Source organism: Dactylosporangium salmoneum, assembly GCF_039532525.1.
Taxonomy (GTDB): Bacteria; Actinomycetota; Actinomycetes; order Mycobacteriales; family Micromonosporaceae; genus Dactylosporangium; species Dactylosporangium salmoneum.
In genome coordinates this window covers 50,007-131,861 of sequence record NZ_BAAARV010000021.1, presented here as the reverse complement: position 1 = coordinate 131,861, position 81,855 = coordinate 50,007, and the positions used below count along the sequence as shown (strand labels likewise).

74 protein-coding genes, 1 tRNA gene, 8 pseudogenes and 2 riboswitches are annotated in these 81,855 nt (G+C 68.0%); of the genes and pseudogenes, 37 read left to right on the top strand and 46 right to left on the bottom strand.

The genetic code is table 11. The features are described 5' to 3' along the window. The 3 genes and pseudogenes from ABD352_RS12800 to ABD352_RS12790 form a co-directional block, all read right to left on the bottom strand. Window positions 1-186: pseudogene (locus ABD352_RS12800) on the bottom strand (IS110 family transposase); the annotation flags it as partial. Window positions 187-290: 104 nt separating this feature from the next. Further along, entirely contained in the window at window positions 291-473 is a 183-nt protein-coding gene (locus tag ABD352_RS12795; RefSeq protein ID WP_344612517.1) for a hypothetical protein, read from the bottom strand. A gap of 146 nt (window positions 474-619) precedes the next feature. After that, complete coding sequence (locus tag ABD352_RS12790; RefSeq protein WP_344612516.1) at window positions 620-1,030, bottom strand: hypothetical protein; 411 nt, start codon at window positions 1,028-1,030, stop codon at window positions 620-622. 739 nt (window positions 1,031-1,769) lie between these two features. On the opposite strand from ABD352_RS12790, the gene ABD352_RS12785 reads away from it, so the two are divergent. The 4 genes and pseudogenes from ABD352_RS12785 to ABD352_RS12770 form a co-directional block, all read left to right on the top strand. Further along, window positions 1,770-2,075, top strand: coding sequence for a hypothetical protein (locus tag ABD352_RS12785; protein WP_344612515.1), 306 nt, complete (start codon window positions 1,770-1,772; stop codon window positions 2,073-2,075). A gap of 166 nt (window positions 2,076-2,241) precedes the next feature. Beyond that, on the top strand, window positions 2,242-2,676 hold the full coding sequence (locus tag ABD352_RS12780; RefSeq protein WP_344612514.1) for a hypothetical protein: 435 nt from the start codon (window positions 2,242-2,244) through the stop codon (window positions 2,674-2,676). Window positions 2,677-3,076: 400 nt separating this feature from the next. Continuing rightward, window positions 3,077-3,421 (top strand): hypothetical protein, encoded by a 345-nt coding sequence (locus tag ABD352_RS12775; protein WP_344612513.1) that lies wholly within the window; start codon window positions 3,077-3,079, stop codon window positions 3,419-3,421. 551 nt (window positions 3,422-3,972) lie between these two features. Then, window positions 3,973-4,226: pseudogene (locus tag ABD352_RS12770) on the top strand (hypothetical protein); the annotation flags it as partial. Window positions 4,227-4,665: 439 nt separating this feature from the next. Here ABD352_RS12770 and ABD352_RS12765 read toward each other — a convergent pair. The 5 genes from ABD352_RS12765 to ABD352_RS12745 form a co-directional block, all read right to left on the bottom strand. Next, a tRNA-Met gene (locus ABD352_RS12765) sits at window positions 4,666-4,739 on the bottom strand. Between the two features lie 756 nt (window positions 4,740-5,495). Then, a complete protein-coding gene (locus tag ABD352_RS12760) occupies window positions 5,496-6,332 on the bottom strand; it encodes a hypothetical protein (protein WP_344612512.1) in 837 nt (278 codons plus the stop codon). Window positions 6,333-7,424: 1,092 nt separating this feature from the next. After that, a complete protein-coding gene (locus tag ABD352_RS12755) occupies window positions 7,425-8,453 on the bottom strand; it encodes a hypothetical protein (RefSeq protein WP_344612511.1) in 1,029 nt (342 codons plus the stop codon). Between the two features lie 212 nt (window positions 8,454-8,665). Then, the gene (locus ABD352_RS12750) at window positions 8,666-10,843 is read right to left on the bottom strand and encodes an AfsR/SARP family transcriptional regulator (RefSeq protein WP_344612510.1); all 2,178 of its coding nucleotides are present in this window, start codon (window positions 10,841-10,843) and stop codon (window positions 8,666-8,668) included. After that, the gene (locus ABD352_RS12745; RefSeq protein ID WP_344612509.1) at window positions 10,840-12,492 is read right to left on the bottom strand and encodes a hypothetical protein; all 1,653 of its coding nucleotides are present in this window, start codon (window positions 12,490-12,492) and stop codon (window positions 10,840-10,842) included. Before ABD352_RS12745 ends, ABD352_RS12750 begins: the two co-directional genes overlap by 4 nt. Window positions 12,493-13,271: 779 nt before the next feature. Between ABD352_RS12745 and ABD352_RS12740 the strand changes: the two genes are divergently transcribed. Beyond that, window positions 13,272-16,244 (top strand): BTAD domain-containing putative transcriptional regulator, encoded by a 2,973-nt coding sequence (locus tag ABD352_RS12740; protein WP_344612508.1) that lies wholly within the window; start codon window positions 13,272-13,274, stop codon window positions 16,242-16,244. A 208-nt stretch (window positions 16,245-16,452) separates the two neighbouring features. After that, window positions 16,453-17,562 (top strand): hypothetical protein, encoded by a 1,110-nt coding sequence (locus ABD352_RS12735; protein ID WP_344612507.1) that lies wholly within the window; start codon window positions 16,453-16,455, stop codon window positions 17,560-17,562. Between the two features lie 188 nt (window positions 17,563-17,750). Here the strand turns inward: ABD352_RS12735 and ABD352_RS12730 are convergent. The 3 genes and pseudogenes from ABD352_RS12730 to ABD352_RS12720 all read right to left on the bottom strand — a co-directional run bounded on the left by ABD352_RS12730 (window position 17,751) and on the right by ABD352_RS12720 (window position 20,269). Beyond that, window positions 17,751-18,520, bottom strand: a protein-coding gene (locus ABD352_RS12730) for an IS5 family transposase (protein WP_344612590.1) whose coding sequence is annotated in 2 segments (ribosomal slippage) — window positions 17,751-18,208 and window positions 18,208-18,520 — 771 coding nt in all. Because the reading frame shifts where the segments join, the coding sequence is not laid out codon by codon here. A 498-nt stretch (window positions 18,521-19,018) separates the two neighbouring features. After that, window positions 19,019-19,354, bottom strand: a pseudogene (locus tag ABD352_RS12725) (lantibiotic dehydratase C-terminal domain-containing protein); the annotation flags it as partial. 345 nt (window positions 19,355-19,699) lie between these two features. Continuing rightward, entirely contained in the window at window positions 19,700-20,269 is a 570-nt protein-coding gene (locus tag ABD352_RS12720) for a DUF7144 family membrane protein (RefSeq protein WP_344612506.1), read from the bottom strand. A 110-nt stretch (window positions 20,270-20,379) separates the two neighbouring features. Here ABD352_RS12720 and ABD352_RS57625 point away from each other — a divergent pair, with 110 nt between their 5' ends. Continuing rightward, a complete protein-coding gene (locus ABD352_RS57625) occupies window positions 20,380-20,670 on the top strand; it encodes a hypothetical protein (RefSeq protein ID WP_425553535.1) in 291 nt (96 codons plus the stop codon). A 358-nt stretch (window positions 20,671-21,028) separates the two neighbouring features. Here the strand turns inward: ABD352_RS57625 and glyA are convergent, their stop codons facing one another. From glyA to ABD352_RS12700, 4 genes are all read right to left on the bottom strand, one after another. Beyond that, the gene (glyA, locus tag ABD352_RS12715; RefSeq protein WP_425553529.1) at window positions 21,029-22,315 is read right to left on the bottom strand and encodes a serine hydroxymethyltransferase; all 1,287 of its coding nucleotides are present in this window, start codon (window positions 22,313-22,315) and stop codon (window positions 21,029-21,031) included. A 3-nt stretch (window positions 22,316-22,318) separates the two neighbouring features. Beyond that, complete coding sequence (gene gcvH / locus ABD352_RS12710; RefSeq protein ID WP_344612505.1) at window positions 22,319-22,693, bottom strand: glycine cleavage system protein GcvH; 375 nt, start codon at window positions 22,691-22,693, stop codon at window positions 22,319-22,321. Window positions 22,694-22,737: 44 nt separating this feature from the next. Beyond that, window positions 22,738-23,832, bottom strand: a complete 1,095-nt coding sequence (gene gcvT, locus ABD352_RS12705) for a glycine cleavage system aminomethyltransferase GcvT (protein ID WP_344612504.1) — start codon at window positions 23,830-23,832, stop codon at window positions 22,738-22,740. A 98-nt stretch (window positions 23,833-23,930) separates the two neighbouring features. Beyond that, window positions 23,931-24,179 (bottom strand): hypothetical protein, encoded by a 249-nt coding sequence (locus ABD352_RS12700; RefSeq protein ID WP_344612503.1) that lies wholly within the window; start codon window positions 24,177-24,179, stop codon window positions 23,931-23,933. Window positions 24,180-24,231: 52 nt separating this feature from the next. Continuing rightward, a riboswitch (glycine riboswitch) is annotated at window positions 24,232-24,325 on the bottom strand. 1 nt (window position 24,326) lies between these two features. Next, window positions 24,327-24,424, bottom strand: a riboswitch (glycine riboswitch). A gap of 763 nt (window positions 24,425-25,187) precedes the next feature. Here ABD352_RS12700 and ABD352_RS12695 point away from each other — a divergent pair. Further along, window positions 25,188-25,868 (top strand): FtsX-like permease family protein, encoded by a 681-nt coding sequence (locus tag ABD352_RS12695; RefSeq protein WP_344612502.1) that lies wholly within the window; start codon window positions 25,188-25,190, stop codon window positions 25,866-25,868. Between the two features lie 172 nt (window positions 25,869-26,040). Here ABD352_RS12695 and ABD352_RS12690 read toward each other — a convergent pair whose 3' ends face one another. From ABD352_RS12690 to ABD352_RS12680, 3 genes are read right to left on the bottom strand one after another with little or no spacing between them, the layout of a single operon-like run. Then, window positions 26,041-26,790 (bottom strand): polysaccharide deacetylase family protein, encoded by a 750-nt coding sequence (locus ABD352_RS12690; protein ID WP_344612501.1) that lies wholly within the window; start codon window positions 26,788-26,790, stop codon window positions 26,041-26,043. Beyond that, window positions 26,787-27,053 (bottom strand): hypothetical protein, encoded by a 267-nt coding sequence (locus ABD352_RS12685; protein ID WP_344612500.1) that lies wholly within the window; start codon window positions 27,051-27,053, stop codon window positions 26,787-26,789. The genes ABD352_RS12690 and ABD352_RS12685 overlap by 4 nt, the downstream gene beginning before the upstream one ends. Next, window positions 27,053-27,262 carry a hypothetical protein gene (locus tag ABD352_RS12680; protein WP_344612499.1) on the bottom strand — a complete coding sequence of 70 codons (210 nt, stop codon included), beginning with the start codon at window positions 27,260-27,262 and terminating at the stop codon, window positions 27,053-27,055. The genes ABD352_RS12685 and ABD352_RS12680 overlap by 1 nt, the downstream gene beginning before the upstream one ends. 152 nt (window positions 27,263-27,414) lie before the next feature. Between ABD352_RS12680 and ABD352_RS12675 the strand changes: the two genes are divergently transcribed. Further along, a complete protein-coding gene (locus ABD352_RS12675; protein ID WP_344612498.1) occupies window positions 27,415-28,917 on the top strand; it encodes a wax ester/triacylglycerol synthase family O-acyltransferase in 1,503 nt (500 codons plus the stop codon). Window positions 28,918-29,110: 193 nt separating this feature from the next. Here ABD352_RS12675 and ABD352_RS12670 read toward each other — a convergent pair whose 3' ends face one another. From ABD352_RS12670 to ABD352_RS12660, 3 genes are all read right to left on the bottom strand, one after another. Next, window positions 29,111-29,371 (bottom strand): Prokaryotic metallothionein, encoded by a 261-nt coding sequence (locus ABD352_RS12670; protein ID WP_344612588.1) that lies wholly within the window; start codon window positions 29,369-29,371, stop codon window positions 29,111-29,113. 451 nt (window positions 29,372-29,822) lie between these two features. Continuing rightward, window positions 29,823-31,229 carry an acyltransferase family protein gene (locus ABD352_RS12665; RefSeq protein WP_344612497.1) on the bottom strand — a complete coding sequence of 469 codons (1,407 nt, stop codon included), beginning with the start codon at window positions 31,227-31,229 and terminating at the stop codon, window positions 29,823-29,825. Window positions 31,230-31,747: 518 nt separating this feature from the next. Continuing rightward, entirely contained in the window at window positions 31,748-32,185 is a 438-nt protein-coding gene (locus ABD352_RS12660; RefSeq protein WP_344612496.1) for a hypothetical protein, read from the bottom strand. A gap of 582 nt (window positions 32,186-32,767) precedes the next feature. Between ABD352_RS12660 and ABD352_RS12655 the strand changes: the two genes are divergently transcribed. Continuing rightward, a complete protein-coding gene (locus ABD352_RS12655; protein WP_344612495.1) occupies window positions 32,768-33,229 on the top strand; it encodes a response regulator in 462 nt (153 codons plus the stop codon). A 285-nt stretch (window positions 33,230-33,514) separates the two neighbouring features. Here the strand turns inward: ABD352_RS12655 and ABD352_RS57620 are convergent. The 3 genes and pseudogenes from ABD352_RS57620 to ABD352_RS12645 all read right to left on the bottom strand — a co-directional run. Beyond that, window positions 33,515-33,880, bottom strand: a pseudogene (locus ABD352_RS57620) (type 1 glutamine amidotransferase family protein); the annotation flags it as partial. Window positions 33,881-33,990: 110 nt separating this feature from the next. Next, entirely contained in the window at window positions 33,991-34,479 is a 489-nt protein-coding gene (locus ABD352_RS12650) for an NUDIX domain-containing protein (RefSeq protein ID WP_344612587.1), read from the bottom strand. A 248-nt stretch (window positions 34,480-34,727) separates the two neighbouring features. Next, window positions 34,728-35,020, bottom strand: a pseudogene (locus tag ABD352_RS12645) (transposase); the annotation flags it as partial. A gap of 78 nt (window positions 35,021-35,098) precedes the next feature. Here ABD352_RS12645 and ABD352_RS12640 point away from each other — a divergent pair. From ABD352_RS12640 to ABD352_RS12630, 3 genes are read left to right on the top strand one after another with little or no spacing between them, the layout of a single operon-like run. Then, window positions 35,099-35,812: a DUF7919 family protein gene (locus tag ABD352_RS12640; protein WP_344612494.1), complete on the top strand. Its 714-nt coding sequence runs from the start codon at window positions 35,099-35,101 to the stop codon at window positions 35,810-35,812. Between the two features lie 52 nt (window positions 35,813-35,864). Next, on the top strand, window positions 35,865-36,638 hold the full coding sequence (locus tag ABD352_RS12635) for an IS5 family transposase (RefSeq protein ID WP_344612493.1): 774 nt from the start codon (window positions 35,865-35,867) through the stop codon (window positions 36,636-36,638). Further along, window positions 36,625-36,777 (top strand): VOC family protein, encoded by a 153-nt coding sequence (locus ABD352_RS12630; RefSeq protein ID WP_344612492.1) that lies wholly within the window; start codon window positions 36,625-36,627, stop codon window positions 36,775-36,777. Before ABD352_RS12635 ends, ABD352_RS12630 begins: the two co-directional genes overlap by 14 nt. Here ABD352_RS12630 and ABD352_RS12625 read toward each other — a convergent pair. Continuing rightward, window positions 36,764-37,570, bottom strand: a complete 807-nt coding sequence (locus tag ABD352_RS12625; RefSeq protein WP_344612491.1) for a S8/S53 family peptidase — start codon at window positions 37,568-37,570, stop codon at window positions 36,764-36,766. The two genes, ABD352_RS12630 and ABD352_RS12625, sit on opposite strands and share 14 nt — an antisense overlap. Before the next feature lie 372 nt (window positions 37,571-37,942). Here ABD352_RS12625 and ABD352_RS12620 point away from each other — a divergent pair, with 372 nt between their 5' ends. Then, on the top strand, window positions 37,943-38,395 hold the full coding sequence (locus ABD352_RS12620) for an SbtR family transcriptional regulator (protein WP_344612490.1): 453 nt from the start codon (window positions 37,943-37,945) through the stop codon (window positions 38,393-38,395). 317 nt (window positions 38,396-38,712) lie between these two features. Here ABD352_RS12620 and ABD352_RS12615 read toward each other — a convergent pair whose 3' ends face one another. From ABD352_RS12615 to ABD352_RS12600, 4 genes are all read right to left on the bottom strand, one after another. Further along, the gene (locus ABD352_RS12615) at window positions 38,713-42,219 is read right to left on the bottom strand and encodes a hypothetical protein (protein ID WP_344612489.1); all 3,507 of its coding nucleotides are present in this window, start codon (window positions 42,217-42,219) and stop codon (window positions 38,713-38,715) included. Between the two features lie 594 nt (window positions 42,220-42,813). Beyond that, window positions 42,814-44,094 (bottom strand): nickel-dependent lactate racemase, encoded by a 1,281-nt coding sequence (gene larA, locus ABD352_RS12610; RefSeq protein ID WP_344612488.1) that lies wholly within the window; start codon window positions 44,092-44,094, stop codon window positions 42,814-42,816. A 70-nt stretch (window positions 44,095-44,164) separates the two neighbouring features. Continuing rightward, a complete protein-coding gene (locus tag ABD352_RS12605) occupies window positions 44,165-44,920 on the bottom strand; it encodes an SDR family NAD(P)-dependent oxidoreductase (protein ID WP_344612487.1) in 756 nt (251 codons plus the stop codon). Beyond that, window positions 44,917-45,621, bottom strand: coding sequence for a FadR/GntR family transcriptional regulator (locus tag ABD352_RS12600; RefSeq protein ID WP_344612486.1), 705 nt, complete (start codon window positions 45,619-45,621; stop codon window positions 44,917-44,919). Before ABD352_RS12600 ends, ABD352_RS12605 begins: the two co-directional genes overlap by 4 nt. A gap of 175 nt (window positions 45,622-45,796) precedes the next feature. Here ABD352_RS12600 and ABD352_RS12595 point away from each other — a divergent pair, with 175 nt between their 5' ends. From ABD352_RS12595 to ABD352_RS12555, 9 genes are all read left to right on the top strand, one after another. Beyond that, a complete protein-coding gene (locus tag ABD352_RS12595) occupies window positions 45,797-47,017 on the top strand; it encodes a mandelate racemase/muconate lactonizing enzyme family protein (protein WP_344612485.1) in 1,221 nt (406 codons plus the stop codon). Next, window positions 47,014-47,724 carry a PIG-L deacetylase family protein gene (locus tag ABD352_RS12590; RefSeq protein ID WP_344612484.1) on the top strand — a complete coding sequence of 237 codons (711 nt, stop codon included), beginning with the start codon at window positions 47,014-47,016 and terminating at the stop codon, window positions 47,722-47,724. Before ABD352_RS12595 ends, ABD352_RS12590 begins: the two co-directional genes overlap by 4 nt. 30 nt (window positions 47,725-47,754) lie before the next feature. Continuing rightward, entirely contained in the window at window positions 47,755-49,038 is a 1,284-nt protein-coding gene (locus ABD352_RS12585) for an ABC transporter substrate-binding protein (protein WP_344612483.1), read from the top strand. After that, on the top strand, window positions 49,038-49,940 hold the full coding sequence (locus ABD352_RS12580; protein ID WP_344612482.1) for a carbohydrate ABC transporter permease: 903 nt from the start codon (window positions 49,038-49,040) through the stop codon (window positions 49,938-49,940). The genes ABD352_RS12585 and ABD352_RS12580 overlap by 1 nt, the downstream gene beginning before the upstream one ends. Next, window positions 49,930-50,802, top strand: a complete 873-nt coding sequence (locus ABD352_RS12575) for a carbohydrate ABC transporter permease (RefSeq protein ID WP_344612481.1) — start codon at window positions 49,930-49,932, stop codon at window positions 50,800-50,802. The genes ABD352_RS12580 and ABD352_RS12575 overlap by 11 nt, the downstream gene beginning before the upstream one ends. 153 nt (window positions 50,803-50,955) lie before the next feature. Beyond that, the gene (locus ABD352_RS12570; protein ID WP_344612480.1) at window positions 50,956-53,433 is read left to right on the top strand and encodes a hypothetical protein; all 2,478 of its coding nucleotides are present in this window, start codon (window positions 50,956-50,958) and stop codon (window positions 53,431-53,433) included. 30 nt (window positions 53,434-53,463) lie between these two features. Next, window positions 53,464-54,537: a zinc-dependent alcohol dehydrogenase gene (locus tag ABD352_RS12565; RefSeq protein ID WP_344612479.1), complete on the top strand. Its 1,074-nt coding sequence runs from the start codon at window positions 53,464-53,466 to the stop codon at window positions 54,535-54,537. After that, window positions 54,527-55,567: a succinylglutamate desuccinylase/aspartoacylase domain-containing protein gene (locus ABD352_RS12560; protein WP_344612478.1), complete on the top strand. Its 1,041-nt coding sequence runs from the start codon at window positions 54,527-54,529 to the stop codon at window positions 55,565-55,567. Before ABD352_RS12565 ends, ABD352_RS12560 begins: the two co-directional genes overlap by 11 nt. A 98-nt stretch (window positions 55,568-55,665) precedes the next feature. After that, window positions 55,666-56,739, top strand: a complete 1,074-nt coding sequence (locus ABD352_RS12555) for a glycerate kinase family protein (RefSeq protein WP_344612477.1) — start codon at window positions 55,666-55,668, stop codon at window positions 56,737-56,739. A 30-nt stretch (window positions 56,740-56,769) separates the two neighbouring features. On the opposite strand, the gene larB is transcribed toward ABD352_RS12555, so the two are convergent. After that, window positions 56,770-57,486: a nickel pincer cofactor biosynthesis protein LarB gene (gene larB / locus ABD352_RS12550; RefSeq protein WP_344612476.1), complete on the bottom strand. Its 717-nt coding sequence runs from the start codon at window positions 57,484-57,486 to the stop codon at window positions 56,770-56,772. Between the two features lie 58 nt (window positions 57,487-57,544). On the opposite strand from larB, the gene ABD352_RS12545 reads away from it, so the two are divergent. The 3 genes from ABD352_RS12545 to larC are packed head-to-tail and all read left to right on the top strand — an operon-like array spanning window position 57,545 to window position 60,225. Beyond that, window positions 57,545-58,204 (top strand): GntR family transcriptional regulator, encoded by a 660-nt coding sequence (locus ABD352_RS12545; protein WP_344612475.1) that lies wholly within the window; start codon window positions 57,545-57,547, stop codon window positions 58,202-58,204. Beyond that, window positions 58,201-59,040, top strand: a complete 840-nt coding sequence (larE, locus tag ABD352_RS12540) for an ATP-dependent sacrificial sulfur transferase LarE (RefSeq protein WP_344612474.1) — start codon at window positions 58,201-58,203, stop codon at window positions 59,038-59,040. Before ABD352_RS12545 ends, larE begins: the two co-directional genes overlap by 4 nt. Window positions 59,041-59,043: 3 nt before the next feature. Then, window positions 59,044-60,225, top strand: a complete 1,182-nt coding sequence (gene larC / locus ABD352_RS12535) for a nickel pincer cofactor biosynthesis protein LarC (RefSeq protein WP_344612473.1) — start codon at window positions 59,044-59,046, stop codon at window positions 60,223-60,225. A 385-nt stretch (window positions 60,226-60,610) separates the two neighbouring features. Here the strand turns inward: larC and ABD352_RS12530 are convergent, their stop codons facing one another. Beyond that, on the bottom strand, window positions 60,611-61,633 hold the full coding sequence (locus ABD352_RS12530; RefSeq protein ID WP_344612472.1) for a transposase: 1,023 nt from the start codon (window positions 61,631-61,633) through the stop codon (window positions 60,611-60,613). Window positions 61,634-61,640: 7 nt separating this feature from the next. Between ABD352_RS12530 and ABD352_RS12525 the strand changes: the two genes are divergently transcribed. The 4 genes and pseudogenes from ABD352_RS12525 (at window position 61,641) to ABD352_RS12510 (ending at window position 63,637) form a co-directional block, all read left to right on the top strand. After that, window positions 61,641-61,850 (top strand): hypothetical protein, encoded by a 210-nt coding sequence (locus ABD352_RS12525; RefSeq protein ID WP_344612471.1) that lies wholly within the window; start codon window positions 61,641-61,643, stop codon window positions 61,848-61,850. A 174-nt stretch (window positions 61,851-62,024) separates the two neighbouring features. Further along, window positions 62,025-62,633: a dihydrofolate reductase family protein gene (locus ABD352_RS12520; RefSeq protein ID WP_344612470.1), complete on the top strand. Its 609-nt coding sequence runs from the start codon at window positions 62,025-62,027 to the stop codon at window positions 62,631-62,633. Window positions 62,634-62,755: 122 nt separating this feature from the next. After that, window positions 62,756-63,040 (top strand): annotated as a pseudogene (locus tag ABD352_RS12515) (YciI family protein); the annotation flags it as partial. 183 nt (window positions 63,041-63,223) lie between these two features. Next, window positions 63,224-63,637 (top strand): hypothetical protein, encoded by a 414-nt coding sequence (locus tag ABD352_RS12510; protein WP_344612469.1) that lies wholly within the window; start codon window positions 63,224-63,226, stop codon window positions 63,635-63,637. Window positions 63,638-63,658: 21 nt separating this feature from the next. On the opposite strand, the gene ABD352_RS12505 is transcribed toward ABD352_RS12510, so the two are convergent. Then, a complete protein-coding gene (locus ABD352_RS12505) occupies window positions 63,659-64,423 on the bottom strand; it encodes a helix-turn-helix domain-containing protein (RefSeq protein ID WP_344612586.1) in 765 nt (254 codons plus the stop codon). A gap of 154 nt (window positions 64,424-64,577) precedes the next feature. Here ABD352_RS12505 and ABD352_RS12500 point away from each other — a divergent pair, with 154 nt between their 5' ends. Beyond that, complete coding sequence (locus ABD352_RS12500) at window positions 64,578-65,000, top strand: hypothetical protein (RefSeq protein WP_344612468.1); 423 nt, start codon at window positions 64,578-64,580, stop codon at window positions 64,998-65,000. A 5-nt stretch (window positions 65,001-65,005) separates the two neighbouring features. Next, the gene (locus tag ABD352_RS12495; RefSeq protein ID WP_344612467.1) at window positions 65,006-65,626 is read left to right on the top strand and encodes a zinc-dependent alcohol dehydrogenase family protein; all 621 of its coding nucleotides are present in this window, start codon (window positions 65,006-65,008) and stop codon (window positions 65,624-65,626) included. 240 nt (window positions 65,627-65,866) lie between these two features. On the opposite strand, the gene ABD352_RS12490 is transcribed toward ABD352_RS12495, so the two are convergent. The 4 genes from ABD352_RS12490 to ABD352_RS12475 all read right to left on the bottom strand — a co-directional run bounded on the left by ABD352_RS12490 (window position 65,867) and on the right by ABD352_RS12475 (window position 69,332). Then, window positions 65,867-67,660: a hypothetical protein gene (locus tag ABD352_RS12490; RefSeq protein ID WP_344612466.1), complete on the bottom strand. Its 1,794-nt coding sequence runs from the start codon at window positions 67,658-67,660 to the stop codon at window positions 65,867-65,869. 201 nt (window positions 67,661-67,861) lie between these two features. Continuing rightward, complete coding sequence (locus ABD352_RS12485; RefSeq protein WP_344612465.1) at window positions 67,862-68,281, bottom strand: hypothetical protein; 420 nt, start codon at window positions 68,279-68,281, stop codon at window positions 67,862-67,864. 198 nt (window positions 68,282-68,479) lie between these two features. After that, window positions 68,480-68,665 (bottom strand): hypothetical protein, encoded by a 186-nt coding sequence (locus ABD352_RS12480; protein WP_344612464.1) that lies wholly within the window; start codon window positions 68,663-68,665, stop codon window positions 68,480-68,482. Window positions 68,666-69,008: 343 nt separating this feature from the next. Further along, window positions 69,009-69,332: a hypothetical protein gene (locus ABD352_RS12475; RefSeq protein ID WP_344612463.1), complete on the bottom strand. Its 324-nt coding sequence runs from the start codon at window positions 69,330-69,332 to the stop codon at window positions 69,009-69,011. A gap of 108 nt (window positions 69,333-69,440) precedes the next feature. Here ABD352_RS12475 and ABD352_RS12470 point away from each other — a divergent pair. After that, window positions 69,441-69,563, top strand: a pseudogene (locus ABD352_RS12470) (methyl-accepting chemotaxis protein); the annotation flags it as partial. A gap of 842 nt (window positions 69,564-70,405) precedes the next feature. Beyond that, a complete protein-coding gene (locus ABD352_RS12465; protein WP_344612462.1) occupies window positions 70,406-71,077 on the top strand; it encodes a hypothetical protein in 672 nt (223 codons plus the stop codon). Window positions 71,078-71,453: 376 nt separating this feature from the next. Here the strand turns inward: ABD352_RS12465 and ABD352_RS12460 are convergent, their stop codons facing one another. The 4 genes from ABD352_RS12460 to ABD352_RS12445 form a co-directional block, all read right to left on the bottom strand. Continuing rightward, window positions 71,454-71,741, bottom strand: a complete 288-nt coding sequence (locus ABD352_RS12460) for an HNH endonuclease (RefSeq protein WP_344612461.1) — start codon at window positions 71,739-71,741, stop codon at window positions 71,454-71,456. Continuing rightward, a complete protein-coding gene (locus ABD352_RS12455; protein ID WP_344612460.1) occupies window positions 71,738-72,193 on the bottom strand; it encodes a hypothetical protein in 456 nt (151 codons plus the stop codon). Before ABD352_RS12455 ends, ABD352_RS12460 begins: the two co-directional genes overlap by 4 nt. A gap of 15 nt (window positions 72,194-72,208) precedes the next feature. Beyond that, a complete protein-coding gene (locus ABD352_RS12450; protein WP_344612459.1) occupies window positions 72,209-72,832 on the bottom strand; it encodes a DUF6308 family protein in 624 nt (207 codons plus the stop codon). A 400-nt stretch (window positions 72,833-73,232) separates the two neighbouring features. Continuing rightward, a complete protein-coding gene (locus ABD352_RS12445) occupies window positions 73,233-73,805 on the bottom strand; it encodes a hypothetical protein (protein WP_344612458.1) in 573 nt (190 codons plus the stop codon). Between the two features lie 604 nt (window positions 73,806-74,409). On the opposite strand from ABD352_RS12445, the gene ABD352_RS12440 reads away from it, so the two are divergent. Next, on the top strand, window positions 74,410-75,306 hold the full coding sequence (locus tag ABD352_RS12440) for a PIN domain-containing protein (protein WP_344612457.1): 897 nt from the start codon (window positions 74,410-74,412) through the stop codon (window positions 75,304-75,306). Between the two features lie 81 nt (window positions 75,307-75,387). Here the strand turns inward: ABD352_RS12440 and ABD352_RS12435 are convergent, their stop codons facing one another. Together ABD352_RS12435 and ABD352_RS12430 are read right to left on the bottom strand one after the other, a co-directional pair. After that, window positions 75,388-75,921: a hypothetical protein gene (locus ABD352_RS12435; RefSeq protein WP_344612456.1), complete on the bottom strand. Its 534-nt coding sequence runs from the start codon at window positions 75,919-75,921 to the stop codon at window positions 75,388-75,390. A 21-nt stretch (window positions 75,922-75,942) separates the two neighbouring features. Beyond that, window positions 75,943-76,149 (bottom strand): hypothetical protein, encoded by a 207-nt coding sequence (locus tag ABD352_RS12430; RefSeq protein ID WP_344612455.1) that lies wholly within the window; start codon window positions 76,147-76,149, stop codon window positions 75,943-75,945. Window positions 76,150-76,772: 623 nt separating this feature from the next. Between ABD352_RS12430 and ABD352_RS12425 the strand changes: the two are divergent. Beyond that, window positions 76,773-77,129, top strand: a pseudogene (locus ABD352_RS12425) (IS21 family transposase); the annotation flags it as partial. Between the two features lie 43 nt (window positions 77,130-77,172). Here ABD352_RS12425 and ABD352_RS12420 read toward each other — a convergent pair. From ABD352_RS12420 to ABD352_RS57615, 3 genes are all read right to left on the bottom strand, one after another. Further along, the gene (locus ABD352_RS12420) at window positions 77,173-77,589 is read right to left on the bottom strand and encodes a hypothetical protein (RefSeq protein ID WP_344612593.1); all 417 of its coding nucleotides are present in this window, start codon (window positions 77,587-77,589) and stop codon (window positions 77,173-77,175) included. A 58-nt stretch (window positions 77,590-77,647) separates the two neighbouring features. Next, complete coding sequence (locus tag ABD352_RS12415) at window positions 77,648-77,869, bottom strand: hypothetical protein (protein WP_344612454.1); 222 nt, start codon at window positions 77,867-77,869, stop codon at window positions 77,648-77,650. Window positions 77,870-78,078: 209 nt separating this feature from the next. Continuing rightward, window positions 78,079-78,996: a hypothetical protein gene (locus ABD352_RS57615; RefSeq protein ID WP_425553528.1), complete on the bottom strand. Its 918-nt coding sequence runs from the start codon at window positions 78,994-78,996 to the stop codon at window positions 78,079-78,081. Window positions 78,997-79,148: 152 nt separating this feature from the next. Between ABD352_RS57615 and ABD352_RS12405 the strand changes: the two genes are divergently transcribed. Beyond that, a complete protein-coding gene (locus ABD352_RS12405; RefSeq protein WP_344612585.1) occupies window positions 79,149-79,838 on the top strand; it encodes an IS6 family transposase in 690 nt (229 codons plus the stop codon). A 483-nt stretch (window positions 79,839-80,321) separates the two neighbouring features. On the opposite strand, the gene ABD352_RS12400 is transcribed toward ABD352_RS12405, so the two are convergent. Then, window positions 80,322-81,683 (bottom strand): tetratricopeptide repeat protein, encoded by a 1,362-nt coding sequence (locus tag ABD352_RS12400; RefSeq protein ID WP_344612453.1) that lies wholly within the window; start codon window positions 81,681-81,683, stop codon window positions 80,322-80,324. Window positions 81,684-81,855: the final 172 nt, after the last annotated feature.

Below are 81,855 nucleotides of genomic sequence, written 5' to 3'. Positions count from 1 at the left end.
CCGGCCGCCGGAGCGCGACAGCAGCGCCAGCACCGCTGGATGCTGCACCTTCGGTCTGAGTACTCCCTCCAGCGGCGGGTGGATCTGGGTTCGCAGACCACGGATGCGGTTGCTGACGCGGGTGACCTCGCCGGCGAGGTCGTCGTCGTAGCCGACGAGCACCTTCAGTTCGGCGAGGGCTTCGTCGCCGGTGTCGACGCGGCCGCCTGGGCGAATCATCGCCCGCTCGGGTCGGGCGGCAACCCTGGACGGCCGCGGAAGCGGCGCGGGCCGACGAACCGGGAGCGCACCTACGCCGGTCCTGGCTCCACGGTGGCCGTTCCCGGCCCGGACAAGGACGACAAGGCGCGGCGGTCCACCTTGCCGGAGCGCAGGCGGGGGATCGCGTCGACGGCGACGGTGTGCAGGCCGAGCGTGCCCGGGTCGTACAGGGCGCGGACCCGCTCGGCAATGTCGGCGTCGCCCGACGGCACCCAGAAGACGGTGAGCCATCCGCGGCGCGCAGCTCGACGTCAATCAGGGCTGGTCGCTGGGCGGCCAGGAGGCCCGGTTCGCTCCGGCGTGGCGTCGACGGCGCGCCTCGCCGCGCGCCGTCGCTCCGGTGGCTGACTTGTACCGGTTAAGGATGCAGACTCCCGACTGCTGAAACAACATGGCCGCCGCTAGCCGGGCATAACCAATACGGAAATTCGCGTCCAGGACGTTGACCTTCCACATCAGCCCTCAACATCCCGAGTCGCAACACATTTTGGTGCCACGGGCAAAGCGGCCACGGAACTCGTAGCACCTCCGCGAGGAGATCCTGCACACCGTCGGCAACTTCATAAATAGAGACCGATTCATCTTCTCCCGAAAGCCCCGTCGTCCCTGCCCAAAATTCCCCGCTGGCCAGGGCAACATGATAGGCGTCACGACATCCATCTTTGCCGACAAGCTCAAGATGAATTTGAGCGGGAACCTCGCTCGCATCGACATCTCGCTGAACGATCACGACCGCCCTGACAAGAATGTCCAATTCCTGCTGAAGCATCGAAAGTCACCCCCAGCCGGACATGACGACTAGATTCCCCATCGGCCATATCCTCCAAGGTGTCCTTGACTACCGTCTGGGGAAATGTGCTTTCCCCCAACGCGAACCTCAATTACCGAATATCCAGCTTCCTCCGTAGCGTCGGCACCAGTCGGCGTCAGGCCGCTCCTCGTAAGATGCTGGGTCGTACCCAGGACGCCTCTATAGTATCCCCGACCGTGGGCGCCAGGGACACCGAACGATCCGTGAAGCGTGTACGGAAGCGCAACTGAATGATTATATCGCTTCGGGCAAATTACGCGTCTACCGTTAACCAATACTTCAATTTGCGGATCTGGCATCAACGAACCGGAAGGGGCGGTTGGACGAGCATACCACTGCACCGAACACCATTGCGTCGAGTTTTCACACAACACCTGAGCGCCAATACAGCCGGCGACGTTGCACTGCTCACCGAGCCAGAGGCCATAGGTACCCGGCGGCAAAGGCACGCTGACAGGCGCAACATACTCCGGGTTCAAGCATGGATCAGGGTTGACATCGCACGGCACCGCCTTATCGCCTGGGTCGGAGTCACTGCCGCATTCACCATACTTCCGACATTCCGGCGAATCGAGGCTGGCACGACGTCCGTCATCGGCGTGCGCAATACAGTGACCGGTGATCTACACATTCGCACGGGTATCAATGGGAATGGCGCCGCACCCACCAGTTGGCCCAGTGGGCGAAGGATGCCTTCGTGAAAACCATCGACGGTTCCCACGCTGAAGAAGGAATCCTAAACAACCTCGGTCCGAATGAACTGGTGGAGTTCGGTGCGTCGTCCCGAGGATTGTGCTGGGCGCGCTGCCATCCGCGCATCGGAGGGAGCCCTGACATGGTGATCGGTCGCCCGAACTTTCCGTCAGTAAATGCGCGTAACTCTCCGAAACGCATGTTCTGGAGAGAGTCGATGACTGGAACTGTGAGTGCGGCGACTAGCGTCCCAAGTCTGCTGGAGAGAAGATTAATTCTGGTGATGGCCAATGTGGTAATAGCGGAGTGACGGGAGGCTATCACGCTCCGTTCCGTCGATCCCTGGAGGTGGGCGTCCTCTGGGCATCGAACCTGCAACGAACCCCACTAGCTTCGAGGGCCCCCGCATGTCTGTTGCCGTGGCGCTAAAATCCCTTCGACATGTAGGTCCTACCGTCGGATAGTTGGAGTGCCGGATGACTCTGAAGCCTGGCGACATGCTTCTCATAGAATGTGAACCTACGTCGGTACAGGTTTCCGGCATCGTCCGGTCCTGGGTGATGGTCAGGTGGCCGTGGCGGGACACCGACCCAGAATCGCGGACTCAATGGGATGGCACGGAGGCAATTCCATGTGATCCAACCTGGATCGAATGGTTTCACACGCCGTGGCGTCTTGACCCGCATGTGGGACTAAGCGTCGGCGACACCTGCTCGCTGTTCATTCCACCAACCAGGGTCATAGTGCGAGACGTCCATCAATTCGATCCGCCGATGGCTATGGGCTATCTTCCGCGCGCCAATTATGCCGTAGAGATGGTCGAGGTGGAGCGCCAGGACAATGAGAATGTCGGATTCGTGATGTATTTCGACTTCGCGGAGCCGATCCGAATCACGCCAGTTGGGGGTTAGCCTGGGTCAATCGTGCGCCCAGCGGACCTGGAAGTTCAGCTGTAGTCCGGCGACAGCTTCCGCGACGACATCGCAGCCTACCTGCGGTCGCAAGGCAAGCGGGTGGTGACGGACGCCGAGGACGCGTCGCTGATGACGTTCTGGATTCCGAAGGCGGGCGGAAAAGCGCGTACTCGACATGGCGGTCTGGAACGAAGACGGTACGTTCGCCGGGTACGTTGAGACGAAGTGGGGTCCGTCGGCCAAATCGAAGTACGAAGCCGCAAACTCGAAACAGCGGGCTAATGACGACTGGCTGCGAGCTAACCGAGGGTTGAATATCACCGTGGTGATGGGTGGTCCATAGATGGCGTTTGAAGCGCGGTTCTTCTGCCGGACCGGCCGTGACCTGGACGGCGTGGTGAGCGCGTTCGTCCAGGGTGTACGGCGGCGGCACGACGGCGCCCCGATCGCGGACGGCGATGGCCCTGAGCAGGACGGCTATCGCTACTTTCGGCTTCAGCGCGACGCCGGCGGTTACCTGGACGTGGACATCGTGGTGGATGGCGAGTCGGTTGCCGCGGAGGTCACGGCGGTGGCCGACGAGACCGGAGCGCCGAGCCTCGACGGCGTCGACATGGTCGCGACGCTGATCATGTCCGGGGCCGATGAACGAGTCCTGCGGGCATGCTGGCTCACGCTGCAGGACGACCTCGCCGGCATCGGTTGGGACGAGACGGGCGGCTTCGCGACGACGCTGGACTGAACTCGTCCAGCGTCGCCCAGCCTTGGTTACGACAGGGGCTCGAGGCCGCGGAAGTTGACGAAGTACGGGGAGACGTCCGGGGCGTGCACGATTGTGCCGACGGCGGTCGGCAGGGACGGCCATGCCTCGGCCTCGCTGCCGCCCGGCAGATTACCGCCGTAGGCGTCGGCTACTGCGCCCGTATCCGATCGATCTTGTTCATCGCCGTGACGGTGATCGCCGCGGGATTCGTGAAGGCACCCATAGTGGCGACCCTCGCCATCGTTACTGACGTCGGCGACCTGGCGCTCTGATGGCGAGAACGAGAGATGCTATCGCGACGATGGTGGTCGCGAAGCGTGCTGGCGACTGACCCTGAGCGCCGAGCGCCACGGCTGCGGCGATTGGACCTGTGCGACGGTGGCAGCGATTGTGGCAATGGCGACCCCGGGCGGCGGTCGGGTGCCAGCGTGGTTCGGCTCGGTGGTGTGGACGGGCCGAAGCATCGACTCATGGCCCCGGGAGCGGGTCGCGGACGTTGCGCACGGCGGTGGTGGCTGTTGCGCGCGATACTCAGGGACCGCAACGACACCGACTCGTTGAGGCTGTTCCAACAGCGCCCGTCGAAAGGGTGGGGACCCCGGAGCAGATCATGAACCCCGACGACGCGTCGACGAAGTTCTACCAGGCACTCAACGCGGTGCCCCGGTGGCAGACGCTGCCGCTCACCGAGGCGGCGCAAGCGGTGCAACACAGCGCCTACCCCGACGCGTACGCCAAACACGAGGCGCGGGCCGCCGCCATCGTCGCCGCCTACACCGGCGGCATCGGGAAGTTCCACCAATCGGCTGTGCCGGTAGCCGTGGTCGGCGTCTAGCACGATCATGCCTCGGCGATCAGTCACTCGCACGGCCAGGTCGCCGTTCGGCGCTGCCGCGATGGTGTCGGTGCTGCCGAAGCTGGGTGGTTGCAAGGGCACCGAGGTGAGCACTGCAAACTTGCCGTCCTTGACCGACCAGAGTGCGCTCTGACGCGTGCTGACTACAAGGTCGTTGTCGATGCAGGCGATGCCGACCACCGGCGGCAAACCGGCTGGTCGTGCGCGTCTCCCGCAGGGCCAAATTGGCCGTCCCGATCGGCTGAGAACGACCACCGTGCCGGGTCATGACGGGCCGTGTTATCTCGTTGGCCCGGACAGTGCCCGGAAGGAGATCAAAAACGCGGCTCCGAATCCGGGAACCGCGTCCTGACCTGCACGTTCTTTGTAGCGGGGACAGGATTTGAACCTGCGACCTCTGGGTTATGAGCCCAGCGAGCTACCGAGCTGCTCCACCCCGCGTCGGCTGGGAGGAATGCTACCGGACCGGGCCGCAGGCCCCAAATCGTTTCGAACCGGCGGCGCCGGGCGGGCCGCTCAGAATCCGCTGTGGAAGATGGCGTGTGCGAAAAGGCGGGCGACGAACCAGCTGTGCCCTTCCAGGGCCGGCTCGTCATCACCCCGGTCGGCAAGCCGTTGGGGTTGCGGAGGGCATCGCCATCGCCCAGAAACCGCCACCGCAGCAATGGTTGCTCTCGTCAATGTGAGCGTTGTCCGCGCTATAGGTCGACCGGCGAGGCGGGATCGGACAGACGGGCAGCGGTGACCGCCGCGGGCGAACCCGGGGAAGTGGCGCCGGCATGAGCGCGTCGATCATCTCGGGACGCCGCGCCGCGCAGGCGGCCACGAGCTCGGTCGCAATGAGTGGGCGTAGTTGCCGATGTAGCTGGTCGGAGCGGTGATGATCAGCGCCCGGATGCGCCCGTTGCGCATCGGCGCGGTGCGCAATGGCGCAGCGGCGGCGCACTCGCAGGTTGCGCAGCGCCTCGACGCGCCCGTCGCGCTGTTTCGGGATGCCGTTGGCTCGTTTGGCAAGGGCGGCTCGGGCGGCGGCTTCGGCGTCGGCCGGGTCGGACCCGCGCCAAGCCGAGCGGCCTCGTGGGGCTGGTGGTTGATTCCGGCATTCGAAGGTCAATCCGGGCGGCGTTTCCGCCTGCGAGGTATCGGCGCAGCGGCGCGGCCAAAGTCCAGCGAAACGTGTGGACTGGGGGTGGCGGTCTACGGCTCGGGATGGGTTCCGAGCAGACGTTGCGCTTCGGCCGCCAGTTGCTTCCGGGTGAGGCCGCCACCGTACTGTGCCGCCTCGACCAGATCCAGGAACCGGACGAACTCCGCCGCGCCCGGCAATGGCTGGGCCCAATCGGCCGAATTGGCCCGTCCCTTGAGCCGGAGCACCCACTCCCCGGCGAGCCGGGCGCTTTCGTGCTCGCCGATCCGCCGCGCATCAAACCATTTGGGATCGTCGGGGTCGACCGACGGCTCGACGAACTCAAGCGGCTCGAGGTCGAGTGCGTCCACGAGTGCGTAGATCGCCTCTTCGTTGGTCTTGGCGCCCAGCGCCTCGAGGATCCGCCGGGGTGTGGTGGCCAGCCCACCGGCCGCAGCCCATGCGGCCAGGTTGTCGCTCAACGCGGCCTGGTCGTCGGGCGGCACGTCGACGCCTTCGGGCAGCCGCAGCGTGCACCAGCGGTGGTGGTCGTAGGCGCATCGGCTCGCGTGCGGAGCCCTGTCCGGGTTCGGGATGTGGTTGGCCTCATCGGCGAAATGCGCCGTCCACGACCCGCCGCCGGGGGTGGCAGCCGCGTACTGCAAGCATGAGCTCTCCGAGACCCAGACGGCAAGCGCAGGTGCGCCGGTCACCTCGGCCAGCGGTGCGGGTCCGGCCCCGACAGTCGGCCAGTGATGGCCGTAGGGCGGCCGCAGCAACAGCAGTTGCCAGTCGTCCCTACCGCGGCACAGATGCAGCGCGCGGGTGCCGAATGCCTGCTGAACCTCGGGCAGGTGCGGCAGCAGCGCCTTGTCCCGAGCGACGATGAACGTTCCGTAGAGCCCCATGCCGTGTCCGCTCCTCCCAGATGGTGTCGTCCCGCGCCGGATTCCGTCCGTAGTGATACCGGAAGCTACAGACAGTGGTCGATTTTATTAGGCTGATCACGTCCCGGTCGCACCGGCCGCTCGCGCGGCCGCTGTACGTCCGGCGACGCCTCCTGCCTAGCCGGCAGCGATTGGTCGTGACAACCCCCTGGGCGCCGAGACATCCCCGCGCCGACATGGGCGCCAGCACCTCAAGCTCGGGCGTCTGTCATTCCGCCACGGGCTGCCTGGCCGGCGGTCCGCCCATGCGGAGCCGCCGGCCACCCGCGCAGCGTCAGCGCCAGGCGGCATGAGGGTTGCTCGACGCCACGCCACAGTCTGAACGCGACAGCGACGCCGATCTCGGCGCGGGTGCCGGCGGCCATGCCGATGAACGCGTCCCGGGCGGTGATCCTGGTCGCCTCCAGTAGTAGCGAGCGCTCGGTGTCGTGGGCGGGTCGATCAGGTACCGCCACACGTCGACGAGCAGCGGCTGACGTACAGGTCGATGCCGAACCCGATGATCATGCCCTGCCACGCGGCGCGGATGACGGCCACTGACAGCACGGCACCTCAGAAGCCAGCGAGGGTTCGCATCACGGCACGACGCACCGCGTGCCGGTCGAAGCAACCCGTCCCCGACGGGGTCACCGTCGCCCTTGTCGCGTGTACCTCGGGCCGAGGGGGCATGCCGTGTTGCGCTGGCGATAGATAACGCGCTGCTGGTGCCGCTCGAGTTGGAGCCGGTGCTAGCCAGCGGGTTGCGCCGCGGCAGCGTGGTCGCTGCGGCTGGCTCGGCGCAGCGCACAGTGCGCAGGAGCGTCCGCCGCGATCGTGGGCCATGCCAATGTCGGCGTGACCGCGGCCCTGAGTACGCGGTTAGTCGGCTCGAAGCGCTCGATCCAGACCCGAGTGATGACTGGGCAACGGTGGTGGCGGCGCCAATCGACGGGATGGGCCCGGTGGTGCTGCACCGGGCGGCCTGCCGGGGTCTGTCACTCCGCCGAACGGGATTGCTGCATAGGCGTCGCGAACCTCATGCAGCGATCATCGATGCGGCCAGTCTCCGCTGGGTTAGGCGGGTGTCCAGTCAAGTTGGCCGTTGGCGGTGGTGATCTGGCCGGTGATGTTGATGGCCATGGTGTCGGTGACGTCGGTCCAGGTGCGTGGTTCGGCGAGGTCCAGGGTCCATTGGAATTGGATGGTGGCTTGGCCGGGCTGGGCGGTGGTGACGTTGATGGCGCCGTTGTCGGCTGGTTCGAGGTTGAGTTGCGGGTAGCTGGTGATGGTCCAGGTGGGGTCGGTGCTGATGGTGTAGCGGTCTTCGTAGGTGATGGGGCAGCTGTGCCAGGTCGTGGAAGGTGGGCCGACGGCCGGGTTGAAGCGTTTCTGGGTGGCGCAGGCGGTGATCCGGTCGCGGATGAGCTGCTGGACGGTTGCGGTGACGGTGGGTTCGATGGTGTTCGGCATGGTGATGGTGATCGGCCCGCTGGTGCTGGTGATGGTGGTTTGCGCGGCGGTGAGCAGGGGAGTCGCTGGGCGGGTGAGCGTGTATCGGCCGGGCGGGACCCACAGGACGGTGGTCTGGTCGGGCTGCGCTGTGGGGAGACGGGTGGCCGCGATGGTGATCGGGGCGGGTGTCTGGTCGGGGATCGTGAGGTGTGCGCCTGGTGGTGTGGTGATGCTCCAGAAGCGGCTGCCGAATAGGCCATGCGGGGTGCCTTGCACCTCGACGGTGGTGGTGGTTCGGTGGCCGTCGAGGGTGTAGGCGACTGTGACGTGCCGGATGTCGCCGGTGCCAGTGTTCTCATCGACGGTTACGTCGTTCGGGGGCTGGTAGCCGGTGTTGAGTGCGCCGGTCACGCATAGGGGATTGTTGCGGCATGGCCCGGCCGGCATGCGGGTCGGGTCGTGGGCAGCGAGGGCGGCGAAGAAGTCAGCGACGACATCGCGTGGGCCCGGTCCTGAAGTTGCCCGCACGACGACGACGGCGACCATGGCCAGGCCGACGGCGACGGCCAGGGCCGTGATGAGGAGGGTCCGGCGCCGGTTGCCCGGCGGTGGCCGGTGGGCTGTGGTGGGCGGCAGGAGGTTCGCCGGCACGAGCGGGATCGGGGTGCGCTGCCCGACTGGGATGCGGGGTTTGTGCCCGACGTGGAACGGGACGAGTACTGCTGCCGGCCCAGCCGGTAGGGCTCGTTGCCGACCGTGCGTGGCCTGGCCGAGGGGCGGGTCGGCCGGTGTGCGGTAGGGGCCAGGCACTGCGGCGGGAACGGCGATGTGCGGCGATTGCTGCTGGTCACCGCTGGGGTTGTTCATCCAGGGGTTCCTTCCGGCATGGCCGGGTCGCGTTGCGTTCCCGGTGTTGGATCGGCAGGCGCTGTGGTGCCGGCGAGGAGGGTGGTCAGGACCGCTACGGTGTCCGGTTCGGGCTGCAGGTTGTGTGCGGTGAGGTGCTCGGTGAGGGTGGCGGCGGCGCGGCGGAGCCCGTCGTGGTCGCCGGCGGCGGCATGGCGTTGCAGGACTCGCCGGTGCAGGTGCTCGTTGGTGGGTGCCAGCTGGAGGGCCTGCTGCAGCAGCCGCACGGCGGTGTGGTCGTCGGGTTCGAGGTCGGCGAGGTAGGTGTGGACGTCGAGCAGGTGCCGCACGATGCGTTCCCGGTCGGCGAGCAGCCATTCGTAGGTCCAGCCGGCGGCGAGTTCCCCGTGCGCGACGTCGGTCGCGGCGGCAAGGAGTAGCTGCCGGTACGCCTGGTCGGTGGTGGTGGCGGCGGTATCGAGCAGACCTTGCAGCCGCCACAGGTCGACCTGGACGGCGGCCGGGTCCAGCCGGTGCCGACGCGACGCAACACCGGTGAGCGCTTCGGTCGCCGGGTCGTGGTGCAGGACTGGGCGACCGGCAGCTTGGTGCAGGGCGCGGCGCAGTTCGGACATGGTGGTGAGGAACCGCCGATGCGCGGCGCTGCCGGGCACGTCCGGCCACAGGGCTTCTTTGAGCTCGTCGTCGGTGAGCCCGTCTCGATGCACCGCGAGCAGGACCAGGATCTGCCGTCCGGCGCTGCGCCGAACCGGGACCGGGCTGGCCGAGCCGTCCGGGTGCGGCCGCAGCACGACCACCTCTCCGAACACGCGGACCAGGAGTCGGCGGGAAGCGCCGACTGTGTCCGGCGGGGCATCCGGCCAGCCACCAAGACCAGTCTGAGCGGGGGCGGCTACCGCGCCACCATTGCTGGAGTGGGTCGGGCCCGGTAGGCCTGGAGCCGGCAGGAACCCGAGGAAGGTGAGCAAACCGGCCGTGGTTGGCCGATCCAGCACGGCCAGCCGGCCGACTGGGGGTCGCGGCCCGGTCAGGGCACGGACCGTCCCGTCCGCGTTGACATGCCAGCACACCGAGCCGCCCGGCAGTGCGGCGACCCGGATCACGAGCCGGGCCGGACCCGGCGGCGCGGCGTCCCGCCCTTCCGTGCTGACGACACTGGGTGTGGCAGCGTCGTCGAGCCCGGCGCCGGTGGTGAACACGACGGTCGTGTCGTCGAACCGAGCGTCTTCGCCGGCAGGGGGTGCCAGTGCCGGTCCTGGCTGAGCAGGGGAGTGGGGCAGGCCCAGGACTGCGGTTTGAAAGTCGGTGGTCAGGGTGATCCGCGGTGGACTGCCGAGGGCAGTGAGGGCAACGAGGATGCCACGGGCGGCTTGGTGCCCGCCCGGGCCGGTCAGGCGCAGCTCGCCGGCTGGAAGCAGGTCCAGCAACGCTCGAGGCACATCGACGTCGGCGGCCGCGCCGGGCGCTGCGGTTCCCGCCGCGGGTCCCCCGGTGCTAACGAGGTCGTCCCCGAGCACGGCGTCGTCGGTTGCCGTCCGGATCGTCTGGAGCAGCTGCCGGATCGGCCGGCTCGGGGCGGGGAGGTCGCTGTCGTGGCGGTGCCAGCCGCTGGGAGGTCGGGGCGCGTACCGGCGGCGGGTCTGCGCCCAGACGAGTGCCACCGCAGCGCCGACTGCGGCCGCGATCGGCAGCGACAGCCAGCCGCCCGGGAGGTCCAGCCCGGCCTCGATCCGCGAGGCCGCCGCCGGTGCGCCAGTGCCGGAGGGTGGCTGGCCGCCGTCCACGTCAGCGGCGGCGGTGCCCGATAGCCCGACCGATGCTGATGCCGGAACGCTGCCGCGAGCGGCCTGCAGTGCGAGCAGGATGGCACCGACGACCGCGGTGACGGCGGTATGCACCGGCACGGGCAGAGGTACCGTCCGCCGTCGGCCGCGTAGCGCGGCGACACCATCAGCCATGATCTGCCAGACCAGGGCGGCCCACACCAGCCAACCGACACCGATCGCGGCTGCCGCCACGCCGAGCGCTGACATGGGCTGCGCCAGCAGCGCACGCCAATCCCAGGCCACCGCTGACTGCACGTACACCAGCACGGCCGGCAGCGCCGCGAGGACGACCAGCAGGACGACCGCCGCGGCACCTGCCCGGATTGCCCGCCGGCCCTTGCCGTTCATCGTGCGGCTCCACCACCAGCCGGCCAACCGGGACCGGCGTCGAAGCTGCCGGCGCCCGGCCAACCTGGCACCTCGTCCAGATCGCCGATTTGCCCGGCCCGTGCCCAGTCCGGGTGGTCGCCATACGTCGGCTCGGACTGCTCGGGCCCCTGCGAGGGCGATCCCGGGCCGGGTGCGCGCAGCAGCAGCGGCCGCAACACCAATCGCAGCACCCGGTGCGCCCACCACCAGGCCACGACCAGCGCGAAACCGACAGCGACCGTGCCCGTGACGCGCCAGGCAAGGGTACCGGCGAGCAGCAGCGCCAGCGGGATACCCACCGCGAGCCGCGCGACCAGGCGCCGCGCCAGCAGCAACGCCACTGCGACGCCGATACACAGCCCACCGAACCGCCCGACCGGGCCGATGATCGTCAACCGGCCAGGGGGCAGCCATTGCTCCAGCTGCCACGCCAGTGGCCGCAGCAACCCGGGACTGCCGGTCTCGTCGAAGGCGATCAGCAGCATGCCGAACCCCGCCAACAGCACCGGCAACGCCGGGAACCGCAGATGCGCCGGCCACGACCCGCCAGGCGGGTCCGGCCGCCGCCACACCACTACCGCCAGCCCGAGCACCACGACCGCGGCTGGCAGTACCGGCAGCACCGACCAGCGCAGCAGCGGCCCCACGTCCAGATCGAAGTAGCTTGCCGCCACCAGACTGAACATCGCCGCGATCGCCACACCGCCGGCCGCGCCGCCGGCGAGGGCCAGGGCCTCGAGACGATGCCGCACCCACGCCAGCACCTCACCACCGCCGCTGTTGCCGGGCGCCGGTTCATGCCGGACCGACGTCGCCAGCATTAACCCACCGGCCACCGCGACCAGCCCGAACACCGCGGCGACCGCCAACCCGCCCCATGAGGCCAGCACCATGCCGGGCGCCGCCAGCTTCTCCCGCGGGCCGTAGCGCTGTGCACCGGCCAGGAACTGCCCGAACAACCCCAGCGACCACAATGCTGGCAGCGCCACCGACACCAGTTCACGCCGCCCGGCCTGCGGCTGCGCCACCCGCGGCCCGCCGCCAGCGGGACCGCGCTGCACCGCGCCCAGCAACCCGGCGAGCACCGGCTCGGCCACCAGCAGCGGCTCCACCCCGCACACCGCCGCCAAATCCCGGCCGACCGCCGCGTTCGCGCCCGGACCGGCCGCACACACCAGATCAGCCATCCCCGGGGCCAGCTGCGCCCCCGTCATCGCCCGCCGCACCACCTCACGCAACAGCCCGTCCCGCGACCACACCACCGGCCCGCCGGCGGCGGTCATGTCCGCAGCGACCGTCTCCTCGTCCACACTCGAGACCACCTCGAACCCCTCCCGGGTGCGCCGCAGCACCGTCGCCGCGCACCCTCCATCCACCACGCACAGCAGCACGACCGCACCAGGCTCCAGCTGCAACCCACCGGCAAGCAGATGCCAGCCCACCGCCACCGCCTTCGGCAGGACCTCCACCATGCCCAGCCCAGCCGCCGCCGCAGCGCGCCGCACCGCCGGCAGCTGCCGCGTCCCCCACGCCGCCGGTACGACCACCGTCACCGCGTCCGGCACCCGGCCGCCCAACGCCGCTGCCCCCTGCGCGACCTGCCCGAACAGCTGCGCCAGCACCGCCACCGTCGGGCCGCTAGCGGCGTCCGCGTCAGCGTTCGGCTGTCCACCCGGGATGCTGGCGGGGGCGGCCGTGGGCAGCACCGTGGCCGTGCCGTCCGGCCACGCCACCATGGCCGAGACACCATCCTGTCCCACCTCGACACCGAGCCACGCACCAGAAGCAATAGACACATGTACATTCTGCACTGTCGGATCAACGACATGTAGCCCCGCCAATACACCCTGCTAGTCGGCGTACGCCGGGTCGCTCGCCGCTGGCGCGCGACCCGGCGGTTGCAGATGCCAACACCGAACCTGTCGAGCGCACCGGACCCGTCGGCAGCATCGGCCGGTGCGGCGCCGAGCGCGGCACCAACCGCCGGACAGGCGCAGGAGCTCGCCACGAACATCCCCGGATCACCGGCGCCTGGGGACAGGCGATGGACGTTTGCGGGGAGTGCTGCGGTCAACGCCGGGCGGCCGGACGCGGATCGCCGCACGACCGTGCGCCCATCATCCAGTCGTGCGGGGCCGTGACCTGCAGTGTTACCGCTGTGATCGCCGTGATCGCTGTGCACCGGCGAACGTCTTGAAGCTCCCGCCTGCGGCCCTACCGTCGGGATGGTGACCATCGAACACCGCCGACGAATACCAGCGACCATGCAGCCAGACCGCACTTCCGGGGGGCCGGGCAACGCCGGACCCGGCAGCTGCCGCACGACAGTGGCCCACGATGTCGGCCGCCGATCGCCCGGCATGTGGTCGACCCGCGGCACACCAGTCGTAACGAGGGGGAGTAGGTCATGGTGAGATCCCGCGGACCTTCACCCGGCGGCGGCGCAGTCGCACTGATCGCGGCGGGCCAGGGCCGGTACCGGTGGGGTTGGCTCCTGCTGCGACACCGAGCGGCAGCTGCCCGGCGCCTACTCACTGCCCTGGTCCTGTGGTGCATCGGCCTGGCCGGGTTGCCGATCATGCTGTGCTGGCTGCTATCGCTGCTGCGGCACACGGACTGGCGGGCCATGCTCGCCGAACCGCTCTCACTCGTGTCGGTACTGTTCCTGGCGGTCGGCGCCGGCTGGGCCGGATGGCTGTGGCTGATCGTGGCGACCCTGCACGACGTTGCCGCGGTGCTGCGGCACCGGCCGTGGCGGCCGCGGCTGCCGGCCGCGCTGTCCGGCCTGACCGGCAGCCTCGCCGGCGTGCTCGCGATGCTCGGCCAGCCGTCCATCGCGGCCGCGGCTACCCAGCCGGCCACCACCGCGACCGGCCCTAGTCCGACCGAGACGACGCCACCACCCGGCATCCACCTCGCTGCCGCGGCCGATGCGATGCCGTCGCTGGCGGCGGTCCCGACGCCGCTGGGCACCGCAACCAGCACCCAGAGCGGCCAGAGCAAGGTGGTGCTGTACGAGGTCCGGCGCGGGGACTGGCTGGGCGCGATCAGCGACCGATTCCTCGGCACCTTCGACCGCTACCCGGACGTGCAACGCCTCAACCCGAGCCTCATCCCGGACACCGCAGGCCGGCACGGCCCGGACCACATCCAACCCGGCTGGCGACTGCTGCTGCCGAGCGACGCCACAGACCGCGGGCCACGCCGACACGCCACCGGCACCGGCACCAGCACCTCAACCGGCATCAACACCGACACGGACGACAGCGATGCCGGCACAACCAGTGACGTGGCACCGGACGCCACCACACCAGCAACCACGAGCAGCGCCTCACCGCCAGCCAGTCCCGCCGTTGAGCACGACACCGAAGCCGCCTCTGATACACCGCCATCGCGGCCGCCAGCCGGGCCAGCCAGCCGCACTGCCGCGCCGTCAGCGCCTGCCTCCCCAGGGGACACCGCCGGCGCGCCGGCATCAGACCGGCCGACTTCCGCGCCCGACGCCAACTCACCCCGGCGGGCCGATCCTGGTAACGGCATCGGCCTGCCAGGCGGATGGATCACTGCGAGCCTGGCCGCAGCGCTCGTCGCGGCGGCAGCGACGGTGTGGCGGCGACGCCGGCACGGCTACAAGCCCACCCCGATCAAAGCCCCCCGGCTCGACGACCCGGACCTGCTGCCCCCACTGGCCGCGGCCACCCGCCTCCGCACCAGCCTGCGTCGAGCCGCCCCCAACCCCCTCGACGACGAACCCGCCCCTGCCCCGACCGTACGCCAGTACCAGGACGCCGCTGTCAAACCGAAACTACCGCCGGTCGGACCCAGCGGCGCAGACCTGGCCGGCGCCGCCGCCCTACCGATGTCGACCGGCCTCGGCCTGACCGGCGCCGGCGCCCGCGACGCAGCCCGCGGCCTGCTCATCGCCACCCTCGCCGCCGGCAGCAGCGACGACCCAGACGCCCAAAGCCGCGCCATCATCCCGCACGCCACACTCGCGACCCTGCTCGGCGACGCTGCATCCGACCTCGGCCACATCGAACGGCTCACCGTCACCGCCTCGGTCACCGACGCCATCACCACCCTCGAAGCAAACATCGTCCGCCGCTCCCGGATCATCGCTGACGCTCAGGCAGCCGACGTGCACGCATGGCGCGACAACAACGTCCACATAGCGCCCCTGCCGCAACTCCTGCTGATCACCGAACTGCCCGAACCAGCCTCGGCCAACCGCCTCGCCACCGCGGTCCGACTCGGCCACAGCCTCGACATCGGCGCAGCCATGATCGGCGACTGGGAAAGCGGCACCACGCTGACCATCGCCGCCGACGGCACCACCGACAACGACGACACCCCACGCCTGGCCGTCCTCGACACCGCCACCGCCATCCACATGCTCGGCCTCCTACGCGAAGCCCACGGCGACAGCGACACCCCCACCCCCGCCACGCCGCCCACCCCGGCGACGCCCACGCCCGCACCCACGCACGCCGACACCGACAACACCCAGAACCCAGACGCCACCACCCCGCCGGACACCGAACCCGCCGGCGACACCCCGACACCGGCACCTCCCGCACCAGCCGGCGCCAACCGACTGCCGGTCGCGATCCGGGTCCTGGGCCGCCCCGCCATCCTCAACCCGCACGGGCAACCCTCCTGCGGCATCCGCACCAAAGCCGTCGAGCTACTCGTCTACCTCGCCGTCAACCGCAGCGGCGCCGACCTGATCGACATCATGGCCGCCCTCTACCCCGACGCCACCATGCGACGAGCCGCCGAACGCCTATCCACCGTCGTCGCCGACCTACGCAAACACATCCGCCGAGCCGCCGCCACACCCACCGACACCGACCAAACCCTCAAGAAGACCCTCGAGCCCATCCCCAACACCGGCAGCCGCTACCACCTCGACCCGGCCCTCGTCGCCGTCGACTGGTGGACCGTCCTCGACCAGTACGAAGCCGTCACGACCGCCAGCACCGACCAACAGCGCCTGACCCACCTCACCACAGCCATCACCGCCGCCGACGGACCACTCGCCGACGGACTCGACTACGACTGGATCGACACCGACCGCGAAGTCGTCCGACGCCACCGCATCAAACTCCACGCCCACGCCGCGACCCTGCTCGCCAACACCGACCCACACCAATCCTGGCTACTGCTGGAACAGGCCTGCCACATCGACCCGCTCTCCGACGACCTCGCCCGCGCCGCCATGCGCGCCGCCGCCGCCCTCGGCGACGCCGACGCCATCCGCCACCGACTCAACACCCTGCGCGAAGCCCTCGACAGCAACGACCTGGAACCCGCCGACGACACCGAAGCGCTCGCCAAAGAACTGCTGCACCAACTGCGCCCACCACAACAGTCCAACTAGGACAGCAGAAACGGGACCTGGACCTGGACACACCCATCGTCGCACTGACCACCGCCGCCAGACAGTCGCAGTCACGCCGTTCCTGTCCGCCGACGCCCCGGGCCGCCCTGGCCCCGCACGCCACATGACCAGCCCCACCGTCGCAGAAGGGCCAGCCAACATGCCGCGCCTACCGGCCGCCACTTCGCCCACCCCACGTTCCGTCGGAGTGGAACGCTCCGCGTACGCGTTCTACTGCGTCGCCGCGCTGGGCTCATCGATCGGCCAGATCTGGGTCGGCGTCGACGTCCCGCCGTGGCCAGCCACGGTACCGATCTGGCTTCGCGTCGTGCTCGTGCTGCCCTTCGCCATCGTCCTGGACCTCGGCGGTGCGGTGACCAGCGCGTTCGCCGACACCCGCCAGCGCCTGGGCGAAAACGCCTACGGCTGGCGCATGCTGTCGGCCGCCTCGGTCACCCTGGCCGTCGGCATCAACATCATCGGACACGCCACCTCGCCCTACCTGGCCACCGTCTTCGGCGGACTCGGCACCTTCGCCTACACCGTCTGGCTGCTGCACTCCTCAGCCCGACGCCGCGACGCCCTGCGCACCGCCGACAAACTGCGCAACACCGCACCGGCCTACGGACTGCCGCAATGGTGGCGCGAGCCAGCGATCACCCGCCGGGCCCGCACCCTGGCCATCGAGCACAGCCTCGGACTGCACGAGTCACTGACCGCGGCCCGCACCCAGCTCGCCGCCGAAACCCGGCGAGCCGCCCTGGCCACCCACATCGAGGCCAAGATCCGCGCCCGGCACGCAGACGACCCAATCCTCGCCTCCATCGCCGCAACCACCACATCCGTCGACGATGTGGCCCAGGCACTGATGGACATGACAGACATCGAAGGCTGGGCCAGGTCGATCGCCGCCGATATCCAGCCACCCGAACCGGCACCCGCACCGGTCCGGCCAAACGAGGCGCAGCCGGATCAGAGCCACGACCTCGATTTCGACGCTGACGAGGACGAAGCCAAGACCGACGCAAGGGAGGAGGACGAGAGCGCCAGCGACGGCGAACAGCCGACCGGCCCGCATGCCGAGCTGGCGAAGCTTGTTCCGGCCAACGCCACCACCTATGCGCGATGGCGGACGCTTTGGGTCGTGATCCGTGAACGGCCCGACGTCGCCAACAAGCAGTTGGCCGAAGATCTCGAGATGAGCGTGCGGACCGTACAGCGCATCCGTGCGGTGGGCGCCGCCGGGCACCTCGATGCACCCCAGCCGCTTAACCTGCTGCCTGGCAGCCACCAATGGAACCTACACCGCCGAAACTGACCCAAACTGCAGGCCGATCTTGTCGCACCTGCGTCGCGGTGCGTAAAGGGTCAACGCTGACTGGCGACGACGGCGCCCGGCCGGTGAACCTGCCGTTCCTTGTGCCGTTCTACGGCCAGGAGACCACGTCGTTATGGGTCTCCACCAATGGTCTCATCACTTTGTAGGGGCTGCGTGACTTAGAGTTCCTAACAAAGTCGGACGATGTGTCGGTACGTGATGATGCAGGTGGCGAGGCTGAGGAAGGCTTCGTGGATGTCGTCGCGGCGTTCCCAGCGGATGCGGAGTCGTTTCATGCCGTGGTACCAGGCGATGGTGCGTTCCACGACCCAGCGGTAGACGCCGAGGCCGGAGCCGTGGGGTGTGCCGCGGCGGGCGATGCGTGGGCGGATGCCTTTGGCACGCACGGCGCGGCGGTACTTGTCGTGGTCGTAGGCGCGGTCGGCGAACATCTGGTCGGGTCGCTGTCGGGGCCGGCCGCGGCGGCCCCGCACGGGTGGGATCTTGTCGATCAGTGGCAGGAGTTGGGTGACGTCGTTGCGGTTGCCGCCGGTCAGGGACACGGCAAGGGGGATGCCGGCGCCCTCGGTCAGGACGTGGTGCTTCGAGCCCGGCCGGGCGCGGTCGACCGGGCTCGGGCCGCTTTTGGGCCGCGTCTGGCGGCGCGGACATGGGAGGAGTCGATGACGGCCCGGGACCAGTCCAGCTTCCCCGCGCCCTGCAGTTCGGCGAGGAGCAGTTCGTGCAGCTGCTGCCAGACCCCCGCACGGTTCCAGGCCTCGAGGCGCCGCCAGCAGGTCATGCCGGACCCGAACCCGAGTTCCTGCGGCAAGAACTCCCACTGGATACCGGTATGCAGCACGAACAGGATCCCGCACAACACCTGCCGATCCGGGATCCGGTTCCGTCCGGGACGCCGCGGATCGCGCGGCACAGGCTTGGGCAGCAACGGTTCCATGCGCTGCCACAACCCGTCCGGCACGATCCACGGCGGCTGCTCACCACGCCGCACAGCTCAGCATGCTAGATGACCGTCCACAAGGGACGCCAGGCCCTATCGACAACCTTTGTTAGGAACTCTTAGGACAGCTCATTCGTTCAAGCCGGTAAGGTGACGGCTGCTCGATGAGCCATGGCCTGCGAACCCTTGCCGCGCCTGCCTTTGGGCAGGGCGTGGCAACACGGACAACCGTCAGTGAGGTTGCGCGGTTCCGCAGACCAACTCTTCGCCAAGCACACCATCGGCAGCGACGACCTCTTCCTGGACTACGACCACCGGTCGACACGGATTCGTTCGTCTAGTCCCTTTCGCCCCTGGTGGGCGGCACGTTCCGGGCTGAAAATGGGGGTCCGGTCGCTCGCTGACGTCGATGCTCCATGGTCGTTGAGGCCGTCGTCTGGTCGGGCGCTGGGAGCCACGTCTTTGGGTCCTTCCTTGTTGTTTCGAGCACGCGGATTAGCTTCGTACCCGTCCCGGTGGCTCCCGCGGGCGGCCGGCCTGATCGATCGGCCCGGTCTGCTGCGGCAAACTGGTCAGCAGCGTCCGGTAGCCGGTGGTCGCGTTGTCGGGTTCGAGGGCTGCGGCGATGCGGACCATGGAGGCCGCGGCGAGCGCCTGCGCCGGGATGCCGGTGCGGTCAGCGACGGCGAGCTGCGTGATCGCGCAGGCGCTGTCGGCGGCGAAGACCTGCTCGGCGGCGGCGAGGGCGTGCCCTTCGCCGTAGCGGCCGGGCTGATGGTGGTACGGCGTGAGGGACAGCTGTCCGGGCAGGCCGCGGCTGTGCAGGTCGCCGGCAAACCCGGCGACCCGAACAGTTCCAGCCCGGTCCCGGAACCCCGGACAACTTCGACCCGATCCAGTACCTCGTCCAGCACGGCTTCACCCATTTGACGACCTACCAGCCGGCCAGCCGGTACTGGCCGTTCCAGTGGATCGAAGGAAGTTGGCTGCTCGCGCTATCGCTGCTGCTGATCGGCACCACTGTCTGGCTGGTCCGCAGCGTGCGACCTGAGGCCGCCCAGCGTTGGCCTTGACGTCTGGCCACGCCAGGCTGTCGAGGGCCAGCGCGCACGTCGAGCCGACCGATCACAGGTTCCCTGCGTGGGTTTCGGCTCGACGTGATCGACAGGACATGCCTCAGTTGCGCGCGTAATAGCTCTGTGCGGTCGAGGACACCAGCAAGCCGATGATGACGGCGTTCAGGACGATGGGGAGGCAGCCGCTGAGGCTGGGGGAGCCCGAGAGGAACGACACCAGGCTGGAGATCCCGCTGATCGCGTTCAACACGATCGTGACCACTTGGGCCCAGCGCTTGCCGTTCATGACGAAATATGCGAGGACGGCATAGATGATGCCGAAGACTCCGAGGAGGACCGCGGTCAATTTGACGAACGAGTTGTCCGACTCAGTGTAGGTGCTGCTGCCGGTGCCGCTGGCCAGCAGGAAGCAGCTCAGGATCAGCGACAGTCCGGCGAGGATGTAGAGGATGACGCCGGCTGCGGTGACGGTACCGGGCCGGAACATCGTCGAAAACGGCAGCGGGGTGGAGGAGGCGGAACGCGGCCGGTTGTACGACGCTGGTGCGGAGGACGGGATATGCGGTGGCTGCGGGCTGGGCAAGGACGGCGGATCCTCGGGTTCACCTGCAGGATGCTCCGAAGGGGGCGGGGGTGGGTTGATCGACTGCGGTGCAGACGGGTCCGACATCCTGGGCTCCTCGGTCGGGGACTTGCGCCCAAGGTAGAAATCGCACCCGCACCGGACATCGGTGTTAGCACGTAAACCGCGGATACGTCGGAAGCCCGACCACACCCACTCTGATCGCCGTCCTCACCGACCACAAAAACATGGTGGATTCGGTGGCTGTCAGCCCGGACGGCAAGACCATGGCCACCGCCGGCCACAGAGCGGTGATGATCTGGAACGTGGCCATCCCGGCCGCACCCACTCGCCTTGCCACCCTCACCGACCACAAGGACTCGGTAAGCCTTCCTCAGCCTCGCCACCTGCATCATCACGTACCGACACATCGTCCGACTTTGTTAGGAACTCTAAAGAGGCCGCGCTCCGGCCGTCGCGGTGCCGGGCGGCACATCATTTCCAGCTGACGGGTCGACACAGACGGAGACTGCGGCCAGGCGAGAGCGAAGCTCCACCGCCGCTATGACGCCGCAGCCGTGGCCACGGGGAGCGTCCGATCTGCGGTGTAGCCGACCTGGCAACGCCGCGAGCGGCGTACCGCATGCAAGATCCGAAGACCCAGCTGCGTTGATCCTGGCTACGGCTGGGCGCGGGTCGCCGGGGCGCTGATCGCGGGTGTGGACCTGCTGGTGGTTTACCACCCCGCCGGTGGCGGTGCCGGAGGCGATGGCGAGCCAGCTGCAGGCGCGGGCTCGGAAGGCGGGCTGCGTGCTCATGGGCTGATGCGCCTGCCGGGTGGCGAGGTCGTCGACCGGCGCCGCGGGATCACGGCCTGAGCCCCGGGTACAGCGGTCGGCGCGCCGCCAGCGCCGCGACGCGGGCCCGCAGCTTCGCGGCAGCGTCCGCGGTGAACCCGGGCTGGAGCGCGGCGGCGACGATGTCGGCGACCTCGCGGAAATCGTCGGCGGTGAACCCGCGCGTCGCGAGGGCCGGGGTGCCGATGCGGAGGCCGGAGGTGACCATCGGCGGGCGTGGATCATTGGGCACGGCGTTGCGGTTGACGGTGATGCCGACGTCGTGCAGCCGGTCCTCGGCCTGCTGCCCGTCCAGCTCCGAGCGCCGCAGATCGACCAGCACCAGGTGGACGTCGGTGCCACCGGTGAGGACGTCCACGCCGGCGGCCACCGCGTCGGGCCGGGTGAGCCGTTCGGCGAGGATTCGGGCTCCCTCGATGGTCCTTCGTTGCCGCTCGTTGAACTCCTCACCGGCGGCGATCTTGAACGCCACGGCCTTGGCCGCGATGACATGCTCGAGCGGCCCGCCCTGCGTTCCGGGGAAGACCGCCTGGTTGAGCTTCTTGGCGATGTCCGGGTCGTCGGTGAGGATGATCCCGCCCCGCGGACCGCCGAGGGTCTTGTGGGTTGTCGAGGTGGTGACGTGCGCGTAGGGCACCGGGTTCGGGTGCAGTCCCGCAGCGACGAGGCCGGCGAAGTGCGCCATGTCAACCATGAGGAACGCGCCGACCTGGTCGGCGATGGCACGGAACCGGACGAAGTCGAGGACCCGCGGATAGGCTGACCAGCCCGCAATGATCATCTTGGGCCGGTGCTCGCGGGCCAGCCGCTCCACCTCGTCCATGTCGACGAGACCGTCGTCCCCGACGTGGTACGGCACGACACGGAACGTCCTGCCCGAGTAGTTCAACCGCATGCCGTGGGTGAGGTGACCGCCGTGCGCCAGGTCGAGGCCGAGGATCGTGTCACCGTGCCGCAGCAGCGCGAAGAACACCGCGGTGTTGGCTTGCGCGCCGGAGTGCGGCTGCACGTTGGCGAAGCGCGCCCCGAACAGTGCCGTCAGCCGCTCGATCGCCAGCGATTCCACCACGTCCACGTGTTCGCAGCCGGCGTAGTAGCGGCGGCCGGGGTAGCCCTCGGCGTACTTGTTCGTGGCGACCGATCCCTGCGCCTGCAGCACCGACAGCGGGGCGAAGTTCTCCGACGCGATCATCTCCAGGGTGCTCTCCTGGCGACGCCGCTCCGCCTCCAGTGCGGCCGCGATGTCCGGGTCGACCTGCGCCAGGTCCTGGTTGAGCAGGTTCATCACGTCAGGCACCGGTCAGCTCGCTTCGATCCGCGCGGCGTACGCTTCCGCGTCGAGCAGTTCCACGGTCTGCCGGAACCGCGCCCGGAACAGCCACCCTTCGCCGTACGGGTCCGTGTTGACCAGGCCGGGTTCTGCGGACAAGGCATCGTTGACCTGGAGCACCTCGCCGGTCACCGGGGTGTACAGCTCGCTCACGGACTTTGTCGATTCGATCTCGCCGCACGCCTGCCCCGCGGTCAGCTCGGCGCCGACCTCGGGCAGTTCGAGGTAGACGATGTCGCCGAGAGCTTCGGCGGCGAAGGCCGTGATGCCGACGGTGGCGATCTCACCGTCGACGCTGCACCACTCGTGGTCAGCGGTATAGCTCAGGTGGGCCGGAATGTTCATGGAGGTTCTCCTCAGGCTGTATTGGGTCGGCGCGGTGGGCGCGGTCAGCGGCCGCGGCGGTAGAAGGGCAGTTCGGTGACGCGAGCCGGTTCCCGCGTGCCACGGACGTCCACCGACACGGTGGTGCCCGCAGCGGCGAGCGCGGCGTCGACGTAGGCCATGGCGACGGGATGCCCGAGGGTCGGCGACGGCGCGCCGCTGGTGACCTCGCCGACTCGGTCGCCCGTCTGCGGGTCGAGGACCGCGTAGCCGGCGCGTGGTGACCGCCGCCCGTCGGGCACCAGTCCGACCAGCCGGCGGCGGACCCCGGCCGCCGCGCGGTCGGCGAGTGCGGCGCGGCCGATGAAGTCGTCGGCCTTGTCCAGCTTCACGACGCGGCCGAGCCCGGCCTCGTACGGGGTGACGTCCACGCTCAGCTCGTGCCCGTACAGCGGCATCCCGGCTTCCAGCCGCAGCGTGTCCCGGCAGGAGAGCCCGGCCGGGACCAGCCCGCGCTCGGATCCGGCAGCCAGACACGCCTGCCAGATCCGGGCCGCGTCCGCGGGCGCGGCGAAGATCTCGAACCCGTCCTCGCCGGTGTAGCCGGTCCGGGCCAGCAGTACCTCGGCCCCGGCCACGGTCGCCGCACGGATGGCGTAGTACCGCACATCGTCAAGGCCCGCGTCGGTCAGGTCGGCGAGGATGGCGGCGGCGCGCGGGCCTTGCACAGCCAGCAGCGCCCAGTCCGCGCAGCGGTCCCGGATCTGCGCCCGCAAGCCGCCCACGCGGGCGCGCAGCGCGTCGAGGACGACGCCGGTGTTGGCGGCGTTGGCGACCACGAGAAAACGGTCGTCGGTGAGCCGGTACACGATGAGGTCGTCGAGAATTCCCCCGTCCTGGCGGCAGATCATCGTGTACTTCGCCCTGCTGACCGGGATGGCGCTGACGTCACCGACGAGCGCGTGGTCGAGCACCCGTCCGGCCTGCGGCCCGACCACCTCGATCTCGCCCATGTGGCTGAGGTCGAAGAGCCCGGCAGCGGTACGGACCGCCCGGTGCTCGGCGATTTCGCTGCCGTACCGCAGCGGCATGGCCCACCCGGCGAAATCGGTCATGACTGCGCCCAGGGCGAGGTGAATCTCGTGCAACGGTGTCAGCATCGGTATGCGGGTCCTTGAGTCAGGACGCGAAGGCGTCAGGCTGCGGGCAGGAGTACGGCTGGTCGATCCCGGCCACGGGGGCCAGTACTTGTCGCCGGTCACGCCGACGAAGTACACCGCTTGGTGTCTCGAAAGCGGCTGATCGTAAGGATTCCCGCGCTGCCGGACGGCGCGGCGCTCACCGGGCCCACGCCCGCGCGGCGCTCGGGATCCGGATGCGGCAAATGTGCGGGCGGCGGCATGATCGCGGCCGGGCGATTGGAGTGCACGTCGCACGTTGCGCGCAGGTCGCCTGCGCGGATGATGGACCGGGTCGCGCGGTCCGATGAGCTCAATGCATCGGGCATGTCGGGAGGCTCCCTTGTCGAGGTCCGCTTCGATCGCGAACCAGGTGGGTGACCTCCCCGCTCTGTCATTGGACCTGAGAGCTTCGCCGCCCGATGTGGCGGCTTGCACCGTGGGTGCAGGACAACGTCCTGCTTTCCAGAGTCCGCCTCACCGAAACGGTCATCGATACCTGAGAGATTCTGGGGAGAGTTGCTCCTTCGGCGCCGCGCCCATCGTGAGGCGCGGGCTCTCCCGCTTCGGTTCAAGTGGCGTGTATGAAATTGTCGAAAAGAACCTAAAGGATCACCATGAAGGGCGTCAAGGAGCGGCCGGTACCAGCTGCCAAGTGTCCAGCCCCGCTGCTGACGCATGTCCGGCCGTTGAATCTTGATGGATATCGCCGCCGGCTGCCAGGCATCCGCCGACCGTGCTGCCTTGCGGCCTTCTGGTGCCGAGCTGACGTCAATGCTGAGCGACAGGTTAGCGTGCCGAGAGGCGGACGGATACGCATCCCGCTGCCCTGTCGGGTGCGGGTCGACCGGGGTGACAGGGTGCCGACGGCTGGACAGAACACCGTTAACTGCTCCGCGCGGTGTCCGGGTGGAGCAGTGCCAACCACGTCGTGCAGCTGTGACAGCCTGGACCAGAACAGCAGCCTGCTGCCCGCCGCCGATGATGAGCCGACGGCGGAACGCGGCTGCGGTGACGAGCGCGTCGAGCAGTGCCCGGCGCCGGCTGGCCAGGGCGGACACGCCGAGGTGGGTCAGGATGGTGTCGACTCGGCAGGCCCGGGTAGGCGTGCGGGGCAAGCCGAGTGGTGTCGGGAATCGAGGTCGCGGCGAGGGTTAGGCAGGCGGTGGCGTAGTGGCGCAAGATGCCGCTCGGGGATCCGCTGCACACACCCGAGACCCTTCGCGGAACTCGACGAACGACGTCAAGAGAACGCGCTGGGGGTTCGGAGATCTTGGCTAGCGCCTCCTGGTCGCATCCGGCACCACATGTCCGCAGCTGCCCTGTGCAACGGTGGCGTGGACGAGAGCCGGTTGCGGAGCGCGGACCAGACCCCCGGCGTCCGGGGCGCGGCGGATCTGGTCGCCGACGCATTGCGCGCTGTTTCGGTACGTGGGGCAGGTAAGCAGAGTGCGGACCGCTGCGCCGGCCTCGGCGGGGTCGTCGATGACGATGCCGGCGCCGGCGGCGGCGACCCGCTGGGCGTTCATCGGTTTGTCGGCGCCTTTGGGTGCAGCAACATGGGGATGCCGTGGCTCATGGCGGCCAGAACGGTGCCCGCGCCGCCGGCCGCTACCACCCCGGCGAGGATTTGCGCTGACCCTCGCGTTCGGGCTGCTCTGGCCACCGCCAGCGCCGGACTCATCCTCATCGTCGGCGCCGTGCAACGCCGCCGTTCCATGGTCGCCCTGGCCGTCCTGGGAGCCAATGCCCGGCAACGCGCCGGGTTCCTCTGGACCGAAGCAGGTGCCCTGGTGATCGCGGGCGTGGCCGGCGGACTCGCCATGGGTACTCTGATCGCCTTCGAACTCATCAAGGTCCTCAACGGCATCTTCGACCCGCCGCCGCCGTACCCCTTCATCCCCTGGACGTTCGTCATCACGGTCCTCGCCGCCGTCCTCGGCACCGCTGCCCTGGCAACCGCGGCCTCCGCCCGCTGGACGGGCCACGTCGACGCTTCCCGCCTGCGCGACCTGTGAGCAACCAGACATGCCGCGTGGTGCGGATCCGGACGGATCAGTCCTGGCACGCCGGTCGATCGCCGTCAGAGACAGGCCCTGGGCAGTGCCGCGGTTGCCGGTACCGTGGCGCACCTCAAGGGGTCAGCCTGGCAACGCCACGGGGCCCCGATGTCCTGGTCCCACGCCGGGATCATCTGGCCCGGGTCGCGAGCTGATGCTCCCGCAGGGGCCCGATCGTCAAGCCTCGCCGGCGGGTGGCGTGGATCAGCACGGGCAGCGCGCCGAGAGTGGCTTTCCAGCAGCCGGGGAACGCGGCGCTGTCCGAATCGTGCAGCAGGATCGTGCCGCCGCCGCGAAGGCTTGCGGTCACGGTTCTCAGCACCGAGGTGGGGGTGGCGTACCGGGTCCAGTCCCGGCCCCACGCGGTCCACAACACGGGGGTCATGCCCAGCTTGTGTGCGGTCACCAGCGCTGGCGTGGTCAAGACGCCGTACGGGGGCCGGTACCACCGTGGTGGCTGGCCACACACCTCGGCGATGAGGTTGAACCCGCGGGTCAGGTCGTCGTGTGTGGCTGCCGGCGTCCGGCGCAGCAACACCTCATGCTCGAAGCCGTGCAGACCGATCTCGTGCCCGGCGGCGAGGAGATCCTTGCCCAGGCCGGGGTTGCGGGCGAGCATGCTGCCGAGCAGGAAGAAGGTGGCCCGTACCCGGAACCGGTCGAGAAGATCCAGGAATACGGGGGTCGAGCGGCGGTCCGGGCCGTCGTCGAAGGTGAGGGCGACATGCTGCGGGGCGCCGACCCCGGACACCCCCGGCCACAGCAGTCGGCCCAGCGGGGTGATCGCGGTCAGCGCCGGCCCGGCGTACGCCGCCACCACCAGCGCGCCACCCGCAGCGGCGCACAGCGCAGCGTCCACCGTCCGGCGAGGCTCGTTCACACCGGCACCGCCGCGTCCGGCCGCGCCGCGGGCGCTGCCGTCACGCCCGCGAGCTGAGCGACACGTTCGGAGTAGCCGAGCAGGTTGGTGGCGGAGCAGTGGAAGTACCGGTTGCCGTGGTTGCGATCGGTCAGTCGTGGACAGGTCTTCTCCAGCCGCATGCCGCTGGCGTTGCGGCACCTGCACCGCTTGAAGATCACACCTGCACCCGTCATGACTCTGCCCTCCCTGCCCGCCGTTCCGGCATCCAGGATGAGCGCCATCAGCGCAGGCCACAGTCACCCGATCGAGCGACCGACGCCGATGATCCCGCCCCGATCAGCAGCTGCTCGCAGCGGACGTGACGCTGCGGACCGACGATGGCGCCAAGGTTCGCCAGGCGATGCGCGGTCACCGGCGCCGAGCGGTTCGCCGCCCGGCCCGCCGCGCGTTCATATCGACCACCGCGATCGGCGGGCACGTCGTCGGCCACGTCCCCCGCCCAGCCCAGGCGTCAAGCGGCGCGACGATCTGAACGTCGGGTAGTCGGGCCACCGCAGTGTTCAGCGCCCGTCTCGAGGATGTCGCGACACCAGCCCTTGCTATGGCCGTTCTCACCCCGGGTGGTTCGAGGCGTTAACAAGGGTGACATTCGTATACCCGCGTCGAATGGGGCGCAAGAAATCGCAAGCATTGATGAGCAGCGCGCGTCATGCCTGCCTGGTGGAGGCGCCGCACCCGGTGAACATCGCATGGAGAGTGCTGTCGGTGGACCACGAGCGGTTGAGCCCCCTCGATACTGCCTTTCTACGTCTGGAGTCCCCGCAGGCGCCAATGCACCTGGGCGCACTGGTCACCTTCCAGCCACGGCAACGGATTCCACCCGCCCGGCTCCTCGCGGTACTCGGCGAGCGCATCGCACGAATACCGGCGCTGCGCCAGCGCGTACGCACCACCTGGTTGCCGCCCGGCGGCGCGGCATGGACACCCGACACAACGTTCGACCTGTCCCGACACGTTCACCTCCACAGGCTGCAGCGTGGCAAGGACGCACTGACCATGCTCGTCGGCAAACTGATAGCCGGACCCCTCGACCTGAGCCGCCCCTTGTGGCAGATCCACCTGATGACCGGTCTGCCCGACCGCCGATTCGCGCTGCTGATCAAGCTGCACCACGCCATGGCCGATGGACTGCGCACAGTCGAGCTCGGCCTTCGCCTGTTCGACGGATTCACCGACCGCGGCCCCGACTCGACCGACGCCCGGCCGCCTCGGCCGGCACACGGCATCGCGGCCCTCGCCCGCAGCGCGATGGAGCTTCCTCACGCACTCAGCGTGGCCGCCAGCACGGCGAGCATCGCCGCGTCCGTCCTAACGCACGTGCGCCTCGCCGCGCTGCTACCGTCCGCCCCCGGCAACTCCGCACGCACCGCCACCGCCAAACAACCACCAGCTACGGCGCGGCGTCTCGCCCTCGTCCGGCTCGACGCCCAAGACGTCAAACAGGTGCGCCAACGATGCGGCGGCACCGACCACGACGTCCTACTCGCAGTCATCACCGGCGCTCTACGGCGCTGGCGTCTCGCCAACGACCAGCGCCCAAAGGACCTCACCCTCCGTGCGTTCATCCCCGTCAGCCGACGCAGCCGCACCACCCAGTCCCAACGTCACAACGTCCTGTCCGGATACCTGTGCGATCTCCCCATCCAACACGAGGACCCGATCGCCATGCTGCACCACGTCCGCGCCGCGATGGATCGCAACAAGGCCGCAGGATTCGCCCGCGGCCCAGGCGCATTCCCTGTACTCGCCGAGCGGATCCCGGCCCCGGCGCAGCATCTCACCATCCCGCTGCTGCGCCGAGCAGGCCCGCTGCTGTTCGACACGATGATCACGAACGTCCCGATCCCCTCACGACCGTTGACACTCGCAGGAGCCCCGCTCCAACACGTCTACCCCATCGCGCCCCTGGCCCACGGCCAGACACTCGGCATCGCACTGTCGACCTACCGAGCATCGGTCCACATCGGACTACACGCCGACCACCACGCCGTGCCGGACCTCGACCGCCTCGCCGACGCCATCCCAACCGCACTGGCGGCCCTGACCGATTCGATCAGCCCGGCATCCGCCGCGGCGGTGGGCTGATGCACGCGTGCCGCCGGGTCTACTACAGCCAGCTTGCAGGCTTGGTCGCGAATGCCACGACGACTTTGCCCGGCGCTGGGCCGGAGGAACCGCACGCTCCGGCCGAGTCGCGGCCGCCGGCCTCAGATCGTCAGCACCGCGACTCGCAATCGGCAGATCGACCAGCGCCAACCTCAACCAGGATGGATCAGCCTCAGCTGGCGTGGGCGCCCACTGCGTCGCGGATTTGGGAACCGTCTCGCTCGTCTGCTGTGCGTGCGCAATGCGCGCCGCAATAGAAGCGGCCCGAGACCTCGGCGCCATGGCCGACGACCCTGCAGCCGCAGTTGCCGCAAACCGGAGCGAGCTGGTGGACCGCGCACTCAAAGGAGTCGAAGGTGTGCACGGCACCGTCGGCCGCCTGCACCTGGAAGGTCATGTAGTAGTCGTTGCCACAGACTTCGCAAACTGCCATGGTCGCAGCCTGCCGCCCAGGTACGACAGCGGCAATCGAAACGGCGAAAATGCCCCCGACAAGCGAGACGGTGAGGCGGGTGAAATTCGCGGCAAGCGCGGGCGATGGTCCGTACGGAACCGCCCCGGCAAACGAGGCGCGGACGGCTCCGACTCGGCCGCCGAACTCGAGGTGGCGCGGGACCGGCACGACGCCGACCTGGCCCGATTCCCTGGATCCGCCCGACGGCTCACCGGCGCTGCGCCCGCACCGGTTACGTCACCGCCGAACTCCGTGCGCTCAGCGCGCGGCTGACCCTGGAACTGCGCGCCTCGCTCCGTAGAGACGACGAGCCCGCCTCGTCCAGGCGTCGCGCGGCAGCGTCCGGACGAGGCGGGCAGGGTTAGGGACTGCGCCCGGGCAGCAGCAGCTCTGCAGTACCTCACCTCCGCCGTGCGTGCGACCGCACGCCTCACGCGGTGGCGCCGCCAGCGGCCTCACCGGGCGGCCGGGTCACGGTGTCGCCTCCGGGCCCCGCGGAACGGCCTCTGGCGTGGGGCGCCGAGCGCAGGAGTCGCAGCGCGGCCGCGCCGATCAGGTAGGCGAGCAGGCCGGCGGCGGGCATACCGGCGAGGTAGTGACCGGTCCTGGGGGCCACGTTGTTGCTGAGCAGCCCGGCGACGACCGCCGAGAACGCGGCCACCGTCAGCCCGGCGCGCATCGCCGCGCCGGTGATGGAGAGCGTCAGCCGGCCGGGAGCGGCCGGCCGGTCCGGGCTGCGCATCTCGATCCGGCCGAACACCGCGACCAGCGCGGTCAGCGTCCCCGTCAACATGATCAGCCATGGCGTCCGCCACAGCCACCAGGCGCGGGTGGCCAACGCCGGCACCGGCAGCGCGTGCAGGACGTTGAGCGCACCGACGAGCACGAGCAGGGCGCTCATGTGCCACAGGAAGATGGTGAGCACCACCGCGTTCACCCCGACCACCGCCTGCCAGGGGCGCGTACGGCGCAGCCAGCGCTCGGCCGGATCGTGCAGCATCAGCACTAGGCCCAGCTGAACAGCGGCGGCGGCAAGCAGCGCCAGCGACGGTGGCGATGCATTGTGCAGCCGCTGCCCCGGCACGTCGATCATGCTGACCGCATACGGTCCGGCCACCGTCAGCAGCAGCAGCGTGGCCAGGCCGCCGACGAGCAACGGTACCCACACGAACGGCTGGAATGGCAGGCGGCCGTCTCGCCAGGCGAATCCGATCTGATGGATCACCAACCAGCCGAACAGGAAGTTGCCAGCGCCCAGGACAGCCGGCCCCGACAGCCGAGCCAGGTCGCCGAGTGCGACCAGGGCGACCAGCACCAGCGGCACCCGCCAGCCGAAGCGTTGATGCAGGCGATACATGAGCGGGGTCAGCAGCACCACGACGAGGTACGCGGACAGAAACCACAGAGGGATCGAGGCGACCCACACCGCCTGGCGCGTGAGGTCGGGATCAACGCCCGCCGCACGGGCGATCAGCGCACCGGCGGCGAGCACGAGCAGCAGCATGGTGGTCGGGCGGACGAGACGGCCGCTGCGATCCTGCAGCCAGGTGATCGCATCATCACCGCGGCGGCGATGCGAGGCCAGCGACGCGGCGTTGGCGTACCCGCCGACGATGAAGAACAGCGGCATCACCTGTCCCAGCCAGGTGATCGGGTACGCCCACGACAGCGAATCCAATGCCGAGCGCCCGGTCAGGTGGCCGTGGGCGTCGTAGTCGACCACGCTGACCAGCCAATGGCCGAGCACCACCACGGTAATCGCCACCGCGCGCAGCAGATCCACATACCGCTCACGCGACGCCGGCGTCCGTTCAGCCCGCCGCCGCAACGCACCCACGCCACCACCCCGGTTCGCCTCGACCTCAGCAAGCGTGCCTCGCGAGCAAGACCAGCAGCTACGCTCAGCCGCACAGTCTCCTGACCGATGTCGCAGGCGGGTCAGGCCGGTTGGCCCTGTAGCCCGCACAGATCGGCTACTCACCCGCCCGACCCAGGCTGGCCAACGTTCGCGCCGCTGCTGCCTACGCGGGAGCAGATGTCGATGTCGCCGTCGATTTTCCCTCTTCGGCTGGCCCAGCTTCGGCTAGCGTTTCCTCGGTTGGCGTAGCGGCGGCTGGCACCTCTTCGGGCGGTACCTGTGTCGCATCGGTCATCGCTGTCACCTCTGCGTTCCGTATGTACCGTATGTGGATTTTGCGGTTTTTACGTTACTCCGTTCCGGCCTGTTGTCCATGGCCACGCGAACATCGACGCGTAGACGTGAATCGATCAGTTCGGCTCTTTCGGTGGGCCCACGGCCGGGGCTCCTGCGCCTGCCTCGCAGGGGCCTAAGCTCTGGCGCAATCGGTCTCGTGGTCAGGCGGCCGCTCGGGTCCGGGCGTTGATGGTGAGCGCGGCCGCCGCGAAGCCGATCGTGGTAAGGCCCCATGCCGCGGCGTCGAGTGCGTTGGACTGGATGATGACGGCGAACACGAGATGCAGTGGTTGCGAGACGATCAACGCCCACGCGGCCCAGCCCGGCACGGCCCGACCGCGCAGGAGGGCGACGCCGAGCAGGACGATGCCGACGATGTGCCCGATCACGAACAGCACGGTCGCCACGAGCTGGGCGGGGCCGGCGTTGAGGCTGTCGAGAATCTTGGTGGTGGCGTCGAGGCCGGCCCCCGACTGGACGCCGGCCAGTGCCGTGAAGTCGAGGGCTGTGGTGGCCCACAGCAGTCCAAAGCCGGCGACGGCCAGGATCATGCCGGCGGTGCCGAGGCCGCGGGCGTGGCGGGCGGCCAGCATGCCCACCCGCGATCACTCCCGGGACGAGGGTGGCCATGCCGATCAGCGTCAACCAGAGCACGACGGCCTGCGCGGTCTGATGGTCGGCGACCTTCGCCGCGACGGCGGCGTCGTCGGCGCTGCTGTACGGCAGGACGCCGCGCAGGATCGCGATCGACAGCGGGCCGAGCACGATGATCGCGGTGAGTCCGGCCCGGCGAACCGGGCCGAGTCCGGTCTCGCCGGGGATCGCACCGGTGTGGGCGGTGACGGCGGTCATGGCCGAGCTCTGGGGACGCTTGGACTGGCCGCAGACCCACGCCGACCAGGAGGACCGCCAAGTCCTGGTAGCGGCAGTGGGTACGCTACGGTGCAGATAGAGCGACGCTCGGTGCTGCTCCGCCGCTTCGAAGATGTCCCAGAAGCGCGCCGCCCTCGAATGCGAGGACGGGCGGCGGTTACCGCGGTGCCGATGCAGGCGGGAACGTTCGGTACGCGACGCGGGACCGCCCCGACCGCGGGGCCTGCCCGCCCCGAGACGCGAGATCGTACGGCGACTGGCTGTACGATGCACCGACCCTGGCAGGCGCGAGGACCGAGGAGTGACGCATGGACGCAGGCGGACCGCTGCTGCAGGTGCTCGTCGTCGAAGACGACCCGGGCGACGTCGCATTGGTGGAGAGCGCCTTCGCCGAGCACAGCGTCCGCAGCGTACTGCACCACGCCGCCGACGGCGGTGAGGCCCTCGCCTTCCTGCACCGCGACGATCCCTACCGCGATGTGCCCAGACCGGACCTGATCCTGCTCGACCTGAACATGCCCCGCGTCGACGGCCGGCAGGCACTCGTCATGATCAAGACCGATGAGCGGTTCATGGCGATCCCGACGATCGTGTTCACCACCTCGTCCTCAGACGTCGATGTCCGCTCCAGCTACCACGCGCGGGCCAACGCCTACGTCACCAAACCCATCAACCTCGACGACTACGACCGGGTCATCGTGCAGATCCGCAACTTCTTCGGCCACACCGTCACGCTGCCGCGCCGAGCGTCCGACGACCTGACCACCTGACGGCCGCTCCTGCGCGGGCGACGCCGCCGGGGGCAGGCATACCGGCGAGTGGCGCGGCGACATCCCACGTTCCGGCGCATAGCAGGGCCGCCCGGCGGACGCGGGCTCCGCGGTCAATTCTCCGAGACCAGGGCCGTACCCTCTTCTTTGGCTGAGAGCACCACGCCCGTCTACGCCGGATCGGGAGACGGCCCGGCCGGGCTCGATCTCAAATGCGCCCGGCAGATTCAAGATCGTTGGAACCTTCCAGGTCATCGGGGCCGGATACTGCAGCTGCCAGAACCGCAGCTGCCGGCAGCGGGCCAGGAAGTCGCCGGCGTTGTCGGCGTTTGCGCCGAGCCGCACGAACCCGTCGTCGATCATGTTGTGCATGCCGGTGGCGGCGAACAGCGGGGTGGCGTCGTCGGTGTAGCCGACGAACTTGGCGTGCGCGTAGGCGTCGGTGATGAAGTCGCGGGCGGCCGGCTGAGCGGCGAGTTCCGCGGCGCCGTCCTTCGTGGTGAGGATGGCGACGGCGTCGTAGAGTACGGAAGGTCCGCCGTCGAGCTTCTGGTCGGCGGCGATGTGCGTGCCGTCGCTGGCCTGGATGCCGCCGACGATCGGCGCCACGAGTTCCACGTTCGTCTTCTCCCGCGCGGCGGCCTCACTCACCCGCAAGGATCCCTCGGCTCATGGATTGTCTCAGCGACCATCTGACCGAACTGTCGACGATGCTCGGTCGACGCTGCTTCTTCGTGTTATAGCGCGTATCAAAGTTGTTGTCAGCCGAGTTGCTGCGATGTCTGCTCGGTCAGCCCTGCTGTAGCATCGGTCAGTGCGGCCCAGTTCGTCTGGATGAACGCTTTTAGCGACTCCGGCTTCAGGTCGACTTGGATCGAGCCGTCCGCCCCGATTGCTATCCGGTCGAGGTCGTAGCCGCCCCGGCTAGGGTCGGCGAATTCGGGCCCGGATCGATTGTCCAACTCAAGGCGCTCTAGGCGGCACACGAAGAAGTGCTGTACGCCGAATCCTGCTTCGCCGGCCGGGGTGGACACCAGGAATACCTGCTGTACTGCACCGACCTCGGCCCCGATCTCCTCACGCAGCTCGCGTCGCATTGCCTGCTCTACGGAGACGTCGCTGGGCTCGACACCTCCACCTGGTGCGGTCCAGTACGGCGGCTGATCGCGCTTCGTCCGTTTGATCAGCAGCAGCCGTTGTTCATCGTCGATCAGGATCGCTCTAGCTGCACGCTTCACCACTGATGACATGCTTTCCTTTGGGTAGGGTTTCACCGGTTCGTCCGTTCGATGGCCGCGTACTGATATGCCCGATGGGCATCATTGTCTAGTACGTCATGTTGTTCCGGCGTCTGCTGGCTGGCTGGTGGATGGGATGGATGAAAAGTATTTCCCTGGCGGATCTGAGCGGCCAGCCATCGGTTGAGCTGACGAAGGTCCGTTGCGATGTGGGCTGGTTGCTCGATTTTAAAGCCGGTCGCAGACCGCGGCGAAGGCGGTGCTGCCGTATTGGGCGATCCCTTGTCCGAGTGGAAGATGACGCCGTTGACCTGGCCGCCGCGAGCGGCGATCGCAGCCTCGAGGGCGTCGACGACGAGGCTGCTGCGCATGTGGGTGTTGATCGACCAGCCGATGAGCCGGCGGGTGGCGATGTCGATGACCGTGGCCAGGAACAGCCAACCGGCCCCGACGCCCATGAGGTGATGTCGCCGCACCAGCGCTGATCCGGGGCGGTGGCGGTGAGAGCGTGTTTGAGAAGTGGGTCCATTATCGTTGGGCGTAGCCGCCGGCGTCGACGCCACCAAGATGTCTGGACGTCTCGGCTGCGGCGTTACTCATCGGGCCTGACCGACGTGCAGGTCTCGACCGCATGACCGACCTCATCGGCCGCGTATCGCACTCACCGCCGTATCTTTGCCTCGTGGCCTACTTCGCGGACCTGACGCCCTACGCGTACTCGCTCTTCGACGACGACACAGTCAGACTCGAATGGGGCACGCTGGACTACCGGCCGCGGTACGAGCGGCTCAGCGTCGGCTGGTTGGATGGCTCGCAGCCGTTCGACACGGGCCCGGTCCCGGACTGGTTCGCCGACGCGTTGCTCGACATCGTCGGCAATCCGTCCGTCAACGAGACGCGCGGCCTGCACTGCTGTGAGTTCTGCCCGTCAGACACGAGTCTCATCGCCGATCCGCGGTCGGACGGCCAGTCTTGGCTTGCGTTCCGCGAGATCAGGGTGCCGGCCCGGCCGGGCGTGATGTTCGCAGCGCCGGCGCTGATCTGGCATTACGTCTCCGCTCATGCCTACCGGCCGCCCGCGGAGTTCGTCGAAGCGGTGCAGCGTTACGACGCCGACTGGGCCACCGAGCCGAGCCCCTGGATCCCGCCCGACGCGGAGCGCGCGGTCTGGGACCGCACCCCCAGGAACGTCATGCTTAGGTGTGTGAGCTGCGGCCAGAAGTTCGAGTTGCACTACACGCCGTCCGAGCCTGGTCGCAGGGCGGTATTGCTGGCCTTCCAGCAGCTCAGGGAACAGTGCCCCGACCACGGCAAGGAATGGGAATTCTGGGACAAGATCCGATGATGCATCGGTGTGCCTGCGTGACCACCGGTGTCGATGCCGCCAACGTGGCCGGATGCTCCGGCCGCGGCGGTACCCCTCAGACCTGACCGACGAACAGTGGGCGCTGGTCGGGCCGCTACTCCCGGCGCCCAAACGCGGTGGTAGGCCGGAAAAGCATCCACGTAGATCCATTGTGGACGCTGTCCTGTACGTGGTCCGCACCGGCTGCGCCTGGCGGTACCTGCCCGGCGACTTCCCGCCATGGCAGACGGTCTACTGGTACTTCAAACAGTGGGAAGAGGCCAAGGTCACCGAGGCGATGCTCACCACGCTGCGGGAGCGAGCGCGGATACAGCAGGGCCGCAACCCGCAGCCCAGCGCGGGCATCATCGACTCCCAAAGCATCAAGGGCGCCGACACCGTCGGGCGCGGCAGCCGAGGCTACGACGCGGGCAAGAAGATCAACGGCCGCAAACGGTGCATCGTCACCGACACCCTCGGCCTGCTCATCAACGTGGTCGTGCTCGCCGCCAGCGTCCAGGACCGCGACGGGGCCAGGACCACCCTGCTGTCCATGTACCTGGCCGCGCCGATCCGGTTCGTCTTCGCCGACGGCGGCTTCACCGGCAAGTTCGGCATGACGATCCGCCGCGCCGTACCCGATATCACAACCGCCGATCCGGCCGCCGAGCAGCGGCTTCTACCAGCTTTTGGGCTACCGCGAGGAGATGAACCTGGGCTGGGTGGTCAACCTGGTTTCACCGTCCAACCCCACCGCCCAGGTCATCCTGATCACGAGAGATGCTGCAGCCTCCGTAAACCCGGACCTCAGCGTGGAGGTCGATGACGTCGATGCCGCCTACGAGGCGGTACGCGCGACGGGCGCAGAGATCGTGCACCCGATTACCGACGAGCAGTGGGGCGTCCGGCGCTTCTTCGTCCGCGATCCGAACGGCAAGGTGGTCAACGTCGTCAGCCACCGCTGACCGACAGAAGGCCCGGCAGGTCGCTGCGGTCGGGCGGGGTATCCGGCGACGGGGGCCGTACCGCACGGGCGAGGAGGGCGGTCAGCTGCTGTTGCGTCATGGCGTGGCTGAAGGTGAGCTGGCCGTCACCGGAGTCGCGCAGGTAGCCCATGCGCATGATGGTGTCGAGGTAGGAGATTGCCCACGCGTTCGTGTCGATGTCGGAGTACGGCGTGCCCGGGTTCTCCAGGCTCAGCGCCCTGACCAGGGCGAGGGCGAAGTCCTGGCGAGCGATGTTCGCGGTCGGGTTGAATGTGCCCGTCCCGGCGTCGCTGATGGATTCCATCGTGGCCAGTTCCGCGGTGACTGCCCGAGCGAAGACCGGCGCGTTGATGCCGGAGAAGGCCAGCGGACCGCCCGGGGTCGGCAGCGGTGGGGGTGGAGCGGTGATCGACGCTGGGTCGGCCGGCGGCATGTCCACGTCCGGCACGTTTCCGGGCGGCGCGACGGTGACCGGGAGAGTGGGCACGACCGGCTCCGGGTCGGCCGGCGGCGGGTCGCTCGGGGCCGGCTGAGGCTCCGGCTGCAGCGCGATGCCTTTCGCGCCGGAGGCGGTGTCGTTGCCGACGATGATGCCGGCTATGTTCGTGCCGTGGCCGTAGGTGCCGAGGTGCCGGAGGTTGTCGGGCTGCGACTCGAACGACAGGGCGGGGCCGTTGACGATCTGCGCGGCCGGGAGCCCGAGCACCGACGCGACACCGGTGTCGATGTGCGCGACGTCGACACCCTTGCCGGTCAGGGCCGCCGTGCTCACCGGGGAGGGATCGCGGACGCGGTCCCGCGCTCTCGCCGGAGTTGGCCGCGCTCGGCGTCGACTACCAACCCGGCACCGTCGACCAAGGGCACCGGCCCGGGATCACCGGAACCGACAACATCGGTGGATTCAGACTCGACCCGTCCCCTCACGGGCAAAGTTCGGTTCCGCCGCTTCCAGTCGCGGTACCGGGATGCCCAACCGTCGTGCTTCGGCCAGGGTGTCCCGGCAGACCTCACGCGGCTCCTCAGCGTCGGGGTTGGAGTGCGCCGCAAAGTTCACGCGTACGGGTGCGAAATGCGCAGTCAGCCAGGCGAGCGCGGGGGCCGTCAGCCAGGTGGGCGCACGGAACAGCAGCAGCAGGCCGCCCCGGTGACGTCGCAGGTCAAGGCCGCGCGCCTTGAGGAGCGGCAGCAGCCCACCAGGGAGGCGCTGGCCGAGGCGGTCTACCACGGGGAAGTCGCCGCGTTGTGCGACCGCGCCCGCCAGCTACAGGCCACGCTGCCCGCGGCGGAGGCTTTGGCGACCTTCCTACGCGGCATGGTCGACCACATGGATGCCCACGAGGGCCTGGCCCGGACGCTGGCCACGCTCATGGCCGATCGCTCGGGCGTCCTCGCCGAGGGCAGCCGGGCGCTGGAGCAGGCTGTCACCGACCTGGTGGCCGCCGCCGTGCGGGACGGCGCCGTTCGCGACGACGTGGGTGCCGGTGCCGTGATGATGGCGCTGCATGGCATCGGTGCGGCCCATGACCGCCCCGGTTGGCGGGCCGAGACCGACGATGTCATCACCCTCGTGCTGGACGGGCTGCGCCGCCCGCTATGACAAGGTGCGACACGAGCCCGCATGCCGTTAGCGAAGGATCCGGTCAGTGGTGAGGTCGCCGCATTTCGAGAGGCCCTGTTGCAGCTCTCCACGAGCCCCGCTGTCGTGCTCGCTCAGCCGCCCGGCACTCGTACCGACGCGGCCTGGACAAACCTGCTCTTCCGCTCGGCCGCTGGGCCAGAGCGCCGGACTGCCGACGCCACCCGGCCTGGCGACCACACTCCCCGGCCATGCCTACGACAGGGACGGTACGTCATACCAGGCCGGGCGGGGACTCATTCGGTAGCGGGCAGGCCGCAGTGCGGCAGTAACCCCTGCTACTTGTGTTGGATGGTCATCTCGGAGACGACCAATCCACCACCGAAGTCGACTGTTCGACCGCGCGGATTCGCGTAGGTGTAGGAGGCGCAGTCGACGTAGTCGGCCCGCTCTCCGTTGACGAGACAGCTGAACTGCCTGAACGCCTCGTTCGGGTTTACGGCGACATAACCGTTGCGGTTCAGGACGTAGCTGGTTCCGTTGACGTTCACGGTCCAGTTGTTGTCGGAGAAGTTGAGGTAGATCTTCAGGGCGTTGGAGTACTCGATGGACAGGCGCGCCCTGGCGAAGTCGTAGCCGTCCTTGATCGCCGTGCTCACATCGAAGGAAGCGCCGTTGGCTCCGAAGTAGGTGATCGCGGCCACGGTTACGGTCGTGTCAAGGTACTGGGGCTGGATGGCGCGGAACATGTAGTACGCGTTGACCTGCTGCTCGATCATGCCGTGGTGGATCTCGCCGATGAAGCCGGTGTGTCCGTAGGCGATGGCCATTGAGTTGTACCGGTCGAAGTCGAAGTAGAATCCTGCTTTCGCTTGGAGGACGGCGCCGCTTGGCAGTGGCTGCGGTAGAGCCGTCTGGCAGTTGACGACAGCACCTGGCGGCGTGGCGTGCGAGTGGGGTTGCCACCGGCGGGATGGCGTCGTCTGCTCCGCGTACGCGATGTACGCGTAGTAGCCGGCGTGGTCGCCGGCAGTGAGGCTGCCGTCCGGCCGGAAGGAAAAGTAGAGCAGGTCGTCCTTCTCGACACATATCCAGTACTGGCCGGTCTGGTTCGGGTTCATCCTGTTCGAGGAGTCGAACCCATTCTGGAACACCTCGACCGTGAATCCGGCCGAGCTCGCGCCGACATATTCGGTGAAGTTGAATCCGAGGAAGAGGGTTCCCGGTGCGGGCGCCCTGAACGCTGCGACCGGATACCGTTCGTCGGTCGCGAAGACCACGCCGACGCTGTTGTGCATGAGCGGGGCAATGCTGACAGATGTTTGGCCGTCCGTGTCGGCCCAATATTCTCCACCGAGGTCGGCGTCGTATGCGAGGCGGAGCTTCGTGAGGTGGGTGCCGGCGCCTGAGCCCGTTGCGGCGAAGTACTGGAGCCCGTAGTCATCTTGCAGGCCGGAACCGAGCTGCGCGAGGTTGGTCGGGTGGTTGGTCGGATCTGATCCGCACAGCTCGTAGTTCGTATGCGTCACCGGTGAGAGGACCGCGGGTTCCTCGGCATCGGCGTAAGCGACCCAGGCGTAGTAGCCGCATCTGTCGCCGGGTACGGTCGTGCCGTTCGTCCTGAAGACGAGGTAGAGCATGTCGCCTCTGAGTACCTTGACCCAGTGCTCGTCACCAGCTTCCTTGGCAACCTCGAACTCGGGCCCGAAGCCGTTGTGGCAGACAGTCAGCGTGAACCCGCCGGAACCCGGTTGCGGATAGGCGGTCGCGCTGAACCGGGCGACCATCCACCCAGACTCCGGCGCCTTGAATCCGATGACCGGGTAGGTGGTGCTGCCCGGGTCCGCGACACCGATGCCGGGATACTGGAGTGGAGCGACGAGCGAGCGCCGTCCGGCGCCGTCGTCGTGGTACCAGTATTCGCCGCCCATCGCTGTGTCGCTCCCGCGCGACATCAGCGTGAGCGTGGTGCCGCGACCCGATCCGGTCGCGGCGAAGTAGTAGACCCCGTGATCACCGACGGCGCCCGTCGAGAGCTTGGCAAGGTTTGCGACGCCGGTTCCGGTGTTCGCGCCGCTGAGTTCGTACCTGACTCTCGCGGCATCCGGGTCGAAGCGCCATGGATAGCCCATGCCCTGGTTCGCTTGGAGCGGCCGGATGTGACGCAGTTCGTAGTCCGGCATGATCCGACCGTTGTGCAGGCCGGTGATCTCTCGTTCGGTCGCGTCGATATGGCCGGCGTAGGCGGAGCCGAACGCTCTTGGGCCTTGCGCCCCCTCGGACATGATGGGGCCCTGGTAGATGCCCTTCATGCCCTCGAAGAGGGCGACGTTGTCGGCGACCACCTGCGCGAGGGATCGTGAAGTCGCGCTGTCGGCGTTGAGGGTGACCTGGTTCATTACTGACGGATCCACGCCGCCGTTGACGTCGAGGAATGCGCCGCCGGTGTGATAGTTGTTCTTGATCAGGCTCGATTCTATCTCGGCGTATTCGAGCATCTGGTCGGACTTGTTCGCGTATGAGGTCGTCAGCCATCCGTGGCGCAGGTTGCCGTTGGCCTCTTGGGCGAGCTTGTCTTCGACGCCGGGCACATTCCAGTACTGGTTGGTCGCCGAGGGATACATGAACCAGTAATCCTCGTGGAGCGCGACGGTCCAGGGGAGGTTGCGCGTTGTCGCCAGATAGTCGGCGAAGCTCTTCGCCGATCCCCAGCTGGTGGAGGCGGGGTAGTGGGCAGGGTTCGAGATGTCGAGCGTGTCCCGCTGCCACCGGTGGTCGATCAGCAGCAGGTCGTCCATCCCGAACCGCTCGTGGAGCATTCGGTAGTGCCGCTTTCGTTCCTGATACGACGGGCGGTATTCCCAGGTGTCGTAGATGACCAGGGTGTCGAGCGTATCGCGGTAGGCCGACTTCGTGGCGTTGGTCAGGTACACACAGTCGAGCATGTCGGCGGATGCTGTGACGTACATCGTCTCGTCCAGCGGGTTGGTCTCGCCCGCTGAGTTGAGCTCGTAGTGCGCGACCATGCCATGCGTGGCCGCGCCTGATGTGACGCCCGGGGAGTTGTCAAGGAGCGTGGAGCCGGTTTTCGCCTTGTCCAAGTAGGCGGAGAGGAAGTAGGCCTGGTCGACCAGAGTGACCGCGACCTCTTCGACGAACGCCGACGTGTGCTGGGAGAGGCTCGAGGAGGTGGCGGCCCGGCCCGTTCCGAAGCCGGTGTAACCGCCGTGCCCACGTGTGCTGTCGCTGGTCGCGCGGATCATGAGCGACTTCTTGAGCAGCTGGAAGCTGAAGGTCTTCGTGGTGGTGACGCCAGCGAGGCTGTCGGTGTAGGTCAACGTCAGTACCTGGTTGGCGAAGGCTGTTGTCATGGACGTGGTGGCGGCGTTGGCGAGGCCTTCTGGGGTCAGTTCGCTGCCGCTCAATGGCAGGTAGTAGGTGCCGGCACCGGCTGCTGCGGTGATGAGGCCCCGATTGTCGACTCGAACGCCGACTTCGATGAGCCCCTTCTGTACTTGAGGCGAGGCCAGGTTGACCGTGTAGACGACGGTGTGCCCGCCTTCGGTGTAGGTGAACGTGCACAGGTTGTTCGCCGCGTCGTGGACGGCGCTTGTCGACCCGGACCGTCGCGTCGCGATCGGGCGCAGGTGGATGTCCCAGGCCGGCGGAGCCAGTGGGGTGGACGTGGTCTGGGGATTGGCGTGTGCTCGGCGCGGATCAAGGCCGATGTTGAGTGCAGCCGCACCACCGACAGCCAACGTCGTGATCAAGAGTTTGCGTCGAGATAGTTCCATGACGGCGTCCGCCTCCTCGCGCTGGATCGATCCCAGTGACCGTGCGCCCATCCTTCAGTCGACCTCACTTGTACGTCAAGTGCCGCCACGTTGAACGAGTCCGCTGACTCAGACCTGGTCGCCTTGTAGGACAAGTGTCGCAGCATGTGTGCCTATGGGCTCAGCTAGACCCGCGCCGCCGTGCAGCAGTGATCCACCCATGCATTGTTGCTGGCAGGAGCACCTTTGAGGCCGCTCGAGGGAGTCCAGTTCGGCCTCCGGCCGGCGACAGCCGCGTGCCACGATGGCCGCAAGGGCGATCGCCTCGAGTGCGGACGCACCCGTTGGCTCGCCATCCTGTGTGATAGCTGCCGGGCGCTCTATTCTCAGGACCGACACGATCAACTGACAGAGGTATGAGTTGTACACCCGGGCGTCGGGCTGGGGGAGTGGTCAGCGGCCGAGCACACGCCGGTGGCCTCGGGGTGAAGGGGCGCTGAGGTCAGCCGCTTGAGGTTTTACCTCGGCGGAGGCCGACGACAACACCGGCGGCGATTGGCAGCGGCGAGTCGGGGCCCGGTAGCGGTCGGCCTTCGCCGTGGGCGACGTTAGCGGTGGCAACGGGTCGGCCGGACGCATCCGCCGGCGAGGGCGGACAGGCCTCCGTCACGGTGCGACGTAGGGGATCGTCTGGGGGCCCTCGGGGAGGACACAACAGCGGGCGTCGGGGCCGGCCTGATGCAGGGCACGTTCGACTTCCGCGCCGACGTCGGGCACCTCGTTGAGGTGGGCAGCCTCCAGCTGCTGGGCGTCAAGACCGTCGCAATGCACTCCGACGCTGGCGTAGGTGCAGGTGCGTGCCTGGATCTGGACCTGCCACTGGTCGGGAAGCGTCTGCTTGCGGGCCGCGATCTGGTCGAGTAGTGCCTGTGGTGACTCGGCACTTGTGAGCACGTCGACGTACGATCCGTGATCGGGGTAGCCGTCGCTGCACTCAGCGGCGACGATCAGTCGCCCTCCCGGCTTGGTGACGGACGCTCCGGCCGACATGCCTTTGACCGCCTGATAGAGGTTCTGGTCCAGTGGGTAGCCGGAGTTGGTCGTCACGACGACCTCGAACAGCGCATCCACCGGGACCATCGACAACTCGCGAGCCGCGCGGCACGCGGCGCGGTGCATGGCGATCAGGTCGCCGCCGAACGCCCGGACGATCTGGTGGTTGCGGTTCATCACCACGTCGACGGCGAAGTCGCAGCCTGTCATCCGGGCGATGGCGCGGACGTCGTCGTGTACCGGGTTTCCCTCGGTGATCGCCCAAGTCGCGTTGGGATTGCCGATCCTGTGGGCGTCGTGCAGCACCAGCACCGTGTCGAGGCCGGCCAGTCCCGGCGCGATCATCTTCGGCCCGCCGGAGAACCCGGCGAAGAAGTGTGGCTCGACGAAGCCGGTCGTGATCTTGACGTCGGCGTCAGCCCAGGTCCTGTTGAGCCAGACGGGCACTCCTGCGCCCGCCGTGCCGCACCAGGTCAGGTCAGAACCGTCCCGCGCGTCGTGGTTGACCACGTTGACGTTTCGGAGGACTTCGGGGCCGAGCATGTCGAGCAGCTCCGCCTCGGTGTTGCCGCGATGCGTGCCAGTCGCGACGATGACGACGACGTTGGCCAGATCGACCAGGTCGGAGATCTCGTCGAGAATCTCCGGCACCATCACATGTCGTGGCTGGGCTCGTGTTCCGTCGCAGACTGAGATGGCGACGGTGGTGTGGCGTCCGGTGCCCTTGGCGATCAGACGCTCGCGCAACGCAGGCCCGGCGACCGGATGACGGATCGCGCGACGGACCTCGGCCGCCTGATCAGCGGCCCCGTCGACATAGCGTGGCTCCACCACCACTGTGCGGCCGGCCGGCACATCGACCTCGAGTCCGTGGCGCCCGTAGGCCAGGCGCACACGGCGAGTGTGACTCACCGCGCGCACCGGTGTGCCGCAAACCGGATCCGGCCGTCCCGGTTCGCGGTCGTCACGACCGCTCCCCGAGCCGGCCCACGGCCAACGGAGGACGCGCGGTAGCGCCACCGTCCACGACGATGTCCTGGCCCGTGATGAGCGATGCTCCATCGGACAGCAGGAATGCGATGACCGAGGCCACTTCCTCGGGCTCGCCCATCCTGTTCATCACATGCAGCCCTTCGTCGGCGGCTCGGGCGGCCACGGGATCAGTGGCGGTGTCCCATTCCTCAGTACACATCCGGGTGCGGATGGCACCAGGAGACACCGAGTTCGCCCGCAACCCGCGGGGGCCGTAATCCACAGCGAACTGGCGGGTCATCGCCACGATCGCCCCCTTGGTCGCGGCATAGACGAACGCCGCCGGAAAGCCGCGGCTCGCGTGAATGGACGCCACCGAAACCAGAGCTCCGCCCGAGGTCATCGCCCGGGCCGCGGCAGCGCACCCCCAGACGGCACCCAGGAGATTCACATCGATCTGGGCTCGGACGCTGTGCTGCTCGACTTCGGCTGCCGAGCCGTTGATCTGAATGGCCGCATTGTTCACCCAGCCCTTGAGCTCGCCGAGGTCGGACGCGCAGGAAACCGCTGCTTCGTGTGTCGCGGGTGCTGACACATCGCCGGCGACTCTGGCCACGGAAGCGGGCAGCCGATCGAGCTCGGCCGCATCCCGATCAACGCCGACGACTGCCCATCCATCCGCGACGAGGGCACGTACCGTCGCCGCACCGATGCCGCCGGCGGCGCCTGTGACGACAGCGACGTTCACTCGAGCCCCGCCAGGCCCTGCCGGGTGTCCTGCAGATCGTCTCGCATCGCGGCTGCCGCGCCGTCCTCGTCCTGCGCGGCGATACGGTCGCGAAGAGCGGTGTGCCGGGTGATGGCCGCCTCAAGATCCCCGCCGTGAGCCAGATACGACTGCCACACGGCCAGGCGCGACTTCATCAGCAGCGGACTGAGGCCGTCGAGAATCAGTCCGAACAGCGGGTTGGCCGCGCTCGCGATGGCACGGTGGAACTCCAGGTCGACGGCGAGCATCTGCTTGTCGTCGGTAGCGGTCCGCATCGCGTGCAGCAGATCACTGAGCCGAGCGATGTCGGGGAGTTGCGCGTGCCGGGCCGCGATGCGAGCGGCCCCCACCTCCAGCACCTCCCGGACGTCGTGCAGCTGGTCGAAGGAGACCCCGTCGTAGCTGACCCGCGTCTCGAACAGCGAGGACAGATGGTCGCCGCCGGGGAGTGCGACGACACCTTCGCGTCCTTGCTGCCGGCGGATCAGCCCACGCCCGGTCAGTTCGGCCAGCGACTCGCGGATCACGGTGCGTGAGACACCGAACCGCTCCGCCAGCTCGCCGGTCGGCGGGATGGAGTCGCCTTCCGTCAGACCCTCATCGCGCAGCAATTGGAGTAGCTGTCCAGACACGACGCTCGTCAGCGGAACGCGCGCGTCAGAGGTCACCTTGTCGCCCATGCGGCCAAGTCTAGTATGACAAGTGGTCCGGAGGCTATCGGCGACTCGCAGCGGTCATCTGGACACTTGACATACAAGTGATTGACAACGTTCCGTGCGAGGCCCTAGGTTTCTGCCCAGTACAGGGCTAGTGGCGCGCCGAACCGCCACGTGAGGCCACGGATCTAGGAGCGTTGTGACCAAGATTGACAGTGTCGACTTGTACTACTTGTCGATGCCCACGGTCGAGAACGTCGCCGACGGGAGCCAAGACGTTCTGCTCGTCCGGGTGCGCGCCGCCGACTGGGAGGGATGGGGTGAATGCGAGGCCTCGCCCCTGGTCTCCATCGCCAGCCTCGTCGCACCGATGTCGCACAGCGCGTGCCAGCCGGTTCTTGGCTCCGTCCTCGGTCAGACCATCGACAGCATCGACGACGTCCGGCGAATCACCGCGCTCGTCCGGGCCAACTCCTTCGACCAGCTCCAGGCCGCACACACCCTTTCGGGCATCAACATCGCGCTGTGCGACCTGCTCGGCCGAAGGTACGAGGTGCCGGTCCACGAACTCCTCGGCGTCCGCGGCGCGTCACCCAAGACTCCATACGCGTCCACCCTGTTCGGGGCGACGCCCGACGAGACGCGGGCCGAGGCCGCCCGGCTGGCCGGAATGGGCTTCCGGGCGGTCAAGTTCGGGTGGATGGGATTCGGAGCGAGTTCCCTCGCCGCCGACGTCGACCAACTCGCCGCCGCGCGCGAGGGCTTGGGGCCGGATGTGGACCTTCTGGTCGATGCCGGTATGGCCTGGGTCGGCCGTCCCGATCAGGCACGGGCACGCATCCCGGCGCTGCGCGATTTCCGGGTGCGCTTCATCGAGGAGCCGTTCGTCGCCGAAGAGTTCGACGCCTACGGGGAGTTCGGCGCCGCGGCGAGGGAGGCCGGCGTGGCGGTGGCCGGGGGAGAGGGGTGTCACAACGTCGCCTTGGCGCTGACGATGATGACGCATGCCGATCTGGACTACGTGCAGATCGACGCCGGCCGGATCGGCGGCATCACCGAGGCCGCGGACGTCGCCGACGCCGCACTCTCCCAGGGCCGTACCTTCCTCAACCACACCTTCACCTCCCACCTCGCCTTGAGTGCGTCGCTCCAGCCCTTCGCCGGGCACGGTGCCGAGGGGCTGTGCGAATACCCCGTGAACCCCAGGCCGGTCTCGTACGACCTGACGACCACGCACATTCCCGTCGACAGCGACGGTCTCGTCCGGATTCCCGATGCGCCCGGGCTGGGCGTGACGCCGAACCACCGGACCATCGCGACCTACCTGCAACAGGTCGAGATCAGCGTCCAGAAGCGGATTCTCTACCGGACGCCGGACCTCGACGTCGTCTCACCCGCCGACGAGGAGATCGCCGCATGAACATCCTGGCCATCGGTGCCCACCCCGACGACGTCGACCTGCTCTGTGGCGGGACGCTGGCGAAGTACGCCCGCGCCGGCCATAAGGTCACGGTCGCGATCGCCACGAACGGTGACGTCGGCTCCACGACGCTCAGCCGGCCCGAGATCGCGGCGATCCGCCATCGGGAGTCGCTGGCCGCGTGCGAGGTCATCGGTGCCGACCTCATCTGGATGGGCTTCGAGGACGAGTGGCTGTTCGACGATCGCGAAACGCGTACCCGGTTCATCGATGTCTATCGGCAGGCGCGGCCCGACATCGTGATCGCCCACTCCACCGGCGATTACCACCCGGATCACCGGGTGGCCGGTCAGGTGGCGGCTGACGCGCGAATTCCGGCTGCCGTCCGGCTCGTCGAGACCTCGCTCCCGGAGCTGAGCGTGATCCCGAAGCTCTACACGATGGACACCGTCGGGCAGCTCGAGCAGGGTCTCGACGTCTACGTCGACATCAGCGACGTGATCGACGTGAAGACCGACATGCTCGGCGCCCACGTCAGCCAGAAGGATTGGCTCACCCACATCTTCGACATGAGCTACATCGAGTTCATGAGAGGCCAGGCAGCGACCCGCGGTGCCGAGATCGGCGTCGCCTTCGCGGAGGCCTTCCGCGAGGTCCCGACGTATCCGCCGTCACGTCCCGATCTGCCGCCTCTCGGTTACGTCTAGCGCCACACACCCCAAACGAGGAGTACGATCATGGCAATCACCCGACGTGCCTTTCTCGGGGCCGGGCTCGGTGCCTCGGCAATCGCAGTGCTCGGCGCCTGCAACAACTCATCGACTGAATCGAACAGGTCCGACGGCGAGATCGCCGGTGAGATCCGTTTTTCCATCTGGTTCGGGTCGAGTGATATCGACATGTGGAAGCAGGTCGTCGCCGGCTTCACCGCGGCCCATCCCAAGGCTAGCGTCAAGTTCGAGCCGCTGGAGTACAACCAGTACTACACCAAGCTCAACACCCAGTTCGCCGGCGGCAATGCACCCGACGTACTGGGCATGCAGTTCCAGTCGCGTGTCTGGGGACCGTCCGGTCTGCTCGCCCCATTGACAGATGCGGTGTCGGCCGACATCGGCAAGCTGCCGGCGTCCCTCGTCCGATACGGGCAGGCGACGGTCGACGGCACCACAAAGCAGTACGCCCTGCCATGGCGCTTCGTCGGGCACTCGTTGTACGGGAATCTGACCGCCATGAAGGAAGCCGGAATCGCGCGGCCGGACTCGTGGCGGCTGGACGATCTGGTCGCCGCGGCCAAGGAGCTCACCACCAACGACGCCTTCGGGCTGTACGTCCCCGGCGTGTCGGGTGAGACGGCCATCGCCAGCACCTTCGGCGCGTCGCCGGTGTCGGCCGACGGCAAGACCGCCACCTACAACACTGAGGCGATGATCGCTCACAAGACATTCCTCCGTGACCTGATCTACAAGCACAAGGTCTCTCCCGGCCCCGATGTGATGTCGAAACAGAAGGACCCATTCGCCAGTGGGCAGGCGCGTATGGTCTTCGCCGGCAGCTGGAGCAACCCGACCTTCCGCAAGGGAGCCACCGCGTTCGACTGGGACATTCTGCCGAACCCGGAGGGGGCGCAGAGGGCCAAGAACTATGCCGGCCCGGACCACATCGCCGTCTACGCGAAGAGCAAGAACCTGGCGACCGCTACCGCGTTCGTCCGGTACGCCGTCTTCGAGCGGGAGGCGCAGACGCTCATCGCGGCTACCGGCGCGCCGGTCCTCAACGACTACCTCAAGGACCCCCAGCGCATCGAGTCCGAGGCCAAGCTGAAGCCAGCGCACTACAAGTACTTCATCGACGAGGCGACCGAGAACGGTACCGGATGGACCTTCGTGCCGGCATTCGCGGAGCTTGAGAAGCTCGAGGGCGATGCGAACTACGCCATCATGTCCAATCCTGGCTCCGACATCCCCGGCATCCTCAACGATCTCAACGCCAAGGTCCAGTCCGCGCTGGACAAAGCGAAGTAATGGCCCCGTTGTCGCCGACCCGCCGGGTGCGCGGCGCCCGGCGGGTGACACCGGGCGCCGCACCGTGGTTGCCCGTCCTGCTGCTGCCGGTCACGGTGGGTCTCGTACTGGTCTACTTCTCGGCCGTGTACGGGCTGACGCTCGGCTTCACGGACTGGAACCTCATCTCCAGCCCGACGTGGGTCGGCACCGAGAACTTCGCCCAGATCCTGGACGACGACCGGTTCTGGAAGGCGTTTCGCAACACGCTCGAGATCGTGGCGGTGACGGTCCCGGGGAAGGTGGTGATCGGCCTGGGACTGGCGATTCTGCTCTCGCGTATCAGCCGGTTGAGCAGCTTCTTCCGCCTCGCCCTGTTCTTCCCCACCAGTTGCTCCGTCGTCGCCGTCGCCTTCCTGTGGGTCTACCTGTACGACCCGAACGGTCTGTTCAACTCGTGGCTCGGCGCCCTGGGGTTCGACGCGGTGAAGTGGATGTCGCCCGACCATGCCCTGACATCGGTCAACGTAATGATCATTTGGGGTGGGGTCGGGTACGTCGCGCTGCTGTTCCTCGCCGGCCTGCAGTCGATTCCCACCGAGTACTACGAGGCCAGTCGGCTCGACGGCGCGTCGGCATGGCGCCAGTTCTGGTCCATCACCTTCCCGCTGCTGACCCCGACGACGTTCTTCGTCGTCGTCACGGGAATCATCACGTCACTGCAGACCTTCGGTGAGGTCTTCATCCTGGCCGGTCCGATGGATTCGACCTTGACCATCACGAGCTACATCTACGAGCGCGCGTTCACCGGCTTCGAGATGGGCTATTCGGCGGCGCTGTCGGCCTTCTTGATTCTGATCCTTCTGGCGGCCACGAGTGCTCAGCTGTGGTTCCAGCGTAAGTGGGTGACCTATGAGCGTTGAGCTGGATCGGCGGCCCGGCGTGACACCCGTGCGGGAGGCTCGCCGCACCCGCACCGGCCGTGGCTGGGAGTACGTCATTCTCTCCGTGGCCGTCGTGATCATTCTCGGGCCGTTCCTCATCGCCGCCCTCACCTCGCTGCGGACCAATGCTGACTACGTCAGCTCCACGTCGGTGATACCGACCGAGTTCACCCTCTCGAACTACGTCAGGGTCTTCGAGGAGATCCCCATGGGGAGGATGATCCTGAATGGGCTCTTCATCGCCGTGCTCGGGACTGTCGGTGGGCTGGCCGCCAGCCTGGTCGGCGCGTTCTGCTTCGCCAAGCTTCGATTTGTCGGTCGCGAACCCCTGTTCGGGGTCGTGTTGTTCACCATGCTCGTGCCCAGCACCGTCACGCTGATCCCGCTGTACACGATCATCCGGGCACTCGGCCTGGTGGACACACCGTGGGCGCTCATCCTACCGCTCTGCACCGGCAGCGCCTTCGCAGTGTTCTTCCTACGGCAACACCTGATGAGCGTGCCTCATGAATTCTACGAAGCCGCCGCGCTCGACGGCTGCTCCTTCCCCGGAACCATTTTCCGGGTGTATCTCCCGCTGGTTCGCGGGCCACTGGCGATCCTGGCCATCCTGAATTTCCTCGCGTCGTGGAACGACCTGCTGGGCCCGTTGATCTACCTGAACACGCCCGAGGAGATGACCCCAACCGTGGGCCTGACCTACTTCAGAGGGCAGTACACGACCGATTTCCCGGTCATGCTGGCCGGCGCCCTGGTCGTGCTCGTCCCGACGACGATCATCTTTCTCGTCTTCAACCGCCATATCCGCGATGGTCTGGCGATCAGTGGCAGCCTCAAGTAGCTGCCGGTCCTCTGAGGAGTCTCTGTCGTGTTCTCGCTCACACTCGTCAGCGCACGGCCGGTCACCGGACAGGTCCGGTGTGCGCAGACCCGTCCGGCGGTCAACGCAACACGGTCGACAGGATCTGACGCAACGCGGTTCAGCGGGATCCGCGTGACCCTGAACTGGGATGAGCGGCCAACGGAGCTCGTCCGGTTCAGCATCGGCGACACCGAATTCGCGTTGTGGGCTGATCACGTCTCGCGCGAACACCCGATCCTGCTGCCTGCCCTGGGCGTCGCGATCACGTGCGGCGACGACGACCGTGACTACGCGGCGATCGCCGCCGACGTGGGAGCCAGGTCCGGACTCTCGGCCCTGCAGCGTATCGATGACGCCGACGAACATTCGTACGCTGCGGCGGCCTCGCGCGGTCGCCGGCTGCACTCGCCGACATGGCTGGGGCTGAGCCGCGACATGCGCCTCTTCGCACTCGGCTTCAACGGTATCGGCTCCGGCAACGCGTCGGAACGGATCTGGGACTGGATCGCGCCTCAATGGCACGGTGAGGCGATGGCACTTGCGGAGTCGGACGAAATGCCGGTGCGATACCTCTCCATGATGGGTCGTGGCCTCGGCCCGCACGATTCGACCACGCGCCGGCTGCGCGGCGGGTGCCTGCCCATTCTCGACGTCACACGACATGACGGCGGAGTCCGCTATGACCTCACGGCGTTCGTGGCTCCCGAGCGGACGCCGCTGGACGGCATGGCGAGTCTCGGCACCCCCTTCCTGCTCGCAGACGGTCACAGCGCGGGCCACATGTTCACCGACGCCCAGCAGGCCGAGTTCGATCGGCTCACGACGGACTACGCACCGGCCGAAGAGTCCGTCCTCTTCGTGCGTATGCGCGCCACCAACGTGACGGCGGTACCGCGATACGCCTTCATGAAGGCACCCGAACCGCATCGGGCCGGCGCCGACACACCGATCGACAAGCCGCTGGACGGCGGCCTGAACCCACTGGTCGGCGCGTTGGTCTTCAGCTCGGGGCGCGTCGCCTATACGGCAACGCTGGACGATCGGCCGCTGCACACCGAGGAGGTCGCATCGCTGCTGCAGCCGGGATCGTCGACCACGCTCGACATCCGGCTGCCGCACCGGCCGATTTCCCTCGCGCGAGCGTCGGCCCTGCGCGACCGTGAGTACGACGGCGTCCTCGCCGATGTCGAGGCATTCTGGACGAGCAAGCTCGCGGCTGCCGCCACGATCGAGGTGCCCGAACCTCGGATCACCGAGATGGTGGCCGCTGGTCTGCTGCACCTCGATCTCGTGACCTACGGGGAGGACCCCGGCCACACACTCGCGCCCACAATCGGCATCTACGCCCCGATCGGCTCCGAGAGCGCACCGATCATCCAGTACTTCGACTCAGCCGGCCGCCCGGACCTGGCGGAGCGGTCGCTGCGCTATTTCCTGGACAAGCAGCACGACGACGGCTTCATGCAGAACTTCGGCGGCTACATGCTGGAGACCGAGGCGACCCTGTGGTCGTTGGGCGAGCACTTCCGCTATACACGCGACGTCGCCTGGGCCGCCACGGTCCTACCGCAGATCGACCGGGCCGTCGGCTACATCCTTCGCAACCGGGAGCGGTCGCGTCAGACCGGTGTGCCGTACGGTCTCCTGGTCGGCAAGACGTCCGATCCCGAGGATCCATTCGCGTCGTTCATGCTCAACGGATACGCCGTTCTCGGTCTGTCGCGCGCCGCCGAGATCGCTGACGCGGTCGACGCCGACCGCGCTGGCAGGTGGCGTGCAGCGAGTGAGGAACTCAGGGCCGACGTGCGAGCCGCGTTCGCCGATGCGGTCGCGCATTCACCCGTGGTACCGCTCGGTGACGGAACCTGGGTCCGTACCGCGCCGCCGTGGCACGGTGACGGTGGGCCGCTGGCGCTGCGTCGGGACGCATCGAAGTGGTACACCCACGGCACCTTCTTCGCCCGCGACTCGCTCAACGGCCCGTTGTGGCTGGTTCTGCAGGAGGTCCTCGACCCGTCCGAGCAGCTCACCGCCGAACTGCTGGCGTACGCCGCGGAAATCCTCCACGAGGACAACACCGCGTTGAGTCAGCCGTACTACAGCCCGCACCCGCTGATCCATCTGCGTCGCGGCGAGGTCAACGCCTTCCTGCGGTCCTACTACACAACCTTCGCGACCCTCGCCGATCCGGAGACGTACTCGTTCTGGGAGCACTACTTTCACGCCAGCCCGCACAAGACCCATGAGGAGGCGTGGTTCCTCATGCAGACGCGGTGGATGCTCTATCTCGAGGACGGTGACCGGCTCAGGCTCCTCCCGGGCGCACCGCGAGCCTGGCTGGCGCCCGGCCAGCGGATCAGGCTCAAGGGTGTCCGTAGCTACTTCGGGCCGTTGGACGCGACGATCCAGGTCCACTCGGGCGGTGGATTCCTCGACATTTCGGTTCATCTCGATCCTCGGCGTGCGCCGCGCGAGGTCCAGGTGCGAATCCCGCACCATTCAGGACGCCGTGCGCGCTCGGTGTCGTCGGGTCGCTACGACGCAGCCGCGGAGATCCTCACGCTGGAGCCCGATGCCGGCGGCGACGTCCGTGCGCGCGTGCACTTCTAGCCACCCGATCAGCGATTGATAGGAGTACAGGTGAGAGCACTGGTCTTGGACCGGGTACAGGAGTTCGCCCTCAAGGAGCGGCCGACTCCCGACCCGGGTCCACACGAGGTGCTGGTACGGGTGACGGCAGCAGGTATCTGCGGCTCCGAGCTCGCCGGATTCAAGGGAACCGACGGCCTGCGACACCCGGGCCTGGTGTTCGGCCATGAGTTTCTCGGCTCGATTGCCGCAGTGGGGGACGCCGTGGCGACCGACGGGGCCATCGCCGTCGGCGCCACGGTGACGGCCAACCCACTCCGGTCCTGCGGGCTCTGCGGGCTCTGCCGGCTCGGGTCGCCGCATCTGTGTCAGTCACGACGGCTGCTCGGCGGCCACGTCGACGGCTGCAATGCCGAGTACGTCGTCGTGCCCGCCGCCTCCGTGCACGTGGTCGACCATCTCGCGGACCCTAACGCGGCCGTGTTCGCCGAGCCCACGGCGTGTGCCCTGCACGCTGTCGCGCTGACGAAGGTGGAGCCGGGTGGCTCCGCCCTGGTGCTCGGTGCCGGTCCCATCGGGCTGCTGATTCTGGAGGTGCTCCGCGCCCGCGGTGTCGAGTCGCTCTGGTTCACCGAGCGCAACGATGCGCGGGCGGCCGCGGCCGAGTCCACCGGGGCGGTGCGGCTCAGCCACACCCCCACCGAACTCATCGGCCATGTGCATGAGCTGACCGGCGGACTGGGAGCGGACGCGGTCTTCGACGCCGTCGGATCGAGCTCCATGCGGCTGCTTGCCGCCACCCTCACGCGACCCGGCGGCGATGCGTGCTTCGTCGGGCTTCACGAGGCGGACAGCGTACTGCCGTGGCGTGACCTGATTCGCCGGGAAGTGACGTGCACCGGCAGCTTCGCGTACACACCGGCGGACTTCAGCGAGGCAGTCGAGTCGCTCGGACGGGGACACCTCCGCTTTCGTGGTGAGGTCGTGCGGGCACCGCTCGCCGAGGGCCAAGCCTGGTACGAGCGGCTCCTGGACGGCCACCCGGCGACCAAGGTCCTGCTGGAGCCACGATCCGCGAACCAGGCAGACGTGCGAACGCCAGAGGATAGTGCTGATGAGGTCTAGCCTCCAGGACGATGTACCGACCGTCGTCTATGAGCCCGAAGGGATCGGCTGGGATCGTCCCGGGAAGCATCACTACCAGGTCGCGTTCCCGCTCGACGGCAGCTGGGGCTACTCTCTCGTCCCGCTCACCGTGATCAACGGCCGCCGGGGGAGCAGCGACGACAACGTCCTGGTCGTCGGTGGGACACACGGTAACGAGTGGGAGGGTCAGGTCGCAGTCAAGCGTCTGTGCAACGACCTCGACCCTGACCAGCTCGCCGGCCGTATCGTGTTGATCCCACAGCTCAGCGAGTCGGCATGTGCCGCCAACTCGCGCTGGTCGCCGCTCGACGGGGTCAACATGAACCGAGCGTTCCCGGGTGATCCCGCCGGGAGCATCTCATACAGAATCGCCCACTTCGTGACGTCGAGCATCTTCCCGGTCGTTCGCGTGGTCATCGACATTCACTCAGGTGGACGCGACACCCGGTTTCCGCTGGTCGCCTCGTTCCATCCGGTCGAGAACATTCCTCAACGCCGGGAGATGGCAGACGTCGCCAGGCTGTTCGACACGCCCTTCGTCATGATCTACTCCAGCGACATGGCGTCCGGTCTGCTGACCGACGAGGCGGAGGCGGCCGGCAAGATCACCATTGGGACGGAGTTCGGCTACGGCGAGTCTGTCGATCGCCGTGGCGTGCAGCACGGCTACGAGGGCGTCCGGAACGTCCTTCGCCACTACGGACTGCTCGCCGGAGCGGTGGCCAGGATCGAGCCGGAGCGCACTACTCCCACCAGGTTCATCGAGGCGGCAACCCTCGACGGTTACATCGCGGCTCCCAGCGACGGGATCTGGGAACCGCTCATCGATCCTGGGGACGACATCCTCGCGGGCCAGATTGTCGGTCGCCTGCACGACTTTTCCAGTCAGGCTGCGTCCCCGACGCCGATTCGCGCCCCGCGCGACGGTGTGGTCCTGATGCTGCACCTCCCCGCGATGACGACGAAGGGACAGACGCTCTTCTCCGTCGGGCACGAGGTCCCGTTCTAGGGGCGGCTGGTGGGTGGGGGCACGTCCGAACGCGCTCTACCGCGGAGAACGGGGCCGTCGACGGTCGAACCGTGCACCGTCTACACAGGAGTGGATGCATGCGGATTCTGGTGGCCCCGGACAAGTTCGCGGGCACATTGAGCGCGCCGGAGGCTGCGGCGGCGATCGCGGACGGATGGGGACGGCAGGCACCCGGCGACCAGCTCGACATGGTGCCCATGGCCGATGGCGGCCCCGGATTCGTCGATGTTCTGCATACGAGTCTGGGCGGTCGGATCGTCGGGATCGATGTGCGGGGCCCGTTCGGCGACCGGGTCCCGGCGAGCTTCCTGTTCGTCGCAAGAACGGCGTACATCGAGTCGGCCCACGCCTGCGGCCGGCACCTGACCGGTTCCCAGCGCGCCGAGCACGCATCGACCTACGGCGTCGGCGAACTGGTGCTGGCGGCCCAGCGCGCCGGCGCGAACCGAGTGGTGGTCGGCCTGGGAGGCAGTGGCAGCAACGACGGCGGAGCGGGGCTGCTGGCCGCCCTTGGGGCGACGGCGGACCGGCCCTTGGACGCCGGTGTGGCCGGCCTGGAGGGTGTGACGCACGTGGATCTGCCGCCCTCGCCCGATGTCGAATTGGTGATCGCCGCCGACGTCGACAACCCGCTGGCCGGGCCAACGGGCGCCACGAAGGTGTTCGGCCCGCAGAAGGGGATCCCGCAGGCACAGGTGGTTCGATGGGACGCGGCATTGGCGGCCTACGGCGCCGTGACGGGTCGGATGGTGGCCTCGTCCGCCGGTGCGGGCGCCGCCGGCGGGTTAGGTCATGCGCTGCTCCTGCTCGGCGCGGCGCGGCGTTCCGGGGTCGACGTCGCGGCAGAAGCGGTGCGGCTGTCCGAGCGCACGGCACACGCCGACCTGGTGGTGACCGGCGAGGGCTCCTTTGATCGGTCCAGCGCCGGCGGGAAGGTTCCGGCGGGGGTCGCGGCGCGCGCTGCCGAGGCGGGCCGTCCGTGCGTGGTGCTGGCCGGCCGGGTCGACCTGCCGAGTTCCGATCTGCGGACGCTGGGGGTCGACGCCGCCTACTCGCTCGTGGAGACCCTCGGAGTCGAGCGGGCACTGACGGAGCCCGCCGCGGCACTGGCCGACCTGGCTTCCCGTGTCGCACGTGCCTGGTCTCGGTGAGGTGCCGGCCGGCTCGTTGTCCAGCTGGGTTCATGTCGACGACGAGGTCGGCGCGCGGCGCGGGGCGGCTGATCGGGCCACCCGCGCCGCGTGTACACCAGCGCCGTAGCCGTTGTCGATGTTCGTGACGACAACCCCCGGAGCGCAGGAGCTGAGCATGGCGTGGAGGGCGGTTACACCGCCGGCAGCTACACCGTATCCAGTGCTGGTGGGCACGCCCACCAGCGGTGTGCCGACCAGTCCTGCGACCACCGACGGGAGCGCGCCTTCCATCCCGGCGACCACGATCAAGCAGTCAGCCCGCGCGAGCTGTTCACGGACCGCGAGAAGACGGTGCAGTCCTGCTACGCCGACGTCGTCGATTCGTTCGACTCCGGCACCGTGCACTCGCGCCGCCACCGCGGCCTCCGCGGCCACTGGTCCGTCGGAAGTGCCGGCCGCGACCACAACCACCAGACCGCGAGGCGGTGGCAGTGGGCCGAGGACGGCTGTTCGCGCGACGCCGTCGATCACGGCACCGGGAAGTGCTGCGTGCACCGCCTCACGGGCGCCGGCATCGAGGCGGGTTGCCAGAACCGCGCGGTCCGGGTGGCGTGCATGCAGCTCCGCGAGCGCGTTGACGACCTGCCCGGCCGTCTTCCCCGGCCCGTACACCACCTCGGCGTCGCCAGTGCGGCGGGCTCGGTCGACGTCGAGTCGTGCCCAACCCAGGTCCACCGTCTCCGGGTGGTCCGACGTGTCCGGCATGAGGGTCGCCTCCCGTCGTCGTTGCGTGAATTACACATTACATGTAATTGTTGGGACCGTGGTGTTCGACCGGGCCCGTCTCGCCGACAAGGCCTACCAGTGGATCAAGGACCGGATCCTCGCGCGTGAGCTCGTGCCCGGGCAGCACCTGAGTGTGCCGGCGATCGCCGAGGAGCTCGACCTCAGCCGCAGCCCGGTGCGCGAGGCCGTGCAGCGGCTGGTCCAGGAGGGGCTCGGCGAGGAACGTCCCCACAAAGGCGCGGTGGTCGCCCGCGTAGACGTCCTGGCGCTGGTGGATCTCTACGAGGTGCGGGCGGCCCTCGAGGGCCTGTCGGCGCAGCGGGCAGTGCATGCGCGGGACGCGATGCTGCTCGAGGATCTCACGGCGATCCACCACGACCACCGGTCGGCGGCACATGACGGGCGACTCGCCGATGTGATCCGTGCCGACATGCTGTTCCACAGCCGCATCGCCGCAGCGGCCGGCAATGCTCAGCTCGTGCGCACACTGGCGCCACTGCTGCAGCGGATGTCACTCGCAATGCTCGCCGGTGAGCAGGAGCGGACAACTGAGGCCCTGTCCGAGCACGAGGCCGTCATCGAGGCTGTCCGCGCCGGGGAACCGCAGCGCGCGCGAGACTCCATGACGGACCACCTGGAGCGGGTCCGAGCACGGTTGCTGGCCAAGGTCGCGGACACGGAGGAAGTGGCACGGTGATCGGAAGGGCTGGCGTGGTAGATCTCTTAGCCGTACTCACTGGGGCCGACGCCGAGGCGGCAGGTGCGTTCGCTGTCCAACTCGGCTCGGCACGGAGCGTCGCCGTGGCGTTCTCGGGAGGAGTCGACTCCTCGCTCACCACGGCCTTGGCCACGCGCTTCCTCGGTCGAGATTCCGTCGTCGCCGTCCTGGGCGTCAGCCCGAGTCTGGCCGAGCCGGAGCGGCGACAGGCCCAGGAGACGGCAGCCGCGATCGGAGTGCCGCTGGTCGAGGTGGTCACCCAGGAGCTGGAGGACGCCCGCTATGTCGCCAACCGTGGAGACCGCTGCTACTTCTGCAAGCGCGAGCTCTACACGCGGGCCTTCGCCGACGCCGTTCGCGCCACGGGCAGCGAGTTGCTGCTCAACGGAGACACCGCCGACGACCGGGTCGCCGGCGACCGGCCTGGGTGGCGGGCCGCAGTGGAGCTCGGTGTCCGCTCGCCGCTGGCGGCCGCAGGCATCGGCAAGCAACAGGTGCGATCGCTCGCCCGCGTGCTCGGGCTGCCCGTCTGGGACAAACCCGCGGCGCCATGCCTGGCGAGCCGAATCGCGGTGAACATCCCCGTCACCGTGGATGTCCTCGCCCGCGTCGAGCGAGCCGAGACGGCGCTTCGCCGCCTCGGCCTCCGCGAGCTCAGAGTGCGTCACCTCGGGCGGCAGGCGCGGGTGGAACTCGGCCCCGACGACCTGACGCGCGTGCGAACGCAGAGCCTGGACCAGCGGGTGCTCGATGCCGTGCGCGATGCCGGCTACCCGGCGGTGGTCCTGGCCGATACTCCGCTGCGACGGGCTTGAGCTGTGACCGACGCGTGGTTGCAGTGTGCTTCTGGCGCCAGCGGTGACATGCTCCTCGGCGCGTTGCTGGACGCGGGCGCCTCCCTCGCCGCGGTACGCGCCTCGATCGCTGCGCTAGGGGTAGAGGACATCGACATCACCCTCCAGCCCGTGCGCCGCGCAGGGATGGCCGCGATCAAGGCGCACGTCATCGCGGCGGAGTCGCATCACCACCGTAGGTGGGCAGAGATTCGGCGAATGCTGGAGGACGCCCGGCTGCCCGACCGGGTCCGAGAGCGCGCTGTCGCAGTCTTCGAGCGGTTGGCCGAGGCGGAGGGTCTGGTCCACGGCGTCTCTCCTGAGGAGGTGCATTTCCACGAGGTGGGCGCACTCGACGCCATCGCCGACATCGTCGGCGTCTGCGCAGCCGTCGAGGACCTCGATCTGCGCCACATCGGTGCGGACACGGTAGCGGTGGGCTCCGGCACGGTCCGCACGTCGCACGGCCTCCTCCCGGTGCCGGCCCCGGCGGTGGTGTCGCTCCTGAGCGCCACCGCAGCGACGATCGCTGCGGGTCCGGTCGCGCGGGAGTTGTGCACGCCCACAGGAGCCGCGCTGCTCGCCACGCTCGTTGACCACTGGGGCCCGATGCCTCCCATGCGAATCGCGAGCTCGGGCACCGGCGCTGGGACGGCTGACTTCCCAGAAGCCCCGAACGTCCTGCGCGTCCTCGTCGGTGATCGTGTGATGGAGGACGACGACAATCCGTTCGTCGGCTCAGTCCTGCTCGAGGCGAACGTCGACGACCTGGATCCACGACTGTGGCCGGCCGTCCTGGAACGGCTGATCGCCGCCGGTGCAGACGACGCCTGGCTGACGCCCGTGCTCATGAAGAAGGGTCGCCCTGCGCACACCGTCTCAGCGTTGACGTCGCCCGAGCTGGCGATGGCGGTTCGCTTCGCCCTCTTCCGGGAAACCTCGACGATCGGCGTACGCGAGACACCCGTACGCAAGCAGGCGCTCCTGCGCACCGAAGGCACCGTGGAACTGGACGGCCATCGAGTGCGCGTAAAGTACGCACAGCTCGGCGGCGTCGTCGTCAACGCTCAACCGGAGTACGACGATCTGGCCGATGTCGCCGCCGCCACCGGCCGCCCGCTCAAGGAGCTACTGGCCCGAGCGGTGAGTTCTGTGCACTCGCGATGACGCTCACCCATCAACCGACACGCAGCCGCGGCTGGTAGCGGAACTCGATGCTGGTGGGGGTTCGCAGATGGCTTCGCTTGGGCAGCGGAGCCCCCACCGACGCAACGTCATCACGAACGCGATCGACACGCCATGAACCACTGTCGTGACGAGTACCTCGCGGCATGCGCGTGCGGCCGATTGTGCCTCGACGGCGTCGGCGGCAGCGCACTGTGCCGCGAAGTGGACGTGACCCGACCCGCGACACCACGACCGGGCAGCACGACAACTCCCTATCGCTCGACGACAGCAGACGGGTTGAACCCGCAGCTGACCCTCGTCGCGGCGGCGGGGGGTGGCGCTGGTACCGGTCGTCGTTGTCCGGCGGCGTCAGGTGTGGCGCAGGTCATAGGAAACGGGGTGATGAGCATGGTCGATGGACTCGTAGCGTGCCGGTGACATGGTTGCTGTGGTCACGGGGGCCCGCAGGTCCGGGCGGCCGCGGAGAACGCCTTCTGCCCGGCGGCTTTGACCTCGGGGCCGCCGGTCGCTCATGCTGGTGTGCGGCACGGTCCTGACGATCATGCGGCGACACCACCTCCACGCTGGACCACGGCACTCGAGCAGGCTCCGTATCGTCGTCGGCCGCCGCGGTGCTGGAGCGCCGCCGAATCGTGCCTTCCCGGCTCTTGCGAGCTCGGGACAGCTTCGCCTCCCGCCACCGCAGCTGCCCGGACTCGTCATACCAGTACTGCTGCACCCAGACCTGACGCAACACCTCGACGGCGGCCACTGTCCGCCAGGCTGCCGGGGCCGTCGGGCCGTAGACGGCCTGCAGCAAGGCAATGCCGTCGGCACCGACCTGTTCCACGTACTGCCGCACCGCAGCCGCACCTGTCGGCTGCCGCTCGTGCCGCACCGACCGGCCACAGCGCTCGGCCCACTCCAACGGCATCACACCGGCCAGCCACACCTCATCCAGCTTCGCCAGGGCCTCCAGCGCGGCGCGCATCGTCTCCGCGACCAGCTCCACCCGGCTCAGCCGGCGAACCGCCGCGAGCACATGCGTGGAGTCCGTGCGCTGCCGGCCCCGCGCCTGCACCAGCCCCGCCTCCGCCAGCCGATCGACCATCAACGCAAGCAGACGATCCGCCCGGCCGCCCTCGGCAAGCCGGTCCCGGAACTCGCTGAGCACCGAGTGGTCGAACCCGGGCTCGGCCAGTTCCATCCCCAACGCGTACTTCCAGTCGATGCGACACGCCACCGCCCGCGCCGCCTGCCGATCGGTGAGGTTCTCCGCATACTGCAACACCGACACCGACACCAACGCCAACCGGGCCGGCGACACCCCACGACGGCCGTCCACAGGAAACCAGTCAGTGAAGTCGTCGTCGACGAACAAGTCCTGCAACCGATCCCGCATCAACATCGCCGGCGTGCCCTTCGGGCTCGCCGCCCACGCCACCCGAACCGTCTCCACCGGAACAGCCGAACCCGAAACCCGACCCATCGACATCCCGCTATCCCATCATCAGGAAGCGTTCAGTTCCGGCAGCGACGCACCCGAAACCGATCAAGCAACCAAGATCACCAACAGCATCCCGTCTTTGCGCCAGAACCAGTTTGTCCGCACTGGGCGTGCTTGAGGAGGCGGAGCGCAGTCGCTGCGAAAACTGTCGTGTTGTCGGAGCGATGACGACCGGCGTCCCGGAAAACTCTTCAAAGAAGTCCGGGAGGGGGGTGTCGGATCGAGGCGGTGGTGTTCGTAGCAGGGGTGAGGCCACCCACAAGGGGTAGCGCTCAGGCAAAGGACCGCGATCATGAAGCTGACGACCATGACCCAGATCTCCATTGATGGAGTCATGCAGAACAACGGCGCCCCCACGGACGACCACCCGAATGGGTTCGAGCGCGGCGGATGGGCCCTGGGGAAGGGCGACGACGGGACCAGGACGTTCATCACGCAGACCTACCAGCGGGCCGAGGCGTTCCTGTTCGGCCGGCGCACCTATGACTTGTTCGCCGGCTCCTGGGGATCGATCGACCAGATGCGCGCACATCCCATCGGCGTGGCCTTGAACGAGGCCCCCAAGTACGTTGCCTCGACCACGCTCACCGCGCCGCGTTGGGAGGACACGACCGTTCTCCGCGGTGACCTCGCGGCGGCCATCAGTGAGCTGAAGGCCAAGCCCGGGGGTGAACTGCAGGTGCACGGGAGCGGCGCCCTGGTCCGGTGGCTGCTGGAGAACGATCTGGTCGATGAGATGACTCTGATCGTGATCCCGGTGATCGTTGGCCTGGGCGCGAGACTGTTCCCGGAGACCGGTCCGGATCTTGCGCTCGACCTGGTCGAGTCGCGGGTCGACTCGAAGGGCGTGACGATCCAGGTCTTCCGGCCGGCCGGGCGCCCGCAGTATGCAGGAGGCTGAAGCACCTGACCGGCGTACCGCACTGTCTTGACCCAGAGGAGATGATCTTCAGATGCAGTACCTGATTTCCGTGATCTTCCTCGACCCTCCCTACCTGCCCGAGGGCGGTTGACGGTCTCGCCACCCCGGACGAGGACGCTGCGATCGATGTGTTCAATGACCGGCTCCAGGCCGAGGGCCACTAGGTCTTCGCCGGCGGCCTCGCCTCGCCCGGCACGGCCGCCGTCATCGACAACCGGGGCGGGGAGGCGCTGTTCACCGACGGGCCCTTCCTGGAGTCCAAGGAATACCTCGCCGGCTTCTGGATCATCGAGGCCCCCGACCTCGACGTGGCGCTCAAGCTCGCCGCCGAGGGGTCGAAAGCCTGCAACCGGAAGATCGAGGTGCGGCCGTTCCTGTCCGCGTGATCGACGTCCGCGAGGCGATCACCCGGGCCCACCACGAGGAGTGGGCCCGGGTGGTCGCCGCCATGACCACGCTTCGGTGACCTCGACGGCGTGGGGCGCCGCAGGCCAATGCTCGCCGCGGTTTGGACCGCCCGGTCGTGCTGCCCGCGGCGCTGCCGACAGGGCGACCTAGTCATCCATGAGGTGCTGGCCGATGAGCCGAGCGGCTACATGCGGCACGACGAGGTACGCGCCGCCGGCGCCGGGCTGGCCCGTGACTGCGGCTTGTGGCTCAGCCTCGACGATGCGGCGATGATCGTCGAGCGGTTGCCGGGCCGGGCGGCATTCCCGCGTCAGCATGGACCTGCCCGGTTGTTCACGCTCGCGCCGGGGCAGATCGGCCGGTATCGAGCCAACTTCCGGTTCACCGGCTGCGCCTGTAACCCCAGCTGGTTCTACGAGGAGTGGGTGGTACACGTCAGCAACGGCCAGGTCGAGCCTGACCGGTTCATCCAGGGCGCACCGGACCGCGACATCGACGACCGCGTGCACCTCTACGGCGGAACGACACGGCCAGGAGGCTATAGCCATCGCCAACAGGCCAGGCTGACGCGCTGACAGCGGCATAGCGGATGCTGTTCACCACGTAACGAGTTCGGTCAGTGCGGCGCTGGTGGTTTCGTCGGCCGGGAGGAATGCTTCCAGTCGCAGTTCGGCGATGGTGACGTCGGTGGCGGTGCCGAAGTGGGTGAGTGTGGTGATGAGCCGCAGTTCCCGGCTGTCCGGGTCGCTCGTGCGTAGGTGCAGCGGCACCGCGAACCCCAGGTGGTGTGGCGAGAGTTGCCGTGGCCGCGGGGGTGCCAGGTCGATGAGTTCCTCGGCGAGGCGCTGGAGCCGGTCGCTCGGGTTGCGCACGCTCTCGGCTTGGACGCGGTCGATGATGTGCCAAGCCCATTCGTCGAGGTTGACGATGCGGGGTGCGAGACCGCGGGGGTGCAGCAGGACCCGGGGGACGCTCACGGGCGGGGTGAGCAGATGCGGGTCGACACCGCGGGTGATCATGTGGAAGCCGGCGTTGGCGGAGATGAGCTCGCCGTGCCGGTCGACGATCACGGCCGGGTACGGCAGGTGGCCGTGCAGGATGCGTTCGAGGGCAGTCCGGACGGGTGCCAGCCGGGGGTCGTCCAGTTCGCGCTGTGGGTACGCGGGCGCGAATCCGGCGGCGAGGAGCAGTTCGTTGCGTTCGCGGATCGGCACCTCCAGCGACTCGGCCAGCCGTATGATCATCGCCCGGCCGGGGGTTGAGCGCCCGCTCTCGATGAAGCTGACGTGCCGTTGCGTGGTGCCGGCCCGCACCGCCAGTTCGAGTTGGCTGACGCGTCGTCGGGTGCGCCACGTGCGCAACCCAGCCGCGAGTCCGCCGCTCGCGGATTCGGTGATCATTCCTCCTGTGTACCGGATGCCGCGCCGCTCGGCGATTCCCTCCGGGGAATTGTCGCGGCGCGTCCGGCGCAGCACAGTCGTGGTCGCAACGATCATCCACGACCGAAGGATCACGATGGCTGACATCGACCTGAAGAACCTCACCGACCGCTACGTCGCGGTGTGGAGCGAACCCGACCCGGACCGTCGCCGCGCCGCCGTTCGCGAGCTCTGGTCCACCGACGGGGTCCATGTCCTGCAGCCGCCTCAGGAAATGCGACAGGCCGCCGAGGGCCTGGGGTTCGATCGTCTCGTCTTGGAGGCGCGCGGGCATGACGCACTGGAGTTTCGGGTGGCGCGCGCGTACGAGGAGTTCATCGCCCCGGGCACCTTCGTGTTCCGCTCCCGCGGGGATGCCGAACGGCTCCACGACGTGGTCAAGTTTCGCTGGGAGATGGTGCCTCGCGACGGTGGCGACGTGGCCGGTGTCGGGCTGGAGATCCTCGTGCTCGGCGCGGACGGGCGCATCGTCAGCGACTACCAGTTCATCGAGGGATGACCGCGATGACTGCGACGCTGCCCTCGTCCGTGCGCAGTTACCATGTCAACAGCGGCGACGGCATCGATGGGCTGTCGCTGCGTACCCACGAACCGCGCACGCCAGGTATCGGCGAGGTCGCGGTCGCGGTCCACGCCGTCTCGCTCAGCTTCCGAGAACTGCTGGTGCTGCGGGGGCAGTACGTGCTGCCGGTCAAACCGGACGTCATCCCCGTATCCGACGGTGCTGGGCAGGTCATTGCCGTGGGGCCAGGTGTCCAGCGGGTGCGACCGGGTGACCGGGTCACCGCCGCGCTGTTCCCGCAATGGCTGGACGGCCCCCTGGAACCGGCATACCTGCCACAACTTGGGGGCTCCCTCGACGGCCTGCTTACCGAACTCGCCGTCCTGCCGGAGCAAGCCCTCGTCCCGGTCCCCGAACACCTCTCGTACGCCGAGGCCGCGACGCTGCCGTGCGCCGCGGTCACCGCGTGGAACGCGCTGACCGGGGACGGTCCTGGGATCCAGCCCGGGCACACGGTGCTGACTATCGGCTCGGGCGGCGTGCCACTGTTCGCGGTCCAACTGGCCAAGCTGCTCGGTGCGAGGGTGATTGGGGTTCCCCCCGGGATACGGCTGGGCGTATGAGGCTCGCTGGCGCCACCCCGAGTACCCACGGCCTCTCCGACGTCCTCGAGGATCACGCCGCCGGCGCGTTGCGGACGCCACCGAGAACGGCACCGAATCGGACGAGGGTCCGGACAACCTCCGACAGACCGACGACCACCAGTAGTGACCGCCGGGTTCACCTTCATCCGGCAAGGCGCAGCCGACGATGAGTACATGATCAGGTGCACTATCAGCGAGCAGCCGGCCGCAGCCCTGCCGCTATCCGCCGGCCTGGGCCGGGACGGTCGGGGCGTCGTCGCGAAGCGCCGGCCGCCGGTATTCGAGGGTGAGCCATTCCATGGAGCGGGCGAGCTGCGGGTTCACGCCCTCGCCCGGGCCGGAGGCGTCCGCCCCGATGAGCGCGTGCCTGACCACGGCAAGGTCCTCGTCCCGGTTGATCCAGTTGTGGTCCAGCTCGTTGGTGGGGTCCTTGTAGACGAGGCGAAGCTGGCGCCGTACGGCCGCGAGACAGTCCTCCGCCCAGGCCGGGTCCGCCGCCGTCCAGGGACGGCAGTCCGGAGGCAGCCTGAACGCGTGAGCGAGGAAGCACGCGGTGTTGTAATGCGCCATCCAGCCGATGGCCTTTCCCTGGTGCTTGTCCAGCGCGTAGTTGATGCCGCCGATCATTGCCGTGTGCTGTTCCGGGCTGTGCTCGGGCCGGCCGTCCCTGTTCGCCGGGGCGGGCTGACCGGGGTGCAGCAGGGTCTGCACGGCTTGGTCCACCGGCAGCCCGTGCAGGGTCGCCAGCCTCGCGAACAGCTTCTCCACGTCTCGCCGCACGTGGGCGCGCACGTCAGGGTCCGCGCTGTCGTGCGCGCGCCGCGCGTTGTCCCACATGAGCAGCGACAGCAGGGCGGCCTCGGTGGCGGACCGGTACTGATGGCGGCGGTCGGGTCCGCGGAACCAGGGTGCCGAATGGGCCGGCTGCCGCATCAGGCTGCGCAGGTAGATGCGGGTGCCGGCATCGGCCCGCAGCCAGCGCTTGAGCATGCTCGGCAGCCGCAGGTCCATCAGGATGTCCGCGTGCAGCTGCTCCGCCAGCCGCCGGAACTCGTCGGACGGCAGGTCCGCTCGGTGCATGGTGGTGAGCAGGCGATAGGCGGCCTCGAAGATGACCGGCCACTGATCCCGGCAGAACGCGTAGTAGCTGATGGCGGGCGAGTAGTCGCCGACCATCTCGTACAGCGCGGCAGCGGCCAGCCGGGGCAGCGCGTTGGACTGGTCCCGGCGAGCCGCGGCGTTGAAGTGGTCAAGCGCCCGGGCTATCTTGTGATCGGTCGCATCGCGCTCCGCGGCGCGGGTGTCGATCCACCGGGTCTTCTCGACGAGGCCCTCGCGGTACAACTCGTACGCGTGCGGCGAACCCCACTGCTCCCACGGGGGCGTGCGCTTGCGGACCGCTCGCTGCTGGCGGACCTGTTGCAGGCAGAAGGATCCGATCTCCCGAATGATCGTCTTTGCGTCGCCGCTGTAGGTGTGCGCCGCGACCAGGCGTGCGCCGGGCCGGCGGATGATGCTCACGGCGACCGCCACCACCCGGTCCGTCTCACCGGAGTTCAGCAGGTCGAGGTGGACCTCGAACGCGGGTCGCTGGCCGCCGGAGAAGAGCCATCGCAGCAGGTACCACAGCCACGCGATCGTCGGCATGCCCGCGGCCGGCGGCGTCGGTGGCGGCGACACCGTGCGCATGCTGCCGGGGGAGAGCCTGCGGCTCGGGTCGCCCGCCACGAAGGCGATCACGCCGGTTTGGATCTCGATGAGCGTCGCCGTGCGCAGCGCCACCGGGTCGGCCGCCTCGGCCGGGCTCGGATCGCTGTCGCCGTCGTGCTTGCCGCGTGGCACCCGTGCGCGCCGGATCTGCAAGGGGACGCCCTGGCGGTCGGGAAACAGGGTGTACCGCAGCCAGAACCACATCCGGACGAGGACCAGAAGCGACACGACGGCCACGATCGTGGCCACGGCCTGGGGATCGACCGACCCGTTCCGCAGCGAAGACAGCCATTCGAGGACCACCAGCCCATTCTCGAAGCTCGCGACCCGCCGGGAATCGGCAGAAGAGCGGAGGCCATTCCGCCAACGGCGGTGTTTGCCGCGGCGAAGCGGCGGCGCATTTCGACACAACGGGCTGACCTCAGGCGGCCAGGGAGGCACCGGCGCCCCTGACGCCGACGCCATGATGCCGCCCGACTGCTGACGGCCTGCCCGGCCGGCACATCACGCCGGGTCGTCGCGGCGGAGCTCGGCCAAGACCTCGCCCGCCCGGCGGCCCTCTTCGTTGAACGCCATCTCACCGACCTTGGCCCGGTATCGCGTCAGCCGGTCGGCGGCATCGGTGAACAGGTCCCCGTACGCGCCGGACCTTGCCACGTCCCGCAGTGCCAGCCCGCCGTCCAGCACGTCCCGGCCGATCTTCGCCCACATGTCGCCTGCCACACCGCCCGCCAGTGCCCGCATCGGCGCCCGGCGCAGCGTGGCCCCTTCAGCGGAGTCCATGTCGAAGTCCATCAGCCCCTCATCTGCGAAGCGGGTTTCCAGCATTTTGATGAACCCCATGCCGGAGAAGACGACCATGTCGGCGGTGACCACGATCTGCGTCAACTTCGCAATGATGTTCATCGCGTTGGCGATCTCCATCGCGGCCAGGCCGTAGCCGACTACCGCACCGACCCCGGTCTCGATCAGGGCGGTGCCGGCCGCGTTCGCCGCCGCGGCGACCAGGCACGAGTCGACGAGCGCCTCGGCGAGGTTTGCCGCTTGGTTGGCGAGCTGCCATACGCCTTTCGCCGTCTCGAGGTATTTGCCGCGCGCCTCACGTAGGGGCCCGGCCAGCTGTCACACCGTCTGTGCCACCCCGGAGAAGTAGGCGACGGCTGCGTCGGAGGCGTTGCCGTCCCAGCCCTCGTCGAGGTCGGCGGCGATGTAGCCCAGGTTCGCCGCGGTCGTCTCGCAGAAGTCGCCGAGATGCGCCAGCGCGTCACCGGCCCGCGCGTACGCCTCCCAGCCACCGGCGAAGAACATCCCCACCTGGGGTGGTCGACGCCCGGGTACCGGCCGAAGTCGGTCGCCGGGACGGTGGCATCGAACTGGGCGGCGGCCTGCTGGTCGGTGGAGCCGTAGTAGTCGCCGGCGCGGATCAGTTCGGTGTGGGAGTCGTCGGCGAGCTCCTTGAGCCGGGCCAGCCATGTCTCGAGATGGTCGAGCATGTCCTGGTGGCCGGTGATGAGCTTACCGAGCAGGCTCGGCTGGGCGTCGACACGCGCGTCGACGTGCAGGTAGGTGACGGCGACCCCGGTCTGGATGCCGACCTCGTTGAGGTTGTGGGCGGCGTCGTCGAGAACGGGGCGGGTGACACGCAGAGCGGTCACAGCATGCCCCACAGGTTCTCGCCGAACATGATGACGAAGACGCCGAGGGCCCAGAGGACGGCGGTGCCGGCGGACAGCCCGGCCTGGTCGTCGGGGTCATCGGCGCGCAGCAGGTTGACCGCGGTGGCGCAGGCGCCGACGAGCAGGACCGCGCCGATGGCCCAGAAGACGGTGTGGGTGGCGTTGAACAGGTTGTCGCGGACGGTACCGATCAGATTGGCGATGCCGTAGAGCAGGACGATCCCGGTGGTGACGAACGCGAGCCAGGCTGGCGCTCGGCGTAGGTTGCGCCAATCGTCTGGGCGGGTTTCTGGTTCCACGGCTTCCCCCGTCGGGTCTGATCGATGGACTGGTCCAGGGTGCCGTGCGGAGCGGTGACGTTCAAGAATCAATCCGTGGCTGTGGATAACCGGGGGCGGCGTTCTGACGTCGCACTGAACGCCACCATCAAGACGGCACGGGCGGCGACGCGGGCAAGGGGCTTCGCCGTGGTGACCAGCGAGGTCAAGGACCTGGCCCAGCAGCCCGCGAAGGCGACCGAGGACCTCTCGGCCAACCCGGTCGGACCGCGAAGCCTGCCATGACCAGCAGGACAACCGGTCAGTCCGAGCGTCACTGTGCGCGGGCACGGAGGTGCCCCAGAGGTCGTCGATGGCGGTCTACCCGGTTGCTCGGTGGCTGCTCGCCTGCTGCCAGAGCGAGCTTGATGGCTGTCGGCGAGGCGAGGTTCTATCTCCCCGTGTAAATGGCCCTAACCTGGACTGGGCTGCCGAAACGCCGCGCATGAGGCTGCTAGCTCAATGGCAGAGCTGCGGACTTTTAATCGTCGGGAATCGCGAATACACGTCGAGGCGCACCGCGATCTACCTGCGCAAACGCGCGATCCAACTGTCTATTGTGGATCTGGATTGCTCCTAGGCAGCTCGACTGTTCAAGTGACCTCTCGTCCGTGCCCGTCCGCGTGTAGACCAGGCAATCCGACCGCTTCCATGCTGACGGATACGCTGCAATGCCTCGCGCGGAGTGCCGTCACCGCATTCGACCTTCAATGCAACAGTGCCTGGATCCATCTGGATCGCCGCCCGGTTGAGGGCCTCAGTCGCCTTCTGGAGCCGACGAAGGTAGCCAGGTACTACGTCGTCGCCCCGGCGATCTCCCGGTCACGGTTTCGCGATCCCACAGCAGCACGATATACGAACCATTGTTCTAATAAGCCGGGTTGACCGTAGCGGTTGGAGGAACCGCTGCCGAGTCCCTGACCACCAGCAATTGCCGCGGCCATCGAACACGGGACGCACGAGTGTCCGCGCTCGGCGCCGCTATCTGGGTGGAGGACCCGATGTGGCTGATCGTCCGGTGACATTCCGGAATCATCCGCCACCACCATGATCCAGTGACACTCCCCGGAACCCCTGAGCAGCCAGCCCAAGGAGGCTGGCAGCCATCCCCGCAACCCCAGTACGGGCCACCCGCGGCCCCGCCGCCCGGCTACCCGATCCCGCCCGCCGCGCCTACGAAGAAGCGCTCCGCCGGAAAAACCGTCCTGATCGTCGTGGCCGCAGTGGTGGTCCTATGTTGCGGCGGCGTCGTCATCGCCGCCGCTACCAGCGGCAACAAGACCAACAACACGAGCGGGGCAGCCACCCCGGCAACTACCGCAGCCGGTGCCCAGCCGCCGGCAACCCAGGACGCGACGACGCAAGCCGCGACAACGCAAGCCGCGATGACGCAAGCTGCAACGACGCAAGCCGCGCCGCCGCCAACGAGCCAGGCCGCAGCCCAGCCGAAGCAGATCATCAAGGTCAGCGGCAACGGGATCAAGAAGACCGCGATGTTCACGACCGGCGCCGAGTGGACGCTTGTCTACTCGTACGACTGTTCGAAATTCGGCAGCAGCGGCAACTTCCAGGTCTTCGAGTACGACGACAGCGGGGCGCCGCAGGACGTCCTGGTCAACGAGCTGGACAAGAAGGGCAACGATTCGGTGCCGCAGCACGCAGACGCTGGCCAGCACTATCTTCAGGTCAACTCTGAGTGCTCGTGGACGATCACCGTTATGGGGTAGGCATCCCGCAGGGGGCGGGGCGGTTCGGGGCCTCGGCCTCGTTAGAGCGGTTGCTCGCCGGTCCCCCGTAGCGTCGGTCCGGCGCTTATCCCCAAAGGGAGGGCGCCGGAACTGCGTCTGCACGTTCGAGCTAAGCGTCACCTGCAGCATCGATGCAAGGCCGGTCGACTGTTGGCGACGGCAAACTGACCTGGCGCGGCGAGTGGGCGAGGTTGGCAGCGCTTCGGTGCCGACACTGTGACCGCCGCGCCAACATCGCGCTCTACCGCATCGCCTTGGGACAATCCGTCCCGACCGCCCATGGGACATTCCGGCGCCCTCCGACCCGGGCGTCCGCTGGGACCGTTGTCCCCGTATAGACAACCCCCACCCATGGTCACGCCAGGATTTTGCGGTGTGCGGCGAGGCCGCGTTTGGACGGCCGGTGGGCGGGCTGTTGGGGCAGCCTCAGCGGCCTTCCCTGCAGGGTTGCGTAGGAGGAGCCGTCCAGGTGCGACGACACGACGAGGTTGCCGTTGTGGTCGACGGCTACGAGGTGCAGGTCGAAGAGGGTGTGCAGATCTGCGCGCAGGAGCAGGCCGTTCGTAATGGCGTGACTGTGTTGGCCTCGGTACGGTTCGATGTGTGCGGCTTCGAGTACCGCTTCGGCCGACTCGCCGGTCACGGCGCAGCGCCGCTGTCGAGATCGGTGAGTCGAATCCGCGCTGAGTGCAGCCAACCACCGAGGACGGCGGCGGTCGTCCGGTCGGCACGTACCGCCGCCCGCTGGGCGATCTGCCCGAACGCCGACCGTGGGATCGGGTCCCGCATCAGCTTCCGGCTGGCATCGACCCTCCACAGCAGTGATACCCACCATTCGTCTGCGTCTGGGTAGATGTCGACCGCTTGGGCTACGGCGCAAATGTATTGGTACGGATCGGCAGCGTAGACCCACACCGCATCGCCGGGCCGCATCGTGCGGAACCCGGTGCGCAGCAGCCACGGATCAATGTCGTCGGGATGTTGCTCGATACCGGTGAGCAGCCGCTGCGGTGACACCTCCGTCTCCCCGCCAGCGCTGGCCAGGTAGTAGTCGCTCCGCTCGTTGGTCGGGTAGATCCAGTGGGTGACCGACATTAATGCGTCTCCGTCCTACAGACCGCGGTCTTTGCCCTCGCGCCACGCAATGACATCCAGCACGCGCAGGGCGCTCACGGAGTCCGGAAGACCAGCCTGGTCCCGCAGGCGCAGTAACCGATGGTGCAGCGCACACTCATCCGCGCGGAGCGCCTCGCGCAACGGTTCCCACTGGGTCGCCACCGTGTCGGTGACCGCAGCGACCACCACGTCCCAGATCGGCCGCAGCCGAGGCCGCTTGCGCGCCAACAACTTCGAAGCGGTCGTCGTACCGATACCAGGGATGCCGCGCAGTTGGCGCATCAATGGCCAACCGGCCCACCCGTCGTCGAGCGGCTGTTGCTCGCAGGCCAGATCCCGGTCGGTGCCCAAGTTGATCAACAAGTTCGAGAACTCGTCGGCGCGGTCACGGAGCAGTTCGCGTACCGCGGTCTTGGGCGCCTCCACCGAAAGGAACTTGATCGCGATCAGGTCGTCAGCCGTAAACCGGAACGGATCGGACTCGGTAGCCCAGCTATCGAAGTAGGCGCCGTCGGCGCATCCGGGACTGAGATAGGGCCGGCCGAAGTACCGTGTGAGTAGGCCGACGGCGGCATTGTCGTCGGCCGTCTGCAGGGCATCGGGAAGCCGCCATGTCATAGCGTGAACCTGCCAGCGTCACCCAACCCTGTCTATGGGCCGAACGCGCCGTTGGAACATCGGCCGGACATCCGTTGCTCAGGTCGAGCGGCCTCGAGCGGATCCCGCGCCGAACTCGACGCGCCGAGAACCGCGTCACGCCGACGGCGTACGGCGAACGGTCCTGAGTGACGACAAGTGTCGTGACACCGCCGACAACCACGTCGCGGCGAAGGGGCACGCTAGAACCACGTCGAGGAGGAGACACTCGGTCCCGGGCTCGAGCGCCCTTCTTCGTATCCACAAAAGGGCGGTCCTCCGCAAGGGAGGTCCGCGTACCGGCGGCGGACAGGGTTGACCGCGTCCGTCGATCCCGCAACGCAACAGCGCCCCGACACGGGCTCGACCGTCCACCGATCCCTCAACGCAACTGTGCCCTAACGCGTCCCCCAGTCGGCAAAATGTCAGGAGCAATCGATGCGAGCCGTTCGACAATTGCCACATGGCTGTAGGTGAGGGCGTCTCGGTGTTCGCTGCTGTTGTCAGCGCAGGAGCCGCGGCGGTCGGCGCGTTCGTGAGCCTTTCCCAATGGAAAGCGTCGCGACCAGCCCAGCCATCCCGGCGGGCGCCGGCGAACGCCCGCGTCGACACGCGCAAGGTTGCCGGGCCACAAGCGTCGCCAGCGATCGTTCCGGCGCGTGTCGCGGTCGAGCAGCCGCGTGCCAAGGTCCGGTCGTGGGCCATCCGGGTAGCCTTCCTCGGAACCGTCTCGTGTGGCGCGTTCTCGCTGACGTTCGTGATCAATCAGGCCGGTGAAACCCGCGATGCGGTTCTCGTGCCCATCTTCCTGGTGAGTGTGGTTACTGCGGTCCTGGCTATTGTCATGGCGTTGCCGGTTCGCTGTTGTGGCGCTGGCAAAGTCACGGTTCGTCGACGCACGGACCGCCGCCATCGGGCTGGCGCTGGCGTTGTGGCCCTGGGCACTGCTGTTCATCTTCGGTCGCTGACAACGCATCGGCTCGCAGCAGATGTTGTACGCGGTCGGCGTCTTGGGCTCGCTCGGCCCCGTCGCCATCCGTCCCGTCGATCGGTTTGCATCGCAAGCTCTAACCTTGACTTTTAAGTGCGCCACGAGCGCGGAAGGCGGGGTCGTTGTGTAGGGGCCTTGCTGGATGCGGTGCTGTGCAGGAGATGAAGGTTCCGGATCCTTGCTGGGCGGGTGTGGGACGCGACGTGCGTTCCGCGGCGACTACCACGCCGATCCACACGCCGGTGCGGTTCCGCCTGCGCCGGGGCGGCGGCGCAGGCGCGTACAGCGGTGGCCCGATGTACGGCGCGAATTCGCTGGACTGCGCATGCTGCGGCCAGGTCGACGGTCTGCCGAAAGGTTCCTGTCGCGACGGGTCGGTCATGGCGGGGGTCTGGCAGCGCGGTTGCCGGATTGGCTCCGCTGAACGGCTGAGCCGCAGCGTGAAGCGGTCCAGCCACACCCGGTAGGTCGACTTGCACCCGTCGTATCTACGGTGCGCCGAGCCGCAAACCGGTGGCAGGATCCCGTGGTGCTTGTGACTCCGATGCCCGGCGCTGACCGCCGACACGTGCTGGACCTGCTGTATGGGCAGGGAACCATCATCTCGAACCACCACGGCAACCCGGGCGGCTATCTGGACTGGGCAATGGAGACGGCGAGGCTACTACGGAACCAGATCCAGCGCAGCGACATCGATCGCCTTGTGCTCACGCCTCAGCTGTCGCAGCTGCGCAACATGCTGGACGTACATCCGCGCGTTGTGAATCCGGTGCTCGACATGGAGATCACTGAACGAAGCGAACTGTTCGACCTGGCCCGTCGCACGCTGAAGGCCGAGATCGATCGATGGGACAGCAGGCCGGGGCTGCTGGTAGTCGTCGACACGAGCGTCTTCATGTCGCACCCGAACAAGATCCGCGACATCGACTATGCGGCGGAGCTCGGCAGGGACTTCGACGACATCCGGCTGGTGCTGCCGCTCGTCGTGGTCGACGAGCTCGACCGGCTCAAGGAGAGCGGGGCGAACGATCGCCGCTGGCGTGCCGGCCACACGCTTGGTGTTCTGGACGAACTTCTCCGGAATCGGCGGGCTGTCGCCCGGCTGCGTTCTGCTGACAACTTCAGAGCTGTCGCTGAGGCGGGTGGGATGCCTCGCGGCGAAGTCACGGTTGAGGTGTTCTTCGATCAGCCCGGGCACGTGCGAATGGCCGAGGCGGATGACGAGATCGTGGACCGCGCCTGCGCGATTCAGGCCCTTGCTGGCCGGCGGGTTCGGCTGCTCACCATGGACACGAGCATGAGCATGCGCGCCAGGATGGCAGACCTCGAGGTGCACAAGATCGCTCGTGACATCGGTCCTGAACCGCAGCCGCCGGTGTTGAAGGCGGAGAAGGACGCCCGCCGGGGCAACGCACGGCGCGACAACGGGAGTGCAGCGGCCGCAACGGCAGGCGAGCACGCCTGACGCCAGTTGGGATTCGGGCGACGACTAGCGTACGCCTGGTCGGGTGACGGAGCCGCGGTGCCGCCTGAGGCGTGCGACAGGCTAGTGGCGGCGGCCCTTGGAATGCGCCTGCTTCCTCGAGTTCGCGCGAGAACCGGGTGGGCCGCTGAACATCTGCTTGATCCGAGCGAAGAAGGTTGCATCGTCGGTCACGCCGTAGCCCAGACGGCGCAACTCGTTGACAGCGATCTCGGGCTGGCGGCGCACGGCGGCGGCGATCTGCTTGTCGCGGTACTTCTGGCGGCTCTCGTCCAGGACCTGTTTCCAGCCCGGATGCGGATCGACGATCCGTTCGTTGATCAGGCACTCCAGCAGGTCTTCCAGGGCGGGCCGGAAGCGCCGGCCGCCGACCGGAAGGTGAAGCTTGGACAGCGCGTCAACTTCCTTGCGTCCGAGGTCGCCGAGGAAGCTCTCCAAGCCCGCATGGCGCGCCTGGATCTGGACGTGCGCCTCGGCGTACTGGTCCTTGTCCCGGTCGTAGTCGTAGTGCAGGACCTCGTCCTGGTCGTCCCCCACCATGAGCGCGCAGACCGACGAACGCACGGTGAGGAAGGTGCCCTCGGTCATATCCAGCATCAGGTAGACGCCGAGGTCGAGCTAGAGAGGCGTTGCAGTGCCGGTGCGCAGCCTGATGGGGTTGGAGGTGAAGTCCTCGAGGTCGGTGCCGACGACCGACTGCATGCAGTCGGGGTAGATCTTACCGTCGACTCGCGCGTTGTCGCAGACGGTGCGGTTGAGCAGCGTCTGTAGCTGGTCGGCGAACCGCTTAGTCTGCGGGAAGAGAGCAACGTCCTTCTTGCTCACGGATGGCCAGCCAGAGCTTCTTGGCGGCCAGGGAGGTGAAGCTGCGCTGATGTCCCATGTCTCTGAGCTGGTCGTACGTCAGGTGTAGGCGCTTCAGTGTGCGCTCCACGGCGTCGTTCCATTCGGACTGGCTCATCTCGGTGACGGTCGGACGGTGTATGTGCGTTGACGCAGTCATCGAAGCCTCCCAGGGTGGGCACATGCCTGGTTGCTCATCCCTCATAGTAGGGGCGCCGCCACCTTCACTACTACCCCTCGTTATCGAGCAATACGCCGAACGTAACCATCCATGCAGCTCACCCGACATGCCAACTTCGGGTGAATCGACCATGATCACCGTAAGGTGGCCGAACGGATGAGGTCAGAGCACCATACGGGCTTACCCCGATCGTGTCACGCAATGTGTCGCGAAAAGGTCCTCCGGCAGGCCAAAAACCATGACATCTCGCACACCACATCGGCCAGCTCACGCGAAAGTTGCAGCAATCATGTCCGCGGCCAGTAGATACTGGCTCCCCATAGGCGGCCATTTACCACCCCGCTGGTGGCCAGGGATCTCCCCGCAGATGGCCAGTTACCTCCCCGCTGATCATGTCTATGTGCTGGTCGGCAAGGGTCGGCCGGTGAAGAGCGGCAGGGAGATCGTGGAAATTTTGGAGGCGTACGACCTCACGGGTAGTTACCGTGCGGCAGCGGAGTTGGCCGGGTGTGACCATCACACGGTTGCCCGTTATGTGAAGTTGCGGGAAGCAGGGCAGAGTCCCGAATCGCGGACGCATCGGGTTCGTCCGATCGACGAGTACCTGCCGAAGATCGAGGAGTTGGTCGCGCGTTCCGGAGGCCGGGTCCGAGCCGATGTGGTGCACCGGCGGATCACCGCGATGGGCTTCACCGGTGGGGAACGCACCACGCGTCGGGCGGTCGCTGAAGTCAAAGCCCGGTTCCAGGCGGGTCGGCGGCGGGTGTTCAGGCCGTGGATCCCTTCTCTGAACTTGCGCGTGAGCGGTAACCGAGCCCTGAATGTCAGTGTTCGCGGTGGAGTTCGTGGTAGGCGCGAAAGTCGAAGAAGCGCAGACCGTCGACCACGGCTCCGGACTCGATTTCCTGCAGGGTCCAGGGATGGGCGGAGTAGTCGTCAATCGCCACGCCTCCGCGCTCAAGCAGCAGCGCGACCAGTTGGTGAACCTTCGGGGTGCCGTCGATCCGCCCAGAGATGTCGATCTGGACCGCCCAGGTGGGGCGGTGTCCGACGGTCGCTTCGAGGACCGCCACGTCGTCGGGGTCCCAGTCAGCGAAGAGGCGGCCGGTCTGCTCATCGTCGATGTTGATGTAGAGGTTGCCGGCCAGAGTCCACGGATCGCGCTGCTGCGGCAGGTGCCGATCAAGTGAGGCGACGGTCTCAGCTCGCTCACCTGCAGGGAACACGAACACACTGCGCATGAGTGGAGCGTATGTGGTGTCGTTCTCCGGCGACCATGGATATTCACAGCTGTCGCGGTCACGTCGCAGCGGTAGTGGTGGTGGTCGTGCGCATGGCGATGTCGGCGAAGGTCGGCATGCCTAGGTTGACGGCGGTCGAGCGTCGGGCGATGAGGTTGTCGAGTTGGGTGAGCTTGGCCTTCGCCGCGGCCAGGCTGACCTTGAGTCCCTCGGCTTCTCCGCCCCAGCCTTCGCGTTCGGCTTCGGCGATGCGGGCGATGAGGTTGTCACGGATGTCCACAAGGCGGGGTCGCTGGGTCGGGTCGGTCCGCGGCAGGGGGCATCGAATGCAGCTTTAACCGAAATGATCTTGAAGCTGCTCGACGCCGCGGTCAGGGCCCTGTTGTGACCCAAAGTCACGGCGGAATCTTGGCAGGGTTTGACGGTCGGGCGTGTCGTGGCTCTTACGCGTTCCGTCGCCGGGTGAGGGCAACAGCGATAGGTCGTGGGTCAGAGGTACCGGCTGATTTCGTCGACGATGATGTAGCTGGCCTGTCCTCTGATTTGGCCGTCCGCGCTGACTTGGGTTGATGACGCGGCGCGTCCAGCGTGCGGGGCGGGCAGCCGATCGCCGGTCGGTGTGAGGAACTGTGGGTGGACGATGACGGACTCGTCGAGCTCTTCGATCCGAATGCCTATGCCGCCTTCGCCGGTGTAGGTGCCGTCGACGACGCCGGTCCGGCCGGCGACCTTCGGGTCTTCGTAGGTGGCCGACACCTGAACAATCTCTCGTATGCGAAACCCGCCCGGCAGTGCGAAGAGGGCCGGTGATGCTCGTTCCCCGGTGGGAAGGAGGTCTTCCTCGGAGTAAAGGCCACCGATCTCGTCATCGTCGTCGACCAGGCTCCGCACTGAGTACCGGAAGCGCGGCCCGGGGTGCTCGCGGATCTGTGTGATGGCACCGCGTTGGCCGGTCAGACCGGGCACGGCGAGTCTGGGCTGGTCGCCGATCTGCACGATGTCGAGAATCTCGAAACGAGGTTCCGCCATGCCGACAGTGTCGCAGCCGCAGGTCGTTCCTGGCTCAAATTCTCGAGCCGCTTCAGACGGCGGTGTGTCGCGAGTTCTATGGAGCCACTCTGCGAGTGCGGTGTAGTCGGCGTCGGTGAGTCCCTGACGGGGATCGACCCGGTAAAGCAGTGCGTGTCCTGGATGGTGTGCGGACACCCAGGCCCGGTCGGTGTCGGCGATCTCGTCGTCAACCCAGGCGAATGGACGACCTGCAGCCCAGGCGATGAGCGCTCGGGTCTTCCAGTGCAGCCCGTTCCGCTCGTCCTGCTCGTCGGTGTCGGATGGTTCCGGCCAGATCACCACTGGGAGTTTCGGCAGGCCGATCCTCGGCGCGATGGCCTCGTTCGCGTCGGCCATCCATGTTGTGGCCCAGACCAGATCGCACGGTAGCGCCGTCAACCGTGGTCCGTGTCCGGGATTGATCCTGGCCAGAAGGGGTCCGTTGCGTTGAGCGTTCCCAGGTCAGGCAGGCTTGACCGGTGAAGGACTCGAACCGTCAGCGTCCGGCCCTGCCACCACAGTCGGCGTTCGCCGGGTTCCGGTTCCCGCCCGACGTCATCATGGTCGCCGTCCGGCTTTACCTGCGCTACAACCTCTCCTACCGTGACGTCGAAGAACTCCTCGTCGAGCGTGGCGTCGAGACCGACCACGTCACCGTCTTCCGGTGGGTCCAACGCTTCACACCGCTGCTGGCTGACGCGGCCCGGTTCTGTCGGCATGCACCCGGCGACAGGTGGTACGTCGACGAGACATATGTGAAGGTCAACGGCGTCTGGCGGTATGTGTACCGCGCCGTCGACCAGCACGGCCAGGTCATCGACGTACTTCTCTCCGCCCGTCGGGACGCCGCAGCGGCACGGCGGTTCCTCCGCCGGGCGATGGCCACGTTGAAGGTCACGCCCTCCGAGGTGGTCACTGACGCGGCACCGATGTACCCGGCCGTCCTCGACGAGCTGGTCCCCGCGGCGTGGCACCACGTCGAACGCCATGCCAACAACCGGGTCGAGGCCGACCATAGCCAGCTGAAACACCGGCTCAGACCGATGCGCGGGCTACGCACCGACCGGACTGCGCAGACGATCATCGCCGGACACGCCCTCATGCAGAACCTGTGCCGCAGACACTACGAACTCGGCATCGCCGCCCCGCGCGGACTCCGCGTCGCCGCAGCGTTCACCGAACTCGCCACCGCCATCTGAAGACCGAGCAGCACTCGCTTCAATGCGCCCTCCGATCAGCAAACGCAACAGCGCCTCTGTCAGCAACAGCGTTCCGCTACGAGCTCCCAGCGCACGACACCGTCGAGGCTGCGCTCAGCCCGTTGCTACCGCGAAGTTGACCAATAGGCTGGCGAACATCTCAAGCCCGGACGGAGCCGGTGGCGACTGGACCGAACGCCGAATTAGACCGGCCCGCGCCGCGCTGCTGGGCCCCGGGGAGCCGCGTGCGCGGCAACGAGTCCGAACGACGTCACGCCACAAGCATCATTCACTGTTGTCGGTGACGTGGTGGCGCAGGCGCAGACTGGGAGGCTGTCGACGACGTCGCGGTGCCGTCGACAAACCGTGCATCGGCGTCACTTCGCTGGTTCGAAATGAGAATCTCGCTGGGAAAGGGGCGGCGATGGCAAGAGCGATTAGTGAGCCATTTTCATCGTGGCGGTGCAGGTCGGCCGCTCCAGCTCACACCCACTCTGTTGTCGGCTCGGCGCGCATCGTCGCGATCGCGTCCTGAGGCCGACCCGCGCGGATCAACGCCTTCGCGAGCAACACACGGTCCCACCCTTCGGTGGCCGGGCCGAGCATGGCGATCGCCTCGTCTGGAGAGCCGAAACAGGCCAGCAGTGCGGCCAGCCGCTCGTGTGCGTACCCGCTGCCCGCCTCGGGATCCGTTCGCAGCTCGGCGATCGCCTGCTCATGGCGGCCGCATGCAACTAGCGCCTCGATCCACTCCAGGCGCAACTTGACCGGGTCCGGTCGGCCCTCAGCGACGACCTCGGCCACGACGGCACGCGCCTCGTCCGGCCGACCCTGCCCGATCAGCAACAGGCACAGCGGGCGGACGAGGGCCGGGTCGGCGGAGGCCGCCGGCCGCAGCACGGTGATCGCCTCCTCCACCCGACCGTGACGGGCCAGAAGGTCGGCGAGCAGCCACGCCTCGTTTCGGCCGAGAGCGTCCGCGGAGACTGGCCCCAGCCACGATGCCACAGCGTAGTGGACAAGACCGTGCTCCTCCTTGCGCCGGAGCCGCGCGGCGAGTGGCGCCAACACCGCCACCGCGTCGTCGATCCGGCCCTGCTCCTCACACAAGCGAGCGAGGCGATGCGTGGCAAACTTGCGACCGTTGCGACCGTCGCCCGCAGCGAAGTCGACGAGCGCCGCCGGGTCGTGGCGGGCCAAGAGGTCGGCCAGCTGTTCGGCGTCCTCGATGTTGTAAGACCGTCCGCGAAGACTCGCCGACAACACGGTGACTGCCTCCTCCACACGGCCGTCGCGCTCCAGCACGGAGGCCAGCAAGCTTTCGAGGCCCCGCCGCCCGGCGTCGATCCGCGACCGCAGGAGATCAATCACCGCCTCATCGCGGCCCAGTCCCCGGGTCAACTCGACCACCACGTCAATCGGGTACAGGTTGTCGGCCAGCCCTTGCCGCAGCATGGCGAGCAGGTCTTCGTCACGTCCCTGCCCAACCAGCAACATCCCGAGCCGTTGCACGGCCTCGCGCTGGCCCTCGTCGGCGAACGGACGCAGCATTGCCATCGCCGCGACGACGTCGCCCTCCTCCGCGAGGATCTCGGCGATGTGGTCCGTCGCCCGCGCCGCCCATGACGTGTTGACGAACGGCCGGAGCAGCGCCAGGGCCGCCGCTGGCGGCTCGCCGCGTGCCCGCAGCAGCCGGCCCAACATGTCGGCGCACTCGTAGTCGCCATCGTCGGCCTCCCGGCGCAGCAGGTCCAGGTGGCCATGCTCCGCGAGCGCCTCCACGACCTCCCGCGGAAGCCCATCCTCAACGGACCGGTAACGACCGTCGGGCTCGGCAGTGTCCATACCGACGCACTCTAGTGAGCCATTTCATCATGATCGAGCTGATCACGGTGGGTGCGGGCGCCCCGAATATTGATGAAGGCGAGGCTCCAGGTAAGACAGCAGTCGACCAAGATCTGTGAGGAGTGTTGTCAAGCGGAGGCTTCGATGATCCGCCAGATTTGCCGTGCTATGT

Bases quoted from the DNA above. Each gene is read 5' to 3' on its own strand.
- gcvT (WP_344612504.1), bottom strand. From the start codon at position 23,832: ATGCTGACACCGTTGCACGAGATTCACCTCGCCCTGGGCGCAGTCATG.
- ABD352_RS12615 (WP_344612489.1), bottom strand. From the start codon at position 42,219: ATGGGCGCACGGTCACTGGGATCGATCCAGCGCGAGGAGGCGGACGCC.
- ABD352_RS57615 (WP_425553528.1), bottom strand. From the start codon at position 78,996: ATGGCCGACGCGAACGAGGCCATCGCGCCGAGGATCGGCCTGCCGAAA.
- ABD352_RS12790 (WP_344612516.1), bottom strand. From the start codon at position 1,030: ATGCTTCAGCAGGAATTGGACATTCTTGTCAGGGCGGTCGTGATCGTT.
- ABD352_RS12520 (WP_344612470.1), top strand. From the start codon at position 62,025: ATGAAGCTGACGACCATGACCCAGATCTCCATTGATGGAGTCATGCAG.
- ABD352_RS12740 (WP_344612508.1), top strand. From the start codon at position 13,272: ATGGTGAGATCCCGCGGACCTTCACCCGGCGGCGGCGCAGTCGCACTG.
- ABD352_RS12455 (WP_344612460.1), bottom strand. From the start codon at position 72,193: ATGTCGGTCACCCACTGGATCTACCCGACCAACGAGCGGAGCGACTAC.
- ABD352_RS12760 (WP_344612512.1), bottom strand. From the start codon at position 6,332: ATGGGGCTCTACGGAACGTTCATCGTCGCTCGGGACAAGGCGCTGCTG.
- ABD352_RS12450 (WP_344612459.1), bottom strand. From the start codon at position 72,832: ATGACATGGCGGCTTCCCGATGCCCTGCAGACGGCCGACGACAATGCC.
- ABD352_RS12650 (WP_344612587.1), bottom strand. From the start codon at position 34,479: ATGTCATCAGTGGTGAAGCGTGCAGCTAGAGCGATCCTGATCGACGAT.
- ABD352_RS12445 (WP_344612458.1), bottom strand. From the start codon at position 73,805: ATGAACAGCAGTGCCCAGGGCCACAACGCCAGCGCCAGCCCGATGGCG.
- larB (WP_344612476.1), bottom strand. From the start codon at position 57,486: ATGCCGGACACGTCGGACCACCCGGAGACGGTGGACCTGGGTTGGGCA.
- ABD352_RS12750 (WP_344612510.1), bottom strand. From the start codon at position 10,843: ATGAACGGCAAGGGCCGGCGGGCAATCCGGGCAGGTGCCGCGGCGGTC.
- ABD352_RS12420 (WP_344612593.1), bottom strand. From the start codon at position 77,589: ATGCGCAGTGTGTTCGTGTTCCCTGCAGGTGAGCGAGCTGAGACCGTC.
- gcvH (WP_344612505.1), bottom strand. From the start codon at position 22,693: ATGAACATTCCGGCCCACCTGAGCTATACCGCTGACCACGAGTGGTGC.
- ABD352_RS12560 (WP_344612478.1), top strand. From the start codon at position 54,527: ATGAGGTCTAGCCTCCAGGACGATGTACCGACCGTCGTCTATGAGCCC.
- ABD352_RS12480 (WP_344612464.1), bottom strand. From the start codon at position 68,665: ATGTTCTTCGCCGGTGGCTGGGAGGCGTACGCGCGGGCCGGTGACGCG.
- ABD352_RS12400 (WP_344612453.1), bottom strand. From the start codon at position 81,683: ATGGACACTGCCGAGCCCGACGGTCGTTACCGGTCCGTTGAGGATGGG.
- ABD352_RS12580 (WP_344612482.1), top strand. From the start codon at position 49,038: ATGGCCCCGTTGTCGCCGACCCGCCGGGTGCGCGGCGCCCGGCGGGTG.
- ABD352_RS12700 (WP_344612503.1), bottom strand. From the start codon at position 24,179: ATGCCCGATGCATTGAGCTCATCGGACCGCGCGACCCGGTCCATCATC.
- ABD352_RS12670 (WP_344612588.1), bottom strand. From the start codon at position 29,371: ATGGCAGTTTGCGAAGTCTGTGGCAACGACTACTACATGACCTTCCAG.
- ABD352_RS12600 (WP_344612486.1), bottom strand. From the start codon at position 45,621: ATGGGCGACAAGGTGACCTCTGACGCGCGCGTTCCGCTGACGAGCGTC.
- ABD352_RS12590 (WP_344612484.1), top strand. From the start codon at position 47,014: ATGAACATCCTGGCCATCGGTGCCCACCCCGACGACGTCGACCTGCTC.
- ABD352_RS12720 (WP_344612506.1), bottom strand. From the start codon at position 20,269: ATGTCGGACCCGTCTGCACCGCAGTCGATCAACCCACCCCCGCCCCCT.
- ABD352_RS12435 (WP_344612456.1), bottom strand. From the start codon at position 75,921: ATGCTGGATATGACCGAGGGCACCTTCCTCACCGTGCGTTCGTCGGTC.
- ABD352_RS12575 (WP_344612481.1), top strand. From the start codon at position 49,930: ATGAGCGTTGAGCTGGATCGGCGGCCCGGCGTGACACCCGTGCGGGAG.
- ABD352_RS12655 (WP_344612495.1), top strand. From the start codon at position 32,768: ATGGACGCAGGCGGACCGCTGCTGCAGGTGCTCGTCGTCGAAGACGAC.
- ABD352_RS12500 (WP_344612468.1), top strand. From the start codon at position 64,578: ATGGCTGACATCGACCTGAAGAACCTCACCGACCGCTACGTCGCGGTG.
- ABD352_RS12495 (WP_344612467.1), top strand. From the start codon at position 65,006: ATGACTGCGACGCTGCCCTCGTCCGTGCGCAGTTACCATGTCAACAGC.
- ABD352_RS12780 (WP_344612514.1), top strand. From the start codon at position 2,242: ATGACTCTGAAGCCTGGCGACATGCTTCTCATAGAATGTGAACCTACG.
- ABD352_RS12585 (WP_344612483.1), top strand. From the start codon at position 47,755: ATGGCAATCACCCGACGTGCCTTTCTCGGGGCCGGGCTCGGTGCCTCG.
- ABD352_RS12640 (WP_344612494.1), top strand. From the start codon at position 35,099: ATGACCGACCTCATCGGCCGCGTATCGCACTCACCGCCGTATCTTTGC.
- ABD352_RS12555 (WP_344612477.1), top strand. From the start codon at position 55,666: ATGCGGATTCTGGTGGCCCCGGACAAGTTCGCGGGCACATTGAGCGCG.
- ABD352_RS12685 (WP_344612500.1), bottom strand. From the start codon at position 27,053: ATGGCGCTCATCCTGGATGCCGGAACGGCGGGCAGGGAGGGCAGAGTC.
- ABD352_RS12530 (WP_344612472.1), bottom strand. From the start codon at position 61,633: ATGTTGATGCGGGATCGGTTGCAGGACTTGTTCGTCGACGACGACTTC.
- ABD352_RS12485 (WP_344612465.1), bottom strand. From the start codon at position 68,281: ATGGAGATCGCCAACGCGATGAACATCATTGCGAAGTTGACGCAGATC.
- ABD352_RS12635 (WP_344612493.1), top strand. From the start codon at position 35,865: ATGCTCCGGCCGCGGCGGTACCCCTCAGACCTGACCGACGAACAGTGG.